The organism is Rickettsia japonica YH, assembly GCF_000283595.1.
GTDB classification, from domain to species: Bacteria; Pseudomonadota; Alphaproteobacteria; order Rickettsiales; family Rickettsiaceae; genus Rickettsia; species Rickettsia rickettsii.
The window spans coordinates 57672-173014 of sequence record NC_016050.1; the positions used below are offsets into that span (position 1 = coordinate 57672).

Genomic DNA, 115343 nt, shown 5'->3' on the forward strand with positions numbered 1-115343 from the left:
ACTTAATATTTCTTGTAAATATTTATTAGCAGCGACACCGCCGGCAATAACTATATTCTTCTTATCAAAATTATTTGTTATTTGTTCATATGCTCTAATAGCATCTTGTACCTTACTACTTAGAATTTCTCCTATAGTAAATTGAAAACTTGCCGCTATATCATTGATTACAGTGTCATTAATTTCCTTTAAATTCATTATTAAAGTACGCACGGCAGTTTTAAGCCCTGAAAAGGACATATTGCAATTACCGCTGTTAATTATAGGTTTTGGAAATTTATATTTATGAGGATCGCCAAGTTTTGCTCTTTTCTCAATTTCAGGTCCTCCGGGAAAATCTAAGTTTAGCATTTTGGCTACCTTGTCAAAGGCTTCGCCTACGGCATCATCTATAGTAGATCCTAGTATTTTATATTTTCCGAGACCTAAAACTGCTACAAATTGGCAATGTCCGCCCGAAGCTAACAAGAGTAAATAAGGATAAGGAATATTATCGGTTAGTCTTGCGGTTAAAGCATGACCTTCTAAATGATTAATTGCAATAAAGGGTTTTTTTAAAGCACTGCTTAGCGATCTTGCAAACATTGAGCCAACTATAACACCGCCGATTAAACCTGGACCGGAAGTTGCAGCAATTGTACTAATGTCCGTTAATTTAGTGTTGCTTTCTTTTAAAACATTTTTTAATGCTTTATCTAGATGCGATAAGTGAGAACGTGCAGCAATTTCAGGTACTACCCCTCCAAAAACTGCATGTTCTGTATTTTGTGAAATGATTATATTAGATAAGATTTCTCGATTTTCGGTGATTATAGAAACAGCTGTATCATCACAGCTTGATTCTATACCTAAAATTTTTATCATTCAAATTGAAACTAATTAGAGGCGTTGTTAAGTAAAAAATGATAGTTTGCGTCATTGTGAGAAGGTATTGCCCACGTGGATACCGATGTCATTCCCGCGTATGCGGGCATGACATAACAGGATCCATGTGACAACACCAACACCCGTTTGCAATCACGATATCTATCTTTAATAATGCCTAATTTAAGATACCTTTAAGGTATTTAATTGATTATACAGCTTATAAATAGATTGTTCGGCATCAATAATTTTTTTATTAACTATTTTTAATAGTTTTTCCGAAGGTTTTTCTGTTATTTGCGTTGCAAAACTTACTTGCTCCGCTAAATTTTTAAGTGATTCTTGTATTTCTACAAAAGATTTTTTAAATTGTTCTTTGATAGTAATAGATGATTCTTCAAGCTCTTTAATTTTTAAGCATAGATTTTCTAATAAATGATCTATTTTAGTTTGCATTAAAGTCAATTTTTGCTTTTGTTTTTCACTAAGATAGCTTAAAGTTTCTTGCATTTTTGCCTGTATACGTACTTTTGTAGTACGTTCAAGTTCTGAAGCTAAACCGATTTTACTCATTAAAAATATTATCCATTTGTGAACGTCCAAATGATACCATTTTGTACCGTTACGATAATCTGAAGGAAAAGCATGATGGTAATTATGCCAATTTTCACCGAGTAAGAATAATGCCATCCACCAAATATCTCCGGCAGTGCCTTTGTAATATTTTTTACTACCGGCAAAGTGGCATAAAGAATTAACGCAGAAGGTTGCTTGCTGCTGTAGGAATCTACCAAGCCCCATAAATAAAAATCCTGCATATGCCGATTGCATAGTACCGCCGACTAAGTAACCGATAAATAAAGGCACGACAACATTCATAAAAGCTGCTATTTGCCAATAATATTTTAGCTGCCATTTTAATAAATTGTTTTTCCCGTGCTTAGCCCAAGTAATGCGATCAATAGACTTATAGCTACCGCTTCCGACTAGCATCCATACTATATGAGACCACATAAAGCCTAAAAATTTATTATCAAATTTTAAAGGAGTATGCGGATCTTGGTCTTGATCCGTATATCTATGATGTTTATAATGATTCGATGCCCAAGATAAAGCTGGTCCTTGTAATGTTCCTGCAGACAGCATAATTAAGACAAACTCGGCATATTTATTTATTTTATAGGCATTATGAGACCATAACCTATGCAAACCGATCCCAACGGTAATATTATTAATATAATAACTAGCAATTATAAAAATAACTTCAGTTAGTCCTATTCCATAATCAAACGAATATTTAACTACAAGAGATATAATAAAAATAGGATAAAATATTAAAGCAAATAAAGCGGGCTTATTTAGTTTACTTAACATAAAATTTACAGTTTTTAGTTATAAAATATATAAATCGGCAAGAATAAAATCTTAATTATATTAATACATAAATATTAATAGATATTAACATACTTAATGCATAAATACAAAGAAAATTTTGACAATAAAATTCTAGTTATCCTTATTTAGACAATAACCGATAAAACGAACGGTTGTAATAATTAAATTGTCTTTCCCTAAGGCCTCTCTAATCCTATTTATATGAACATCTATGAGACGTTCATTAAAGGTCTCTTCACTTTCCCATAAATATTTTATTATTTCTTGACGCAAAAATACTTCATTTGGAACCTGAAAAAAAAGTCGTAAAATTTTAAACTCAGTAGGACCTAGACGAATATTCAGTCCGTCTTTGTATACTTTTTCATTATTTAAATCAATATTTAGATTCTTAAATTTAATAATATTATCTTGTACAACTGACTTGGAACGTCTCAATAAGCTCTTTAAAGTACCTACTATTTGCTCAGATAAGAAGGGCTTATAAAAAAATAGCACGTTATCGTCTATTTCTGTTAAACGTTATTTATTGTTATTAAAGGATTTTCTTGTAATTCTGCACTAATAATCATGATAGCAAGCAGCTGACTAAAAAAATAAGTTAATGCTTTTTCTAGAGTTGAAGCCCTCATTATATTAAATCCTGCTCTCTCTATATCATTACTTAAAGAAATATTAACACTTTTTTTCTTCTATAATTAAAACTTCAGGTAATAGCTTATCAAATACTGAATTAATCTTCATTAATATTTAGTAAATAATTAAAAATTTTTGTAATAATTTTCTAATTTATTAGGGTTTATAGCAAACTTTTTATAAAAAGAAACAAAGAAATAATAATTTTTTAAAGATAATACTTGAATTTAATAGTTTTAGTTGCTATAAGTAGCTTTATTTTAAAGTTTGTTTGTTGGAGATTCTTATATATCATGAGCTTTTATGAATCAGTTTTTATTATACGTCAAGACGTATCATTAAACGATATAGATAAAATCGTTGATGATTTTGCTAAAATTATTAAAGATAATAATGGCACTATCATAAAAAAAGAATATTGGGGGTTAAGAACTTTAGCTTACAAAATCGGTAATAACAAAAAAGGACATTATTATTTTTTAGGTCTAGATATTACTGGTAATGTAAAAGAAGAGCTAGAAAGAAAAATGAAGCTTAACGAAAATATCATTAGATTTCTTACAATTCAAGCAGATTCAATTAGTAGTGCACCTTCACCGATATTAAAAAATCAAAGTACAGAGAATACTCCGGTAATTGACGTAACGATTAATAATTAAATTTGTAAGAATTAAGGTTAAAGAATGTTAAAAAGTAATAATGCTAGTGAAACAGCTGCTCGCAAGGTAGGAGATAAAACTGCTAAAAAAGTATTTTTTAGAAGACGTAAAGGATGCCCTCTTTCTGTGCCTAATGCACCTGTTATTGATTATAAAAACCCTGAGCTTTTAATAAAATTTGTCTCTGAAGGCGGTAGAATGTTACCAAGCAGGATCACAAATGTTTGTGCAAAGAAACAAAGAAAGCTAAATAATGCTATTAAAATTGCAAGAATTTTAGCGTTATTACCTTTTGTATTTCAAGCTAAATAAAGGCATAATACATGGAAATTATATTAATAAAACCCGTAAGAAAATTAGGTAAAATTGGCGACATACTCAAAGTAGCAGACGGGTTTGGTCGTAATTATCTTTTACCGCAAAAATTAGCTATTAGAGCTACCGAGCCTAATAAAGAGCTAATAGTTAAACAAAAACACGAATTTGAAGCAAAAGATAAGCAAATAAGAGAAGAAGTAGAAAAAATTAATGCTCTTATTAAAGATCAACAATTAGTTTTTATCCGTCAAACATCAGATGACGGTAAACTTTTCGGTTCGGTTACTAATAAAGAAATAGCCGATAAATTATCTGAAAATGTATCTTATAATATTTCTCATTCAAATATTATTCTTGATAAACAAATTAAATCTACCGGAATTTATACAGTTGAAATAAGACTCCATGCAGAGCTTAATGCTATAGTTACGGTTATTGTTGCAAGATCAGAATCAGAAGCACAAGATTATTTATGCGAACAAAAGACTGAAACTTCAGAAGATTTAGCTGAGTCAGCATAAATTTTTTTTATCATCTAATTGTGTAGTTTTTTGTTACCATTGCAAAAGCAGAGCATTGTTGTATGGATTGAGAAACTTGCTCGATGTCATTCCCGCGTAGGCGGGCACCCAGCATAAAGCGAGATAAATCGAGCTTTTAATTTCAAAAATTTGCTGTATGCTGTATTTATACTTTTTTTCTGGATTCCTGCTTTCGCAGGAATGACATAAGATCCATGCAACAACGTCCCGCCTACGCGGAAATGACATACTACTACGTTTGACCACAATATCCAAACACTTTATAATACTAACATTTTTCAACCATGCTATATGAAAAATTTGAGTATAATATCAATAATCTAATAGGTAATTTTGGCTTATCTAAAATATCGATTGCAGTGTCTGGTGGGAGCGATTCGGTAGCACTTCTTTATCTTGCTAATATTTGGGCAGAAAAAAATAATATAGAATTATTTGTTATATCGGTTGATCATAACTTACGGGAACAGTCGAAGCAAGAGATCCATTATATCCAAAATATCAGTAATAGTCTAAATCGCAAGCATTATAGTTTATCTTTTGACCATCAAAATAATTTTTCCAATTTACAAGAAAGAGCAAGAGAAGGACGCTATGATTTGATGACAAATCTATGTCTAGAACTCGATATATTAGTACTTTTAACTGCTCACCATGAAGATGATTACGTAGAAAATTTTTGTTTAAGATTAGAGCGTAATAGCGGTATATTTGGACTTAGTAGCAGTAATATCAATTGGTATAATAATATACACATAATTAGACCGCTATATAATATTCCAAAAAGTGAATTAGTAGAATATTTAGTCAGTCATAATATAACATGGTTTGAAGATGAGTCAAATTCATCTGATAAATATAGACGAAATGTTATTAGGCAAAAATTAGCTAAAGGTGCAGATTATATTAGACATCTTTCCAAACCAGCTTATAGAAAGGAATTTAAAGGAGACACGGAACGCAACACCGCAGCGTATAAAAAAGTACGTGAGGATGCATTGTTGCGTGGACCGGTAACACTCACTGTGTCACCCCGTGGCTTGACCACGGGGTCCATAAAGACAATACAAAGTACTAATAATTTTAGTATTTTTAACTGGATCCCGTGGTTAAGCCACGGGATGACAGAGGTAAAATTGATCCACGCAACAATGCCACGTGAGGATGCGAGTACCGGAACGGTGTCTAAATTACCTCTAGAAGCGAAGTTTGGAAAGATGTCTAAAGCCGCAATAATCTCACAACAACTTAAAACCAACAAACTTATAGAAAACGAGTTTAAGCCTGAATTAATATCGGCGATAGCTGAAGCGGTCAAGATTTTTGAATATGGCTTTGCTTTTCTTGATTTAGTTAAATTTGATAAGTTTTCAAATGAGGTGAAAGTACAAATAATTAATTTTTTACTGATAATAATTAGTGGACAATCTAGAGCAGCTCGTTTTTATTCGGTAGAACCTATTTTGAAATTAATTACTCAAGACGTAAACTTTAAGAATACACTTCATGGTTGTATAATTAAGCGTATACAAAACGAGTTACTTATATACAGGGAATTCGGCAAAAAATTACCTGAGAGTAAAATATTACTAGATAAACCCGTTATTTGGGATAATAGATTTTGTATCACAAAAAATCAAGAAACTCCAAATTGTTTTGTAACTCATCTATCGTTAGAAGATTATAAAATAATAAAGAAACAATTAGATTTAGAACCTTTGAAAAATCTATCCTGCAAAAACCACAATGCAGTTTTATTGACCTTACCTATAATTAAAATACTTGAAAAAGTTATAGCAATACCACATATATCATATTATGATAACGACATGTGGAACTTTGAAGTATCTTTTTCTCCAAATTTTGTATCTCGTTTCACCCATTTTTGCTAACACCGGTATTTAAGAGGTTATCTGTAAATAAATTTTAACTACTAATTAAAATTTATTTACAGACCTCTCTTATACCAATAAAAATTTTTATTAGGTTTTATATCGATGAATAATCAAGGTAGAAGTATTTTAGCTTGGGCAGCACTTTTTATTTTTGTAATATTACTGTTTAATGTGTTCCAATCTGACGGTTTACTTGGCGGAAGAAATAATATAACTTTCTCGGATTTTTTAACACGAGTTGATGAAAAGACCGTTAATTCGGTAAAAATTCAGGGTAGAGTAATTGAAGGCACTTCAAATGACGGCTCTACTTTTAACACTTATGCTCCTGATTATCCTGATTTAGTAAATCGTCTTACTAGCAATGACGTTAATATTGAAGTAGTGCCTCTTGAAACAAGAATGAATACCTTTTTAGGCTTTTTAATTTCTTGGTTTCCTATGCTTTTATTGATAGGTGTTTGGGTTTTTTTCATGCGTCAAATGCATGGAGGTGGGAAAGCCATGGGGTTTGGAAAATCTAAAGCTAGGTTGCTATCAGATAAAGGACCAAAAATTACCTTTAAAGATGTAGCAGGTATCGATGAAGCAAAAGAAGAATTAACTGAAATAGTAGATTTTTTAAGAGATCCAAGCAAGTTCCAAAAGCTTGGCGGTAAAATACCGAAAGGCTGCTTACTTATAGGTCCTCCCGGAACCGGTAAGACACTTCTTGCTAAAGCAATTGCAGGTGAGGCTAATGTTCCATTTTTTAGCATATCCGGCTCTGATTTTGTTGAAATGTTTGTAGGTGTCGGTGCAAGCCGTGTGCGTGACATGTTTGAACAGGGTAAACGTAATGCTCCTTGTATTATCTTTATCGATGAAATTGATGCGGTAGGTCGCCATAGAGGTATCGGTATGGGTGGCGGCAATGATGAACGTGAGCAAACCTTAAACCAAATGTTAGTCGAAATGGATGGATTTGAAGCAAACGAGGGAGTTGTGATCATTGCAGCTACAAACCGTCCTGACGTTCTTGATCGTGCATTACTGCGTCCCGGTAGGTTTGATCGTCAAATTGCCGTTGCAAACCCTGATATAAACGGTCGTGAGCAAATTCTAAAAGTACATTTAAAGAAAATTAAATATAATAGTACGGTACTAGCACGAATTATTGCTCGCGGTACCCCGGGCTTTTCCGGTGCTGAACTTGCTAACTTAGTTAATGAAGCTGCTCTTATTGCTGCAAGGCTTGGTAAGAAAGAAGTAGATATGTACGACATGGAAGAGGCAAAAGATAAGGTGCTGATGGGAGTTGCACGTCGCTCCATTGCAATGTCGGAGAAAGAAAAAAGGTTGACTGCATATCATGAAGGCGGACATGCATTAGTAGGACTTTATTGTCCTGCAGCATCACCTATTCATAAGGCTACCATTATACCACGTGGTAATGCTCTTGGGATGGTGCAAAGACTTCCTGAAACTGATGAATATTCTCAGAATCGTGAACAGATGGAATCATCTATAGCAGTTTATATGGCAGGAAGAGTAGCGGAGGAAATTATTTTCGGTAGAAATAAAGTTACCTCAGGAGCTTCGTCGGATATAAAAGGTGCAACTAATATTGCAAGAGCGATGGTTACAAAAGCAGGTTTAAGTGATTTAATAGGACCGATATTTCACGGTTCAAGTGGTGACGATATGTATGGTAGACAACCTAATAATGAAACCTCGGAAGCTACTGCAGAGTTAATTGATGCTGAAGTTAAAAGAATTATTACGCAAGGATATGAATTTGCAAAAGATATTTTAACAAAACATATAGATCAACTTCATACCTTAGCAAATGCTTTAATTGAATATGAGACATTGTCCGGTCAGCAAATTAAAAATTTACTTAGTGGTAGAGCTTTAGATTCAGAAGAGGAGAATAAATTTCCTTTTAATTATTCATCTACTATAAAAATAGATAAAGAAAAATCATCTGAGAAAACAAAAATAACTAAAGCTAAAAAAGAAAATTCCGCTTTCTAAGTTTAGTAGTATAATTTATGTATAAATTTATAGATTTATTTTGTGGTATCAGTGGTTTTAGAAAAGCCTTGGAAATAAAGGGTCTTGAATGTGTTTTTTCTTCTGATATAGACAAAGACGTACAAGAAGCATATAAAAGAAATTTCGGTGATAAGCCATACGGTGATATTACGGAAATATCAGAAACCAAAATCCCTAAACATGATATTTTATGTGCCGGTTTTCCTTGCCAATCTTTTAGTATTTCAGGTCAGAGGCTTGGTATAGGAGATGTAGACTCTTGTATGAAATAATCAGAATAGTACAATATCACAAACCCTATATATTATTGCTTGAGAATGTTAAAAATATTCTGAATATTAATAATGGCAGCGTAATTGAAACTATAGACCAAAAATTAGATGAGATTGGCTATAAAGTATATAGAAATGTATTAAATGCTTCATTATTTGGAGTACCGCAAACAAAGAGAAAGAGTTTATTTTGTTTGTTTACGAAAAGATTTTAGCAGTGAATATACACTCAAATATGTAAAACCGGAAGAGTCTTATGAAATGATTTTTCTTAATGATATTTTAGAACAGGATGTTGATAAAAACCTATATATTAATAGAGATGATGTTATTTTAGATAAAACACCGGTTGAAAACCAATTAGGATTGGTCAAGTTAATAAAGGCGGTCAAGGTGAAAGGATTTACAGCCCTTTCGGTCATTCACTTTATCAGCTTTTGGTGTTGGTGTCGGTGCTAGAACCGGTCTTTATTATATAAGTGATAAGATAAGAAGACTAGCAATCAATGAATGTAAATATTTAATGGGTTTCCCTCAAGATCATTATGTTGCAGATGGATTAAAGGGTTATAGGCAATTCAGTAATTTCATAAATAATAGCAAATATATATGACTCAATAAAAAGAGCAGTTTAATGTATAATGGAATATACTCAATCAACTTCAAAAATTGGCTAAGTTGTTCTATAAGTACTGCGGTACTCACGTATTAAGTATACGCTGTGTTCCTTGTCTTGTGAACTCCTGGCTCTTTTTGAAGTTGATCTTCGTATATGGATTGCTAACTATAAATATCGTCATTGTGAGTAGGCATTGTTGCGTGGACCAGTAAATGCTCTTGGTGTCATTCCTGCAGAAGCGGGAATCCAGTACAACCTACAAAAAACTTGTTTTTTTAGGTTTATTTTGTTAGTACTAAGACTATTTTTTCTGGATTCCTGCTTCTGCGGGAATGACATCGGTATCCACGCTAGCAATACCTTGTGAGTAACTGTAAGTAGCATGGCAACCTAGAGACATTAATGTCATCCACGTAACAGGTATGAAAGATTGTGAATTAGCTAATTATTTTGTATAGTTCTAAAAACAAATTTTAAGAGAGTACTTAAATGGCAGAGTTAAGGTTACCGCCAAATTCAGTAGTAAAAAAAGGTAGAGAGCATAAAGAACAAGAGGAAATGCTTAAACCTAGAAAGATAAAAATTTATAGGTATGATCCTGATCTTGATGAGAATCCTACTATCGATAGTTTTGAGATAGATTTAAGCAAAACCGGACCGATGGTTTTAGATGCTTTAATTAAAATCAAAAACGAAATCGATTCTACTTTAACTTTTAGGCGTTCTTGTCGGGAAGGAATTTGCGGTAGTTGTGCAATGAATATTGACGGTACAAATACTTTAGCATGCATAAAACCAATAGAAGATATATCAGGCGATATCAAAATCTATCCGCTTCCTCATATGAAAGTAGTGAAAGATTTAGTACCTGATATGTCGCATTTTTATGCACAATATGAATCTATAGAACCTTGGCTCAAAACCGATAGCCCTACCCCTTCAAACTCTGAAAGGTTACAGTCGATTAAAGACCGAGAAAAGCTTGACGGTTTATATGAGTGTATATTATGTGCTTGCTGTTCTACTTCTTGTCCTAGCTATTGGTGGAACGGTGATAAATATTTGGGGCCTGCGATTTTACTACAAGCATATAGATGGATTGCCGATTCAAGGGATGATAATACCGGTGAACGTCTTGAAGCTTTAGAAGACCCATTTAAGCTTTACCGTTGTCATACGATTATGAACTGTACTAAGACCTGCCCGAAAGGCTTAAATCCTGCTAAAGCTATCGGTAAAATAAAAAGTTTAATTGCAGAACGTCACGGTGTGTGATGCTTAATTAATTATTTTAAAAATGATAAAATAATGAAAAAAGCAAGTATTTTCTGTTGATTGTAATAATACCATGACACAAGCAGAATATAAGAAAGTTGATAAGAAACTAAATCAAATATACCAAGAAATATTAAAACATATTTCAGACAAACAAGAACAAGTTAATTTACTTAAAAAAATCCCCAAATTTATGGATTAAGTACTGAGATGCTGATTGTGAATTTCGAAGTTTTGGGGTTTATGGCGGTTCCGTATATCCAATGATACTGCTTATGTGTCTTACAGGAAAAACCGAAGAGCGTATAAAAGAATTTGAAGCCATGCTGAAATGTGAAGAAGGGGACTTAAGTTGTCTATTTATAATCAAGACTTAGAACCTAGGTTTTTTTGTGGACATTTCTAGTTGATTTGCTATTTTGAGGTATTTTGTAGCGAAAATTAATAAGATTTTTGCTGGAATAGTTATTCATATTTCAAAAAAATCTTATAATTTGCAGCAACAAATAGCCAAAATTAAATCTTTTTAGAAATGTCCACAAAACCTAAATTAATTCATAATTTGTAATACTTTAAATAATTCTCCCATTTGTTTCGGTGATATTAGTCTTTCTACCTGTCTTTCTATTATTTGTGCCTGCTCAGACATCTTTCCAAACTCTACTTCTAGAGGTAATTTATACGTCGATCCGATACTCGCATCTTCACGTACTAAAGTGTACGCTGCGGTGCTGCGTTTCGTGTCTCCTTTAAATTCCTCTCTATAAGCGAATTTGGAAAGATGTCTATCATTAAGCTTGTCTTGCAATGTTTGTTTGCGTAATAAGATTCCATTTTCTATTAAAAAATCTCGTTGCGATATTGTATCTATTACGTTTATTTTGCTGTTTTTAGCTACCGTCTTTAATGCATAAAAATCCACATGTGCCGATAAATCAGCTTCGCCAAGATTTGCAAGGATGGGGCAATATTTATGGTTTTTAACCGCTTGTAATGTTTGATTATATTGATATCTAGTTCTACCATTTGGAGCTATATCATAGCCGTAATCTATTATTAAGCCACTGCCGCTTAGTCTTTTTAGATGCTGCGCTATAAATTTTATAATTTCTATCGATTTATAAGATTCTTCAAGTATTGCCCCGTCTTTTGCTTCAATATGAGTACGCAGCAGATATTCTTGTAATTGCTTATTAACGCTTATTTTATCATATTTAATTCTTTCGTCTACCGGCTGCACTACAAATATTCTTTCATACCATAATTCCTTGACTTTAATATATTGCTTTATAGGTATAGCATCAAAGAATTCGTTAGCTATTATTATAGTAGGTTTTTTTGGTATATCTTCTACAAATGATTGATGACTAATCGGTAAATTAATATCTTGTAAATTAGCCTTTTGATGAGCAATAAAATTTTTATTAATTTCTATTAGTTCAATTGATAAAGCTTTATAAAATTCTGGTACTAATTTTGCAGTACGTAGTAAATCACGCATTAATAGACCTCGACCAGGACCAAGCTCTACTAAACTAAGACTTTTTGGGCAGCCAATTCTTTGCCACTCTCTGATACACCATAAGCCGATAATTTCACCGAATAGCTGTGAAATTTCAGGAGCCGTAACAAAGTCACCTTCGTTAGCCAATGATTTTACTTGCTTATAATAGGAAGTAGGATTTAAGTTTAATACCTCCTGCATGAGGACATCGCAAGTAATATAACCGTTTTGATCAATTAATTGTCTTATTTTGGATTCGATTGACATATTAAATAACTTCCTAAAAGTAACATAGGTACAGATAAAATTTGTCCCATAGTTAAGCTATCTAAAATAAACCCGATTTGTATGTCGGGTTCTCTAAATATTTCAATAGTGATTCGGAAAAGACCGTAAAATGTTAAAAATATTCCTGAGTTTAAACCGCACTTTTTAAGAGTTTTGTGCTTAAATGTTGCATATGCTAAGATACTAAATAATACTAAACCTTCAAAAAAAGCTTCATATAATTGACTAGGATGTCTTGGCATAAAATCGCTATTCGGAAAAATCATACCAAAAGAAGAATTTGTAATACGTCCGTATAGTTCGCCGTTAATAAAATTAGCGATTCTACCTAAAAATAATCCGATAGGTACTGCAGGGGCTATTATATCCGTGAGACTTAAAAAATTAATTTTATATTTTCGGCAAAACAAATAAGCAGCAATAGTCCCCCCTAAAGCTCCGCCATGGAAAGACATCCCGCCTTCATAAGTTTTTAAGATATCTATTGGATTTGAAAAATATCTAGAAGGGTTATATAATAAAACAAACCCTAGTCTGCCTCCGACTATTATGCCTATAACGGCATAAGTAATGAAATCTTCTAGATTTTTTTTGGTAATTTGAGGCTTAAATTTTTCTATAATTTTATTTGCATAGAACCAGCCTAGCAAAATTCCTATTACATATGAAAGAGAATACCAAGAGATAGCAAGTGGACCTATAGAGAAAATAATTGGATTGATATTAGGAAATGTCATAGATAAATAAGTTATTTAATTCATTTAACGTCTGAGTTATGGAACATTACGTAAGTAATTGACTAGGCAATTCAGTTTTTTATTATTTTTATGGGTTGCCGCAGTTGCTTCGTGGCTTCGCAATGACAGTATCTATATTTGCTTAGCAATACCAAATTCTTTTGAGTTAAAATTATTGATAAAAATAAAATTCTTAGTAATAATAAAAAAGATTTATATTTATAATAATAATGATAGGTAAAATATGCAATATTTAATGGATCTATATCATACCTCAAGTACTGAGTTAGTATTATTGTTTGTTATGTTAGTATCTCTTATACCGGTGATATTTCTAATTAAAAGATTAATTTTTATTCCTGTAAAAAATTATTTAACTAGACATCATTATGATGATTATGAAAGGATAAAAAAATATCCTATATTTCGTTATTTATTACATACTTTATTAGCACTTTACTTTGTATGTTGGGGAAAGATTTTTCATTCTACTGCTTTTAAAGCACATGTATTACTGGGAATCAAAGATACTATAGTAATCTTATATACTGGTATATCTGTGACGATGTTATTATTAACGCTTATAGATGCTTTTGCAGATCTGTATCACAATAGAATCAAAGCCGTTACAAAAAATGCACCGCTTAGCTTATATTTTCAAATATTAAAAATTATTGTCATAGTTATTGCAGCAATGGTAACTATTTCATATATATTAAATATTTCGCTTAGTACATTCTTAACAAGCTTAGGTGCAGCCGCAGCTCTTTTAACATTTGTTTTCAAAGATACCGTTTTAGGATTACTTGCAAGCTTGCAACTAACTACTCAAGAAATTATTAATATTGGAGACTGGGTACGTATAGGTGCAATTGAAGGAATAGTTGAAAAAATTACTATTTCCGTAGTAACAATTAGGAATTTTGACCAATCTATTTCCACAGTTCCTACTTACAGTATTTTAAATTCTAACGTAACTAATTATAGAGGAATTAGTGAATCAGGAGCAAGAAGGGTAAAGAGAGTATTTAATATTAATATGGCAACTATTAACTTCTGTGATGCTACTATTTTAAAAGCACTAAAAAAATCTCCTTATATATCAAAGGATGTAATAGATAAAATCACTCTTGATAAAGAAGAGAAAGATTTAACCAACATTAAACTATTCAAATTATATATTCAGGAATATCTAAAAAATAATCCGGCAGTTTATACCGAAGGGTTTACTTTTTTAGTAAGACAGCTTGAACCTACGATTAATGGGTTGCCTATAGAAATATATATCTTTGTTAAAGAAGTCAATTTAGTAGGTTATGAAAATATACAGGACAATATTTCTGAACATTTCATTTCTATACTTCCTGAATTTAAATTAAAAATATTTCAGAATGTAGGAGTGGTATAATATATCTGAAGTAAAATGAAAAGTAGTAAAAATAAATTAAATTTGTATCCAAGATGGAAGTTGTCTTTCAGCTTGGATATTCACTACTTTTGAAAGCAAAGCAGTATATATACTACTTGATTATTTTCTCTAAATGCTTTAAAACTTAAAGCTTTAAAAATATTAAAATTTAAGACCTAGGAATGAATAATAATATAATTAATTTAATAGCCGCTATTATATTGTCTTTAAGTATAATTTTCGGTTGGCAGTATTTTGTTGTAAAACCTGAACAAAAAAAACAGCAACAGCAAATAGCAGTGCAGAAAGCAGAAAATTTAAAGAAACAACAGTTAAAAGCTTTAGTCGCACCTGCAACTGGTATTGTTGTTCAAGAAGAAAGTCAAGTACAGCGTATTAAAATAGAATCTGAATCACTTACCGGTTCTATTTCATTAAAAGGACTTAGATTTGATGATTTAATATTAAAGAAATATAAACAAGATTTATCTAAAAATAGTCCTGAAGTGAGATTATTTTCACCGGCTAATACAGAAAATGCATATTTTGCTGAAGTTGGTTTAGTTAGTAATTTATCTAGTGTAAAACTCCCTAACAACGATACTATATGGAATAGTGATAGTGAAATATTAAGCCCTGAAAAACCTGTTCATTTATTTTGGGTTAATGAAGACGGAGTTAAATTTTTAATTACTATTACTGTCGATGAAAACTATTTATTTACTATAGAGCAAACCATCGTTAATAATAGTGATAAAGAACTTCCTGTGCAATCTTACGGTTTAATAAATCGTAAATATATTGCCGTAGAGAAAGCGGTGAATATATTACATCAAGGACCTATCGGGTGTATAGACGAGAATCTTAAAGAATATTCTTATGATGATATTAAAGATAAGAAAAGTGAAAAATTTGCAGCAAGTAAGGTTGACTGGATAGGAATTACCGATAAATATTGGTTATCTTCCTTGATTCCGGATAAATCAAGTAATTACAGCTCGAATTTTAATTATGCTCTTAAGCAAGGGACTGAAAGATATCAGGTAGATTTTATTTCACCGGTACAAATAATAAAGCCCGGCGAAAATTTTTCAATTAAAAGCAGAATTTTTGCTGGAGCAAAAAAAGTAGACTTGCTTGATAAATATGAAAAGCAATATGATATTAAATTATTTGATAGAGCTATTGATTTTGGCTGGTTCTATATAATTACCAAACCGGTTTTCTACGCCATGAATTATTTCTATGGCTATGTCGGTAATTTCGGTGTTAGTATATTAATTGTTACGGTTATAATTAAGCTATTAATGTTTACTTTAGCCAATAAGTCTTATCGTTCGATGAAAAAAATGAAAAATTTACAGCCGGAAATCGATAGGATAAAAAATTTATACAGTGATGATAAAGCACGTTTAAATCAAGAAATTATGGCTTTATATAAAAAAGAAAAAGTAAATCCGGTAGCTGGTTGTTTACCTATACTTGTTCAAATTCCAGTATTTTTCTCCATCTATAAAGTATTGTATGTAACTATTGAAATGCGGCAAGCACCGTTTTACGGCTGGATTAAAGACTTATCTGCACCCGACCCTACTACTATTTTTAATTTATTTGGCTTATTACCGTTCTCGCCGCCGTCATTTTTAATGATTGGAGCATGGCCTATTTTAATGGCTATTACTATGTTCTTACAGCAAAAAATGAGTCCTGAACCTGCGGATCCTATGCAAGCTCAAGTAATGAAATTTATGCCGCTAATTTTTTTATTTATGTTTAGTAGTTTTCCTGTGGGACTTTTAATATATTGGTCTTGGAATAATATTCTATCCATCGTTCAACAATATTATATTAATAAATTTAATTAATTAATTAATGAGAATAGATAAAAATTTACCTAATTATCTAACTATTGCTCGAATAATGGTAATTCCAGTTATTATACTGGTATTTTATATAAATAATTCACTTGCACGTAAACTTGGGGCATTATTATTTGTTTTAGCTAGTATTACGGATTTTTTTGACGGTTATATTGCAAGAAAATATAATTTAGTTACAAGTTTCGGCAAGATGTTTGACCCTATAGCAGATAAGCTACTTGTAGGTTGCGTTATTATCATGCTAATAAAAAAAGATAATGTAGATGAGATACCTTGCTTATTAATTTTAGCACGAGAATTTTTAGTTAGCGGTCTTCGGGAATTTTTAGCTCTAGTAAAGGTTAGTGTGCCTGTATCGAGACTCGCTAAGGTAAAAACGTTTTTACAAATGTTTGCTTTATCGATATTGATACTAGGCTCAAAAGGTTCAGGAATTATTTATTTAGATATAGTAGGGGAAATAATTTTATGGATTGCCGCTTTTTTAACAATCATTACAGGTTATTCTTATTTTAAAGCTTGTAAGAAATATTTTTAAATAGGAGAATTTTATGATACATGTAAAATATATAATTTTAGGGTTTATTATAGTGTCTAGTTTAAATCTTTACGCTGCTAACAATGATATAATTGCCAATAAGAAAGTTGTAAAGGTAGAAGTAAGTAATGAACATTTAAAAACATTAAATGAAGCTTCTACTCTTTTAATTAGTTGTGTAGATTTTAGATTAATAGACGAAACAGATAAATTAATGAAGCAATTAGGATTAGAAGATAATTTTGATAAAGTATCACTGCCCGGTGCATCGCTTGCTCTCGTTAACGACAAATATACTTATTGGGGAAAAACAATAGAAGATACTATTGAGATTTTGCACGAATTACATAACATAAAACAAATTGTTTTTCTTGATCATAGAGAATGTGGAGCTTATAAAATACTTATAGGTCAGGAACAGCTAAATACCAAGGAAAAAGAAACGGCAGCACATGCAGCAATTTTAAACAAGGCCCGTGATATAATAAAAGAAAAATTCCCCCAATTAAAAGTTTATACTTTTTTAATGGGTCTTGATGGTGTAGTAGAGCAGATTTATGAACCTAGCTAAAAGCGGAGTTGTTGTATGGATAGGTTTATCTGTCATTGCGAGGAAATTGCGTAGCAATTGACGAAGCAATCTCAGGAGTTTGTTATTATTTCATGAGATTGCCGCACAGCCTACGGCTGCTTGCAATGACGATTTTTGACCCGCACAATAACGGCTAAGAAAAGTAATTTATTTTGTATCTTTGCTTTTATTATCATTAGAATCAGCAGTATTATTCTTTTGGTCGTTTTCTGCCGGTAGTTTAGAGATAGATAGTTTTTGTTTATATTTTTGTTGCTCTGCTAAAAAATTTTGAGCCTCTTTGGAAAGGCTGTTATATAGTTCACGTTTCTTCTTATTAATCTTGACTATTGCTACTCTATATTTTTGTATTTCCTCCCGTACTTCCGGTTTTATAGTACCGGCGTAAGTAGAAAAATCATCTATAATTTTTTGTGTTGTAACATCGTTAGTTTTTGCTGCATCTTTTTTTGAGCCGTCAGAAGTTGTACTATTGGCAAAGCAGCTTGTACTAAGTAAAATAGCTATTCCAAATATTATTTTTTTTATCATATAAACCTTAAGCCTTATTCTTGATAATTAGACCATTTTTAAGTCTAATAGTCAATAGACTTCTTTTGGAACTCTACTTCTAGGGGTAATTTGTACGTCAATCTGGTACTCGCATCCTCATGTACTTTTTTATACGCTGCGGTGCTGCGTTCCGTGTGTCCTCCAAATTCCTCCCTATAAGCGAGTTCAAAAAGAAGTCTAATATATAATAGAAATTATATGTATTTTCTATTTGTATGTTATTGTTTGGTGAGTATAAATATACAATATTATAATAATAACGCTCAAGAGTTTTATAGCAGAACAATCAATGCAGATTTGTCTTATAACTATAAAGCATTTACTAGCTACTTACCTGAACAAGCTCATATTTTAGATGCAGGTTGCGGAGTTGGTCGTGATACAAAATATTTTTTAAGTCAAAGATATCAAGTTACTGCTTTTGACGGTTCAACCGAAATGGTTAAATGAGCTACAAAAGCAACCGTAATAGATGTACTGCACTCCACTTTTCAAGATATCGATTTTAAGTTTGATGGTGTTTGGGCTCAAGCAACTCTCCTTCATGTACCTTATAATGAAACAATCAATGTGTATAAAAAATTCATGCTGCATTAAAGCCGGAAGGCATTTTTTATGCTTCTTACTGATATGGTTCAGATATTATACAACTTGATGATCGCGATTTTTACAATATGCATGAAGATACAATAAAACCTTATTTTAGCAGGCTTTTTGAAATAGTTAAAATATGGACGGAAAAGAGTAAGAGATTCTCTCCAAGTAAAGAGGCATTATGGTTAAATTTTATTGTTAAAAAAAGTAAAACAATATTATTAGATTAGTTTACTTATTTCTTGCTTTAATAATCAGTTTTAAAATATACGCAAAGGAATATAAAGGCTTAACATATAATCGTTATGAAAAAGATAAGCATGTGATTCATGTGTTAACTATTGATCCTAAGAATTTTGGGTTAAAACTAGTTAAAGCTCATAATCAGGTTATAAGCAGAGAAACAGTAAACGTTATGGCATACCGCACTAATGCAGCTGCTGCTATTAATGTCGGATTCTTTGAAATCGCCGATAGTGATGACGGCAGACCAAGCCTTACTTTAATGATAGACGGCAAGCTATTTAGTCTTAGAAAACAACTACAAAGTTTGTTAATTATAGATCAGGGCAATATTCAAATTACCAAGGCTAGTGCAAAAATTTTAGTAGCAATAGGCGATAAATCTGTTATTCCAAATCAAGTTAATTATTTTTCAAACCTAAAAGATATTACTTTCTATAATGATGTTTGGGCGTCTACCAAATTAACGTCGTATACTAACAAAGAATTTTTGATTGATCAGAATAGGTCTAATTTTATTGTTACGGCAATAAGTAAGCATGGTGATAATCAAATTCCATAGAAAGGCTTTATATTGTGTCCTTTCCACAAGCAACAAGTTTGCCGGTAGTAAATATAAATGATTCTGTAAAGCTAATTTTGGAATTTATCTATAAAGACGGTAAGCTTATAAATTTAAGTAACACTGCTTCAATAGTAACCGGTATTCCCTTATTGGTTCAAAACGGTAAAAATGTTGTAGATAATCCAAAGCAAGATGATCCGGCTCATGCTTGTACTGCCTTAGGAGTGTGTAATGACGGTACTATAGTTATAGTTGTAGTCGAGCATATTTATAAGCAACATGTAAAAGACCTTAAGCTTGTGTAAGTAAGATCAATATTACGGAAAGAGAAAGAAATAAATGTTGATAAATTAACAATCCCTGAAGCTTTAAAATTTTAGAAAAACACCTTGTTAATTATACTGTGATAGGATTAACTAAAACAGAACTTGCAGATTATATGTTAACTTGGATATGAATCGGCAATCAATTTAGACGGACATTATTAATGGGCGGAAAAATTATAAATAATGTAATAGGTGATGAAGATGAAGCTTTAGGCGAACATCTCGTGCGTCCCGTATCCGATGCAATAGTATTATACCAAATAATATAAAGTAAATTTACGTTGCCTTAACATGGAACAATGTCATTCTTGCGAAGATAGGAATTCAGTAACTAAAAGATACAAATATATTTAATTTTTCATATTAAAAGCTTAGATAATGTCGCTTTTTGCTAGATTCCCGCTTTCGCGGGAATGACATACTCAAATTTTAGCTAGAATGATATTTGAGATTTATAGAACTCTAAGATTTTATATTTTCCTGCTCCATTGCTTTTTTACGCATTTCTAAATATTCTTCTTTAGTCATTATTTTTTTGGGAGCTACATAATCTAAAAATACTTTTCCGTTTAGATGATCGATTTCATGCTGGATAACTCTTGCTAAAAATCCTTCTGCGATACCTTGAATTTGATTGCCATTTATATCATATGCGTGATAATGAATTTTCTTGAATCTTGCTACCGGTCCTGTAGCATTTTCAACAGAAAAGCATCCCTCGTAATCTTCATGTTTATCAATACCTATCGGTTTATATGAGGGGTTAATCCAAATAGTTTTAGGCATTGTATCCTTAAGGTCAGGACGCCATTTTTTTAACTCTGCATCTTCATGTACTGCAAATATTATTATACATTTTGATATGCCTATTTGCGGTGCAGCAAGTCCTGCACAATTTTCTTCTTGATCATATTTCTTTTCTAAAATAGATATATCACGTAAATCTTCTGAAGATAAAGGAAAGTTTAAAGTTTTTGCCTTTATTCTAATAGTTTTATCCTCTGAACTATTTAAGGTTTGAATGTTCAAAGTTACATATTGCGGTAATGAAATATTGTTTTCATTTTTCATATTACTTTTACAACCTGTTATAAAAATTATAGCAGTTAATAATAGAGCTGTTTTTAATTTGGACATATATTTTATTATAATAATTTATAAATAGAAAATTATAGATAGAAACTAAAATCAAGTAAATAAATTGTCATATTTCTTTTACGCATCCTATAGTTAATAATTTTATTTAATTTCTTTTGAGAAAAAATCAATAGGTTTGACTTTTCTAACATATTTTAGTACAATATTTATCTTCAAAAAAAAATAGAAAAAATTTAATTTATGAATACTCCCAAAAGTGACAATTATCTCTCGGAACTAAGCAAGGTAATTTGGCCTATAGAAAGATATGAAAATAAGAAGTTTCTTCCTATGGCGTTTATGATGTTCTGTATTTTATTAAACTACTCAACGCTTCGTTCAATTAAAGACGGGTTTGTAGTAACGGATATAGGGGCAGAAGCAATAAGTTTCTTAAAAACATATATAGTACTACCTTCTGCCGTAATCGCTATGATAATTTATGTTAAGCTCTGCGATATTTTAAAGCAAGAAAACGTGTTTTATGTTATTACTTCATTTTTCTTAGGGTATTTTGCATTATTTGCGTTTGTTCTTTACCCCTACCCTGATTTAGTTCATCCTGATCCTGAAACCATAGAATCTTGGAGTTTAGCTTATCCTAATTTCAAATGGTTTATAAGAATAGTTGGGAAATGGAGTTTTGCATCTTTTTATACTATGGCAGAGCTTTGGGGAACAATGATGCTTAGTTTATTATTTTGGCAATTTGCTAACCAAATTACTAAAACCGATGAAGCTAAACGTTTTTACTCAATGTTTGGTTTACTTGCTAATTTAGCATTGCCTGTAACATCCGTAATTATTGGATATTGCTTGCATGAAAAAACTCAAATAGTTGCAGAACATCTAAAATTTGTGCCTTTATTTGTTATAATGATAACAAGTAGCTTTTTGGTAATATTAACATATAGATGGATGAATAAAAATGTTCTAACCGATCCTAGACTTTATGATCCGGCATTAGTAAAAGAAAAGAAAGCTAAAGCTAAAATGTCATTAATAGACAGTTTTAAAATGATCTTTACTTCTAAGTATGTAGGTTATATTGCATTGTTACTTATTGCTTACGGTGTTTCAGTAAATTTAGTTGAAGGTGTTTGGAAATCCAAAGTAAAAGAATTATATCCGACGAAAGAGGCTTATACTATATATATGGGTAAGTTCCAATTTTATCAGGGTTGGGTTGCAATTGCTTTCATGCTTATAGGTAGTAATATTTTAAGAAAAGTATCATGGTTAACTGCAGCTATGATAACTCCATTAATGATGTTAATTACCGGTGCAGCGTTTTTTGCATTTATCTTTTTTGATAGTGTTATTGCTATGCATTTAACAGGTATTCTTGCTTCAGGTCCTTTAGCACTTGCTGTTATGATCGGTATGATTCAAAATGTTTTAAGTAAAGGTGTAAAATATTCTTTATTTGATGCCACTAAAAACATGGCGTATATTCCGCTTGATAAGGATTTACGAGTAAAAGGGCAAGCTGCTGTTGAAGTTATCGGAGGAAGATTTGGTAAATCAGGCGGTGCTATTATTCAATCTACATTCTTTATTTTATTTCCTGCATTTGGTTTTGTAGAGGCAACTCCTTATTTTGCTTCTATATTCTTTGTAATAGTAATATTATGGATATATGCTGTTAAAGGTTTAAATAAAGAGTATAAAGTTTTGGTAAATAAAACCGAAAAATAGACTCTTAAACTTGCTTTTTTTATAGTCGGAGAGTTTATAATATGACAAATACAAGATCCAAAATTAAAACTCCAAGATCGCCATATGTAAAAAAATATAATAGTTGGCGAGTAAGGATTTTGTATTCTATTATTATAGGTTACGCAACTTTTTATTTTTGTCGTCAGAATTTTAATATAGCAACTCCTGCTATAAGAGAATATTTTGGGGTTACTAAAACACAAATTGGCTGGATATTAACTGCTTCATCTATTATGTATGGAGTTAGTAAAGCGTGTAACGGGTTTATTAGCGATAAAGTTAATGCTCGGATATTTATGGTTTTGGGTCTTTTATTTGTCGGGATCATTACTATGCTAATAGGTTTTTCAGATTCTTTATGGCTTATAGGAATTTTATGGATAGCCAGTAACTGGTTTCAATCTATGGGCTGGCCTCCTGCAACAAAGATGCTTACTCACTGGTTCGCTTCAAAAGAACTTGGAACTAAATGGGCTATGGGTGCAACTTCTAATCAAATAGGTGGTGCCCTTGCTATGATAAGCTGCGGTTATTTAATCGATAAATTTGATTGGAGAGCTGCCTTTTTTGTCCCAGGTGTAGTTGCTTTTGTAGTATCGCTTTTTTTATATAATAGGCTTCGTAATTCTCCAAAAGAAGTAGGTTTATCTACCGTAGAGGAATATAAAGAATATCCGCCTGAAGCTATAGGAGATTATGAGAAGCTATTAACTCCACAATTACTTAAAATGGTCTTTTGTAATAAGCTAATATGGTATGTTTGTTTAGCAAACATGTTTGTTTATATAATACGTTCCGGAGTAATTTATTGGGCTCCAACATTTTTAAAAGATTTACGTAATATAAGTCTTGCAAATGCAGGCTTACAAATCGGTTTATATGAAATGATAGGTATCCCAGGGGCATTAATAGCAGGTGTTTTATCTGATAAACTATTTCAAGGTCGTCGAGGTCCTGTTGCATCCATATGTATGGTATTGCTTAGCTTATTGTTAGTCTTGTTTTGGAAACTTCCTATTCACAGTGAATTATTAAGTATAGTAATTCTTTCTTTAATAGGCTTTTTGGTTTCAGGACCTCAGCTCCTTGTAGGTATAGCAGCTGCTGATTTTAGTACCCGTCAGGCTGTCGGTACGGCTAATGGATTATCAGGGTTATTTGGTTATTTAGGAGCGGCTATTGCGGGAGTCGGCGTAGGATGGATTAGCGATAATTATGGTTGGAATGGGGTATTTATATTTTTCAGTATTTCTGCTCTTTTAGGAGGAGGATTATTTGCTTTAATATGGAATCGTTCAGCTAAAAAATACATTTAATAATTATAATAAATAGGTTACAAAATGACAATACAATATACTTTTTCAATGATTAAGCCTGATGCTATCAAAAGGAATAAAATAGGGCAAATTAATACTTACTTAGAAAATGCCGGTTTAAAAATAGTGGCTCAGAAAATGAAATTTTTAACTAAATATGAAGCTGCATGTTTTTATGATGAGCATAGAGCAAGACCGTTTTTTAATAGCTTAGTTGAATATATTACTTCAGGAGCGGTAGTACTTCAAGTGCTTAAGGGGGAGGATGCTATAACTTTAAACCGTACCGTTATGGGTGCAACTAATCCTGCTGAAGCTGAAGCAGGTACTATTAGAAAAGATTTAGGCGAATCAATTGAGGCTAATAGTATTCATGGTTCAGATAGTGAAAATAGTGCGAAAAGAGAAATCGAATTTTTCTTTAATAAATCTGAAATTATAGAATAATTAATGCTAAAATATGACGTAATAGTTATAGGCGGTGGACATGCAGGCGTAGAAGCAGCCGCTGCTTCTGCACGTCTTGGAGTTCCTACTCTCTTAATTACGTTAAAACCGGAAAATTTAGGCGAAATGTCTTGCAATCCAGCAATCGGTGGCATTGCAAAAGGCACATTAGTTAAAGAAATCGATGCACTTGATGGGTTAATGGGTTATGTTATAGACCAAGCTGGTATACATTATAAAATGCTGAATGAGACTAGAGGACCAGCAGTTTGGGGACCTAGAGCTCAAGCTGATCGAAAGCTTTATAAAAAAGCGATGTATCAAATATTAACAAATTATCCTAATCTAGATATATTATATGGAAAAGTGGAAGATATAGAAATTAAATCTTCTAAAATTGAAGCGGTTATTTTAAATAACGGTAGCAAAATTCTTTGTCAAAAAATTATATTAACTACAGGTACTTTCCTATCAGGTCTTATTCATATTGGACAAAAAAAAATTCCTGCTGGTAGAGTAGATGAAGAGCCTTCGTATGGATTATCAAATACATTAAAACAAATAGGTTTTAAACTGGCTCGTTTAAAAACAGGTACACCGCCTCGCATTGATGGACGTACTATTGATTATAGTAAAACAATTTTACAACCCGGCGATAAAATTCCTCGTCCTTTTTCTGAATTAACAAATATTGTTAATGTTTCTCAGATAAATTGTTTTATCACAAAAACAACCTCAGAAACTCATGATATTATACGTGAGAATCTTGATAAATCCGCAATGTATTCAGGGCAAATAGAAGGAATAGGACCGCGATATTGTCCTTCTATTGAAGATAAAATAGTCAGATTTAGTACAAAATCAGAACATCGTATATTTTTAGAACCTGAAGGGTTAGATGATTATACGATTTATCCAAACGGTATTTCTACTTCTTTGCCTGAAGATGTGCAACATAAATTAATCAAAACAATACCAGGATTAGAAAATGTAAAGGTTTTACGTCCAGGTTATGCTATAGAATATGATTATGTTGATCCACGTGAAATAAGTGTTACGCTAGAGACAAAAAAAATAGCTGGATTGTATTTGGCCGGGCAAATTAACGGTACTACAGGATATGAGGAAGCCGCAGGGCAAGGTATAATAGCCGGTATAAATGCTGCTTTAGCAGTAAAAGATCAAGCACCGTTTATGTTAACAAGAGCAAACAGTTATATTGGAGTAATGATTGATGATTTAACAACATTTGGTACTATAGAACCTTATCGTATGTTTACTTCTCGCTCAGAATATAGATTATCTTTAAGAGCAGATAACTCTGATTTACGTTTAACGGAATTAGGGATGAACATTGGAGTCGTATCAGAAAAACGTAAAAAAATATTCACAAAAAAATGTGAAGATATAGAAAAAATAAAATCATTATTAAATACCTTGTCTTTAACTACTAGTAAACTTGCTAAAATGGGTATACAGGTTGCACAGGATGGTACATATAAAACAGTATTAGACTTATTTAAAATACCTAATTTTAATGTTGAACAAGCTATTAAAATTTTTCCTATGCTTAAAGAAACACAAAATAATAACATTTTGCAATTACTCTATATTGAAGCAAAATATGCTTCATATTTAACTAGACAACACGCAGATATTAATTTATTTCAAAGTGAAGAGGCGCAGTTCATACCTAAAAATATTGACTATTTTAAAATACCAAGTATATCATTAGAGATACAGGAAAAACTTTCTTCCTATAAACCTACTACTATTGGTGTAGCACGTCGAATTCCAGGGATTACACCTGCAGCAATTATGGCTATTATAATTTATTTAAAAACTAAATATAGTGATGGAAGTTCCACGTGAAATAATTGAAAAGTTAGAAATTTTTCAAAAGTTAGTTAAAAAATGGAATAAATCAATCAATCTTGTATCGGATAATACTATACATAATTTTTGGCAACGTCATATATTAGACTCATTACAATTAATACAATATATTGATAATAAAGACATACATTTGGTTGATATAGGAAGCGGTTCCGGTTTGCCTGGTATAGTATTATCTATAGCGGGGGTAGCGCAAGTAAGTTTAATAGAAGCTGATTTACGTAAATGTATATTTTTAGAAAAAGCATCAAAGATATCAAATAATAACATACAAATAATCAATCAAAGAATAGAAAAAGTAGAAATAGATTGTAGTATATTAACTTGTAGAGCTTTCTCTAACTTAAATACAATATTTAATTGCATAAAAAATATTTCAGTACGAGAAAAATTTTTGTTATTAAAAGGAAAAAATTATTTAACTGAAATAGTAAAAGCTAAAGAGAGATGGTTATTTGGTTATTTAATACATCAAAGTATTACTTGTGAAGAAGGGAAAATTCTAGAAGTTAGTAATTTAACAAAAATGATATGAAAGTAATTGCTATTGTTAATCAAAAAGGAGGGGTAGCTAAAACTACAACTACTGTAAATTTAGCTACAGCTTTTGCTGCTGTAAATAAAAAAATTTTAGTTATAGATCTTGATCCTCAAGGGAATAGTAGTACCGGTTTTGGAATTAGTCAGCAACAACGCAAAAATACTATATACCAAGTATTAACAAATTTAATAGAATTGCAAGATGCAATAATTTCTACAGATATACCAAATTTAGAAATAATTACTTCAAACACTAATCTATCTGCGGCTGAATTAGACTTAACAAAATTAAAGGACCGAGAATATATTTTAATGAAGCTATTGGCAGAAATAAAAATATTATATGATTATATAATTATTGATTGCCCTCCTTCATTAAATTTATTAACGGTAAACGCTTTAGTTGCAAGCGATGAAGTACTGATTCCAATGCAATGTGATTTTTATTCTTTAGAAGGATTAAGTCATTTGTTAAAAACAATTGAAATTGTAGAGAAAAAATTAAATCCTAAGATAAAGATTGCAGGTATATTATTTACAATGTATGATAAGCGTAATCGTTTAACTGAACAAGTAGAAGATGATGTTAGAAAATGCTTAGGAGAATTAGTATTTAAAACCGTTATTCCAAGAAATATTAAACTATCTGAAGCTCCTTCATATGGACAACCGGCTATTATATATGATTATAAATGTTCGGGAGCAGTTGCATATATAGAACTTACAAAAGAAATCTTAGAAAGATATGGCGAAAAATAAAGGACTAGGAAGAGGATTATCTTCATTACTTGGAGAAGAAGTTATTTCTATAGAATCAGAAATAGTACAAATAATCAATATTGATAAAATAAGACCAAACGAGAATCAGCCTAGAAAAAACTTTGAATATGATAAAATAAAAGAATTAGCAGATTCTATATTGAATAATGGTTTATTACAGCCTATTATTGTTGATAATAATTTCCAAATTATAGCAGGAGAGCGACGCTGGCGTGCATGTAAATTAGCAAAAGTTTTAGAGATACCGGTCATTATAAAAAATTTAGATGCTAGAGAGAGTATGGAAATAGCATTAATTGAGAACATACAAAGAACTGATTTAACAGTGATGGAAGAAGCTCGTGGCTTTAAATATTTAATAGAAAATTTTAATTATACGGCAGAAAAATTAGCTGAAAGGCTTGGTAAAAGTCGTAGTCATATAGCTAATTTAGTAAGGCTTAATAATTTGCCGCAGTCTATTCAAGATAAAGTAAATGAAAATATACTAAGTATGGGTCAAGCCCGGTGTTTAATAAATCATGAACATGCAGAAGTAATAGCCGATCATATTATAAATAATGATTTAAATGTACGTCAAACAGAAGAACTAGTAAGACAATGGTATAAGAATGAGTATACAAAATCCCCGAACAATAATAACAAAATAGGAAAGCGTTTTTTAAAGGACAAAGCTACGGATAATGATCTAGAATTATTAGTAAAAGCTTTATCAGAAAAATTTGGTATAAAAATAACAATAGAAAATTATCCACTAGGCGGAAAATTAATATTTCATTATAAAGATTTGGAAGAATTAGACTTGATATTATTAAAATTAAATTAAAATGCCAGCATTTTATTTCTTAAGATAAATATCTAAACGAGAAAAACAATGATAGAACTTACAATTTCTGATTTTGAATTATATAATCATAGAGCAATAAATTCATACAATACAGTAGTAAATATATATATCGGTGTAAAATAATAATATAAGGAAATAAGTAATTTATGTCATATCAATATGTTTATGAAATGGTTGGTTTAAGCAAAATTATAAATGGTAAACGAATTTTAAAAGAAATAAATTTATCATTTTTACCAAAAGCTAAGATCGGTATAATAGGTCCAAATGGAGCAGGCAAATCGACTTTATTAAAAATAATGGCAGGTATTGATAAAGAGTTTGAAGGTAAAGCAACAGCTAAAATTGGTATAAAAGTAGGATATTTACCTCAAGAACCGTATCTTGATGCTAGTAAAAATGTTTTTGATAATATCATAGAAGGTCTTCATGCAAAGAAAAAACTTATTGATGAATTTAATTATATAAGTAACAAATTTGCTGCTGAAATCACTGATGAAGAAATGCAAAAGCTTTTTGATAAACAAGCAGAATTGCAAGAAAAAATAGACAATTGTGATGGATGGAATCTAGAACGTGAAATAGAGATCGCAATGCTTGCTTTACGTTGCCCACCAAAAGAAGCAGATATTACAAAAATTTCCGGTGGAGAAAAAAGAAGAGTGGCTTTATGTAAATTGCTTTTAGAGAAACCTGATATGTTGTTACTTGATGAACCTACAAATCATTTGGATGCAGAATCAGTTTCTTGGCTTGAGGATTATTTAAAGCATTATGAAGGTACTGTAATAGTAATTACCCATGATCGTTATTTTTTAGATAATGTTACAGAATGGATATTAGAAATAGATCGTGGAAATTGTATACCGTGGGAATCAAATTATAGTTCTTGGCTTGAGCAGAAGCAAAAAAAATTAGCTTTAGAAAGTAAAGAAGATGATGATAGAAAAAAACAATTGAATCGTGAACTTGAATGGATTCGTCAAACTCCAAAAGCTAGACAATCAAAAAATAAAGCACGTATTACAGCATATCAAGAGTTATTAAATAAACAACAAGAACAAAAAACTGATCCTACTCAAATAATTATACCTAACGGACCTCGTTTAGGTGATCTTGTTATTGAAGCAGAACATATAGCTAAAAAATTTAATAATAAAATATTATTATCAGATTTTAGTTTTAAAGTTCCACGTGGAGCTATTGTAGGAATTATTGGACCGAATGGAGCAGGTAAGTCTACTTTGTTTAATATTATTACAGGTAAAATAATGCCAGATAGTGGTTCTATTAAAATTGGTCAAACGGTAAAATTAGGTTATGTCGATCAATCACGGGATCATTTAGATGATAATAAGACTATATGGGAAGAAATTTCAGAAGGTCTAGATGAATTACAACTTGGTAATAGAATAATTAAAAGTAGAGCTTATTGTGCAGCTTTTAATTTTAGAGGCGGTGATCAACAAAAAAAAGTTGGACAACTTTCAGGTGGAGAACGTAACAGAGTACATTTGGCAAAATTACTAAAAGAAGGAGCAAATGTTATATTATTAGATGAGCCGTCTAATGATTTAGATATTGATACATTAAGAGCGCTTGAAGATGCTATTTTAGATTTTGCAGGTTGTGTATTAGTGATTAGTCATGATAGATGGTTTTTAGATAGAATAACCACTCATATTATATCATATGATAAAGAAAATAATGCTACATGGTTTGAAGGAAATTATCAAGATTATCATGAATATATGCTAAATACTAACGGGGAAAGTATTTTAAATCCAAAATATAAACATAAGAAATTAATATAAATATGTCTTTAACGCAAATATTATTAATTTTGTTTGTAGGAATATTGGTAACAAAACCGCATGATATTTTTATAATTATTAAAGAATTAAAAAAAATAAAAGCGTATTTAATTAATATTAAGTCATCTATTGTAAAAAATATAGATGAACCGTTAGAAACAGAGCAGGTAAATTTTTATTTAAAAAAAATTATTAACCTAGAAGGTTATTATCATGGTAGTTATGATTTAACAACAATAAAAGAAAAATATTATACACTAATAATTAATAATGACTTAATAGAAAATGAATCAGTACCTGATATAACAGAGAAACACTAATCCGTGCCTCGTTCAATTAATTAAATCTAAGAATTATGCAAAAAGTAGTAAAACTTAACAATATCAAAATAGGAAATGATTTACCGTTTGTTCTAATTACAGGGCCTTGTCAGATTGAAGGAAAAGATCATGCGTTGTTTATGGCAGAAAAACTTGTTAAATTAACTAGCAAGCTTGAGATTCCATTTATTTATAAATCTTCTTTTGATAAAGCTAATAGAACTTCCGTACATGGGATTAGAGGACTTGGTATTGAGAAAGGTTTAGAAATTTTATCAAAAGTAAAATCTGAATTCGATTGCCCTATTGTTACTGATGTTCATTCAGAGAGTCAATGTGCTGAAACAGCCGAAGTAGCAGATATTTTACAAATTCCGGCATTTTTATGTAGACAAACCGACTTGCTTCAAGCTGCAGCAAAAACAGGTAAAATAGTAAAAGTAAAAAAAGGGCAGTTTCTAGCTCCGTGGGATATGAAAAATGTGCAAACAAAACTAGAAGCTTTTGGAGTAAAGGATATATTATTTACAGAGCGAGGAGCATGTTTTGGCTATAATAACTTGGTATCTGATATGCGTAGTCTTGCAATAATGGCAGAGTTAAATGTACCTGTAGTTTTTGATGCCACACATTCCGTTCAGCAACCGGGCGGGCTAGGAGGCAGTACCGGCGGAGAAAGAAAATATGTAGAGTTACTTGCAAAGGCGGCAACTTCTGTAGGTATCGCCGGTATGTATATGGAAGTACATCAAGACCCCGATAACGCTCCAAGCGACGGTCCATGTATGATGAAGTTGGATAATCTAGAGTCCATTCTTATCAAACTAAAAAAATATGATAAAATTACAAAAGAAAAATAACTTCAAATTTTACCTTTAAAAATATATATAAATATCCCCTATTAATTCAATTTTAAAATAGAAGTAATAATTTTTTACAATATAAAAAATAGAACTTTCTTATCGTTAGAATTTCACAAATTCGCCTTTAAATCTTTGTTGTAAATTTACTTATTTAGAATTTTTTTTAAATAGTGTTAATATTTATTTATTCAGCTTATAGATCAAAGATGTTTTTATTTGTATAAATGCAAATAATTTGTAGGTATAATTATTATATGGAATCAAATAAAAGCAGCTGGCAGTACACTGTTTGGTAGTCCTAAACAGGAACGAGTAATATAAAATTAAAACCTTATCAAGTAACCGATAATGTAGAATCTAATAAAGAACAAAAAAATATTATAAAGAAGCATTAGAATGGCTTGATAAACTTACGGGATCGCAAGCTGAGCATATTATTATATCTATAAATGAAATAAAAGCCAATGCTCATTATTATTTAGGTATGATCTATGAAAATAGTAAATCGGAATTAGATTGGTTTAGAGCAATAATAGAATATATTAGTGCTCTGGAAATTGAGAAAGATTTTAACTTTCTCTATAACCATGATACCGTACATTTTTAGCAATATTTGTAAAAAAATAGGTGGATTATTTTAAATTTAGGGAGATTCTATAAGGACGAAAATAAAAGCGAAATAGTAATTAAATTGCTTCTTGAAGCAATAAAATATTTCAAGGTAAGTTTAAGTATAGACCCGATAGAAGAGTGTAGTTTTATTCTTAGAGAAATTTTTAACATCCCTAAGAATAAAAAAGAAGTAGAGAAGTATCTATCTTTAAAAAAAGATCTTTATATATCTTTAGGAGAATTTTTATTTAAATTAAATTTAATACCGCTAGCTGCTTTTGAATATTTAAAGGCTGCAAATATAGCTAGCCCTCAGGAAGAACAAAAATTATTGTTAAAAGTTCATAAAGTTTATAGTACGGAGATGGAGGAAAATACTGCTTTTATACGCTCAATACTTGAAGATGGAAGATCTGAGTATAGTTACTAAAGAGGCTGACAGAACAAAATTTTTAAGTGATACACAGACTATAATAAATGATTTGGTTTCACTGCCGGAGCCGCAAGCCAAGGAGTGGCCAGAAGTACAACAAAATCAAAATGAGCAATTAACTAATGATCAACAAGAAGTAAATAAATGCCGATTAATACAGGACATAGGCATTGGGTAAATATGAGATAATGATACAAATAAGATAATATTTACTTATAATGATCCTTTGGGCAGATCGTTAAATGCTCGTCCTGACTTAGTAAAACTTATTACCGAGGTTTGCTCTGATGCAGAAATAATGGATTTAAAAACTCAACAACAAGAAGAAGGAAATACTTCAGACTGCGGAGTTTTGGTATGTGATGAGTTAATAAGACAATTTCAAGGTCTTAAAATTCTCTCTACGGAGCAATGTAAAGGACAAGGACTAAATTTAAGAAAATCTCAAGCTTGAAACATTAAAACAAAGTTTAATAGCTCTCAACAAGTCCAAGAACAACATGTTTATATTAACATTAGATAATAATGCTTCAGATAACGAAGAAGATAAAGATAATAACGTTAATAGTAATGCAGTAGAGCGTCCTCCTTATGATAATAATGACGAAGTTTAGGTAGGTGGAGCAACTATGCAACTTAATGATTAACATTAAAAGTTTGACGTTGCGATGTCATTCCTGCAACAGCAGGAATGACATCAGCATTCTAATAACAATGCCCAATCGCAATACTTGCATTTACACCGAGAAAGAATTACCGCAGCCGCATTTTGCTTTAGCTTGCGGATTACTAACGTTGAAATATGAACTGCCTAGTTCTTCTATAAAATCAAGAGTGCAATCTAGCATAAATTTTTGGGAGATAGAATCAATAATAATTGTAGCATTATGTTTAGTAATGACATAATCATCTTGCTCTATATTATCTTTTGAGACTAGTTCGTAATTATACATAAGTCCTGAGCAACCGCCGCTATCAACCGAAATTCGTAGTACTAAATTCTTATCTTTTTCTAGCTTTACTAACTCGCAAACCCGTTCAAAAGCTCTATCCGTAATTGTTATCGTCACTTAAAATTACCTTGTAAAAGTCTCATAAATTATATAGTATATCTTGATATTTTTCAAGTTGGCTTTGTTGTGTGGATACCCAATCGGCATTGCGAGCAGCCGTAGGCTGCGTGGCAATCTCATGAAATAATAACAAACTCCTGAGATTGCTTCGTCAATTGCTATGCAATTTCCTCACAATGACGAAAAGTTAGAACCACACAACAACGTATTTCAAAATAAAGGATAACGATGCTTGCTTCATACGCTTCTGATCCTCTTAAAAGTAGGGGAAGATTATATAAGGAAATCCCGACCTCTTATAGAAACGAGTTTGAACGTGATCGTGATCGCATTATACATACTAATGCATTTAGGCGTTTGCAATATAAAACTCAAGTTTTTATTAATCACGAGGGAGATCATTACAGAAATAGGCTAACTCACTCTCTAGAGGTTTCGACTGTTGCACGTTCGGTTGCTAGTACTTTAAATTTATCAAATGATTTAGCTGAGACAATAGCACTTGCTCATGATCTTGGGCATACGCCTTTCGGTCATGCGGGAGAGCGGGCTTTAAATGAATGTATGAGAGAGTATAGCGGCTTTTCTCATAATGCTCAATCTTTAAAGATACTAACATTACTTGAAAAAAGATATGCGGCTTATAATGGAGTAAATTTAACATGGGAAGTTTTAGAAGGAATAGTAAAACATAACGGTCCTATACTAGGCGAGATAAATGAATATATAGCAGAGTATAATAAGCAAAATGATTTAGAACTTAGTACCTATGCATCAGCAGAGGCTCAAATAGCAGCTCTTGCCGATGATATTAGCTATATTTCGCATGATTTGGAAGATAGTATCGGTGCTAAAATTATCGATTTTAATAGTCTTGCTGAACTTAAATATATTGATCAACATGTTGTTGAACTTAAGTCAAAATTTAAAAATATTAGTTCCTCATGTCTGATTTATGAGGTAGTACGTAAGCTAATACATGAGTTAATTACCGATTTATTATGGCAAACAAAAGAAAATTTAAATAAAGAAAAAATTACTAACATAGATGAGATACGTAACTTGAATTATCAGATAGTGGATTTTACGGAAAAAACTAATGAAAATATTAAGGAAACTAAGAAGTTTCTTCATGAGCGAGTTTATAAAAGTAATAAAATTACGGCCATCAGCCTTAAATGTACTAAAATCGTACAAGGTCTGTTTAAGGTTTATATGGATGATATTAATTTATTGCCGGTTAATTGGAAAATATTAATAGACTCTAATGAAACATATAGTAAAGCTAGAGTTGTTGCTGATTATATAGCAGGGATGACTGACCGTTTTGCCATTCAGGAATATAATCAGCTCTGCTCGACTTCCTACATAACTTGCTTCTAAGGGTAATTTGTGCGTCGCTCCGGTACTCGCATCCTCACGTACTAAAGTGTACGCTGCGGTGCTGCGTTCTATGTCTCCTACAAATTCTTCCTTATTAGCGAGCATTTGTAAGAATTCTATTCGCTGAATTTTAATAACATTTAATAATTATGAATATATTTAATCAATTGAAACAAGATATAATTGTGGCAAGCAGGCAATTATATAATAATCAAGAAATAGCAAATACTGCTACTATTGAAACACCGAAAGATAGTTTTAACGGTGATTTATCAAGTAATATTGCAATGATTATTGCAGCTAAAGAAAGTATTGCTCCTAGGGAAGTGGCTTTAAAATTTAAAGAAGTCCTTATAACATTACCTTATATTGCAAGTATAGAAATAGCAGGACCGGGCTTTATTAATTTTACTATAAAAGCTGATAGTTGGCAGGCATCAATAAAGGATATTTTACAGCATGAAGAAAAGTTTTTTGAAATTGATATAGATAAAAGCAGAAATATTAACATCGAGTATGTTTCGGCAAATCCCACCGGTCCAATGCATATAGGGCATGCTAGGGGTGCGGTATATGGTGATGTGCTAGCAAGGATTTTGCAAAAGGTAAGTTATTCCGTTACAAAAGAATATTATGTTAATGATGCAGGCTCACAAATAAATGATTTAGTTAGTACGGTATTATTACGTTATAAAGAGGCTTTAGGTGAGCAAATTACTATCCCTACCGGGTTATATCCGGGAGAGTATTTAATTCCGCTTGGGCAAATTTTAGCGAAAGAATACGGCAATAAATTATTAACGATGAACGATGCTGAAAGGTTCAAAATAATCAAAAGTTTTGCCGTAGAAAAAATGCTTGATTTAAATAGAAAAGATTTAGCAGATTTAGGGATTAAACATGATATATTTTTCTCTGAGCAATCATTGCATGATAAAGGTGAGATAGAGGAAACAGTTAAACTACTGGAGCGTATGGGGCTAATTTATGAAGGTACGTTACCTGCCCCTAAAGGTAAAATTCACGAAGAGTGGGATAATAGAGTTCAAAAATTATTTAAATCTACTAAGTACGGTGATAGTCAAGATCGTCCTATAGAAAAAGCTGATGGAAGTTGGTCTTATTTTGCTTCTGATCTTGCATATGCTAAGGATAAAATAGAGCGGGGAGCGAATCACTTAATTTATGTACTTGGTGCCGATCATAGTGGATATGTTAAAAGAATTGAGGCAATAGTTAAAGCTTTAGGTAAGGAGCAGGTTAAAGTGGACGTTAAAATCTGTCAATTGGTCAATTTCGTTGAAAACGGTGTGCCGGTTAAAATGTCAAAACGTCTTGGGAGCTTTGCTAGTGTGCAAGACGTAAATCATGAGGTGGGGAAAGATATCATAAGATTTATGATGTTGACTAGACAAAATGATAAGCCACTTGATTTTGATTTGGTAAAAGTGAAAGAACAATCAAGAGAAAATCCTATCTTTTATGTACAATATGCACATGTGAGAACGATATCTATTTTATCAAAAGCTAGAGAATTAATGCCTGAATCTTATAATAACTTTGAATCAGGTAAGTATGATTTATCTTTATTATCCTCTGAAGAAGAAATTGAGATTATAAAACTTTTGGCTAGCTGGACAAAAACATTAGAAGCATCTGCAAAATATTTTGAACCGCATCGCATCGCATTTTATTTAATAAATTTAGCCTCAAAATTTCATTCTATGTGGAATTTCGGTAAAGAAAATAGCGATTATAGATTTGTAATTGAGAGCAATAAAGAATTAACTCTAGCACGCCTTGCTCTTGCAAGTGCCATACAGAAAGTTATAGCTAGCGGTCTCGAAGTGATAGGTGTAGAACCAATGAACAAAATGTAGTTAGGTTTTCATCGTCATTGCAAGGAGGTATTGCTCATGTGGATACCGCGTCGTCATTGCGAGCAACCGTAGGCTGCGTGGCAATCGCATGAAATAATACTCCTGAGAGTGCTTAGTCAAAACTTACAATTTTTCTTCGCAATGACGTTTTTCTATTATCAAATTACTAAATATGATCCATAATATTTTTATTAAAATATTTCTAGTATTTTTAGTATGTATATCTGCTATTTATTTTGGTTATCAATATTATCAGAATAGCAAGCCGGTAATTACTATTTATCCTGATGAGCTGCCTACAAAAATAAAACCGTCTATAATAGAAAATAACCAAATAGCCGCAGTACATAGTACGATATATGAAAATCTTATTGCTAAAGATACAAATATTAAAACCGTAAAATTGCTTCCTGACCCTGAGAAACCTATGAGTATAGATTCTCGCAACCAAAGCCAAAGCGATGAATCTTTTGATGAAATATCTAACCTTATTGCATTAATAGAGCCAAATAATAACTCCAAAAATGAAACGGATTTAAATATAATAAAGCTTGAAAAAGGAAGTAAAGATAAGGTTAGTAATGCTAAAAATTGTAAAAATAATGAAAGTTATAAAGTACAACTAGGTTCGGTAAAATCTGAAGCAGAAGCAATGAAAGAAGGGGAAAGAATAAAAAAGCAATTCCCGAAAATTCTTAAAAATGTTGTTATCACAACCAAAAAAGTTAAATATGACGACGGTAAATTTTTCTATTTAATCTTAGCCGGTGATTATGGTAGTCTTAGTCAAGCTAAAGCGGTTTGTAAGAAATTAGCTTATAATAAGCAGAGTTGTGTGTTGAAGTGATATTTGTATACTCTTATGTCATTCCTGTGAAAGCAGAAATCCATCATAAAGCGAGATAAATCGAGCTTTTAATTTTAAGAATTTGCTGTGTTTATATTTTTTTTCTGGATTCCTGCTTTCGCAGGAATGATATAGAGAACCACGCAACAACGATTGCTCGCAATGACGATAAATAAAAACTAAATAACTTATGAAAGAAGCTAAAATAGAAAATATTGACTTTGGTAATGCATTATCAGAGCGTTATCTTGCTTATGCGTTATCAACAATTATGTCACGTTCGCTTCCTGACGTACGTGACGGACTCAAGCCTGTACATCGTAGGTTATTATACGCAATGCTACAGTTAAGGCTTGAGCCGAATTCCGGCTATAAGAAATGTGCGAGGGTGGTCGGTGACGTAATAGGTAAATACCACCCGCACGGTGATGTGGCAGTGTATGATACCTTGGTACGCCTTGCTCAGCATTTTTCGTTGCGTTATCCTTTAATTGATGGGCAGGGTAATTTCGGCTCTATCGACGGTGATAATGCAGCAGCTATGCGTTATACCGAATCACGTATGACGGACATATGTACGTTATTAATGGAGGACATCGATAAAGATACGGTAGATTTTCGCCCTACTTATGATTATTCCGATTTAGAACCGGTAATAATGCCGGCAAGTTTTCCGAATTTACTAGCTAATGGTTCTGAAGGGATAGCAGTCGGTATGGCAACCAATATACCACCGCATAATTTACATGAGCTTTGTGATGCTCTAATACATTTAATCGACCATCCGAAAGCTGAAATTAACGATATAATGAACTTTATCAAAGGTCCTGATTTCCCGACCGGCGGCATAATTATTGATAAAGCTGAAGTTATTAATGCTGCATATACTACTGGACGCGGTAGTCTTAGAGTGAGAAGCAGATGGGAAAAAGAGGAGCTAAGTTACGGTACATATCAGATAGTCGTAACCGATATACCTTATCAGGTTCAGAAATCAAAACTTATAGAACAAATAGCAATATTACTAAAGGATAAAAAAATTCCCCTTGTTAGCAATATTAGAGATGAATCAACAGACATTATAAGGTTGGTTATAGAGCCGAGAGATCGGGGATGTGATCCGCAAATAGTTATGGAATCTCTATTCAAGCTAACGAATTTAGAAAGCCGCATTCAGTTAAATATGAATGTGATCGGCAGTAATAACGTGCCGAGAGTAATGAATATTTTAGAGATTTTACAAGAGTTTCTAGATCACAGACAAAATATTGTTACTCGCAGATCAACTTATCTTTTAAATAAAATCAAGCATCGTTTAGAAATTCTAAAAGGGCTTAGGATAGCTTATCTAAATCTTGATGAGATAATTAAAATTATTCGTGAAGAAGATGAGCCAAAAGCGATAATGATGGAGCAATTTAAACTAACCGAAATACAAGTAGAAGCGATATTAAATACTCGTCTTCGCTCGCTTCGCAAGCTTGAAGAGCAGGAAATTATTAATGAGCATAGTAATTTGCAGAAGCAACAAGCTATATTAGAAGAAATTCTAAATAATCCTAAAGAACTATGGAAAATAGTTAAAAAAGAAATCAAAACAGTACAAACGAAATTTGGATTAAATACGGTAATAGGAGCAAGGCGTACAAGCTTTGAGGAAGTAACGCTTACGAATCAAGTAGTTGATATAACGGCTTTCATTACTAAAGAGCCGATTACTATTATCTGCTCCAAAATGGGGTGGGTACGTTCGTTAAAAGGTCATAACACCGATTTATCGACTATCAAATATAAAGAAGGTGATGCAGAAAAATTTATTTTAGAAGCTTACACGACTGATAAAATATTAATAGTTAGTTCAGAAGGCAGATTTTTTACTTTGCTTGCCGATAATATTTCTAAAGGTAAAGGAACAGGGGAATCTATAAAGCTACTTGTAGATATAGGTAATAACGATATTACGAATATTTTAGTCTATAAACCTGATCAGCTTTTATTACTTGCAAGTAGTGTAGGTAAGGGGTTTTTAGTTAATTCAAATGAAGTAATGGCTCAAACAAAAACAGGAAAGCAAATTATGAATGTACCGGATGGTCATGTATGTATAGCTTGTTTACCTGTAAACGGGGATAGTATTGCTTGTATCGGTGAAAGTCGTAAATTACTGGTATTTAATATAGATGAAATACCTGAAATGAAAAAAGGGCAAGGTGTAACGCTGCAAAAATTTAAGAATGCTAAGCTTCTAGATATTAAAATATTCAATAAAGAAGACGGCTTAGGTTGGAATAACAATGGAAAAGTAAAACTTGAGAAAAACATTGTTGCATTTTTAGGCAAAAGAGGTAGTACCGGTAAATTACCTCCTATGGGCTTCCCAAAAAATAATAGATTTTCATCATAATCATCATAATTATAATAAAGATTGAGTATATACAAAAAAATAGCATGTTTTATATGGTTTGATACAAGCGAATTATTTATAAATTCGCTTGTACCGTTCTATTATTAAAAGTTTTTATAGGCTTTTAAACTCATCTTACCTATTTAAATTAATAGATGTTACTATCTCCTACTCCTATAACATCAATCTGATCATCCTGATAACCTTCCTCTAATTGATAATATGTAAAATCTTCATTATTATTACCGAAAAGGTTATAAACACCAGTTAATAGTGTATTACTATCTTTGAAAAATTGAATTATAGTAGAACAATCCTCTCTAATTGTATCTATTAAAGGTTTTGCGAGAGTGGCAGCCATAAGTGCTGGTACCTTTATTGCATCAAATTTGCTTATAACGTGGTTGGGGCTTGAAGTTTTTTTAAGATGAAACCTATACTCATTAAATGAGGGATTGCAGTAATATATTTATCTATAATGGCTTCCATCATGTTTTTAAATACATTTAATATAGGAGAGAAAAGATTTTCATTGTTCTCTGATGCTGGTTTTCGATGTTCTGAGTTACTATATCTTTAGAGAATTATCCTGTTGCATATTAAAAAACTTTAATGCTGCCTCAAAATCCCCGTCTTTTGTATAGACTTTCTGAATATTTAAAGCATGTAATATTGTAAATATTTTTAAGTTGGAACTAGAAACAAAATTATATGCATCTTTAAATAATAATTTAGAAGCGGTTGCATATCTTGTAACTGCTTTTAGTCAATTTACAAAGGAATATCCTGAGCTTGTAAATTGAGCATGATGCATAGTGTTACTCCTGTTTTAAAATAATAAAAATCATATATCACATGATTACCGTATATTATGGTTGCATCACAATATATGGTAATCAGAGAAAATCAATATCTAAAAATAAAAAAAGTAAAATATATAATTTGATTTAATCAAAAGGCAGTATAGCATAAATTTTTCAAGGTTCGTCAGTACTTGGAGTACAAAAGCTAAGCATAATTTGACAAGAATTAGAGCGCTGTAAGCTAATAGAATGGTTGAAAGATTTAACAGAAGAGAAAACAAGATTATTACAACGATGGAACTATAAAGTTTATTGATAGTTCAATTAAAAAATGGAATAATCAAGGCATAAGATTGCTCTAAGCCTTGATTATAATAGTGATGGCAATTAATTTGTAAATAATTAAAACTTAAGTTTTGTACCTATAAGACCAACAGTACCTCGTGTTGTTTTACTAGGTGCTTCAGGGTAATATACAGGTTTACCTTTAGCTTGGAAATGAGAAATTTCAGCATATGGTAATAAACCAGGCATGATCTTATATTCAGTAGCGAGGCTTACAGCATTAACGGTATTTTTATATCTTGAAGTTTTAAGATATTCAAGACTTGTTTTTATAGGTCCTTGTCCATAAGCAACTGCTCCATTGTAATAATAGGTATCACGACCGACTTTATAATATTCCTTAGCGGTTAAGCTTTTACCTAAATTACCGTAAGAAGCACCACAAGAGAAATTACCGTAAGTAAATACAGCTCCAAGATTATATGCTTTTAAGTTAGAAAGCTTATAGGTATTAAGCACTTGAATTGTAGTTCCGTCCATTTTGGCATGAATAAGACGACGAGCAGGTTTACCGTATTCTCCGGTGACAGATAATTTTAAGTCTGCATCTTCGCTAATTTCATGTTCATAAGTTAAGCCGGCAGAAAAAGCATCCCTAATATTCTGATTAATAGTCATGGTTTCGTTATTCTCTAATTTAACCGTCTTTATTCCGGTTTTAGAAACACTAACTCCGTTTCTGCCTGAGCTTTCAAGCGTTAAATTATTTATATCTCTATTACCGCCTGTATTAGCAGTATCGGGAGTATAAGAAACTCCGGCTTGGAAGCCTTTCATTTTAGGCGTGAAAAAATTCAATCTTCTAGCTCTCTCAGCTTTATCATTGATTTGATCAAAAGAATTAGAGTATGACTCAAGATAAAAGCTAGCATTAGTATCAAAATCCGATTTTAAACCATTATATCGCATATATTGACCGTCAAGTAGAGCATATCTAGACCATCCTCCAGTACCTGCAGTTACTTGACTACCGGTAATACGCAACTTAGCGCTTGCATCAGCAGGAGAGCCGAGTTCTACTTTACCGTAACTAGTTTCAATAAAGATATGTGATCCATTATAACTTGTAGAGGTTTTTGCTCTTGTAGTAGGCTGAAGCACTATTTTAACACCTGCTATTACATCATTGATAGTTTTAGCAATAGTGGCCGCAAACGCTGCTTCCGTGTAAAACCCTAGCTTTTTCCTGTTATCAGTTACATTTTTATCAAATAAAATTAAATGATCCTGTTTAATATAACCGTTTTCAAATAAATAGAATCCTTCTAATTTTATTTCAGTATCAGAATTAGAAATAACAGGTGTTGAATTTTCTTCAGCAAGACCAGCTGATGCAAGGCAAATAATACTTGCAGTTAATAATAATTTTTTCACTTTAATAAGGCTCCTATAAACTTAAATAAAATTTACTATACAAAATAAATTTTAGCATTAATAAATATAACAACTACACTATAATATTAATAATTCTTTTCAGAATTGACAAAATAAAAAACTATTTTAATTTGTAATAATTTAATTTTAAGTATATATATGTTGTATTATTATCACTATCATTAATTCAAGTAGTCTCAGACTTATAGTTTTAAAGAAAAATTTTGTATTGTAAATAATTATGAGTTATAGTCATTAGTTTATTAATTAAATCAAGTTTTGATTATGGCTATAATGTCAGATAAGTGGATAAAAGAAGCTGTTATAAATCACAGTATGATAAGGCCCTTTGCGGAAAAGCAGGTAAGAGTGCATAATAAAGAAAAGATTATTTCTTACGGCTTATCTTCTTACGGCTATGATGCTAGAGTATCTAATGAATTTAAAATATTCACCAATATAAATTCTACTACGGTTGATCCAAAAAATTTCAGTGAATATAATTTAGTTGATAGAGAAGTAGATGTGTGTATTATCCCACCTAATAGCTTTGCCCTTGGCAGAACTATAGAATATTTTAAAATACCGCGTGATATATTAGTTATTTGTGTCGGCAAGTCCACTTATGCAAGATGCGGTATAATAGTAAATGTGACTCCGTTAGAACCGGAGTGGGAAGGGCATGTAACTTTAGAGTTTTCTAATACTACTCCATTACCTGCTAAAATATATGCAAATGAAGGAGCTTGTCAGTTTTTATTTTTAAAGAGTGATCAAATTTGTGATACTTCATATGCCGATCGCCAAGGAAAATATATGAAACAAGTAGGCGTAACTTTACCGCTAACATAACTTTATGTAGAAAATTATATTAAATTTTTAATAAGGATTTTTATGAGTACAATAAACACCGATACTAATGAGACAATGCCGCATATTTCCGTTAATGCACAATATATAAAAGATTTATCTCTTGAGAACCCTTCTGCCCCGTCTTCTCTTGCGGCTTTGGATCAACGCCCTCAAATTGATTTATCTCTAGATATAAATATTACTAATTTATCGGAAGAAAATTTCTATGAAGTAGAGTTAAATATCGAGGCAATTGCAAGAAATGAGAAATATACATTATTTCAGATAGAATTAAAATATGCTGGAGTATTTAATTTAATTAATATTGAGTCTGAACAACATCCGGTTTTATTATCCGTTCATTGTCCGGCAATGATATTTCCATTTGCCAGAAAAATTATAGCTAGCTGTACTCAAGATGCAGGATTCCAGCCTTTAATGATTGATCCTATAGATTTTGGTGCCTTATATCATAAGAAAATGTCAGAGCATCAAAACTAAGAAAATCATTTAATTATTTAATAAATTTCATTTTAAACGCCATGGTTTTTAAACCACAGATAGAGCTTAATAGTAAAAATTTTATCAATTTGATTAAATATTCTTTACTTATGTTATTAATAAATGTATAAAGCACTAGATAAAAAATTATAATTTAGTTAACAATAATTAACTGTAATTAAATTATAGCACAATATAAAAATTGAATTTTATGGAGAAAAATAATGAGAGTTTTGTTAATTGAAGGCGAGCCGGAAATGGCTAACTTAATTGAACTAACTTTAGCTTCAGAAGGGATAGTTTGCGATAAAGCTTCAGTTGGTGTAGAAGGTTTAAGACTTGGTAAAGTTGGTGGTTATGATCTAGTAATCTTAGACCTTATGTTACCGGATATTAATGGTTTTGAGATATTACTAAGATTGCGTGCTGCAAAAATAAAAACCCCAATCTTAATTTTATCTAGCTTAACGGATACGTATCAAAAGATTACTGGTTTTTCTTCCGGAGCCGATGATTATCTAACTAAGCCGTTTGTAAGAGAGGAATTAATTGCTAGAATTAAAGCTATAGTTAGACGTTCTAAAAGTCATGCAGCATCAGTATTTAGGTTTGATAAGGTTAGCATAAACCTAGATACTAGAAGTATAGAAGTTGACGGCAAAAAAGTACATTTGACGAACAAAGAATATGCTATTTTAGAGCTATTAATACTCCGAAGAGGAACTATCTTAACTAAAGAAATGTTCTTAAATCACTTATATAGTAGTGTTGATGAACCGGAAATGAAAATTATTGACGTATTTATTTGTAAACTTCGTAAAAAGTTAAGTGATGCTGCCGGCGGTAGAGATTATATCGACACAGTATGGGGACGTGGTTATATGCTAAAGGAATATGATGAGTTACAACAAAAAGAAATTTTAGCACAAGGAGCATAATTAATGCCTTTATCTACTTCTTTACTTGGTAAAAAAAGTACTTATAAAGATAGTTATGATGTGACTTTATTATTTAAAATTCCACGTATAAATCATCGAAACGAACTTGGAATAAATAGTAATAATCTTCCGTTTTACGGTGTAGATGTTTGGAATACATATGAACTATCTTGTCTTAATAAGAACGGTAAGCCATGGGTTGGAGTAGGCACTTTTTATATACCGACGGATTCTGAAAATATAGTAGAATCAAAATCATTTAAATTATATCTAAATTCTTTTAATAACTTTGTTGTTGAATCAGTAAAAGAACTAGAAAGAATTATCTTGCAGGATCTAAGTAATGTTACACACGCTAAAGTAACAGGACGTATATTTCCTATAAATACAAGAGTAGAATTTGGTGTTCCAAGCGGTAAAAATATTGATGATTTAGATATAGTATGCAATAATTACGGTGCACCCGATAATAGTTTAATTGAGTATGAAGATGTTTTGGTAGAAGAAGAGATTAATTCTAATTTACTCAAATCAAATTGCCTAGTAACCGGTCAACCGGATTGGGGTACAATCGTTATAAAATATAAAGGAAAAAAGTTAAAATATGATTCTTTTCTGAAATATTTAATATCTTTTAGAAATTGTAATGAGTTTGCAGAGCAGTGTGCTGAGCGTATTTTTACAGATATTAAAAATGCTATAAGTCCTGATTTTCTTTCTATTTATATAGTATATACTAGGCGTGGAGGAATTGATATTTGTCCCTATCGTTCTACCGATAAAAGTTATACTTTACCTAGCGATAAACGATTTATTAGGCAATAATCACTTTTCTAATCCATACAAAAATCCGTTTGTGAGAAAAGTATTGTCAGTGTGGATTGAAAAACGCATCCGTTGTCATTCCGTGGCTTGACCACGGAATCTAGCTTAAAATACTATTATTAGTATTTTAGATTTTTTTATGGACTCTGTGGGTCAAGCCACGGGGTGACACAGTGGATTTTACCGGTCCATCCAGCAATGTTCAACTATACAGGAATGACATAAACGAGCCACGCAATAACGCTGATCAAGGCGGGGTAACAATCAAAAAATAATTCACGTAAGCAAGCTTTTCGCAGGATAGCAGTTAGTATAATTTTATGATTCTTTTGTAGGATTTTGTGGAGGCTTTAGGCTTTCTACTATTTTATTCAGGTCTATTTGACTACAGATCCCCAGTAATACGGGATCACGAGGACGAATAGAATTCATATTCCAATGGCTACGGGTTCTAATAGCATCTATAGTAATTTTAGTAGTACCTATTAATTTAATTATTTGATGGTCTTGGATGTTCGGATAATTAGACAATAACCAATATATAGCATCCGGTTTATCTTGACGTCTTGCTATAGGAGTGTATTTAGCACGCTGTTTTTTCTGATTTTTCATCAATTCATCAGCAGGGCTGTATGAAATTTGTAAATTAGCATTAGGATCTTTACTGCAACGCTCAATTTCCTCTAAAGTTAACTGACCGTTTGCAATTGGATTTAAACCTTTTATAGATTGTGCTACTTCACCGTCAGCCATACCTTTTATTTCAAATTCATGAATACCGCAAAAATCGGCAATTTGTTTAAAAGTTAAAGAAGTATTTTCAATTAACCATATAGCTGTGGCTTTTGGCAGAAGTGGTAATGTTTTTTGCGAATTCATGATAATTGTTTTTTGGCTTAATTTAAGAAGTTATAACAAATAGAGTTATTTAAGTCAATCTTCATTTAGAAACTTAACTATCTCCTCAACTACTTTCTTAGCATCGCCGAATAACATAAAAGTATTATCGTGATAAAATAGCGCATTTTTTATACCTGCATATCCTGATGCCATAGAACGTTTAATAAACAAAATCGTACGTGCTTTTTCGACATCGAGTACCGGCATACCGTAAATTGGACTGTTCGGATCATTTTTAGCAGCAGGATTAGTTACGTCATTTGCCCCAATCACAAGCACTACGTCAGTGGTAGCGAAATCCCTATTAATTTCTTCAAGCTCAAGTACTTTCTCATAATCTATATTAGCTTCTGCAAGTAAAACATTCATATGCCCTGGCATTCTACCTGCTACCGGATGTACGGCAAAACGTACATTAATATCTGAACGTTCTAATATATCAACCAGCTCTTTTATGATATGCTGAGATTGGGCTACTGCCATACCGTAACCGGGAACAATTATCACCGATGATGTATTAAGTAGTAAATGTGCTGCATCTTCAGGGCAGCTTGTTTTTACTATTTTATCGTCGTCTATATCCTTGTTAATTCCAGTAGGTGCAGGCAAAAACGCCCCAAAAATAACCTTAATTAATGAGCGATTCATCGCTTTGCACATTATATAGCTAAGTATGGCTCCGCTACTACCGACTAATGCTCCAGTAATAATAAGTAGGCTATTGCTAAGCGTAAAGCCTATACCTGCTGCCGCAAAACCTGAATAAGAATTTAGCATTGAGACTATAACAGGCATATCTGCACCGCCTACCGGTATTATTAGTAATACTCCGATTAACAGTGATAAAAAGACTATTAGATTAAATAAAAATATATTCTCTGAACGAATAAACGATATTACTAGAATAACCAATATTATTGCCGTTAATAAGCATATATATTGCTGACCGTAGAATTTTAACGGGCTACTTTTCATTAAGCCTTGTAGTTTTAGAAAAGCTATAATTGAACCGCTAAAAGTTAAAGCACCGATAGAGACGCCTACTGATATTTCTATTAATGCATTAATCGGTAAACTTCCTGCTATTCCTATAGAAAAATTTTCAGGAGCAAGTACTGTAGCATAAGCTACAAATACCGCAGCAAGACCGACAAAAGAGTGAAATCCCGCTACTAATTGAGGCATTGCCGTCATGGAGATTTTAAGTGCGATAATCCCGCCGATTACAGCACCTAATAATATGGTTGCTATAATGGGTAATTTATGAGTAAAATCCGGTAGGAAAAAAGTAACGATGACTGCTATCGCCATTCCCAAAATACCTATGGTACTGCCTAAACGTGCTTGTTTCTGTGAGGATAAGAATTTGAGTGATAGAATAAAGCAAACAGCCGCAACTAAGTATAATAACTGGATAATTTGTAGGGACATAGGTGAATGTATGTTTATATTATTAGCTATTTAGTGTCATACTGCGGCTTAACCGTGGTATCCAAAAAAATAAAAAAACTGGATCCCACGATCAAGTCGCGGGATGACAAATACGCTTCAAGAACCATGCAACAAGGCTAAAAAGTAAATCCTATACCTATAGAAACTATTAAAGGATTAAGTTTAACTTTAGAGGTCATGGTTTTATTACCCACTAAATTCGGTTTATACTCAAGTTGAGGATTTAAGAAAAATTGTCTTACGTCAATATTGATGAAAGTATCATCTTTAGCATAAAAATCTACACCTATTTGTCCTACGGCACCGTGTCCGTTTTTAATTTTAAGACCGGTAGCTTGCGTAAGCATATAAGAACCGTGATAACCTATACCTATATATGGTCTTATTCCACCGTAAGGAGCTATATGAAATTGTCCGGTAACTGTTGCAGGAATCATATAAATAGGTTTGTTTTTTCCTAGTTTAACATTATCAACGCCATAATTATGAGCAACGGCTGCAAGGGATGTATATTTAGTGCGTAAAACATTAAAGCCAAGTGATAATTCAGTAGCTAAATAATTATTAAAGAATATAGTAGTGGACACATCACCTCCATAACCGTTTTTTGCTACTTCTCCTACTAAAACAGGTTGAGGAGAGGTAGGAGTAGGTAATCCTTTTTGCTTAGCACTTGAAACAACACCTCCTAGACGCATCTTGAAAACTAAACTGCCTTCGTTTTCGTAATACGGTGTACTATCATAGTCAGGAGCAGAGTCTACATCATCATACATGCTTTTAGCAAAACTATTAATACTTATGCTGGATACAAACAAAATTATCCCTAATTTTTTCACTATTCTTAACATATAATTATAACCTTTACTTGCTTAAAATTGATTACCGTATTATTATATAAAATTTTTGTTTATATATTTATACTATTGTCATAAAAGATAGAATTCTTTTATGCTAAAAGTCAAGACATTTAAGTAAAATTATAGAAATTATTGGAGCATATTAATGAATGATGCATTAAAAACATATTTAATCGGTATAGGTTGGTTTTTACTTAGTTTAGTAAGTAGTAGTGCCAATGATGTAATGTCTAAATATCTTGGAACTCGTTTACATAGCTTTGAAGTAGCTTTTTTCCGCTTCTTTTTCAGTAGCATAGTTTTACTACCTTTTGTTGTTTATTATGGTAAAAATACTTTAAAAACAAGTCGTCCTTTTGTACATATATTAAGAGGGTTATTATTATTTTTCGGTATGACTTCTTGGACTTACGGTCTTACCATAGCTCCCGTTACTACTGCAACAGTCGTAAGTTTTTCTATTCCTTTATTTACGTTAATACTTGCCGTATTTTTTCTGAACGAAAATATTATTTGGCCAAGATGGGTAGTTACCGTAGTAGGATTTATAGGACTTGTTGTTACGCTTAAACCGCATGCCGAGGATTTTAACCCAGAAATTTTGTATTTTGTATTAGCAGCTATTTCATTTGCTATGCTTGATATTATTAATAAAAAATTCGTAATAAAAGAATCGATGATTAGCATGCTATTTTATTCGGCAATAGTAACTGCTATAGTGTCGTTACCTGTAGCATTGCAGTATTGGCTAACTCCTAGTAGTTTTGAATTAGCTTTATTGTTTGTACTCGGTAGTAGCGGAAGCTTAATATTATTCTTCCTGCTTAAAGCTTTTTCCATGGTAGATGCAACCGCTACCGCTCCTTATAGATATTTAGAGCTGGTTATTTCGGTAATAGCGGCATATTTCATATTTAACGAATTTCCTGATAAAAGCACACTTCATGGAGCAGTAATAATAATTCCTACCACCTTATTTATAATATATTCCGAAAAAAAAGCTATGAATAGAAAACATGAATCGCAGTAAACTAGTATTTTCAAGCGGTATCGCTAACACTTTTGAATGGTATGATTATGTATTATTCGGTTATTTTGCACCCATAATAGGAACAAAATTTTTTCCAAATGATGATGCTAATACTTCTTTACTGCAAGCTTTTTTAGTATTTGCTATAGGTTATTTGGCAAGACCGTTGGGCGGCATATTTTTTGGTGTTATCGGTGATAGATTTGGACGTAAAGTAGCCTTAACTAGTGCGTTATTTTGCATGTCTGCCCCAACCGTATTAATAGGAATATTACCAACTTACCATACTATCGGTATAACTGCGACTATATTAATGATTTGTGTACGAATTCTACAAGGATTATCAATGGGAGGAGTTTTGACCGGCTCTATTTCCTTTGTTATTGAGCATACTAGCCATAAACACCAAGGCTTAACCGGTAGTATTTCAATGTCTAGTATATGCTCCGGTTTATTGCTTGGTTCTTTTGTTTCTTATATTGTTAAGAATATCCTAACAGTTTCACAATTTGATAGTTTTGGCTGGAGAATACCTTTTTTACTTGGTTCTTTTATTCTTTTTGCAGCATTTTATATTAAAAAAAATACACACGAAACACCGAATTTTAAAAATCTAAGAGAGCAGAACAAGATTTTACAATCACCGTTAAAAAAAGTCATTACCAATTATTGGCTTGATATATTAATCTCGATTTTTATAAATGCTCCCGGTTCGATAATATTCTATCTAACTACAATTTACTTGGTATCGTTTTTTAAAATCAGCCGCAACTTTACTGAAAATGAGGTAAATAGCCTTGCTAGCGTGTGTTACGTGATTATGATAGTCGTAACTTTATTAAGCGGTTATCTATCCGATATTATAGGTCGCAGGAAAATTTTTGTAATTAATCTGATAATAATTATTGTAACAACGCCATTTTTACTTAATAATTTTGAGAGTGGGGCCTTCACAAGTGTAATTATCTCACAATTGATACTTGCTATACTTGCTGCTAGCTATATCGGTCCTGAACCAGCATTACAAGCAGAATTGTATCCTACAAATATACGTAACACTGCTCTCTCTATTTCATATAACACTGCTACAAGTATTTTTGGTGGTACTACGCCTCTTGTCTTTGAATATTTAGTACACAAAACAGGGCATGTAACCTCAGCAGTTTATTATGTCATATTAAGCTGTATTTTTGCATTGATTGCCTTATCTTTTTACAAAAATAGAAGTTTAGATAAAATATGAAAAAATTACAAAACCTGCAAACCTAGTTGAATTTAATAACAAAATTGTAGTCTTTAAACCTAAGAGTTATTACTATGGCGATGCTTGTGAACATAAAATAACTGAAAAGGGATTAGTCTTTGCCAGTATCTCTGAGGATACATCAATCATTCCAGAACTTTTAAAGAAGTAACTAGTGACGAAGCAATTTCAAGGATAGATCTAGACTTATTCGGTACATGTCATAGAGTTACTACGAGTGTAACGGCTGACCTTCTACAACAAGAAGAAAATGGTTGTTTGGCAATGAGGCTTGTTACTGCAGAAGAGATACCCAAATTACACAAGTTAGTACAAGATAATAAAATGATATTAGCATGCCAAACCAAAGAAAAAACACTAAAGATTTTAAGTGATTATTTACAGAAAGAATTTGGGATGTATGCTAATGAAACTACAGTAGCATCTTATGATGGGGTACATATAAGTGGAGCGAATGAAGATAAGAGCTTTTTTGTAAATAGTAAACGAATTTCCAAAATTTTTCTTGATTTTATGACAAATATGTGGCAAAAAGGGTTTGAAATAATCGTGCTACTATAGCTCAGGGGTAGAGCACTTCATTGGTAATGAAGAGGTCGAGGGTTCGATTCCCCCTAGTAGCACCATAACACATCCTAAACTTTGTGAGTTTTTAACCTTTCTTGAAAAACTCATATGCTGATTTTAGTCTAGTTTCTGTCAGATAGTATTATGTTTATAGTATTATGTTTATTTTATAAAGCTAAGTTGCAAATAATATAAAACTAATGTATGATTTACATTTAAAATACGGTAACGATTATTTTATTATATGATAGACATTCTTCTTTTTGTACATATTACTATTGCAATATTGCTAATTATAGTTATTCTGATGCAGCGTAGCGGATCGGATGGAATTAGTAGTATAAGCGGCGGTAATAATATGGGAGTAGTCAGTGCTAAAACAGTCGGTAATTTTCTTACTAAAAGTACTATAATACTTACAACATTATTTTTAATAAATGCAATAGTACTTGCTAACCTTTCCTCAAAAAAGAAATCTGATTTAGTTTCTAAGATTAATGAAATTGAAGAAAATCAAGCAGAAAATAGCTTACCTATAGCTAAATAGTTACAGCTTTATCTTAGTAATATCTCTCATACTTGTCATTGTCTACCGTTGTTGGTATTGTTGTGTGGGTCGGTAAAAGCCACTGTGTCACCCCGTGGCTTGACCACGGGGTGACAGATAAAAGTACTGGATTCCTGCTTTTGCGGGAATGACATAACAGGAGTCATGTAACAACACCTATGGATAAATGGCATGATATCAGAGAATTTAGTATAGTTTTCAGAACTCCCAATATATATTATTAGAGTACAGCAATATTTTTGCACCTAAAATAATTTTAGAAATGTCTATAGAATTTAATATAAAAGAAAAAATTTATATCATTTGATGTATGTTTTTTACAGTCCTTATTATAATAGGGAAACTTAATATATCAAAAATTTGTTTACCTTAATATTTTTAATTTTTATATTCTTGAATTATCTATAGGAGCAATTTTTTACCCGTTAACTTTTTTATTAACGGATTTAATAGCTGAGTTTTACGGTAAAGAAAGAGCCAATTTTTGTGTAAAGCTTGCTATTATTTTTAATATAATAGTAGTTTTAATAATAAGTCTCATGGATAAATTGGAAGCTACTAATATCTTGTTTAGAATCAACTTTTGCCTGTTATATAGCTCAACTTGTTGATATTAATCTATTTATGGATACGTAAAATTACTAAAGGTAAATATTTATGGATAAGAAATAATTTTAGTACGGCAATTTCTTTATTTATTGATACTTTTATTGTAATTGGGATTATAAGCTTATTTAATATTTTTCCTTTTGACCAATTAGGTCATCTTGTACTTAACAGCTATTCATTTAAACTATTTTTTACTATATGTAATACTCCAGTATTCTATGCAGGAGTTTGGTTAATAAGCTTATTCATTAAGAAAGGATAAGCTCTTAGGAAAAGCTTATCCTTATTTAAATTTTCTATTGGTGATTTACAAATTGACTTTTAGTTTAATAAGTCCTTGATGGCCTTGATACTTTCTATGCGTATAATAATTATACTCAAGTAGAACATTGATATTTTTTCTACTCATAAGTATATTACTACCGATATTATATCCAAGCTTAGGTTGTTTTAGTGTAATAATTGTTTCTTGTAATGTTTGTCCTTTAAAAGTCGCTTTTGCATTAACTTTTGTATTTTTATTATTGAAGTGATACTCAATATTACCATACAAACTTGGTGTTAATACTATATTGTTTTTGGTTACTATAGGCTTAAACACTATTTTACCGCCAAGGCTACTTTCAAATAATTGATTTGATTTCTTTTGAATCATGAGATTTTCTATATCTACATTATACTCTTTATAGTTGCTAGCTCTTGAATAATCATATTGAAAACCGATATTAGGAATAAAATGTAAATCGTATTTTGTACGATATTGATAATTTAATAAAGTTTGAAAACTTAAATTATTGTTTTGATATTTTCCAATTATATTATTAATACTTTTAGATCTATTCTTAATATAATTATGACCGTAAGATGTTATAGCCTGCAATGAGAAACCTTTAATTAGTTCTTTTAGACCGTAAATGCTTAAAAGATGACCGTTAACTACTGTTTTCCCTAGTTTTTTATTATATTTAATTTGGGATTCCAAACGGCTATAAGCTATTCCTATAACATCATGACTATTGATGAATTCAGCATCAGTCCCGATAGTTATGCCGGTTGTACGATTTTGATATTTTGGAATATTCTTCCAAGTGCTTTGTTTGTTGATGCCGTATAAGCCGCTAATCCATACCCCTCTGTTTATACTAGTTTCTTCATCACCGGCCCCTATTGCAGTAACCTTTAATCTATCACTTATATTATAGTGAACAGGTTTGTGAAGAGTTGAAGTCGCCTTAACTAATATTGCTACTTTCCCACTAGTATCGCCAGATACCTGTTGTCTCTGTGTCGCCTCATCTTGTTCTGTAATTGCTTCAGTTTTGAATGACACATCGATAGCTTCATCTTCGCTTTCTAAAACTATATCTTTTTTTAATTCTTCGTCAGTGGTGCTATTGCTTTCTTCTAATTCTCCTTCATCAGTTGCATACCCTTCATCGTCTTCATCACTAGATCTTAATGCTAGAAGTGATTTTTTGTCATCTGATGATTTATCATTTTTGCTATCGTTAGAACTCAATAATCTCGGTGATAAAGCGGTTGTTGAATCAGATTGCTCTGACTTTGAATCAGATTGCTCTGACTTTGAATCAGATTGCTCTGACTTTTTATTGCTATCTTCAGGTTGTGTATCATCCTTTGTTGAGGATTCGTCATTTGTAGCTTTGTTTTCTTGTGGGAATAATCGTAATTTTTTCGAATTTAAACGTCCTATTTTCTTTTCATTGTTACTATTTTCTGATTGAATATCACTACCATATTTTTGTTCTAGTTCAGTAGACTCTACTAGTATTTGTTGAACAAATAGAAACAATTCTTTATCTTTTGCTAACTTTGAAAGTTGAGAAGTATAAATATTATGTACTTCTTGCCCTATTTCAGTTCTAGGACCTATAAAATCAGAGTGAGCAGTATTAAATGCCTCTTTTACTGCTTCTTCTGGATATTTTGTCAATTGCTGTGTATAAATATTATGTACTTCTTGCCCTATTTCAGTTCTAGGACCTATAAAATCAGAGTGAGCGGAAGTAAACGCTTCCGTTAATTTTTTGCTAAGTATAATAGTATCTTCAACATATTTAATAAATTCTTTATCTTTTGTTAATTCCAAAAGTTTAGAAGTATAAATATTATGTATTTTTTGTCCTATTTCAGTTCTAGGACCTATAAAGCTAGAGTGCATAGTGTCGACTGCTTCTTGGATTTTTTCAAAATACTTATTATTTTGATGAGCTTTAGATAAATTTTTTGAATGCTCAAATGCTACTGATTCCACTATAGCTTTTTTTAATAAATCGGCATCGGAGTATTTTGCTTTATGTCCTGCTGATTTTTGTCCTGATAAAGTAAATTCTTTATATCTTAAAGCTATATCGGAGCTAAAGTGATAAATTTTTGGAGTTGTTTTAAAAGTAGATGTATTTGTATTGAATTGAGTAATCCCTAAACTTTTTAGATAAGCTAATTCCCAATCTTGTGAATCAGGCAGTGGCGGTGGTGGTGGTGGCATGTTTCCGGTATGGATGGGTTTTTTAGCTTTTTCTTGCGAGCACTCTTTAATAGCTTTTAATATTATAGGCCCCTTTAATTTACTAGCAAGAATGCTTATTTGTTCATTGCTCATGTCTGTAAATGAAGGCAAAGCTGATCTTAATTGATCTAAATTATTATTACCTGTTAGTTTGATAGTAGAAGCTTTTAAAAGCTCTTTTAATAATTCGGGGTCTTTTTCCTTTACTATAGCAATAAACTCATTGTGAGGTAAATTTGCTGTAATTAATTCTTCAAATTTTATTGTGTTTAAAATAGCTGTTCTTAATTTATCAAGTTTATCCTGTGCTTGATCAGAATTAATTATTTTTCTTAAGTTTGTATCTTCTGTTATTAAAAAATTAGCTTGTTGTACTATAGTTAATATATTAGGGTTTGTAATTAACTCGTCGACTCTAGTGCCAAATACATCTTGATTGAAGTGTTTTTCATTAGTATAGGCAAATGCTAATTGTTCAAACAGATTTTGTTTGCTCTGTAACTCTCTAAGCAATTCTGATTTATTGAATTCAAGTTTAATAGGTCTCTTTAATTCTTCAGATATTTTACATGACGATAATAAAATACGTTTTACTGCATCATCAGTGTCTTCATTGAAAAGATTTTTAATTATCTCTTCGCTTGTTATTGTTTTCTTACCATTTACGGTTATATCTTTTATATACTGGTCTTGAACAAGGGTGTTAAAAGCTTCTTTAGCTTTTTCTGCGATTTCAGGGGTTGAAATGCTAAATAAATTTACAAGAGTTTTCTCGTCAGCTCCTTGGTTGGCGTATGATTCTGTTAATATTTGACGTATAACATTTGTAAGATCAGCTTGTCTTTTTATAAGCTGATCTTGTAAATCATTAGCTTTTGTACCTCCTGTTTCAGTTCTATATTCTGCATATAGTTTGGCATAAGCTGTCTCTGGCGTGCTTCTGTCTGTGCTGGTTGCACTAGAGGCTGTAGGTTGAAGTGGTGCTTTTGATTGAACAGTAGTATTGCTAGTAAACTGAATATATAATGAATGTATGTGAGGATATTCTGCTTGTAACTGATTTAAATCAAAATGGTTAGAGTTGCTACTAAAGCCTTGAGAATTGAAGGGAGGTGGTAGGGGTGGCATGCTTCCATTTAGCGGTAGAGGTGGTGGATTCGGAATGCTTCCATTTAGCGGTAGAGGTGGTGGATTCGGAATGCTTCCATTTAGCGGTAGAGGTGGTGGATTCGGAATGCCGCTTTGTGTTTGTTCTAAATTATTTGCATTATTACCTACTGCTAACCCTAAAATTTTATTGGTTTCATTGCTGAGTATGGTACTATCAGATAATATTACTTTAATTACTGAATTTAATGTGTAGTTATTTACTTCTTTGGCTAGTTTAATCATATCGTCTTTAGTTAAACTATCTCTTATTAGCCCTTTATTTTTTAGTTCTATATTTATTTCTTTTACTATTTCTGGTGTTAAAATATAGACACTTTTTACAATATAAGGTTGCATTCTGTTTTTTAACTCTAATTGCAGAGTTAAAAAGTTTTCTACTGAACTCTTATCTTTACTTGCTGCTAGTTTGATAAGATCTAATCGTGCCTTTTCTTCAAATTGACTATTAGATATATTTCGTGTTGCATAGTCTTGAATTCTTTCAGCAAATTTAGTTTTTTCTTCAGAAGAACTATTTTCTAATAATTCTTTTAAAATAGGTCTATTTTTAACGTCAATATTGGTATTGAAATCTAATTGTCCCTTATCATTGCTAAATAATACCCTTTGAATAGTATCATCATTAAAATCACTTAAGATAGTCGTTACTGCTTCTTGTTTATAAATACTATCTACTTGAAGAGTTAATGCTGCTATAGGATCTGTTTTGATAAGATTTTTAAAGTCTTCAATATTTTCTTCTTGTTGTATTATTCTATTTAGATTGTGTTGAGACTGCGTTAAATTACCCTTACTTGCTTTAGTATTAAAGTACTTTTTAAAAGTACTTATAGGATCAAAAAAATATTGTTGTTTCTTTTTTCTACCAGTGAAAATCCCTGAAGATGTTCCTGTATTATTTATATCTTGATTTGGCCTATACTTATGGTCGTTTTGGCTTCCGCTCTTTTTTTGAGAACGTCCGGCAGATGGGTTAGTAGTATCATTGTTGTTTAGCAACTGGTTTGCTGCTATTCCGGCTCTTATTTGGTCTATATAAGAATTTGCTTTTACTATCCCTATCTTAAATTCATTCATTAATTCGTCAGCGTTAGGGATAATATTATTATCTATATAGTACGATTTTTTACCAAGCATCATCTGAGTTGCTATTGATGCGATATAGTTTGTTGCCTCACCTTTATCAGCACCAAATTGCTGCTCTAGCTCTTTTTCTGTAGGAATATGGCTATCTGCTATATATTGTGGCTTTTCTTTGTCCATAACTTTAAGTCTTATTGACTTAATATAGCCGTCTCTATTATCATCACGAAATATACCAAACCTCTTTTTTAACTCTTTTTCTGTAGGAATATGGCTATCTGCTATATATTGTCCCTTTGCGTTTTCCATAATTTCAGTTCTTATTGAAGCAACAAAAGATTCTGCATCATCTTTATTCATGTTAAGAGCAGTCCTTACTTCTTGCATTTCAGGGATAATATCATTATCAACATAATGTTTGTATTTAATAGCTCTGTTTATTGAGCTGATATATAGTTCGATTATTGCTTTTTTGTCTTTTTCTGCACGACGTACCTTTTGATTGTGTTCTACATTATTGTCTATTTTGTTAGGGTCATAACTTATTCCAAGATTTGTTGCTGCTTCTATATCTGTAGGAACTACACCTTGATTAATATATTCTTGTTTTTTTGTATCAAAATCCTGTTGTTTTACTCTTTCGATGTATAATAAAATTTCAGCTCTTGCTTGTCTTGCTTTATGTCTAGTATTATATAAAAAACTTGATAAATCTGTTTCCTTATACTTTATTCCTAGATCATCTTGTGCTTGAGTAAAACTAGGAACTAAATCTGCTTCTTGCCATTTTTTGATTTTTTCATTTGGAGTCAAATCTTTCCAAATATTTTGTTGCTGTGTTGAATTGTGCTTTTCCCATGCCGGGATTTTACTAACTAAATCTTTAAAGCTTGCCGCTCTAGCACTTGTACTTAAAAAGCTACTAGTCAACAAACATGTTGACATGAAAAAAGTTAAAACATATTTTTTTGAGTGGGAATTTTGTAAATTCATTCAAACCTCGATTAGTTATTATTTTTTAAATACAAACGAGGCGAATTATATAATATTTGTTAACCTATGTAAACTATTAATTACTAATTTTTGTTAACCAATGAATTTTCTAGCCAAAATGTGTTTAATATATCACATGCTAATGTATACTCCGAATTTTAAACTTTTTTCAAAAGGAGTATGTAATAATACTTTTGAAAGAAATATACTTTAGTTTTTGGTAAATAAAATATGCAAATTCAATTTCACTTATATAACACTCTTAGCCGTACTAAGGAGGTTTTTAATCCTCAAGATCAAGCTAACGTAAAAATGTATGTATGTGGACCGACTGTTTATGATAATCCTCATATAGGCAATAGTAGGTCGGGAGTAGTATATGATTTACTTTATCGTATAGTTATAAAAATATTCGGTGAGAAGGCAGTAAAATATGTACGTAACATTACGGATGTTGACGATAAAATTATCGATAGAGCTACACTACTTGGTGTTACTATTGATGAGTTGACTGATAAAGTTACGAAAGAGTTTCATAAAAATATGGCATATTTAGGTTGTATGCTACCTAGTATTGAGCCGAAAGCTACAAAGCATATTGATGTAATGATCGCAATAATAGAACGCTTAATAGCAAAAGATCACGCATATATTGCTGATAATCATGTTTATTTTGATGTTTTATCAGCACCAAATTATACGGAATTATCTAACCGCAATTTAGAAGAAATGTTTGAGGGAGTGCATGTAGAAAATAGTAAAACCAAAAAAAATCCACAAGATTTTGTATTATGGAAACCGGCAAAGCAAAATGAATCGGCAAATATGAATTTTGAAAGCCCCTGGGGACTTGGTCGCCCTGGATGGCATATTGAATGTTCAGCCATGAGCTACAAATATTTAGGTGAGAATTTTGATATTCACGGTGGCGGAGCAGATTTAATCTTTCCGCATCATACCAATGAGATTGCTCAAAGTAGATGTGCTTTTCCAAGTTCTACCTATGCTAAATATTGGGTACATAATGGGTTTCTAACGGTTAACGGTGAGAAAATGAGTAAATCTCTTGGTAATTTTATTACCGTAAGGGATTTAATGAATAAACAAATTCAAGGAGAAGTAGTAAGGTTATTTTTATTAAGTAGTCACTATAGGCGTCCTCTTGATTATAATGATAAAGCTATAGAAGATGCTAAGAAAACTTTAGATTATTGGTATAGAGCTATAGAAAATATTAATGTGCAGAAAATAGATTTACCTCATGATTTCATGCAAAGCTTACTTGATGATATAAATACGCCGCTTGCCGTTAAAATCATTAATGACTACGCTAAAGCTGTTTTTATTTCTAAAACTGAAGAAGAAAGGCAGCTTAACGCCTCTGCTATTATTACTTGTGCTAATTTTATTGGTTTACTGAATAAGACTCCACACGAGTGGTTTAATAGCGGTGTGGATAAACTCTATATAAATGAGCTTGTAAATAAGCGTTTGGAAGCAAAAAAACAAAAAAATTGGTTATTAGCCGATCAAATTCGTAACCAGTTATTAGAGGAAAAAATAATTCTAGAAGATCAACCTGATGGTACTACTATTTGGCGAAAAGAATAAAAGCTTGTAAATTACGCAATATGCGTATATAATTATAGGCTTGTAAGTCGTCATTGCGAGGAAATTATGTAATAATTGACGAAGCAATCTCACAGGATATTTGATGAGATTGCCACGCAGCCTACGGCTGCTCGCAATGACGATTATCCAAAACTTAAGTAAAAAATTCACACGTAAGATATATGTTAGTTCATTAGAATGGACATCTTACGGAGGTATAAACTAACAATTAGGAGAATTTAAAAATGTCAAAAATACCATCTGTTAACATTAAAGCATTATTAGATGCGGGCGTGCATTTCGGTCACAAGACCTCACGTTGGAATCCTAAAATGGCATCTTATATATATGGTGAACGTGATGATGTTCATATAATCGATTTAAGACAAAGTGTCGCTTTAATGAGTGTTGCTTTGAATGCAATATATGAAACCGTAAAAAAAGACGGTAAAATATTATTTGTAAGTACTAAAATACAGGCAAGCGATATTATAGCGGAATATGCCGAAAAATGCGGGCAGTATTATGTAAATCATAGATGGCTTGGTGGTATGCTAACTAACTGGAAAACTATTGCGGGTTCAATAGAAAAGCTAAATAAGTTAGACAAAACCTTAGAAAACGAAGAAGCACTTATGGGTTATACTAAAAAAGAGATACTCGATATGAGCCGTAAGAAAGATAAATTACTTCTATCTCTTGCCGGTATTAGAAATCTTAATTCTAAACCTGATCTTCTAGTAGTTATTGACACTAATAAAGAGCATATCGCAATTAATGAAGCGGTAAAGCTTAATGTTCCTATAGTTGCAGTAGTTGATACTAATTCTAATCCTGATAATGTAGATTATCCGATTCCGGGTAATGATGATTCTATAAGATCAATAAGACTTTATTGTAGTTTATTTGCAGATGCGGCATTACAAGGACTTGAAGAATCAATGAAAGCTTCAGGAGTTGATATGGGTGCTATGCAAGAGCATACAGATAAGGCGTTAACTTCTAAAAATGTTTCTAAATTAAAACAAGCTAGAAAATTCTCTAAAACGAAAAATATTGATGAAGAGACAAATACAGAATTTGAGCAAGCATTAAATGATGCCGATGAAAATAAAAATTCTTATAATGCATAAGTGTTGTTGCATGGATCGGCTTTTCCATTGTCATCCCGCGACTTGATCGCGGGATCCAGCTTAAAATACTAATATTAGTATTTTAAATTGTTTTTATGGATCCCAGGAGCAAGCCACGGGGTGACACCGCGGTCGTTCTTCGAGCTACAACCCAAGCCAAATATAATAATTAAGGAGAAAGTAAGGTATGAGTGAAATAAATATAAGTGCTGCAGCGGTTAAAGAATTAAGAGAAAAAACTGGTGCAGGTATGATGGACTGCAAAAAAGCATTAATAGAAACCAGCGGTAATTTTGAAGAAGCTATTGATTTTCTTCGTAAGAAAGGTTTAGCTGCTGCTGCAAAGAAAGCCGGACGCATTGCTTCTGAAGGTTTAACGGCTGCAAAAGTTGATGGGCTTACCGGAGTGGTAATTGAAGTAAATTCCGAAACGGATTTTGTTGCTAGAAATGAGCAGTTTCAGGATCTAGTGAAGGATATTGCAAATCTTGCAGTAATTGCAAAAACTATAGACACGCTAAAAACATTTAAAATGCAAAGCGGTAAATCAGTTGAAGAAGAAATTATAGAAAATATCGCTACAATCGGTGAAAATTTAACATTACGTCGTATGGATATATTAGAGATATCTGAAGGAGCAATCGGTTCATACGTGCATAATGAAGTTGTACCGAATTTAGGAAAAATTTCCGTATTAGTAGGTCTTGCGTCTAACGCAAAAGATAAAGCAAAACTAGAAGCTTTAGCTAAACAAATTGCTGTTCATGTAGCAGGAAATAACCCGCAAAGTATAGATGATTCAAGCTTGGATCAAGCACTCGTAGAGCGTGAGAGAAAAGTATTTTTTGAAAAATCTAAAGAAGAAGGAAAGCCTGATAATATTATAGAAAAAATGGTAGAAGGTAGAATACGTAAATTCTTCTCGGAAGTTGTATTGCTTCAGCAAAATTTCTTATTTGAACCTAAACTTACCGTTGCGGAAGTAATTAAAAATGCTGAAAAAGAACTCGGTGCAGAAATTAAAATCGCCAAATTTATTAGATACGAACTTGGTGAAGGTATAGAACACGAAGAAAAAAACTTTGCCGATGAAGTAGCTGCCATTACGCAAGGTTAATGGGCTTATTTCATAGCTTCAATGTCATTCCCGCGTGGATACCAAATCGTCATTGCAAGCATGTGTTGTTGTGCAGACACAATTCTATCCTGTCATCCCGCGACTTGATCGCGGGATCCAGTAAAAATATAAAAACAACTAGTACTAGTTATTTTTATGAATACCGTGGTCAAACCACGGTATGACACCGAATGCGTTTTTTTATCCACGCAATAATACCTTCCCGTGGTCAATTGAACTAGGTGACAGTAAAAAACTCGTGAATACTCACTCACACCTTTTCAAAGCAAACAAAGGCGAATTTAGGATAAGTGCTTTCTAAACTCGTATTTATAATATCTCTCTAACTACAATCAACTATCTATTAATAAATAATTTTTGGTTTTTTACTTTATAATAAAAGATTTATATTGACTTAATCATAGAAAATCTTACATTAATTGTTATTATTAGTTTAAATGAAGGGCGTTTTATGTCAAGGACAAAAGAGGAATATGCTGCACAAATTTATGCTGTCAAAGAGCATCGTAGGAGACAAGCTAATTATAGTGATAATGATGCCGAATTGCTTGGAGTTATTATAGTATGTGCTGGTTATGCATGTTATAAAGCAGTAGAAGGGGCAGTAAAAGTTACCGTCACAGGAAGTAAAATTATAGAAAACGCCTATAAGATAGGAAGTGGACAAATAGCAGTACTCGGTACTGATGCCGAAAGTAAAATAACTTATATAACAAAGCATCCTTCGTCTCGAGGTAATACGAGTACTCCCACTCAGTCGATGACAACTAATCCTGTAGATCCTTTAGAGCAAACTCCCCCTAATACTCCTACCTCTAAAAGAGAAAAGGCTAAAATATACGGAAAAAAACTGGTAGATAGTACAAAGATTGGAGCTAAAACCCTTTCAAGCGCTTATAAAGTGACAACCGGTACAATAGAAGTCGTCGGTCCAGGAAGTGATTTTAACAGTAACGGTAAGGAAAAATTTATATTTTCTGAACCTACTAAGCGTAAAGTTGTTCAAAAAGAATTTAAAACCGAAAACGGTTATAAGTGCGGTATTGTGTTGGAAGAGACAATTGAAGCTTCCTTAACATTAAGATTAAATAACAAGTGTATAGTTAAGATTAAAGAATTTAGAAGCATGATTGTCCCTGATACTACAGAAGATACAGGAGAAACTTTTGATATTTCGCTAATTTAAAAATATTCTGATGGGGCAAACATGTCTAAAGCAGATCCTGCTTTTTTCAAGATACATTACGATAGAGACGGAAAATTAAATAAGTTATCGTTGCCAAACCCACCTATAATTTTTCATAACCAATGGTATCCGGCCTTAACCGTTTATAAAGGTGAATTATGTTCTTTGCCTATAAGTAGTGGTATTATAGGTATTTGAATAAGAAAATACTAGAAAATAACGGAAGTATAGAAATCAGTCACGTAGATCCTGAATTTACTATAGAGCTTTTAGGAGAATAAGAGTTTTTAGTTAAATTCTATCAAAGAAACTTCGTAATTACTTTTAAATATTCATCTAGGACTTTTTGGTTGTCCTTAACAAATTTTAAAGCATTTTCGCGGTAAGCTGTAAGTTCTAGAGCATTATTAGACCTGAGTAGATATGTTAGTTTAATTAGTAAATCTTCACCGTTTTTGATTTGGATAGCTGCTTCATTTTGCAGTACGCCTTTAGCGATATCGGTGTTTTTGCTCATATCGGGACCGAATATAATACAATTAGAGAAATATGCTGCTTCTAAAATATTATGCCCGCCTTGTTTAAAAGAACCGCCGATAAAAGAAATTGTAGATACAGAAAAAAATAGTCCCATTTCGCCGAACCTATCAACTATATAAAGATCATCGCTTAAAACAGGTAAATCATTTTGCGACTTAGCGGTAGCGGATAAATTATGTGACTTACAATTATCGATAATTGATTTAACTCGCTCAGGATGTCTTGGAATTAAGATAATATAGCAGTCTAAAAACTGCTCTTTTAAGTTTTTGATTATAGGCAAAATCACCTCTTCATCTTCGGGGTGAGTGCTGGCAAATAGCACGACTCGCCTATTGTCTAAATGTAAGCTTAATTTTGATAACTCTTCTTGATTGACCGGAAGTTTTTCGTTGGCAAATTTAATATTGCCTAAATTCACTGCATCTGATACGCCAAGTTCATTAAATTTTTGTAAGTCACGCTCGCTTTGCACGATAATTTTACTGCAATTTTTGAGAATAAGCTGAAAAAAGCTTTTTCTTTTTAGCCAAGCTTTAAACGATTGATCGGAAATACGAGCATTAACTAGTAGTAATTTACACTGCTTTGCTCCCTCATTAATAGTACACGGCCATAATTCCGATTCTATAAAAATGCCTAAATCAGGTTGCCAATTTCTTAAAAATTTTCGAGTAAAAATAATATTATCTATCGGTAAAAATTGGTGAACTGCTATTTTAGGTAATTTGGCAGTTAATATTTTAGCGGAGCTGTTAGTCCAAGAAGTGACTAGAAAACGAACGTCAGGGTAGCGTTTACTTATATTATGTATTAATGTTAAAGCTACCATAGACTCGCCAACGCTTGCTGCATGAATCCATATCAGCCTTCGTGTATAACTTGCTTCTAAAGGTAATTTATACGTCGGTCCTAACCCTTCATCCTCACGTATTAGTGTATACGCTGTGGTTCGCAGTGAAGTGTCTCCTTTAAATTCCTCTTTATTAGCGGACGTTTGCACGAAGTCTAATAAATCGTCTTGTCTGTGTTTGCCAATAGCAAAACGCTCTTGGATACGTCTTATATCTTCTTTACCTATTAATAAACGTATAAGAATTATGATAAAATAAACAGGTAATAATATAAAGCTTAAAGCATAATATAATAACATCATTGCTTTAAACTCTCTGTTAAGCTTGCTAATTGTTTTTCAAGGCTTATATGGTTTTGTATTTTATCATTTGTGAGTTCTAAAGGCAAGCCAACTATGATTTTAATGGTACCAAACGGTAGGGGTATTATTAATTTATCCCAACTTTTTAATCTGAAACATCTAGAAGTGGAGCTGACTATAGTAATAAGTTTTGTGTTATATCTATAGGCAATTTCGGTAATACCGCTATTTACTTTATATACCGGTCCTTTAGGACCGTCCGGCGTGACTATTATATTTGCACCTTGAGATAACTTACCTATAATATTACGTAAAGCTCCAATTGGATTTTTATTAGTAGAACCTACTATCACTCTGCAACCGAATTTTCCTACTAGATCGTTTAAAATTTTTCCGTCTAAATGCGGTGATATTAAAGCATAGAGATTTCTATGTCCTATAAACATAGCCGGACTTAAGGCAAGCATATTATGCCAAAATGCAAAGATTACCCCTTGTTCGTTTAGGAATTTTTCCTTATTGCCGTTATCGTAAAATATAAATTTCTGCTTTGAAGTAAAGTAAACAAAACGCAAATACCAATATAGTAAAATAGTAATTATACTAAGTACGTATTTATTATTTTTTAAAAATTTTTTAAAAACTTTCCGCATTATTTTTTTGTTGGTTTAGGTGGCTTTTTAACTTTTCCGTCATTGCGAGGAAATTACTAAGTAAGTGACGAAGCAGTCTCAGGATATTTGACGAGATTGTCACGCAGCCTATGGCTGCTCGCAATGACGATTTGGTATCCATGCAAAGCCTTAAGCAGGAATGACATCGATTGCTCTCTCAATTCTAATACAAGCTTTTTCTAGCTCTTCCATAGAAGTAGCATAAGAGATTCTAAAATATCCCTCTAAGCCGAAAGCGATACCAGGTACTACGGCAACTTTTGCTTCTTCAAGTAAATATTTGGCAAAATCATTACTATTTGCAATAATTGTTCCTGATTTAGTTTTATGCCCAAATATTTTATCGCATTTAACAAATAAGTAAAACGCTCCTTCCGGCTTATAGCATTCAAAATATTTTACTCTTTTCAAAATTGATAAAGCAAGATCACGCTTTTTTTGAAAATTTAAAGCATTAGGCTTTATATAATCTTGAGGACCGTTTAATGCTTCAATGGCAGCCATTTGACTTATTGAACAAGGGTTTGAAGTACTTTGCGACTGAATAATAGTCATTGCTTTAATCAAAGCTTTAGAGCCTGCACCGTAGCCTATACGCCAACCCGTCATAGAATAAGCTTTAGATACTCCGTTTACGGTAAATATTCTCTTTTTTAAATCAGGTGCTATTTGGGCTAATGTATAAAATTTAAAATCATCAAAAGTAATATGCTCGTAAATATCATCGGACATTACGTTTACATGTGAATATTTTCTTAAAACTTTAGCAATATTTTCTAGTTCTTCAAAATTATAGCTTGCACCTGTTGGATTACTAGGTGAGTTAATAATAAGCCACTTAGTTTTATCCGTAATTGAACGTTCTAAAGCTTCTGCACTTAATTTAAAGTTATTTTCAATTCTGCAATTTACAAAAACAGGTGTTCCTGTGCTAAGTGCAACCATATCAGGATATGAAACCCAATAGGGTGCTGGAATAATTACCTCATCCCCTTGGTCTAAAGATGCCATAAACAAATTATATATAACTTGCTTACCGCCGGTGCTTACTATTATTTCATCAAGTTCATAATCTATATTATTTTCACGTTTGAATTTATCTTTTATTGTTTGCTTTAAAAGAGGCATACCCTCAACGTTAGTATATTTAGTAAAGCCGTCTTTAATCGCTTTAATCGCCGCTTCCTTAATATTGTCAGGCGTATCAAAATCAGGCTCACCAGCACCGAGTGTGATAATATCAACTCCCGCTTTTTTAAGTTCAAGAGTTTTTTTTACGACTGCAAGGGTCGGCGACGGTTTTATAGAACTTAGCCTCGTAGAAATAATTGACATAATTTGAGTCCGTATTAAATGAAAGCTATAGTAAAATCGGTAATTTTAAGAAATAAATATTAATTCTTATAATGAAATCTACAATTATATATTATAATTTGTTTAGTATTGACAGAATATATTAGTCTATGTTCGTGGTTAATTCTACGTGACCATAAACCTGATAATATATGTTTTAAAGGTTCGGGCTTACCTATACCTGTAAACGATGCTTCTTGGATATTTTTTATTAGAAGTTTAATACGTTCATATTTTTTAATATCGTATTTTTTCCAATACACTAAATCCTCCGCTGCTTCTAGTGTCCACTCAATCTCAATCATCTAAATTAACTTTAGCAAACTCCCCTCTTTTTGCTTGTTCGATAGATTTTTTTATTCGATTCGCATTAGCCAGATTAGATAATAAATATAATGTTTCTTTTGTAGATTCATATTCTTCTTCGGTTAAAAGAATAATATTCTTATGATTCTTTCTTTTAATAAGATAAGGGACATGATCGTTTTCTACGGTATTTAGTACAGAGCTTAAGTTTTTTCTAAATGAAGTGCCGCTAATTGAGTTCATGAGCTACCTACTGATGTACATATAACATGTACATCCTAGCTTCAATGCCATTAATTTACAAGTAAAATTATTATTTTATTTAAAAATTTATCAATATATGCTTTATTATAGTAAGTAATATTAATTTAGTAATTAAACTATGCTCGGTAAAATAAAAGACAAAATCAAACATTATTGCTTAACTATAATAAATGTACCGAATTTTATTAAGAATAAAATTTTAGAATTTAAAAATTATATAAGTGATTGTAAATATAAATTCTCTCATTTAACCGAAACTAATTATCAACTTGGACTCGATCATTTATATAGAGGTAATTTAAATGATGCATTACTTAGGTTTAAACTAGTCGATAAATTTTTTAATCCTAATGATTCTAAAGTATATTCTCAACTCGGATGGGTTTATTTTTTAAAAAATAACTACAGGCAAGCTATAGAATATTTAGAAAAATCTAATGAAAAATATAAAACTATATTTATAAATTTTTTGAAAAATTATAAGGATATTATTGAAATACCTCAAGAAGTTTGTGGAAAATATCGTGATTTAACTGCACAATATTATCCTACTATTTTTAATAACGATAAAAATATCCATCTTCCGTATAGGTTTGTTAATGAAGCACTTAAGCAGATATCTGATTTACCGGATAATTACTCTATTTTGGAACTTGGAAGTAATATAGGGCTTGTAGGTTATGAAATACAAAAACGTTTTCCGGAACGTTTTACTTTAACCGGTGTAGAAGTTTCTGCTTTAATGAATAAGTTACAAGAAACATATTATCCGAACACTAAAATTTACGATCAAATATATAATATTGCTATCGATGAATTTTTAAAACAAAACTCTAATAAATTTGATATTATTTTTAGTTTTTGCGGATTATCGTTTACTAACAATTTAATAGAATATTTTAATTTAATATACTCATCTCTTAATAAACAAGGGTATTTTGCTCTTTGTTTACCGAATGCGACGAAGACACAATTTTCAGTAAAACGCAAAGAATTTATTTTTAACTTGAATGAAATAAATAATTTTTTACAAAAAAATAATTTTACTATATTAACTTCGGAAGAAATAATACTAGCGGAAAACAATAAATATAGTATTATTGTTTGTAAGAAAACAGCATAAATCAATGAGAATATTAATTATATTATCCATTATTTTATGTTCATTATCGATAAGAGCTGATCTTGAATATGTTGATAATGACATATATAAATATAATGGTGGAAGCAATGAAAACGGTTGCATGGAAGTTTATGATCCATATGAAAAATTTAACCGTAAAGTGTTTGTATTTAATTCTGTGTTAGATTATATAATATTGCGTCCTTTAGCGATAGGTTATAAGAACATCACGAATGATTACGTAAAAGCACGCGTTAATAGTTTCGTCAGTAATGTCGATACACCGCTTACTGCGGTAAATTACGGGCTTCAGTTAAATTACGATAAAACTATGAAAAGCGTTTGGCGGTTTCTCATTAACACTACGCTTGGCATAGGCGGTTTATTTGACGTGGCAGGTAAAGTAGGTTTGCCGTCTGATCGTCAAACTTTCGGTAGTACCCTCGCACATTATGGAGTTGCCCCAGGTCCTTATTTAGTATTGCCGATAATCGGTAGTACTAACGCAAGAGATATGACGGATTCGGTAATTACTAATTATGCTCTTAATCCATTAATGTACTACACTCATAATGATTTTGACTTAGGAGTACTAGCAGTTAGTAAAATAAACGATCGATATGTTGTATTACCGTTTAGTGATTATGTGATGAAGAATTCTACCGATCCTTATGTGGCTATTAGATCAGCATTACATCGTGCTCGTGAAGCATCGGTTCAATATCCTGAAAATTTTAAATGTCCTAAACCCAAGAATTAATGAAATTAAAGAGGATTATATGCAAAAACTTATTACAGGTTTATTTTTATTAGTGATGACGTTTTCCGCTTATTCTAATGAAAAAGTGCCTGCCGGTTTGAACAGTTACGTTACTAATTTAGTAAATGAAGCTTCTAGTATATTAAACGATAGTAAGTTATCTGAGCGAGTAAAAATTGCTAAAGCACGTGAGTTAATGTCTCAGAACCTAGATTTTGATTGGATGGCTAAATATACATTAGGCAGAAATGGGATAAAAACTTTATCAGGTGGGCAGGTTCAGGAATTCATCAAAGTTTACTCTAAATATGTTACTAAATCTTATACTGATTTGATAAAAGATTATAAAGGCAAACAGCCTAAAATAGTAGGAGTTCGTCCTTTAAGCTCAACCGATTTTATGGTTGCTATGAATATCATTAGTAATAAAGAGCAAGACCCTATTAAAGTAGAATATCTTGTACGTGAAATGAAAGGAAACGGAAAAGACGTTTTTAAAGTTTCTGATATAATTACGGAAGGTGTAAGTCTTATTGGAGCTCAACAAGACGAGTTTACCGATACTTTAAAAAATCAAGGCTTTAAGGCACTAATACAAAAATTAGAAAGTCGTTCTTAAGCTTATTTCACTCTCATCTTAAATCGTCATTGTGAGGAGGTATTGTTGCGTAGACACCTCGTCGTCATTGCGAGGAAATTGCATAGCAATTGACAAAGCAATCTCAGGAGTTTGTTATTATTGTATGAAATTGCCACGCAGTTTACGACTGCTCGCAATGACGATTAGATATCTACGCAACAAAGCCCGCTCGCTAATAGCGTTAAACAACATAAATCACTCACATGAAAATCTTAGCAGGCAGTAGTAATAAGTTACTTGCAACGCGTTTAGCTATAGCATTAAATATTAAATATATTGAGCCGCAAATTACCTATTTCAATGATTCCGAAATAAAAGTAGAAATTCAAAAATCGTTTCATAATGAAGATATAATCATAGTACAATCCACATCAAAACCCGTTAATGATTGCTTAATTGAGTTGTTTTTACTAGTAGATGCAGCAAACAAAGCGGGAGCAAATCGAATAATTTTAGTAATGCCTTATTTTTGGTTATGCAAGGCAAGATAATATAAATTCTCAAAATATAATTCCTACTAAGTTAATAGCAGATTTTTTAGAGAAGCTCGGAGTAAACCATGTAATTACTATTGATTGACACTCCGATAAAATAGAGAAATTTTTAATATTCCTGTTTCTAATCTTGAACCTATAAATTTATATATCCCGTTTTTAAGAACTTATAGCAATTTCGTTATAGTTACACCTGATAAAGGAAGTATCAATCGAGTTCAAAAAATTAGTAATTTACTAAATATAGATTCAGCTTATATAAACAAAGAAAGGGATATAAATAATAATTGCGAGATGATATCAATAACAGGTAGTGTAGAGGGCAAAAATTGCATATTAATTGATGATATTATAGATAGTGGAGAAACAATCGTAAAAGCAGCGAGATTTTTAAAAGAACATTCGACTTTATCGGTTAGTGCTTTTATAACTCATGCAGTGCTTTCTGCCGGTTCTAAAAATTCGATAATAGACCTCTTGGAGAACGAAGCTAATAAAGAGGAATTTGTAGGAAACACGGAACGCAGCACCACAGCGTACACTTTAGTAGTGAGGATGCGAGTACTGGATTGACGTACAAATTACCTTTAGAAGCAAGTTATGTAAGAGGTCTAATAGACAATATTTTTATCACGGATACTATAGAAACAAGTGACTTATCTACAAAATTTCATATAATATCCGTATTGTCTATCATCGTAAAAGAGTTAATAAACTATGAGCTTGTGTACTGTAGAAATAAATCTATCTACAATAAAAAATAATTACCTTTTATTACAAGATATTTGCAAAACCTCATTAGTCGGTGCTGCCGTTAAAGCTAACGGTTACGGTCTTGGAGCAGTACAAATTTCTAAAGTTTTAATAGAAGAAAATTGTAGGCATTTTTTTGTGGCCTCAAGTGAAGAAGGAGTGAATTTACGCAACGCTTTAGGATTAGATGTTAATATTTTAGTTCTTAACGGCGTTTTTGAACATGATGCTTTAGAGCTGATAGAATATAATTTAACACCTGTCCTAAATAACTTAAAACAAATGGAAATTTGGCAAAAATTTAGTAATTTGAAAAACCGATTATTGCCTTGTTATTTACATTTCAATACGGGGATTAATCGTCTTGGCTTAAGCTCTGATGAGATAGAGCAGCTAATTAATGATCGTGATTTGTTAAAAGGGCTAGATTTACAATATATTATAAGCCATCTAGCTATATCCGAGGAAATAGATAATCCTTATAATCTAGAACAATTAAACAGATTTAAAGCTTATTTACAATATTTCCCAAACGTCAAAGCAAGCCTTGCTAATTCCGGCGGCATATTTTTAGGACAGGATTACCATTTTGATTTAGCAAGACCGGGGGCAGCCTTATATGGTCTTAATCCCTTAACAAAGAATCCCGTAACCTTAAAAGCTCCTATAATTCACTTACAGAATTTGACACTAGATAGCCATATCGGTTATAATATGACTTTTACAACTAAGCGTGATAGTGTCATTGCAACGTTACCGCTTGGTTATGCCGATGGGTTTAGTCGTAATTTTAGCAATCAAGGTGAAGTATTTATTAACAGTCGCAGCGTTCCTATAGTAGGGCGGGTATCGATGGATTTAATAAATATCGATGTTACCGATCTACCACCGTCCGAGATTTTTCTAGGGCAGGAAGCGGAAATTATCGGAAATTATTGCACGCCCAATAAAATAGCGAGTATTATAGGTACTATCGGGTATGAGGTATTAACTAACCTTGGTAGTAGATATAAAAGAAAGTATATCGGGTAGATATCTGTGTCATACCATGGCTTGACCACGGTATCCAGAAAAAAATTAAAAAAGACTGGTTCCCGCGATCAAGTCGCGGGATGACATTAGAGGTTACTGGATGCCTGCTTTCGCAGAAATGACATAGCGTACTTAAATTAAATAGAAAAAATACAAATGTTATTCAATATAGCTAATTCGGTAGGTAAACGTACTGTAAAGTTTGCACAAAGTGTAGGTAGTTTCTCCCTATTTAGCTTTGCTGCCGTTAGCAGTATCATAAGACCGCCTTTATATTTGAGTTTAATCATCAGACAATTATTATTTATCGGGTTTCACTCGCTTCCGGTTGTTGCGATGACGACTTTTTTCTCAGGTGCGGTACTTGCATTACAGAGCTATATCGGTTTTTCCCGTTTCTCAGCTGAAAGCTCTATTGCAACGGTAGTAGTATTGTCGCTGACTAGAGAGCTTGGACCTGTCTTAGCTGGACTAATGGTAGCGGGAAGAGTTGGGGCATCAATCGCCGCCGAAATAGCCACAATGAGAGTAACAGAGCAGGTAGATGCTTTATATACTTTATCTACCGATCCTATTAAATATTTAGTTTTTCCAAGAGTAATAACAGCTATTATTACAATGCCTTGTCTTGTTTTAATCGGGGATATAATTGGTGTTATGGGCGGTTATTTGGTAGGGGTCTATAAACTTGATTTTAATAGTGCAGCTTATTTAACCAGTACTTTTCAGTATTTAGAACCGATTGACGTAATTTCCGGTCTTGTTAAAGCGGGAGTTTTTGGGTTTATTATTTCTATAATAAGTTGCTATAGCGGCTATTATTCAGGTAAAGGGGCTAAGGGAGTTGGAAGAGCAACTACCTCGGCAGTAGTGAATTCTTCTATCCTGATCTTAATCAGTAATTATTTAATAACCGAATTATTTTTTAAAGTATAGGTATACTCGTTTTATTTGGAAAAGAGCTAGGCGTTTTATATTTTTTGATCCTCACGTACGTTTATGTACGCTGCGGTCAAAAAATATAAAACAACAAAACCAATTTTTCAAATTAAACGAGTATACAGTTTTTTTGTTTATTTGGAGTATGCATGAGTGTAGAAGAATTTAAAATTAAAATTCGGTCATTATATAAATCATTTGCTAATCATAAGGTGTTAGACGGAATAGATTTGGATGTAAAAAAGGGCAGTTCATTAGTTATTTTAGGTGGTTCCGGTAGCGGCAAATCAGTTCTAATTAAAAATATAGTAGGATTGATTAAACCTGATAAAGGTAAAATTTTTATTGATAATGTAGAAATCCAAGATATCTCAAGTAAACAAAAATTTGAGATTATGGATGGTATAGGTTTTTTATTCCAAGGCGGAGCATTATTTGACTCCTTAAATATACGTGATAATATTACTTTCGAGACTAAAAAATTATCTAAGAAAGAAAAAAATGACCTTGCCGGTGCAAAGCTTAATTCCGTTGGTTTATCCCCTAGAATACTCGAGCTTTACCCTGCTGAATTATCGGGAGGAATGCAAAAAAGAGTAGCCCTTGCTAGGGCTATTTGTAGTACACCGTCGATTTTATTTCTTGATGAACCGACCACAGGGCTTGATCCTATCATGGCAAATGTTATCAACGAATTAATTATAAAAATCCAAGAAGAGTTAGAGGCAACTACGATTACTATAACTCATGATATGATTAGTGCCGCAAAAATAGCTAAAGAAGTAGCTATGATTTATCAAGGAAAAATTAAATGGTACGGTAGTAAAGATGAAATGCGTAATAGTGATAATCCTTATTTAAAACAATTTATAAATGGATTAACTACTGGGCCTATAGAGGTATAAAATGTTTAAGAACTTATTATGTATAATAATATTTCTAGGTATAAATCTAAATGTTTATGCTATAAATTCTAGCTCTTATACGACAGATGATATACTAAAAATAGTAATTATTCTTGGAATAGTTATTTTAATTTTTAGTCCTGCAAAATTCCGTATAATCGTTATCGGTACTATGTTAGGCTTGTCTTGTGCCTATTTCACGTATAAATACATCGTACCTATCTTTATTTCTTTACTAAATAGACCATAAAGATAAATATTGCTATTAGTGATGCCCCACATCTCTGCTATTTTCTCTTCTAATAGTATCAATTTAATATTCTACAATTAATCTAAAGCTCTAATTCCCCCGTGATAGCCATCTAATTCAAAAGAATTGGGATGTATATTTTTACATGCATTTAAACCTATTATATTAATCATATTAGTATTATTATCAATACCATTAAGTAGTACGAATATCTTCCAAGTATTTAGATGATTCAGGCGCCTCCAATTATTCGTACTTTTATTAAATCTTGTTCTATCAATTCATTCTGATTAAAGTCAGTAATTAATTGCTCTAACTGTTGTGAATTAATATTTCTAGCTAATGCTATTTTATTTCATTTTACGGAAAAGAAACTACAGGCAATCTCTTCATTTAAATCTTTAGTATAAATTACTAAATCATCATTTATATCAAAAATTTTATATTCTTGTGAGTTAATTTCAATTTGCATAGTTTATTTACTTTGTTGAGTGTTTTTGTGTAAAGCAATATTTTTATTGGGAAGAGTATAGCTAGGTGCAGCTATTTTTGTCTTAGTACTTATATTTTTTTTATATCTTATCACTTGTTAAGTTTAATTTTGGTTCATTTTTTGTTTTATTACTACTAAAAATATTTATGAACAAATCTTTTATTTTTTGTACACTTTTTTGTATCTAGGATTTTTTAATATTACTATCTTGTTGGTAGGTAGAATGAGTAAGTGCTAATGTTTTATTAATTTCTGAACGTACACTTTCCAACGGATTTAAATTGTTAGATAATAAATAATCAGTTTTAGCTATTAAATTATTTACAATTTTTGTTTGTTCTTGATCATTTAGATTCAATTCGTGAACTCGATTACTAATATTTTTAGTTACTACATTATTGCTGAATAATATGTTTTTGTTGGATTTCATTTAAAGAGCGATTAGGTATATTTTTATTTTTAGTTAAATCAAAAGCTTTATAAAGTACAGGAGTATTACTTCCTATACTTAAATGTACTTGTCTAGTAGCGGTTGTTTTATCCTCTCTACCCGGAACAGTTACATGTTATTGGATCAAATATAATTCCTAATGGGGCTCCCTTGTCTTCTATATCTGTAGATTTTATATTTACGTTAAAGTGGTTATTTAATTCTTGTGTTACTTTACGAATATTACCATCTGATACCGCAATTGATACTGCAGATCTATCACACCCTCCTACTAAATAAGCTTCTAATTTAGTATTAGGAGGAAAGTTGCTTATTACATCATGTGTTAAAGAACTAGCATCAGTAAATCTGTCAACATGGGCTAATGCAGTTTTTTTAGTTAATGGATCATGTAAAATTACAGCAACGCATTGTTGAATGTTATCAGTGCCTATCTTTTCTTTATCAGAAAAACCAACTTTATACTGTTCCACACGAACAGCTTCATAATCAACTATACCTTGCTGTAATGAGTAAGCATATGCATACTGCGCTATTGAATTTTCTTTACGGTTTTGAGTTTTATAAGCAGCTCCTAAAGCTAATCTTGCCATTAATTCTTTAGCTTGGTCATTATTAGCTTGGCTAATGTTCCTTGTTGTTGATGTGCAGTGACTATAATTTTTTGTATGAATTTTCTACATTATAATATTTCTTTGCTTCAAAAGAATTCTCTATACTATCTTGAAATTGTTGAATAGCATTATCAAACAGTCCCAGCTGTTGATAGCTACGTCCTATCATAGTATTAGATATAGGAAAGAAAATTACTGTCAGCTTGACCTATAGCAATTTGTTCAGCTTGTTGTAGTGGTTTAAGAGCAACAAGATGATTGTCTTTACTCTATAATTTTAATCCTTCATTATACAAAAAGCTGCTTGATTATGATCAATTTGCTCCTTTATACTTAATGGTTTTGGAGTAAGATTACTAATATATTCAGGAAAACTTGAAGGCAACTCTCCTAATTTTTAAATTAGTCCGGTGATATTACCTTGAACTGGATTCCCATTAATAAGCATAGATTTATAATAGTTTAATTAATTTATATTTTTATATAAAACTCTGTTATTTAATAAAAATCAAGCATTAGCTAATACGTAGCTACAAAATAATTATCTCTTGACACTAGGGGGGTATTGCTTTATATTCTTTATCTATTGTATATACTCGATGAACTTCAAAAATTGGCTAGGTCGTTCTACAAGATCTGTGGTGCTCACGTATTAAGTATACGCTCCGCTCCTCGGCTTATGAACTCTTAGCGCTTTTTGAAGTTGATCTTCGTATATGACTCTTCATTTACTTGAAGTATATTTTATAAGTTTTAAGGTATTTAGCTTATGTCTCGTAAGTGCGAACTCACAGGTGTGGGTGTTTTATACGGCAACAATGTATCACATTCTCAGCGTAAAACTAGAAGACGTTTTGAACCTAATCTAAGATCGGTTAAGTTTACAAGTGATATAACAGCCGGGGAATATAGATTATCGGTTAATGCTAGATGTATTAGTTCAGTGGAAAAAGCCGGGGGTTTTGATGCATATATTCTAAAAGCCGATGATAATGTTTTATCAAGTAAAGCTAGAGCTATTAAGAAAAAAATAATTCAGACTAAAACAGCAAAATCATTATGAAAAGTGGTATACATCCAGAATATAAAAAGTTTTTGATTAAAGTAGGAAGCGATGTTTTTGAAACAATGTCTACTCATCCTACAGGTGAAATTTTAATGGATGTTGATTTTAGAAAGCATCCGGCATGGAATAAAGATGCCGGAAATGTAGTAAATCAATCAAACAAAAGTGTTAGTGATTTCAATAAAAGATTCTCAGGTCTTTCTTTCGGTAGTAAGAAAGAAGCTAGCTAGGCTTTGTTTGTGGATAACAAATCGTCATTGCGAGGAAATTGCATAGCAATTGACGAAGCAATCTAGTAAACAATTCTGATTTATAGAATTTTTTTATTATTTTTTCTGGGTTGCCGTGCAGTCTACGACTACTCGGTATCTACGCAAGAATGACACTAACAATATTCACGTAGTATTGGACTAAGTCAAAATATAACACAGATAAATCGTCAATTCAATTATTGCGGGGTGGAGCAGCTCGGTAGCTCGTCAGGCTCATAACCTGAAGGTCGTTGGTTCAAATCCAGCCCCCGCTACCATATTTTTTAATGTCATGCTAGCTCACTTATAGCGTTATTGAAGTCTGCTGATGCCATTCCTAACTCAGTGTTGTTGCATATGACTACTCAGAAAATAGTGCCTACAAAATCAACTGATGGCAGTAAGCTTTTTCGTCATCAAGCTAAGTTTGTAGCCGGTGTTATGAATATAAATCAAATCCCCAATTTTTCATTACCGGAAATTGCTTTTGTCGGTAAGTCAAATGTCGGCAAATCAAGCCTAATAAACACGATATGTAATAATAAAAATCTTGCTAAAGTTTCTAATACTCCAGGGCGTACTAGGCAAATCAATTTCTTTAACCTTGCAGATAAACTTATTATAGTTGACCTTCCCGGTTATGGTTTTGCTAATGTTCCTATATCAGTCAAAGAGCAGTGGGGAGTGTTAATTAGTTATTATTTACGAAATAGTTATAATTTAAGGTTAGTTAACTTATTGATTGATTCAAGAAGGGGTATAAAAGAAAATGATAAGAAAGTAGCTGATCTATTATTTGCAAATAAAAGAGAATTTCAAATTATTTTCACAAAATCCGATAAAGTTACGGATCATAAAAACCTTAACGATGAAGCACAGAATTTTCTTGCAACTTTAAACTACTCATGTAATGTTATGTATGTAAGCAGTAGGAGTAAAGAAGGTGCAAGAGAACTTAAAGCTAGTTTGGCAAAATGCATCAAACCTCAAAAATAAAGAGGTAGATAGTATTTCTTCATTAAATAACATTGCTATAATTAAGAATATAATAAAGTGTAGTAGTGAGTTGAAGAATCAAGCGATAGTTCTAAAATTACCTGCTACTATTATTATTGACGATAAATTATTTACAGCTTTTATTGAATCTGTTAGATTGCTTGAGATGTGCGGTGCTAAAATATATATAGTACATGATCATATTGATTTACGCAGTTCGTCTTTAATATCACAAATAGATGAAAATTTTAGTCAAAAAATTAGTAAAATAAGCGACTATAGTTCTCTAAATAATCCTATTATTATGGAAATTTTATCCAGTTACGTTAACAAGCTTATAGTAACAAAGTTAAGTAGTATAGGTTGTTATGCAGTTGGTATTTCAGGTAAGGATGCTAATTTACTGCAAGCAAAAAAATCAAAACTATCTTACCGAAAAATTGTAAATCATGATGTTATAAATATTGGTTTTTTAAGCGAGCCTATTATGATTAATCCAGAAATTTTATTAAATTTTGCAGATAATAATATTATACCCGTGATAGCACCGTTTGCGAGCGACGATCAGGAGAAAACGCATTTATTAAATGTTAACTTAACGGTAGCAACAATTGCTTCTGCATTAAGTGCAGAACATTTAATATTGCCATATGAGATATTACAGGTATCCGAGACGTTTCCGTATAATATAAAAATACGAGATATTAACTTGTTGAAATCAATGTTAGATGATAGTAATAATTTCATCGAAGAAGCATTAATTAAGATAGCAGTTAATGCCCTTGAAAATAATAATGGTTACGTACATTTTGTGAATAGTGAAGCACCGAATTCAATATTGTCAACTATGTTTGATATTAATATAAATTAATAGAGGTTTTTTATGGCAGGAGCATTAGCATCCGATCTTTTATTTGTAGGGTTAACTAGACCGCCGATGATATTTGGAGTAAGTATTAAGTTTGCTGCATTAAATATGATAATGACTATGATAGTATTTATTTGGAATAACAGCATTATGATTTTATTCATTGCAGCTGCTTTGCATTTGGTAGCTTATATTATATGTTTTAAAGAACCGAGATTCATAGAGCTATATTTAAATAAAATGTCAAGAACTAGCCAATGTCCTAATAAATTTTACTACGGAGCAAATTCGTATAATATTTGAGTTTTATGTCATTCCCGCGTAGGCGGGAATCCAGTAACATTTAATGTCATACCGCGTCTTGATCGCGGTATCTTACGACACAGTCTGTGATACAAGATCCCGTGGTCGTAGCCACGGGATGACAACAAAAAATCTGGATTCCTGCCTACGCGGGAATGACATAAAAAGAGGTATAACTGACAAAATAAATCAAAATAGTTCAATCAGGTGAGGTAATGAAATTATTTAGGACTAGAGCAGCTAAAGAATTAAAGTCTCAACAAGAAAGACCCACTTCGCATTTTATTCCTTATAAATGTCATTGGGATAGTAATACTATTTTAACAAAAGATAATTCTTTATTACAAGTTATTAAAATAAATGGATTTTCTTTTGAAACTGCTGATGATGAAGATCTAGACATTAAAAAGAATATCAGAAATGCCTTACTTAAAAATATGGCTTCGGGAAATATCATTATGTATTTCCATACTATTAGAAGACGTAAAGCAGTAATATTTGACGATACGGAATTTACTTATGATCCTACCGTAAAAGTCCCTAATGATTTTATTACTTATTTAGGTGCAGAATGGCGTAAGAAACATGCTGGGGCTAGGTCGTTTTTTAACGAATTATATGTTAGTATTTTATATAAGCCTGATACTGGCGGTGTTGCTATAGTTGAGTATTTTCTAAAGAAGCTTAGACAGAAATCTAATAAAACCGCTTGGGAAAACGACATGAAAGAGATGAAAGAAAATCTTCAAGAAATGTCAACTAGAGTGATTAATACATTCAGAAGTTACGGAGCAAGATTACTTGGAGTGCGTCAAACGCAGTCAGGTAGTTATTGTGAAATTTTAGAATTCCTTTCATCTTTAATCAATTGCGGCGATTCACCGGGTCCTATAGCATTACCGCGTGGTACTATTGACGAATATTTACCGACTCATCGCTTATTTTTTGATTCTCGTACTATTGAAGCAAGAAGTCCGCTTGGCAAGAAATATGCCGGAATGATAAGTATACTTGAATACGGTCCTAATACTTCGGCAGGAATTTTTGATGGATTCCTGCAAATGCCTTTTGAATTTGTTATGACGCAAAGCTTTGTCTTTGTTAATAGAACAGTAGCGATCAGTAAAATGCAATTACAGCAAAATAGAATGATACAATCCGGTGATAAAGCTACTTCACAAATTGCTGAAATTAATACGGCCCTTGATATGGCCACTAGCGGTGATATCGCTTTCGGTGAGCATCATTTATCGCTTTTATGTTCCGCAAATAATATTAAAGCTTTGGAAGATATATTGTCAATGGCAGCAGTTGAGCTTTCTAATTCAGGAATTCAGCCGGTTAGAGAAAAAGTTAACATGGAACCTAGCTATTGGGGACAGTTGCCGGGAAATATGGATTATATAGTGCGTAAATCCACTATAAATACTCTTAATATGGCTAGCTTTGCCTCACAACATAATTATCCGCTTGGTAAAATTAGAGATAACCATTGGGGAGAATATGTCACAGTACTTGATACTACTTCAGGTACACCGTTTTATTTTAATTTCCATGTAAGAGATGTTGGACATACTCTCATTATCGGTCCAACTGGTGCCGGTAAAACAGTTCTGATGAATTTCTTATGTGCTGAAGCACAAAAATTCAAACCTCGTATGTTCTTTTTTGATAAAGATCGAGGAGCAGAAATATTTATACGTGCTTTAAACGGAGTTTATACAGTAATTAATCCGGGTTTAAAATGCAACTTTAACCCTTTACAGCTTGAAGATACTAGTGAGAATAGAACGTTTATTTTAGAGTGGCTTCGCGTGCTTGTAACTTCTAACGGTGAAAGTTTAACTGCACAAGATAATAAAATCTTATCTCAAGCGGTAAGCGGTAATTTTAGATTAGCAAAACAAGACAGAAGGCTTAGTAATGTTATAGCCTTTCTTGGTATTGATACACCAAATAGTTTGGCAAGTAGGATTGCAATGTGGGTTGGTAAAGGTTCACACGCTAAGATATTTGACAATGAAATAGATGATATTGATTTACAAAAAGCAAGAGTATTCGGTTTTGATATGACTGAATTACTTAAAGATCCTGTAAGCCTTGCACCAGTATTACTATATATTTTCCATCGTATTAATATCTCTTTAGATGGGCAGAAAACTATGATAGTACTTGATGAAGCATGGGCTTTAATCGATAATCCGGTATTTGCACCTAAGATCAAAGATTGGTTAAAAGTGTTGAGAAAATTAAATACTTTTGTTATATTTGCTACGCAGAGTGTCGAAGATGCTGCAAAAAGTAGAATTAGTGATACGTTGATTCAACAAACAGCTACGCAGATTTTTTTACCTAATTTGAAAGCTACGGATATTTATCGTAGTGCATTTATGTTGAGTCAACGAGAATATATTTTAATTAAAACTACCGACCCTACTACACGTTATTTTTTAATAAAACAAGGAATAGATGCCGTAGTGGCAAAAGTTAGCTTAGATGGTATGGATAACATAATCAGTGTTTTATCCGGTAGAGTTGAGACTGTAATATTGCTCGATCAAATTAGAGAGAAACACGGCAATGATCCGGATAAATGGTTACCTATATTTTATGAAGCAGTTAAAACATTATAAATGCCTGTCTGTCATCCCACGGCTTGACCGCGGGATCTTGTCTCACAGAGTGTATTCTGAGATCCCGTGGACAAGCCACGGGATGACATTTTTACAATGCGAGGCAAGTAACTAGTTATGAAATTATTTCCTCGTAGTATACTTATAACATTAGTATTAAGCTTTGCCCTAAATTTAGGGCTAGTTACTAAAACTCATGCTAAAGATACTCTTGATAGCATTATAGATATTTTGAGTGGCTTAACTTGCGAAACCCAAGGCGTAGGCGATTTGCTGCGTTCTGAATTTTCTCATACATGTATTGTTGCTCCGTTCTTTACTTTTGCGGTAATGAATCTTGTCTCTCCCGTTTTATACATGAATACGTTTTTAAAGCTTAAAATAAACGACAGTGATTTATTTAACGATAGTAACTTTGGGAATTTCCCCGGAGGTCAATGTGCTCGTGAAAACAGAATTGATCCTAAAAATCCAGAATTACGCTTTGCTTTATGTAATAATGCTAAATTAATTGTATCTCGGGCAAAATCTGTTGCAGAATCGGCACTTGCTATTGCTAAAGCCGTCTTAACAGGGAGCGACCCTTGGGATGATATAAAGACAGCGTGGGCAAATAAAAAAAAGGAATATCATGTTCCATATAGTGGTAAGCCCGGTGATGACGGTTTTGCATTTGATTTAGGCTTTCCTGTAATATATTGGAAAGTTATTCAAGATAAAGATAGAATATGCGTATCGACAAAAGGATTTACAGGAGACGTTCCCGTCGGCTGTAAATATATGAAAGAGCCGTTTCCAAAATCCATGTATAATAACTTTATGGATGTAGCAGATAAGGATTTTATTGAGGATCCAAATAAAACTCCCACCGATCCTTTAGCTTTAGTTTCCTGTAGTGCAGCGGGTGATGGATGTTATCAAAAAGCTTATAATGCTTCAAAAACTGCAGTAGTCATGACTTCTCCTCTTATAGAATGTATGAGGCAAATGATTGCTAGATTACTAATTAGTAAAGATGTTTGTAGTTTTGATAATGTAAGCCAAGTGGTTAATTTGGTTTCAAGGCAAGATAGTGCATTCTTTCAGTTTCAAGTAGGAATGTATAAAATAGTTACGGCTTTTCTAACTTTATATGTTATGTTTTTTGGCTTTAAACTATTACTTGCAGGTGAAGTGCCGCCAAAAAGTGAGTATATAAATTTTATATTGAAAATGATATTCGTAACTTATTTTTCAATAGGAATTAATATAACCCCTGGTAATGGTTCTCCGTATGACCGGTTAGATGGCATGATTCAGTGGGCGTTTCCTTTCTTACTTGACGGTATAAACGGTTTAGCAAGTTGGGTTATGAATGCTGCTCCGTCCGGTTTATGTAAATTTAACAATCTTTCTTATGACGGTACCGTTTCTTATATTGCATTATGGGATGCATTAGATTGTAGGGTAGCTCATTATTTAGGGCTTGATATATTATCTACGTTACTTGTCGAAAATGCTTATCGCAGTCATGATTTTTTAAATTTTGATTTCTTTAGTTTTAGTGCTCCACCATATATTTATTTGCTAATTCCGGCGATAATCTCCGGTAATATGATGTTGGTGTCACTCGCTCTTTCTTATCCGTTACTTGTGATTTCGGTTGCTGCCTTTATGGTTAATGCAACGATTATGTGTATGATATCTATAGTAATACTCGGTATTTTGGCTCCTCTTTTTGTACCTATGTTTTTATTCTCATATACAAGAAATTATTTTGATAGCTGGGTTAAACTAATGATCTCGTTCTTGCTACAACCTATGGTGGTAGTTACTTTTATGATCACGATGTTTTCGGTATATGATTATGGTTTCTACGGTAAATGTCAATATAAGAGCAAATTAATTCACAATAGTATAGAAGACAAAATTCAAGGTGGCATTACTTCTAAGAGGGATGTTTTAATATTTTACATTAATAATGATTGGGATGATACGTCACAATATCCTGATAAAGATGCCGTAGAAAGCTGTCAAAATAGTTTAGGTTATATGTTAAATAACCCTATTACCACGGCATTTAACTTTGCAAAAGATAGTGTAAGTGAAATTGTTGATAGTAAACCGGGTAATACCCCTACCGATAAATTTCTTGCTAAATTCCAGTTTTTATCAGGAGTAGTTTTGGGTCCCGGAATGTTTTTTATGTCTCCAAAAGTGCTTTTTGAGAAAATTAAAAATATTTTGCTTGCGTTAGTTACGGCATGTTTTACATTGTATTTGATGTATAATTTTAGTAGTCAGTTAGCTGAATTTGCTGCAGATATGACGGAAGGAGTAGCTCTTAATAATGTTGCTATAAAACCGCAAGCAATATTTAAGGCAGCTATGGCAGTACTTGCTACTGCGGGTGCTGCAACTAAGGGGGGCGATCAGATAGCAAGTAGAGGAGGAGTTGGTGATTTAAAAGCTGGTCAAGGTGGAGGAGCAAGTGATTTAGAGGTAGGGAAAGGCGGACTACCAAATGATAATATTGCTGCAAGCGGAGGTACGTCGGCACCTACGGTAACAACGCCGACAGCTTCGTCTTCTGTAGCAACTTCTAGCCCAAAAACTGTAAGTAGTGAAGCAAGATCAGATGTTGTTACTCCTCCTGCTCCTACAGAAGCTGTTTCACCACCGCCTGCTAGTATTAGAACTTCTATTTCTACACCTGCACCACAAAGTAATATTGCAGCTGAAAGTGTTGGAAAAATCATAAGAGATAATAATCAAGAAAGTAAAAAAGAGATTGATAATACTCCGCCTTCACAGGAAAAAGTTGATAATGCAGCTCCACACGAAAAAGTTGACAGCACAAGTAAAGGTACAGGAGTAATTGATTATAGTTTTAACTTAAAGGAACATGATAATCCGACAGGCATAAAACAGATACGGGAAAATGCAGAGATTCGAGATAAACGTGTAAAAGTAGAAAAAGCATGGAATGAACTAATAGCAAGCGGAGGAGGAAGAGTAAGAGAACAAGAAGAAGGAGAAATATCAGAACGATGTACAAATGCTGAAAAGGTATGGGATGAGTTAGTAAAAAGTGGCGTAGTAACAGAAAAAAAAGATAATAGTTCTAATGAAAACTCTTAAAACCTTAAAGATATTTATTATAGTTTGTATAGCGTCTGTAAGCTTAGCTAGCTTTGCCGGCTTTGGAGAATCATGTTCTAGTTTACCGACTACTTTAGATGGGTATTTAGAAACGGACACGGCATATGGCTATATAATTCGTAATATTGATATGAAAGATCCAAGAGGTAATTGTAACTCAGTTGCGTCTAGTATAACGTTTTGTTTTAAAAATGTAGAAGGTAGTAGTAGCCCTTGCACCATGTATACTTTAAATGAAGGTGACTCTAAAAAGATTAGTGATTTAAGTACCGATAATAATCCTGATCTTGGAGCAAATCCTGTATTAAAGAATATCGTTTTAACGGTTAAAAAATGGGATAATGATCTATGTTTAGTTATGCCTACGTCAAGGGGACCGATGCCGGTAGCATGTAAATCTTTGAGTGCTACACCGACTTCACCTCCTTCTGAGGATGAGAATTGTAATATAGGAAAAAATTGCTATACGGGAGCAAATTATAGTCAATCGTTAATTAATTTTTCCGGTCTTGCAGTTCAGTGTTTGAGCGAAACGCTTAATAAAATATTTTTTGCTGGAAAGAGTTGTAGTGCTCAAGATCAAAATTCTAGAATAACTAATCTTGCTGCTTTTTCTACGTTTCAAGGTTATTTAAAGAGAATTATAGGTGCGGCATTAATTCTTTATACTATGTTTTTTGCCTTTAATATGGCTCTAAATACAGAATATGCAAGTACTGAAAAAATAGCTCTTTTTGTAATAAAATTCTTATTTGTTGCTTATTTTTCTCTCGGTCTTGGACCTTTAGATTTTAGCGGTGGTCAGCCGACAAAAGAAAACGGTATGTTAAAATATGGATTACCTCTTTTGACAGGAGCAGCACCGGACTTTGCGCAGATGATCTTTAATGCAGCAGGTTCTAGAGGATTATGTCAATTTGATAATTCAAAGTATAAGGACGGTTATAAATTTTACGGTTTATGGGACGCGATTGATTGCCGTATAGGTTATTATCTTGGCTTGGATTTACTTTATAATATAGATAAGAATGGAGTGTTAGGGAATGTGGTAGGTAATGGTCCCCGTGGTAATAATATACCTATACCTAATTTTGATCCTGATGGCAAAAATGACAGACCGAAGGATTTAAGTAAAGCAGGAGCACTTAGATTTTTTACCGTTATGTTTGGATTCTTTATGGCCGGAAACGTTATTATACTTGCAGCAGGTTTAGTATTTTCTGTAATATTTTTATCTATACTTTTATATTTTATTACGCATTATTTAGTTTGCATGATTACTATTTACGTTATGACATATATTTCTCCTATATTCATTCCTATGGCTCTATTTACTCGTACAAAAGCTTATTTTGACGGGTGGCTAAAAGTATGTATTTCATGTGCATTGCAGCCGGCAATAGTAGCAGGTTTTATAGCTTTATTAATAACTATGTATGATTCCGCAATATTTAAAAATTGTGAATTCCTTAGATATGATTATGAAAAAGGGGATATTAGATTTAGTACTTTTGAGTTAAGGCTTCCTGTTAGCGGGGCAGATCAATGTCAGGAAAGTTTTGGATATAAAATGTTAGAATATTATGCAGGTAAAGGTTGGGAAGAGCATTTATTGATACTTTTTCCAATAAAATCAATTGTTAGAGATGTTGTATCTATTTTAGCGGAACTTTTATGCGTATTAGTATTTTCGGTTATTTTTTATTACTTCTCTAAATCTATAGGACGATTTGCTTCTGATTTAACTAATGGTCCTAATATGGATGCAGTAACGGCAAGTCCCACTAAAATCGTTGGTTTAGTAAAGAAAGGAGCAGCCTTCCTTAAGGATGCTGCTATGGCTTCGCAAGGTAAGCCGCTGGTAGGAGATAAGCCGGGTGTTGGAGGTAAGCGTAAAGAGGGAAAGCAGCAAGGCGGGGATTTAGCAAGCGGCACAGGCGAAGGAGCTGATTTAGCAAGCGGTTCGGGTGGAGGTAAATGATAGAATATGCAGGGTAACTTATTAAAAGTTTTAGGAGTACTTGCTATAGTAGCAACGTTAGTTTGCTTTATTTTTGCAGCACTTGGTATGATAGGAGCAGTAAAAGTCGGTGACAGCTGCTACATGAGATATACGTCAGATGGTAAAGGAGGGGCGGATTCAATAACCGGTACTATAACCCTTAATGCTAATGCTAATTATGTAAACACTTCTAAGATGTTGCCCGACGGCACGACTCTGCTTATTCCTGATCCTACTCGTTACGGTGAATGGCTAAATACTCAGGTGCTAGTAGAAAACAGCCAACCGGTGAATTTACAAGTGGTCGGTCAGGTTAGTTTGTGTTTAGCTTATATACCGAAAGATAATTTACAACGTACAGGGGCTGGATCTAATTTAGACGATAACGGTCAAATGATTCCGATTCCTCGTATTAACGATACAAATAATCCACCTGTCTCTCTAATAATGGATGCAAAAAATAATGAATGGCGTAATATTGCCGAATTATACGCCAATGATAGAGTTTTAGTGTCCGTATCTCCTAATTTTGCTAATACGGATGCGACAGTTAAGGATGCTTTTAAAGGTGTTGAAGTTACGAAAGATTGTTCAGAGAATAAAACTACTTATAATCCAATTTGTGGAAAATATTCTGTTTATTCAGGTGAGTATGTCAATGCTTGCGAGTTAAAAGAGAATTATTGGAATTGTCAAGTCACATGGAGGTGCCCTGCCTGGTGGGAGCAAGTAGGTTGCGACTGGGGAGCATTAGGCTGTAATTATTATTGTGATAAGATACGAGAATGTACAGAGAAATGTATGGCTTGGGTTAATATAACTAGACCAGCACCAGAAAACTACCTAGATGATGAGAGTTTTACATTTTCGTGGTCTGACAACACAGGTAAATTATTTATCGACTATTCAGCCCTTCAATGTTCTTATAATGCTAATATTCCTCCAGATGATAAATGTCCTGATAGTGTTCGCGATCGTAGTCCAAAAGATAAAGATTATATTGGAGGTGTAAATTGTACTTCGGGCATATGTAGTGATGGAGATTTTCAAAAGAATCGGAGATTTTGGTATACGGCGGACGGTAAAGGAGGCAAAGGACCAACTGGATTAATATATCAAATGAATGATGCGGGTTCTGTAAGTCAAGCTCTGCCTTCTAAGCTAGAATTTGCTAAATTTGTTGCAGATACAGATCAACCGCCTGACTATAAAGATAAAGACGGTAAATATTTATATAAAGTTATATATAATATACCTTTTAACAGTAATATTGCAAAAAGTTATTTACAATATAGGCTGTGGTCTCCTACCTCACAAGATAGTAGTAAGAATACGGGAGGATACGTTTTAAATATTAAACAGACTAAATGCTATAGAGAAAACGGTAATAGTTTTAATGATACTTTTGATGATCGAGGACGAGTGCAATACATAATAGTAAAGCCTTCGGAAAACCCGAATACTAGCGGTAAAACCTATTCACCTCAAGGAATTAGCGTTGATAGTGAAGGTAAATATAGCTTTAACGCAAATGAGGCGGGTTATATATGGATGAAAATTCTAAATGATCCTGGTAATAATTTAAGGGACTATAAAGATAGTGAAGGTAGCTATAAAGTACATTTCTCAACATCCTTAAAAGTAGGAAGTTTTACTATTAAAGTAATGAATCCGTTACTTCAGTTATTTAAAACTAAAGTGCAAGGGGCTGCTACTTCTATTTTTAAAAATATGGTATGTTATAAAGCTAATGATAGCTCATCCTGTACTAACTTTTTTACCTATATTAAAGCAATTTTAATTCTGTATGTGATGACTTACGGAGCAATGTTTTTGCTTGGTTTTGCTAAGATAAACCAAAAAGAGCTAGTAATTAGAATAGCAAAAATCGGGGTAGTTAGCGGACTTATGAACGGTAGTACCTTTGAATTTTTCAATAACTATCTTTTTGATACAATTACCAATTTTTCAGACTCAATTATTGCTAATATGAGTGGATATAGTTTGTTTACTTCTACTAATACTATTTCTAATCCTTTCATGTTTTTAGATGCAGTAATGAGTAAAATATTTTTTAGTCAAACCTTTATCGCTCAATTACTTGCACTTCTTTCTCTTGGGCTTAGCGGTATTATATATTTTATAATTACTTTTATTGCGGTTGGTATAGTAATTATTACGGCGCTTAGAGCTGTTGCCGTTTATATTATGGCATTTATGGCAACTTGTATATTAATCGGTATAGCCCCTTTATTTATTAGTTTCTTATTATTTGATTTTACTAGGTATTTATTTGATAATTGGGTGAGGTTTACGATCCGCTATATGATAGAACCGGTAGTTATGATGGCAGGTATTATAGTGCTAACACAACTATTTACCATTTATCTAGATTTTGTTTTAGGTTATAGCGTGTGTTGGAAATGTGCTTTACCGATAAAAATTCCGTTTATCGGTACTATTTTACCTATTGCCTTGCTGAATGTACCTATCTTCTGTATTAATTGGTTTGCCCCTTGGGGAATGGATTATATGTCGGGTATGATGGGAGTAAATATGCAAAATATCGTAGCTCTAGTTATTATTGCTTACGGTATGTACGGTTATGTCGAATTTTCAGGACGTATGGTAGTAAAATTAACTAGTGCTGTTGGGCCTTCGGCTACTGAAATTGGTGGTAAAATGTCTCATGATGCAGGACAAAAAGCATTAAGTTCAATAGGAATGGATTATAAAACAAGACAAGGTATTACCGGCAGAGCGGAAGCACGATTAAAACAACGCAATAAGACATTAGATCAGGCTGAGAAAAATAGGAAAAATACGCCAAAAGAAGGGGGCGAAAAGACAAATGAAGAACCACCTAAACCTGAAACACCGAAATAGAGGGTGAATCGAAAATCGTCGTTGCGAGGAAATGATGAAATAATTGACAAAGCAATCTCAGGAGTTATTTCATGAGATTGCCGCGCAGCCATACAGCTGCTCGCAATGACGGGTTTACTTTTAATACTATGACAAGCCACGGTATGACGTGTTGGATAACAATTTAAAATTATGAAAATTCTTAAGAGTTTAGTTTTATTAGTTTTGTTTATGGCGATGCCAGCTAAAGCCGATGATGCTTTTTCATGGATGTCAACCAGTTTTGTCGGGTTAAAAAGCTTATTCGGTTGTTTAGAAGTGCCTAAATTTACAAGTTTTCAAGAGGGTAATATAGGAATTAGTTTATCTAAAGCCGGAATTTGGCAATCAACAGGTAATACTGTTCAGAAAGGTAAATTGTTAAAAATAAATTGGTCTACTTCAGGTATTACTCCTGAACCTAGAAAATATCTAGTATTATATAGAATTGATCCAAGGTTTAGTATGCCGCAAGTTTTCATTAAAACTTATAATTATTCTAAATTACAATTTGAAGCTTTAGGATTTCCTCGTTTTGTTACGGACAATAATAGTGAAACACTGGGGACTATACCGCCTGATAAAGACCTTGATGCACTTTCATTTACTAAAATGTCTGATGCTGTTAAATATTTTAACTATTCTAACGGTAATTCGAGAATTGAAGTTAAGGCCGGCGATGTAGTAAATATTAGTTTAGTTGGTAAAGATAATTTTTTTAGCCCTAATACTCTAAAACTTCCTAATACCGTAGATAATATTTTAACACAGGAACTTGATAGCTCGATATTCGCTGCTTCTGCACTTTATACTCAAAGTAACCTTGGAGATTTTGATAATAGAATAATTTATTCTTCTGCAGAGCAGGTGTGTAATATGATAGATGAGGAAAGAAAAAGTGTATGTAGCGGCACGGGTACTGCTACAAAGTATAAAAATACCGATAATGGAGTAATAGTCGGTAAGCCTATGATAACGGGAGCGGTACAGTATTTCATGGGCTTAATTAATGCTTGTCCTGCTAATGCTGGTATAAATACTAGCCCTGCTTGCTATTACGATCAAGGTAGAGGGATGATAATTAAAGTAGGCGGGCAGGTTATTAAGGGACGAGATCAGAGTTTTGTAAATTCAGGCAGTACTCAAAGTAGCTTTATATATTATCAAGCCACTAGCGGTGGTACTATGGATTTTACTAGCGATTGGCAAGTTAGTAACATGTTTAGTAATTCAGCTTTAATGAGTGATTGGAGCCGAAATTTTTCAAATTATGCTAGTTTTGTAGATTATATAAATAAGAATGATTGGTCAGCTAATTTTTTATATTTTGGTCGTTATGCGATGATTGTTGAAATAGGTAATGGGGCAAATTCAATTAATCCTGGTGATCAACAAAATATAAAGTTAGAATATTTAATAACGTCTGATGGTACATTACCTGATCCATCTGTTCGTGGTATGCCGGTAGATTATAACTTTGCGACTGATGCCCCGCAAGATGGATATTTATGGTTAAGGGTTGTAAATCCTAATAGTAATATACAAGGGGTAGTTAGTGTAAATTATGCTAATTATACCGGTACAACTTGGTTTTCTGATATAATATATAACGGTGCTATTAAACCTATTACCTATCAGTTTAGAACTTTCAGTCAAAACTTTTATATTAAGTTAGTTAAAAATTCTGCAGTGCAGAATTTAGCTAAAGCTGCATTAACCCTTTATGTTACTATATTTGGGCTAATGTTCGTTGCAGGAGCATTAAAATTAACTGCCGTAGAAGTAATAACACGTATATGCAAAATAGCTATAGTAGCTTTTTTAATTAGAGAAGAAAGTTGGAGCTTCTTTAATACATACTTCTTTAGTGCATTTACTGACGGTATTGATTTCTTTGTAACTAACGTAGTAGGTGCTACAAGCTCTAGATCTAATATTTTTGGTTTTATTGATCCTATATTTGATAAATATACTAACGGTAGGATTTGGGGATTACTATTTATTGAATTATTACAGATACATAATGGTTTAGCATTTATCGCTATTATAACCATTTATTCACTTATTACTTATTTTAGAGCTATTTTAGAAGTTATAATAGGTTATGTTATTGCATTCATAGGGGTAACTGTTATGATTTCATTGGCACCGTTTTTTATAATATTAATGTTATTTGAAAAAACTAAAAGTTTATTTGATAATTGGATATCGACATTGCTTAGCTATGTAGTACAGCCGACAATATTATTGATTTTCTTTTTATTGATAGATCAGGTTTTATCTGAGCAGCTTTTAAAAGTGGTAGTTAGAGCCTGTTGGGATACTCTTATACCAATAAAAATAGGGCTTGATTTAACAAATCTTGGTATTCCGATTAATTTCTCTTTTACATTACCGTTCCTACCCGGAATACCTTTCTATGTGCCGGATGTTCCAGAAATTAGTAGCTCGAATATTCTAACGAACAATGCTAATACTTTCTTAGTATTATTTACTACGGCTTTATTATTTTATTCATATTGCTTGATGTCATATAGTTTAGTAACTTTTGTAAATATAGTAGTTGGAATGCTTACAAATGTTACACCGGCACGAATATCAGGCAATTATCAAGAACGTTCTGATCCTGTGGGAGCCGTTATGCAGGATATAGATTCAGTAACAAAACCGATTAAAAAGGCTGCAATGGCTCCGGCTAGAGTTTTCAAAGACAAGATAATTGATCAAAATTATAAAGCTAGAAAACCGGAAGGAGGTGGTGAATTTACAAATAAATTTCTTGCTGAGCGTAATGATGTGAAGAAAGAGGAAGGAGAGAAGAAAGAATAATTGTAAATATTTTCACCGTCATTGCGAGGAAATTGCATAGCAATTGACGAAGCAATCTCAGGAATTTAGTACTGCTTCATGAGATTGCCACGCTCCCTATGGTCGCTCGCAATGACATTGAAATTAAGACATATGGAAATAACACATAATAAATGAACAAAAATATTTTTATTACATTATTAATATCGCTATTGCTGCTTTCCGGTTGTACCGGCGATACTTGTATTGACCCTGATGATTTCGGTTTTATCAAAGTCAATGTCTCTGCTAGATATGATCCGGAAGAAATTACTTCAAGACAGGAAGGTAATCAGGTAGCACCATGGCGTGATAGTGCTTATAAAGTAAACGGCTATCCTTTAACCATTATGGTAAGACCGTGGAGTTATATACTTGGCGATAAAAATACTTCAGGTCAGTTATCTGCATGGTGTCCATGGTATGGTCAAAAAAATAACACAACTACTTTGGCTGCTTTTTGCGTTAAGCTACAACCATGTACTTTTTGGGATAATACTAGACTTGATATGTGTACTCCTAATCCCGCAAATCAAAATGATGCAATGATTAGTAATGCTCCATGTATAATGACAGACGGTGTCGGGCTTTATTTTCTTATTGCCGCTAAAAATACCGATCCCAATATTTCACCGGACTCACAGCGTAAACCGCAAGGTATAACTCAGCATTTAGGAGAGGAGCTTACTTCGGGCTATAAATTTTATAGTATTAGTAGTACAGGACAATTCTTGGAAGCCGGCGGTATAAATTATCAATATAAAGGTGAAGATAAGTCAAAATATGCTCAATCTCCTCTTTATTTTAAGATTATAGATAAATTTTATAATGATAATAGCGGGCAATATAGATTAGTAATAAAGTCCGGAGTTACTGATACTAGACCCGATCCGCTACAATTTTTAACGGATTTAATAAAAGGAGTATTATTTGGTAAGGATGGGATTATAAAGAAAACTTATCAACAAATAATTGATACGTCGGGTTATAGGATGAGTCTCTCGGCTATTTTAACTCTATATATAATGTTTACAAGCTTTTCCTTTTTAATAGGTAATATAAACCTTACTCATGTCGAACTTATAGTTAGAATATTAAAAGTTAGTATAGTCTCAATATTATTAAGTACGGATAAAGCTTGGACATTTTTTCATGATTATTTATTCGTATTTTTTATTGATGGGGTTCAGCAAATACTGCAAATAATTAATGAAGCTTCGGCTACTGGTCCCGGTTCTCAAAGCTTGCTTGGGTTACTTATTTCTTCTCAAACTTTATCTAAATTATTTTCTTTACTATTTGTTGATTGGCTTGGTTTTATATATATCATTCTATATTTAATAGCCTTATATTTTATTTTCTTTCTTATATTTAAAGCCACTATTATCTATCTAACCGCTCTTATAACTATCGGTATGATTATAATTATGGGACCGATATTTATTTGTTTCATGTTGTTTAATATAACTCGTTCGTTATTTGAGAATTGGTTAAGACAATTAATATCATATGCATTACAGCCTATAATTTTATTTGCCGGTATTGCTTTTATTTCAATGATCATCAGAACCGAAATATATTCAACGCTTGGTTTTGCGGTATGTAAACATGATTTTCCTAATTTAGGTCCGATAAATGAAATATTCGGTAGCTTCCTTGAGGATATAGATCCAAGCCTGGGTAATTCAATATTTTATTGGTGGTTCCCAGTACCGATGAAAGGTGGTATAAATAATTTCCACAAAGCAAATATATTAGTTCCTAAAGATCATATAATAGTAGATGATTCTTGTAAGAATGACCATGATAAATGTAAGCATTGTGCTGCGTATGAGTGTATGGATGAACGCTATATTGAATTACCGTTTTTAGATTTAGTTAAAGATGCAAAAAGAATTAGTAATTTTATCAATGGGAAATTTGTCCAACTTGATGGGATATTACTAATTTTTGTGTCTATTTATTTGCTAAGTAAATTTAACGATACTGCTATATCGACGGCACAATTTATTGCTGGTACTTCAGGTAATTTAACAGACATACAAAAAGTTAATCAGCAATCTTATGAATCTGCAGCGAAACAAATGAATAGACCGCTAAATTATGTGGCTAAGACGGTAAGTGCACCTGTAACTAGCCGTGTAAGTGCAGGGAAAGAGCAAGCTCGTATGTTTTTTGCTGAGAAATTTGAAAATATGATGATGGGAAGGCTTGAAAAGCAAGCTCTCAGTTCTTCAGCAAATAAAACCGTACAAAATGAGGTTAAGAGAAAATACGGTATAGATTCTAAAGATGTAAAAATGAATGCTATTACGGATTATGAAAACGGTATTGCAGGATTATTAAAGAATTTACCTAAGGGGAATGAATTAAAAGCAAAAGAACTATCGCAAATGAAGTTTACTCAGCTTCGAGATAAAATTGCTGCAAATAAATATGGAGTGAAAGATTACGCTGCTTTAAGTAAAGAACAAAAAGCTGAGCTTGATAAGTCATTAAAAGATGCTAACTTACGTGAACTCGCTAGCGATGCAAACTTTACTAGAGATTATCAAGATGCTTATAAAAATGCTCACCAAGAAATGTCTGGGCGAGGTGTTGGTCTGTTTGGTAAGAATATAGGAGTTCTTAGAAGCTGGCAAGAGATAGAGCATCGTGTTGATACAAAACGTAAATTAAAAGAAGAAAAGCGTGTAGGTATAGGCGAAAAAATATATGCAGGTTATACAGGAATAAAAAGAGGAGCTTTAACTGCAATAGTCGGTAAAGATTTACGTGATGCTTATGAGGGTAATCTAACCAGTGCCGAATGGCATGATTTTGAATATAACGATCCAAGGCTTAGAACTTATAGCGAAAAATTAAAAGATGATGAAAAAGCACGAGAACATGAAGAGCTCCAAATGCATATTAATAAGGAGGCGCTAGCTGCTCAAGCAGATATATTATCACCGGAATATCTAGCAAGACTAGAAAAAGCAGGTAGACATAGTGATGTGGAATATTATCAAGAATTAGCTAAAAGAAAGCTTATTTATGAGGTGCAGGGTAGATTATTTGAAGAAGGTGAACCGGTAATGATGGGCGACAGATTTATGCGTGAGAAAGCTACTGATTCTCAGATGCGCGATATGATAGATAACGCTCATAGAAAACATGCAGAATTTATAGATGGAGATCGATATATTCGTCGCCAAGAGCATTATGATATTATGCACGAGAAAGCCCAGGAAAATTTAGAGCAAACTTATAAAGAGCTTAAAGATCATTTCAAAAGAGATGATATCAAGATCGAAGAAATGCCGGCATTAATAGCACAAAAAGTTAAAGATACCGCCGAGGGAGCTGAAATAGACCAAAAGATTACTGAAGAGCTTAATAACTTTAATGCTGATGTTAAAAATTATGAATATAGTACTGAAGTATTAAATAAAATAGAGGATAGAAAGCAAGCCATTACCGATGAAGTCAATGCTCAGATCGATCAGATTAATAAATATAGAGAAAATGCCAAAATGCAACCCTATGTAAAGCCTATAGTAAACGAGGGTAGAAAGCTAAGAAAATTAGAAGATCATTTAAGAAATATGAAGTAGAATAACTAATAATTGTTTTTTAAACAATTATAGTATATAGAATATGTAAAAACAAAAATATTGATGAACGATCAAACTAAAAATGGTTCTGAAGAACTCAAGTATTTATCATCAGATAAAAGCTTAAAACCGTAAAAAAGTTGGGAAGAAATATTTACAGAACTAAGCTCAAATCCTACTAATGATTTTTTTTCTGAAGGAAGAGAAGATTCTCCACCGCAAGAACGACATTGGAAATTATTTAAATGATTGATATATAGCTCTTATGTCATGTCTGCGAAAGCAGGAATCCAGAAAAATAACTTCAATATTGATACAGAAATTACATATTTGATAAAATAAGCATATAAAAAACAAGTTTTTTTATGCTTTACTGGATTCTCGTTTCCGCGGGAATGACATTAAGGGTATTTTTCAAACTACGCAACAATGTCTACACGGAATGCGAATATACACTGTTGCGTTAATAGCATTTAAGAAATGCCCGCTAAAAACAATAATTAGTTTTCCCTTTATTAATTAACTTATATACTATCTAATTAAGTGAGTGATTATTTATTAAGGGGTTTATGCAGAAGCAACATATAATAAACGAGACTTTTTTAGATGTCATTCTAGCTAAGAAATTAGGTACTACTTATACTCCTCCAAAAGAAATCAACGATTCTGACTTTGATGAAGCAGCAAAGCATTTCATCGGTCTATTACATAGAGCCGACGGCGTTAAGCCTGTTAAAACTGCAGTAGTTCATCCGATCGATAAAGAATCATTACTCGGTGCAGTTAGAGTGGCACAATTTAATGTAATAAAACCGGTCTTGATTGGTCCGCAACATAAAATTGAATCAGTAGAAAAAGTTAATAATGTCGATCTTGAGGATTATCAAGTAATTAATGTTGAGCATAGCCACGAAGCAGCAAAAAAAGCCGTAGAGCTTGCGAAGAAAAGGGAAGTTGCGGCTATTATGCAAGGGGCGCTTCATAATGATGAGCTTATGTCTGCGGTAGTTCATAAGGAGAATGGACTACGTACTGAACGTCGTATAAGCCATGCTTTCTTAATGGCAGTTGCTACCTTTCCAAAACCGTTTATTATTACTGATGCTGCTATTAATATTCGTCCTACTCTAGAAGATAAGCGTGATATAGTGCAGAATGCTATTGATTTAATGCATATGATCAAAGAAGACAAGCAGGTTAGAGTTGCGGTATTATTGGCAGTTGAGACGTTAACTTCTGCAATCCTTACAACCCTTGATGCTGCTGCTTTATCGAAAATGGTAGATAGAGGGCAAATTACGAATGCTATAGTTGACGGACCGCTTGCGTTTGATAATGCTATTTCTTTATTTGCTGCAGAAGCAAAAGGCATTAGCTCTTCAGTTTCAGGAAATGCTGATATATTGGTAGTACCTGATCTTGAATCAGGCAATATGCTTGCAAAGCAGCTAAAATATTTGGGTCAAGCGGTTATGGCGGGTATCGTTCTTGGAGCCCGTGTGCCTATTATTTTAACAAGTAGAGTTGATCCTATGGATATACGTATTATTTCCTGTGTACTTGCTGCATTTATTTATAATCACACTAAGGCGAAGCTACATATCCAAGCAGGTAAATAATGAAAAATGTTATTTTAATAGCTAATGCCGGCTGATCTAGTTTGAAAATTTCTATTTTTGAAATTCAGAATAAAAAAGTTAAGGATAAAATTTATAATATTTTTTTAGAAAAAATGATAATAAAATATTATTTCATATAAATAAAAAACAGGCATCTGCTACCGACATTAAAGATGATGCTATTGAAATGATGATTGATCTTTTTGAAGATTGGTGGAAAAAACAAGAAAATCTCAAGTTAATTGCAACCGGTCGCCGTATTGTCCATGGCGGGAAAAATTTTAATAAACCGGTTATTGTTAATGAAAAAGTTAGTGAAGATTTAAGAGCATTAATACCTCTAAGCCCCTTGCATCAACCTTATAATTTGCAGGTACTGGCTTTATTTCTTCAAAAATATAAAGAAATCTCACATATAGCTTGTTTTGATACGTCGTTTCATTTTACCAATCCTCCTATTACAAAAGCTTTCGGTTTACCGTAAAAATATTATGATAAAGGAATAATTCGTTACGGTTTTCATGGGTTATCATATAAATATATTAGCAGCCATTTTAACAAAATGACAAAGGAAGATTTACCTACAAAGACTATATATAGCTCATTTAGGACGCGGTAGTAGTCTATGTGCTATTAAAAACGGTCTTAGTTTAACAAATTCCATGGGCTTTAGCGTACTTGACGGTGTTATGATGGGTACAAGGACAGGTAACCTTGATCCTGGAGTGGTGTTATATCTTATCGATCATGAGCAAATGACTACGAAAGAAGTAACCGATTTACTATATAAGAAATCAGGATTACTCGGTATGTCCAGTGAAAGCTCCGATATGCGTACTTTGCTTGCCAGTAACTCACCTGATGCTAAATTTGCTATAGATTTATTTGTGTATCGCATTGTACTTGAAATAGGTAAGCTAACTGCTGCACTTGAGGGAGTTGATTGTCTAATTTTTACTGCCGGTGTTGGACAGAATTCCGCTGTAATACGAGAAATGATTACTGAAAAACTTTGATGGCTAGGCATTAAAATAGATGATGCAAAAAACCAAAAAAATGAGCATCTAATAAGTGCTGAAAGCAGTAAGGTTAAAGTTTTCGCTGTGCCGACAAACGAAGAGCTAATCATCGCTGAGGAAATGATGAAGTTTTTATAACACAAATTGGTTAATTTTTAATTACTTATACCTCTATTTTTCTTTATTAACTTTTTTTGAAATATATACAGCTATAGATATATTTTTAACTTAAATTTGGGGAGAAGTTATGCCAGAAGATTTTGATAAAAAGAAAGCAGAAAAACAAATAAAGGATATTAAAAATAATAAGATAAATCCATATAATGATGCAATGAAGAAAGATTTTAGAGTGGGTTGATGCAGAGGCAAGTTATAGCTAAAAACGCAGCAGCAGGTTATAAGACAGCATTAAAAATGAGCAGCAAGCAAAAGAAGCAGGTATTAGTTTAGATAAAGATGCTATGAGACGCTTAGAGAAAATAACAAGTCCGTTATATAGCATCTGCTAAGAAAGCAGAATTTCAAAAATTTCAAAGTGATCAAGCTCATAAAACGCATCAACAAAAAGCTGAAGCATTTAGGAGTGGTACAACAGCTGCTGCTAAAAAACAAAGAAAAGAAGATTATAGGACAGGTGGGTGGGGTAAATAATTAAATTATAATTTTATTGCGTTAATTGGTACTGTCTACTATTTTAAACGTATGTCTATACTTCATGCCACAATCTTAACCGTTTTTCCTGAAATGTTTCCTGGAACTCTAGGATATTCTTTAGCAGGACAAGCACTAAATAAAAATATTTGGTCATATGACGTTATTAATATTCGAGATTTCGGTTTAACTAAGCATAAAAATATTGATGATGAGGCTTATGGCGGTGGTAACGGGCTTATAATGCGTCCTGATGTTCTAGGCAGTAGCATAGATCATGCTCTTGCTTTAAATCCTAATGCTGAAATGTACTATCCTTCACCTCGCGGTAGAGTCTTTACCCAAAGCTTTGCTAAAGAGATGTTAAAAAATAAAAACCTCATATTCTTATGTGGACGTTACGAAGGGATTGACGAACGTGTAATTGAAGAGTATAATGTTAAAGAAATTAGTGTAGGCGACTACATTTTATCCGGCGGAGAAATACCTACCCTCACCATTCTCGATTGCTTAATTAGACTACTGCCAGGTGTTTTAATGAACCAAAACACCTTATCTTCTGAGTCTTTTGAAGAAGACGGAGCATTTAAGGGCGGGCTTGAATGCAGCCTATATACAAGACCTGCAATTTGGCGTGATCGAGCTGTACCGAGTGTTTTGTTATCCGGTAACCACAGGCTAATTAATGAATGGAAAAAAGAGCAATCACATATGATTACTAAATTACGCCGTCCGGAGTTACTTAAAGATTTATAGAGTTAAGGAGTGAAAAAATGAATATTATTGACCGCTTTGAACAGGAAAATATTTCAAAGCGTACTGCAAATAAAAAAATTCCTGATTTTGAAGCCGGCGATACAGTTAAGGTAACTGTTAAAATTATTGATAGATCGATTGAGAAAGACGGTAAGGAAAAATTAACGGAAAGATTTCAAGCCTATGAAGGTGTAGTTATCGCAAAAAGAAATCGCGGTATTACTTCATCTTTCTTAGTACGTAAAATTAGCCACGGTGAAGGAGTCGAAAGACGCTTTATGATTTACTCGCCGATAGTACACTCTATTGATGTAGTAAAATACGGAGTAGTTCGTCGTGCTAAACTTTATTATTTAAGAAATAGAAGCGGTAAGTCGGCTAGAATTAAAGAGAGACATATCCCTATTGCTAAAACTAAGGCAGCAAAAGCTTAAATATATTTGTATCTCTTATGTCATTACTGCGAAAGAGTGCATTGCTACGTGAATACTAAATACATCATTGCAAGCAGCCGTAGGCTGCGTGGCAATCTCATGAAATAATAACAAACTCCTGAGATTGCTTCGCCAATTACTTCGTAATTTCCTCGCAATGACGTATGCCTCAAATCCCTAAAGTATCTCTATAAAGCTCAAGCATAGCGTCCTGCTCGGCAAGTTTATCTTTATCCAATTTCTTTAGTTTCAATATAGATTTCATAGCTTTAACATCAAATCCATGTGAAGAAGCATCTTGGAAGATATCTTTTACTTCTTGAGATAAATCAGCTTTTTCTTGTTCTAATCTTTCTATTTTGCTTATATATTGCTCTAATTGTTCTTTTACTACTACTTCTGACATAAAAAATCTATTTAACCTTTTTGAATTTACTATATAATACAAATATAATCCTTATTCAATAAAATATATAATAATGCAAATTTATCCTTTAAGACTTTTACCTAATAAAATCGATTTTGATTTTATGAATTTTAAAAAAGTTAGCTACACTTTCTCAATTATTTTATCACTCATTAGCTTTATTTGGATCGGTATATATAAATTTAATTTCGGTATTGATTTTGCCGGCGGTATAGTTATTGAAGTAAGGCTTGATCAAGCTCCTGATTTGCCAAAAATGCGTGGGGTTCTAGGCAAGCTTGGAATAGGTGAGGTGGTCTTACAGAATTTCGGTAGTGAGCGTGATTTATCAATTAGATTCGGTAGTAGTAGTGAAGAAAATCTCATGAAAAATATTGAGTTAATTAAAGCATCTTTGCAAAGTAATTTTCCGTATAAGTTTGAATATCGTAAGGTAGATTTTGTTGGTCCGCAAGTCGGTAGGCAGCTAATAGAAGCGGGAGCTATGGCGATGCTATTCTCTTTCCTAGCGATTATGGTTTATATTTGGGTGCGTTTTGAGTGGTATTTCGGTCTTGGTATACTTATCGCCTTAGTGCATGACGTAATACTCGCTCTTGGGTTTATGAGTATGACAAAGCTTGATTTTAACTTAAGTACTATTGCTGCAGTGTTAACTATTATAGGTTATTCCGTTAATGATTCGGTAGTAATATATGATAGGATTAGAGAAAATTTACGTAAATATCATAAAAAAAATATCACGGAAATTATAAATTTAAGTATTAATGAGACTTTATCAAGAACTATTTTAACTGTCATTACCACGCTACTTGCCAATTTAGCCCTTATTCTTTTTGGCGGTGAGGCAATCCGTAGTTTTAGCGTACTTGTATTTTTTGGGATAATAGCCGGTACTTATTCCTCAATTTTTATCTCTGCTCCGATACTTACAATGTTTGTTAATAGGAAGTTTAATAAAAAAGTAATAGAAAGGTAAAGAATAGTCATTGTGAGCAGGCATTGTTGCGTGGACTGGCTTCATTGTCATTGCGAATGGCCGTAGGCTGCATGACAATCTCAGGATTTTGGCACGAGATTGCTTCGTCAAAATTTTCAATTTTTCCTCGCAATGACGTTTTTAAGCCATAACGAGAATAGTTTATGCTAAAAGAAGAAGACAAAATTTTTACTAACCTGCATGGGCAGCAAAGCCATGATTTGAAATCTAGCAAGAAGCGAGGCGATTGGGAGAATACTAAAGCTTTGCTTGATAAAGGTAGAGATTTCATCGTTGAAGAGGTTAAGAAATCAGGGCTTAGAGGGCGAGGAGGTGCCGGATTTTCTACCGGTATGAAATGGTCATTTATGCCTAAAAATTTAGAGAAATCTTGCTATTTAGTAGTAAATGCCGACGAGTCTGAGCCTGGCACTTGTAAGGATCGTGATATATTAAGGTTTGAGCCGCACAAATTAATAGAAGGTTGCTTGCTTGCAAGCTTTGCTATAGGAGCGAATAATTGTTATATCTATATTAGAGGTGAGTTTTATAATGAAGCATCTAATATTCAGCGTGCCTTAGATGAAGCCTATAAAGAAGGGTTAATAGGAAAGAATGCTTGCGGTTCGGGCTTTGATTGTAATATTTATTTACATCGTGGGGCGGGTGCTTATATTTGTGGCGAAGAAACGGCATTGCTTGAAAGCTTAGAGGGCAAAAAAGGTATGCCTCGTTTAAAGCCGCCTTTTCCTGCCGGCTTTGGGTTATATGGCTGCCCGACTACTATAAATAATGTTGAGTCTATTGCAGTAGTGCCAACCATTTTAAGACGAGGAGCTAGCTGGTTTGCTGGTATAGGTAAACCTAACAATACGGGAACTAAGATTTTCTGCATATCAGGGCATGTTAACAAGCCTTGTAATGTTGAGGAAGCAATGGGCATTTCGTTAAAAGAATTGATTGAGAAATATGCGGGTGGTGTTCGTGGTGGATGGGATAATCTTAAAGCCATAATCCCGGGCGGTTCTTCCGTGCCTTTACTTCCTAAGTCATTATGTGAAGTAGATATGGATTTTGATAGTTTAAGAACCGCAGGTTCTGGACTTGGTACAGGCGGTATTATAGTGATGGATAAATCTACCGATATTATTTATGCAATAGCAAGGCTTAGTAAATTTTACATGCATGAATCTTGCGGGCAATGTACTCCTTGCCGTGAGGGTACGGGCTGGATGTGGCGAGTCATGATGCGGCTAGTTAAAGGTAATGCCAAAAAATCTGAGATAGACGAACTCCTTAACGTTACGAAAGAAATAGAGGGGCATACTATCTGTGCTTTAGGTGATGCGGCAGCTTGGCCGATTCAAGGGCTGATACGCCATTTTAGAAGCGAGATTGAGGCGAGGATAAAGAGTCTATAGCGTGGTTTGACTTTATCGTCATTGCGAGGAGATATTGCCTGCGTGGATACTAAGCTGTCATTGCGAGCGACTGAAAGGAGAAAGGAGCGTGGCAATCTCATGAAATAATAACAAACTCCTGAGATTGCTTAGTCAATTACTTTGTAATTTCCTCGCAATGACGATTCCAATTTATAAATAATTAAGAGATTATGCAAACAGATAATACAAAATCAAACACTAATAAAACAGCTAAGCAAGAGTGGGGGTCTTTTGCTTTTGTAATATGTATTGCTTTACTTATTAGAATACTTATTATGGAGCCGTTTACAGTTCCGACCGGGTCTATGAAAGCAACCATACTTGAGAATGACTATATATTTTCTACGAAATATAGTTATGGTTATAGTAATTATTCTTTATCTTTTTTTGATTTTATTCCTCTTTTTCAAGGGCGAATATTTGCTCGTGAACCGGAGCGTGGCGATATTGTAGTTTTTCGTCCGCCTAACGATATGAGTGTTAGATATATAAAGCGTTTAATAGGGCTACCCGGCGATAAAATTCAATTGATTGATGACGTAATATATATTAACGACAAAAAAATAGAACGCACGGAAGTTGGAACTTATATAAGCGAAGAGGGAATAAAATATTTAAAGTTTAAAGAAACACTGCCAAACGGTAGAACATATTTTTCTTATAAGCTTGCTCCTATTTATGGCGTTATATATAATGATAGATACGGTAATACGGATGTTTTTTATATACCTGAAGGGAAATATTTCTTTTTAGGGGATAATAGAGATCAGTCAAATGATAGTAGAGTAAATCTTGGGTTTGTACCGTTTGAAAATTTTATTGCTAAAGCACAATTTATTTGGTTCTCAACAAAAATAACTTGGTGGGATAATGATATAGGAGTTATTAATCTAGTACTAAAGTTAAAGCCATGGATTGAATCTGTTAGGTTAAATCGAATTTTCAGAAATCTTTATAACACGGATGCGTAATGGAATCATTTGAGAAGTTAGAAAAGCTACTTAGCTATAGTTTCAAAAATAAAGAGCTTTTAATAGAGGCGTTGAGTCACCCGTCTTTAAGACAACATCACGAGTACAAGGATGATAAAGATTATGAACGATTAGAATTTCTAGGTGATGCCGTATTAAATTTAGTAATCACAGAAATTTTATTTAGAAATTTTGCAAATTATAATGAGGGGAATTTAGCTAAAATTAGATCATATTTGGTTTGCAAAGAAACAATATGCATGGTTGGAGCTAAACTTGCTTTAAAAAATTATATAATTATGACTCATGGCGAAGAAGTAGCAGGCGGGCGTGATAATCTTAATAATATAGAAAATGCCACGGAAGCTTTAATTGCAGCTATATATCTTGATAGCAATATTGAAACAATCCATGATATTATCGAGAAGTTATGGGCAGAATTTATAAAAGTTCAGAATTTAACGGATTATGACCCAAAAACTGCTTTACAAGAATGGGCTCAAGCTAGTGATCATCACCTACCTATATATCGTCTGATAAAAAGAGAAGGAGCCTCCCATTCATCGACTTTTACGGTTCTTGTAAAAGTAAAAGATTATGAACAAACAGGCACTGGTCACACAATAAAAGAAGCAGAGAAAAACGCAGCACGAAGCTTATTGCATAGACTTAAAAATGACTAATAGACATCTTGCCAAACCAGCTTATAGAGAGGAATTTAAAGGAGACACGGAAGCACTTGCCGCAGCAGCAGCGTACACACTAGTACGCGAGGAGGCGAGTACTGGATCGACGTCTAAATTACCTCTAGAAGTGAAGTTTAGGAAGATATCTAATCAGAAAACGGTATCGGTTTGTATAATCGGGCGACCTAATAGCGGAAAATCCACTTTATTAAACAGAATAATCGGTGAGAAGCTTTCAATCGTTACCCAAAAAGTTCAAACTACTAGGTCAATTATTACCGGTATTATTACCTTAAAAGATACGCAGGTAATTTTATACGATACGCCCGGTATATTTGAGCCGAAAGGGAGCTTAGAGAAAGCAATGGTAAGATGTGCGTGGTCTAGTTTGCATAGTGCAGATTTAGTTCTGTTAATTATTGATAGTCTAAAGTCGTTTGATGATATAACGCATAATATTTTAGATAAGCTTCGCTCACTTAATATTGTTCCGATATTTTTATTGAACAAAATAGACATCGAATCAAAATATCTAAATGACATTAAAGCTTTTTTAACAGAAAATCATCCTGATAGCTTGCTTTTTCCTATATCTGCTTTATCAGGCAAAAATATTGATGGATTACTTGAATATATAACAAGTAAGGCCAAAATTTCTCCTTGGCTTTATGCGGAAGACGACATAACGGATTTACCTATGCGTTTTATTGCAGCAGAAATTACAAGAGAGCAGTTATTTTTAAATTTGCAGAAAGAACTCCCGTATAAATTAACCGTACAAACCGAAAAATGGGAAGAGCTTAAAGACAAATCCGTAAAGATTAATCAAGTTATAGTAGTTTCAAGAGAGAGCTATAAAACTATAATACTTGGTAAAAACGGCTCTAAAATCAAAGAAATAGGAGCAAAATCCCGAATGCAAATGGAGAGGTTTTTTGGATTTCCTGTTCATTTATTTTTATTCGTTAAGGTGCGTGGGCTGTGGGAGAATAATCAAGAATTTTATCAGTATATGAAGATATAAAGCTGTCACCTGTGGCTTGACAGGCTTTGTTGGATGGTTTTCGATGTCATTCTCGCGAAAGCGGGCATGACATAAAAGCCATATAATAATGCCAATAAAAATAACATTAAATAATCATGATAATACTTGGGATTGATCCGGCACTTGGGAGTCTTGGATGGGCAGTAGTGGCAAAGGAGACCGCACAGTTGAAATATTTAGCTAGTGGTATTATTAGAACAAATAGTAAGGATGCAATTCATCATAGACTTGCTTTTATTAATAGTACATTAGAAAAAGTAATATTAGAATATCAACCAAATATGGCAGCGATTGAAGAAACATTTGTTAATACTAATAGTGTGACTTCTTTAAAGCTTGGATATGCTAGAGGGGCGATAATGTCGCTGATCGGTAGATATAATTTGGACATGCGAGAGTTTAAGCCAAATACGGTAAAAAAAACCGTAACAGGATATGGGCATGCAGAGAAAGACCAAATTTTGCATATGATAAAGCTTTTGCTGCCTGGCACTGCCTTAATTACCAATTCTGATGAAGCTGACGCCGTAGCGATTGCCTATACCTGCTTAGTTACAAAAAATTATTAAAATGAATCCAATAATAATATTAGTTGCCCCGCAAATGGGTGCGAATATCGGTGCTACTGCAAGAGCAATGAAGAATTTTGGTTTAAATGAGCTTAGAATCGTGGCTCCAAGAGACGGCTGGCCTAATGAGCAAGCACGTAGTAATGCAGTCGGAGCGGTTAATATTATAGATCATGCAAAAATTTTTGATAGCCTAGAGGATAGCATTAAAGACCTCGAATATTTATATGCTACTACTTGCATTAAAAGGGCTATGAATAAAGATTATGTATTTTCACAAAATTTACCTTTAGATTATCCAAATTCTGAAAAAGTCGGGATAATGTTCGGGCGGGAAAATAATGGGCTTAGCAACGAAGAAATCGCATTTGCTAATAAGATTATCACTATTAATACAACCGAATTTAGCTCATTAAACATTGCTCAAGCGGTTATTATTATATGCTATGAGTTGTTTCGTAATTCTATGCCCAGAGAGGATGTACATAACATTCAAAAATTAGCTACTAAAGAAGAAATAGAGCATTTTTTAGTAAATTTATTCGGCAAACTCGATAAAGCCGGATTCTTCAAGGCTCCCGACAAAAAAACTGCTATGCAACAAAATATCACTAATATATTTACACGTATAAATAGTTTCTCTTCCCCTGAAGTCCAAACTCTGCAAGGTATTATTAAATCTTTAAATCAATGATATTTAGTAATTTCTTAAGTTCAGGAACATAATTTCTTATTCGGTTATATATTTCATCAGCAAGCTTTTTATCGTAAGTATGAGAGGTCATATTACGATCAGTAAGCATATAAATCCATAAACTCTCATCATTTATAATACCGGCAACAAAAGCTTCCTTTTTTATCACTTCTTTAGGATAGTGAAGAACTGTGCCTTTTTGAGAAAAATATTCTTTTAAAAACTTCCAAGCGAGTTCAAAAGTCAATTCAAATCTTTGTATAGTGGCATCAATATAAGCCCTATCTTCTGTTGTCGGTTTTAAATAAACATCTTCAAGCGTCATAAAAGCTTTATGAAATTTTTCAAGTTTAAGGTTTATTTTTGACATATATAATTTTTTTTTCTTTTAATATATTTTTATAAAGTTCAGAGCTTATTTTAGTACTTTCAAACCTTACACAATCTATTTTTAAAAGCGTATCAGCATTTTCTATAATAGACATAACTTCTAGCCATTCTTGATCTGTAATATTAGGACAGATAATTGCAATATCAATATCGGAACGCTCATCGTTATCCCCTCTAGCACGAGAGCCAAAAAGCCATATTTCGTTGACAAACGGTAAAGATTTTAGCTTATTAATGAATATATATGATTGTATATCTTTATCCATATAATTACCAGCTTTTGATTAAAGATTTAATAATTTCAGCTACTCTTTCTGCTTCATTTAAGGGTTTGTAGCTATATTCTTCTAGATCAATAGCCGACTTATCAAAAATTCTTGCTATCTTCTGTTCTACTAACTGCTTTATAAAAATCTTATGCTTTGAAGAATTAAAGTTTGGTGGGCAGAATATATAAAGAGGCTTGCCGCTTGAAGCTGCTTCACTGCACATTGAGATTGAGTCGGCCGTAGAGATTATATATTTTGCCTTGGAGAGCATAGCTATATAAGGATTATAGCCTGCGTCTTCGTTCGGGTCATAAATAATTGTGGAGGACGGCATATTATTTTTAATAATTGATTTTACAGTGTGTGGTGTACGTCTACTAAAGCTAATGAAAAAAGGTATTTTTTGATTAGTATATATTTTATTTAATAATGAAGCAAATAAAACTGCTTCATCTTTATGGAAGTTAAATTTTTTATTATTCCCACCAATTATCACTGCAATAAACTGTTTAAGATTAGGATAATGTTTTTGGAGTTCCAAGTTCGCTGCGGCGAACTGTTCGGTTACGTTGTTGATAGCTCCGTTGATGGGGATGATGTTTTTAAAGTCGTCATTGCGAGGAAATACGAAGTATTGACGAAGCAATCTAGTAAAAAAGCCCTGAGATTGCTTCAGCCACTTTGTGGTTTCGCAATGACGTTGGTCATGATAAGGCAGAATAACGGCATCAAATGCATTGTAAGGAAGATTAGGCTGCATTATTTGTATTAACTTGATATCTTTAAATTTCTTTTTTAAATAAAATGCTAGTACTGCCGTTCTTCTTCCAGCGGTAATTATCATATCAGGCGGGGACTTATCCAAAAGATACTGCAATAGCTCACTTTTTATATGAATAGGATAATATTTTAGTAAAAAGTTCGGTAGCTTAGCTAAGCAATTATATTCAAGCTTAATTGTTGTATATTCTTCCGTTAATTTTTCAGCAAGTGCAATAGCCTGATGGGTATTGCCTGTTCTATCATCCGCTAATACGTGTATTTTCATTGTAAATACTTCTCTAAAGGTAATGTTAATAAGTTTGTTAGAGGTAGTGATTTATCGCAAGCCTTGGCTATTTGCGGTGTGATCGGAATTTGAGCGATTAGTGGTATGTTATATTTTTGTGATAAATGTCCGCCACTATTATTTTTAAGCATATAGCTCATATTCTCAATTATTCCCAAAATAGGTAAATTTAGTTTTTGATATAAATCTATAGAACGTATTACGTCTATTTCTGATATTTTTTGTGGTGTAGTTACGATTATTACGCCGTCTAAATGATAATTTTCTAGTATACTTAAATGAATATCACCTGTCCCCGGCGGCATATCGATAATTAAATAATCTAAATTATCCCATTTTGTTACCGATAATAATTGATAAATAGTCTTACTCGCCATAGGACCACGCCAAATAATTGCCGAGTGGTCTTTAACGAAGAAGCCTATAGATATAATTGCGATGCTTTGAACAAGTACCGGTATTATTCGTCCATCTTTCGTTTGCGGTACTTCGTTAATGCCGAATATATGCGGAATTGACGGACCGTAAATATCTGCATCTACTATCCCGACTCGGTAATTTGCTAGACTTAACTGCTGAGCGATAAGAGCCGATATTGTAGATTTCCCGACTCCGCCTTTACCTGACGCTACTAAGATAATTTTTTTTACATTTTCTACAAAATGTTTTGGTTTTTGAACTTTTTCCTCCATCGGCTTACTTTTGGTAAAAACAATTGTTATTTTATTTACTTCCGAAATCTCGTTAAGTTTATTAATTGCCTTAAGTCTAATTTCTTCGGCTTCTAACTTGTTTTTACCTGATATATCTATTGAGAAACCGATATTATTACCTTTAATTATAATATCCGATATAACTTCATTTAAAAAAGTACCGTCTTTAAAGGTAATATGCTGAATTTTATCTATAATTTGTCGTTGGTGTAAATTCGCCATAATTAAATTTCCTTTTTAAAGCTGTTTAAGCTCGTAACTTGACGTTATATACTATAATATATATAATTATCTCATCTTTAAAATAATATAAAACAACAAAGCAAATGCTTAATAAAAAATATATCTCAATTTTAAAAAAATCCCCATGGAAAGATTTTGATTCTGATAAAGAAGATAACATATTTACAAGACCGCGTAAAAATCAATTTAATTTTGATCAATTTCAATGCCCGTTTAATTTCAATGCTAAAACAATAATTTTAGCTGTTGTCGCAGTGGTTACTTTATGGCTCGCTTCGGGTATTTATGAAATAAAAGAAGGTGAAGAAGCAGCGGTAATAAGATTTGGGCGTTTTGTGCGTAAGGGCTACCCCGGGCTTAATTATCATTTACCGGCGCCTTTTGAAAAGATAATAGTTGAGAAAGTTAAACAATCACGTCGGATTGAGATTGGTTATCGTACAAATAGCTCTCTGCGTAGCGGTGGCGATAATACTAAAAATATTGCTGGTGAAAGTATAATGCTCACCGGTGATGAAAATATCATTGCTTTAAATTGTGACGTAATGTGGCATATTAATAATCTTGAAGATTTTATTTTTAACGTACAAAGACCTGCAGAAACAGTAAAAGCAACAGTCGAGAGTGCCGTTAGGGAAGTCATAGGCAATACTCCTATTTCTTGGGTATTATCTGATCAAAAACAGGAGATTACTTATAAAATAGAGAAATTAGCACAGAAGATATTGGATAGTTATAATGCTGGCGTTATGATTGAGAAAGTACAATTATTAAAAGCCGAGCCGCCTGCCGAAGTAATAGACGCTTATAGAGACGTGCAAACTTCAAAAGCAGATAAAGAAAAAGAAATAAATCAAGCTCAAGCCTATAATAATAAGATTTTGCCGGAAGCTAGAGGAGCGGCTGCAAAGATTATACAAGAGGCAGAAGGTTATAGAGCAGAAGTTATATCGAAAGCAGAAGGTGATAGCCAAAGATTTAATGCTATTTATAAACAATATGCTACAGGTAGGCAAGTAACTAGAGATAGATTATATTTAGAAGTAGTCGAAGAGATATTAGGCGGTTCAAATAAAACGATTATTAATAATGCACTACTGCCGCACATGGCTATTAAACCATAGGGGTGCTATGTCATTCCCGCTTTCGCGGGAATGACATCAAGGCTATACACAAATGACATCTAAACAACAAGGAATATTAAATGCAACAAAAGATTTATTATATAATTTTTACAATTGTTTTTGGGCTGATACTGATTTCTAGCTCCTTATTTTCAGTTGACCAACGCCAATCTGCAGTAGTATTCCAGTTTGGTGAGGCAGTTAGAACTATAGAAAATCCAGGACTGAATATTAAAATCCCGTTTATTCAAAATGTTGAATTTTTTGATAAGCGTCTTTTAGATGTTGAGGTTGAGGCAAAAGAATTAACGGCTGCTGACGGTAAACGAGTTATTGTTGATGCCTACGCCAAATTCCAAATTAATAATCCCGTAATGTTTTATAAAACGGTACATGATTATCAAGGTGTGAAAATTAGGCTGACTCGTAATCTTGAATCGTCAATGCGTAAGGTGATAGGTAAAATCTCGCTAAGTAGCCTTTTAAGTCAGGAACGTAGTAACGTAATGTTAAATATCTTAAATCAAGTGAACGGTGAAGCTAAAAGCTTCGGTATTGATGTTGTAGATGTTAGAATTTTAAGAGCAGACTTACCAAAAGAAAATAGTGCGGCTATTTATCGTCGTATGCAAACGGCACGTGAAAAAGAAGCAACCCAAATTAGAGCGGAAGGACAAGAAGAAAGCGTGCGTATTCGTTCAAAAGCAGATAAAGAAAGTAAAATAATACTTGCTAAAGCTTATAGAGATGCACAAATTATTAAAGGTGACGGCGATGAGAAAGCAGCAAAAATATATAATTCTGCTTATTCAGTTGATCCGGAATTTTATAAATTTTATAGATCACTTTTAGTATATAAAAATTCTTTAAAGAAAGAGAATACTAATTTTGTAATTTCACCGGATGCTGAAGTGTTAAAATATCTAAATCTAACTAAGTAGTATACTATTCTATCTACTTTTTATTTACTTGGAGTATATGGTTAATCTGAAAATAGTTCTTGTTATAATAGTTTTAATATCAAGTAACGTTGTTCTAGCAAAAGAAAATAGTAAGTTTTTAAAAGTAGCAGCTCAAGAAGAGAATGAATTTACGGAAATAAATTCTGCTCCTTTAAAAGTAAGTGAAGCCGCCCGTTATAGCTTTGCCGATATAGTTGAACCGTTAATTCCTGCAGTCGTTAATATTTCAACAATAGAATATGTTAATAGTAAATCAGAAAATGCCGAGAAAGATCCTCTGCAAGAAAAAGTTAATGATTTTTTAGAAAAGCTTAATATACCGCTGAATTTGGAAGAGGTTGATCAAACTCCGAAAAGTGTCCCGCTTGGTTCAGGATTTATTATTGAACCTAACGGCTTAATAGTGACAAACTATCATGTAATTGCAAATGTTGATAAAATTAATATAAAACTTGCAGATAATACCGAATTATCGGCTAAATTAATAGGTAACGATACTAAAACCGATTTAGCTCTCTTAAAAATAGATAGCGAGGAACCTCTACCTTTTGTTGAGTTTGGAGATTCAAATGATGCAAGAGTAGGAGATTGGGTTATTGCGATCGGTAATCCGTTCGGTAATCTAGGAGGTACGGTGACAAGCGGTATTATTTCTTCTAAAGGGCGGGATATCGATATAGATACGGACAATATAGTCGATAATTTTATTCAAACAGATGCTGCAATTAATAACGGTAATTCCGGTGGTCCTATGTTTAATTTGGATCAGAAAGTAATCGGCGTAAATACGGCAATTTTTTCACCGCTCGGTACTAATATAGGTATCGGTTTTGCAATACCGTCAAATACTGCAAAGCCTATAATTGAACGTCTTAAGAAAGATGGAAAAGTAAGTAGAGGACGCCTTGGAGTAACAATACAAGATTTAACCGAGGAAATTTCTGAAGGGTTAGGACTTAAAAATACTAAGGGGGTGTTAGTAGCTAAAGTACAAGCAGATGGTCCAGGTGATAAAGCGGGAATTAAAACAGGTGATATAATAATAGAGTTTGCAGATATACCGGTTAAAAATACTAAAAAATTACGTGTAATTATTGCAGATGCTCCTATTGATCAGGAAGTAAAAGTAAAAATACTTCGCGATAAAAAGGAGCTTGAATTACCTATTAAAATTACTTCGGATAATGAAGAGGTTACCAAAGATTCTACAGAAGAGACCAATAAGAAAGAAATAACAAATAAAGAAGAAAATAATTTATCTATTACTAAAAATAATATTACTTTTGGTAATTTGACTGAAGAACTAAGACAAAAATATACTATTCCTCAAGATAAAATGGGAATAGTTATAACCAATATTGATGAAGAAGAAAGTAGCTTCAAAATTGGTGATCTAATAACCAATATTAATCAGGAAAGCATAGACGATATAAGTAAGCTAGAAGAATTATATGAAAATGCTAAAAAATCAGATAAGCAAAATATTTTGCTCCTGATTGAAAGGGGTAGTAGTAATATGTTCGTACCATTGCAGGTTATGTAAGATATAGTTTTCTATGTCATTCCCGCGAAGGCGGGAATGAAAAATAACCTTAACATTGATACAAAAATTACATATTTAATCAAATAAAGCTATAAAAATAAGTTTTTTATAGCTTTTGCTGGATTCCCGCATTCGCGGGTGTGACATAGAATGTAAAAATAATACCTAAATAATTTATGAATGAAAAAATAGCAATTTTAAGTGCATATAGTTTTGTTAATATAGAAGAACCGGCGAATTTGATACCGAAACTTTTGCTTATCGGTAAAAGAAAATATGTTAGAGGTACTATTTTATTAGCTAATGAAGGTTTTAACGGTTCTTTTTCAGGTTCATATGAAAATGTAAATCTTGTACTTGAAGAATTGATAAAGCTGACCGGTCCCAAAGATGTTAACGTTAAAATAAATTATAGTGATGTTCATCCTTTTCAGAAATTGAAAGTCAGACTTAAGAAAGAGATCGTAGCAATGAACGTTGATTATTTAAATGTTGATTTGTTTAAAGGCGAATATATAGAGCCGAAAGATTGGGATGAATTTATCACAAAACAAGATGTTATAGTAATAGATACTCGAAATGATTATGAAATAGAGGTTGGT

103 protein-coding genes, 2 tRNA genes and 10 pseudogenes (2 of these 115 cut by a window edge) are annotated in these 115343 nt (G+C 32.6%); 86 read left to right on the plus strand and 29 right to left on the minus strand.

Annotated elements, in window-relative coordinates:
* The 3 genes from tsaD to RJP_RS00365 all read right to left on the minus strand — a co-directional run.
* Nucleotides 1–864: the 5' portion of a tRNA (adenosine(37)-N6)-threonylcarbamoyltransferase complex transferase subunit TsaD gene (gene tsaD / locus RJP_RS00355; protein ID WP_014120457.1), read on the minus strand. 195 nt of this gene lie to the left of the window's left edge; 864 of the gene's 1059 nt are visible here — the first part of the coding sequence; it begins with the start codon at nt 862–864; its stop codon lies beyond the left edge, outside the window.
* A gap of 183 nt (nt 865–1047) precedes the next feature.
* Entirely contained in the window at nt 1048–2238 is a 1191-nt protein-coding gene (locus tag RJP_RS00360; RefSeq protein WP_014013781.1) for a fatty acid desaturase, read from the minus strand.
* Between the two features lie 132 nt (nt 2239–2370).
* A complete protein-coding gene (locus tag RJP_RS00365; protein ID WP_024704430.1) occupies nt 2371–2757 on the minus strand; it encodes a winged helix-turn-helix domain-containing protein in 387 nt (128 codons plus the stop codon).
* Nucleotides 2758–3188: 431 nt separating this feature from the next.
* On the opposite strand from RJP_RS00365, the gene rpsF reads away from it, so the two are divergent.
* From rpsF to RJP_RS11210, 9 genes and pseudogenes are all read left to right on the plus strand, one after another.
* On the plus strand, nt 3189–3554 hold the full coding sequence (rpsF, locus tag RJP_RS00370; protein WP_014013784.1) for a 30S ribosomal protein S6: 366 nt from the start codon (nt 3189–3191) through the stop codon (nt 3552–3554).
* Between the two features lie 24 nt (nt 3555–3578).
* A complete protein-coding gene (rpsR, locus tag RJP_RS00375; RefSeq protein ID WP_014120459.1) occupies nt 3579–3866 on the plus strand; it encodes a 30S ribosomal protein S18 in 288 nt (95 codons plus the stop codon).
* Nucleotides 3867–3877: 11 nt separating this feature from the next.
* The gene (gene rplI, locus RJP_RS00380) at nt 3878–4393 is read left to right on the plus strand and encodes a 50S ribosomal protein L9 (RefSeq protein WP_014013786.1); all 516 of its coding nucleotides are present in this window, start codon (nt 3878–3880) and stop codon (nt 4391–4393) included.
* A 305-nt stretch (nt 4394–4698) separates the two neighbouring features.
* Entirely contained in the window at nt 4699–6306 is a 1608-nt protein-coding gene (gene tilS, locus RJP_RS00385; protein ID WP_014120460.1) for a tRNA lysidine(34) synthetase TilS, read from the plus strand.
* A gap of 105 nt (nt 6307–6411) precedes the next feature.
* Nucleotides 6412–8325: an ATP-dependent zinc metalloprotease FtsH gene (gene ftsH, locus RJP_RS00390; RefSeq protein WP_014120461.1), complete on the plus strand. Its 1914-nt coding sequence runs from the start codon at nt 6412–6414 to the stop codon at nt 8323–8325.
* A gap of 17 nt (nt 8326–8342) precedes the next feature.
* Nucleotides 8343–8833: pseudogene (locus tag RJP_RS10095) on the plus strand (DNA cytosine methyltransferase).
* Complete coding sequence (locus RJP_RS00400) at nt 8775–9077, plus strand: site-specific DNA methylase (RefSeq protein ID WP_225981324.1); 303 nt, start codon at nt 8775–8777, stop codon at nt 9075–9077. The pseudogene RJP_RS10095 and the gene RJP_RS00400 overlap by 59 nt, the downstream one beginning before the upstream one ends.
* A gap of 649 nt (nt 9078–9726) precedes the next feature.
* Nucleotides 9727–10512, plus strand: a complete 786-nt coding sequence (locus RJP_RS00410) for a succinate dehydrogenase iron-sulfur subunit (RefSeq protein WP_014120462.1) — start codon at nt 9727–9729, stop codon at nt 10510–10512.
* A gap of 73 nt (nt 10513–10585) precedes the next feature.
* Nucleotides 10586–10889 (plus strand): annotated as a pseudogene (locus tag RJP_RS11210) (lysozyme inhibitor LprI family protein).
* 173 nt (nt 10890–11062) lie between these two features.
* Here the strand turns inward: RJP_RS11210 and RJP_RS00420 are convergent.
* Together RJP_RS00420 and lgt are read right to left on the minus strand one after the other, a co-directional pair.
* Complete coding sequence (locus RJP_RS00420; RefSeq protein WP_014120463.1) at nt 11063–12283, minus strand: class I SAM-dependent methyltransferase; 1221 nt, start codon at nt 12281–12283, stop codon at nt 11063–11065.
* A complete protein-coding gene (lgt, locus tag RJP_RS00425; protein ID WP_014120464.1) occupies nt 12262–13041 on the minus strand; it encodes a prolipoprotein diacylglyceryl transferase in 780 nt (259 codons plus the stop codon). The genes RJP_RS00420 and lgt overlap by 22 nt, the downstream gene beginning before the upstream one ends.
* Before the next feature lie 244 nt (nt 13042–13285).
* On the opposite strand from lgt, the gene RJP_RS00430 reads away from it, so the two are divergent.
* The 4 genes from RJP_RS00430 (at nt 13286) to RJP_RS00445 (ending at nt 17438) form a co-directional block, all read left to right on the plus strand.
* Nucleotides 13286–14449, plus strand: a complete 1164-nt coding sequence (locus RJP_RS00430; RefSeq protein WP_014120465.1) for a mechanosensitive ion channel family protein — start codon at nt 13286–13288, stop codon at nt 14447–14449.
* Nucleotides 14450–14631: 182 nt separating this feature from the next.
* On the plus strand, nt 14632–16314 hold the full coding sequence (gene yidC / locus RJP_RS00435; RefSeq protein ID WP_014013796.1) for a membrane protein insertase YidC: 1683 nt from the start codon (nt 14632–14634) through the stop codon (nt 16312–16314).
* Between the two features lie 7 nt (nt 16315–16321).
* Nucleotides 16322–16867: a CDP-diacylglycerol--glycerol-3-phosphate 3-phosphatidyltransferase gene (pgsA, locus tag RJP_RS00440; RefSeq protein WP_014013797.1), complete on the plus strand. Its 546-nt coding sequence runs from the start codon at nt 16322–16324 to the stop codon at nt 16865–16867.
* 13 nt (nt 16868–16880) lie between these two features.
* Complete coding sequence (locus RJP_RS00445) at nt 16881–17438, plus strand: carbonic anhydrase (protein WP_014120466.1); 558 nt, start codon at nt 16881–16883, stop codon at nt 17436–17438.
* Nucleotides 17439–17606: 168 nt separating this feature from the next.
* On the opposite strand, the gene RJP_RS00450 is transcribed toward RJP_RS00445, so the two are convergent.
* Both RJP_RS00450 and RJP_RS07340 read right to left on the minus strand, forming a co-directional pair.
* Entirely contained in the window at nt 17607–17990 is a 384-nt protein-coding gene (locus RJP_RS00450; protein WP_014120467.1) for a hypothetical protein, read from the minus strand.
* Nucleotides 17991–18040: 50 nt separating this feature from the next.
* Nucleotides 18041–18190 (minus strand): annotated as a pseudogene (locus tag RJP_RS07340) (palindromic element RPE1 domain-containing protein); the annotation flags it as partial.
* Between the two features lie 19 nt (nt 18191–18209).
* Between RJP_RS07340 and RJP_RS00455 the strand changes: the two are divergent.
* The 4 genes from RJP_RS00455 to RJP_RS00470 all read left to right on the plus strand — a co-directional run bounded on the left by RJP_RS00455 (nt 18210) and on the right by RJP_RS00470 (nt 19718).
* Complete coding sequence (locus RJP_RS00455) at nt 18210–18461, plus strand: class I SAM-dependent methyltransferase (RefSeq protein WP_024704432.1); 252 nt, start codon at nt 18210–18212, stop codon at nt 18459–18461.
* Nucleotides 18462–18685: 224 nt separating this feature from the next.
* Entirely contained in the window at nt 18686–18835 is a 150-nt protein-coding gene (locus tag RJP_RS00460; protein WP_024704433.1) for a hypothetical protein, read from the plus strand.
* 92 nt (nt 18836–18927) lie between these two features.
* Nucleotides 18928–19410, plus strand: a complete 483-nt coding sequence (locus RJP_RS10100; protein ID WP_231839104.1) for a hypothetical protein — start codon at nt 18928–18930, stop codon at nt 19408–19410.
* 14 nt (nt 19411–19424) lie between these two features.
* The gene (locus RJP_RS00470) at nt 19425–19718 is read left to right on the plus strand and encodes a phosphodiester glycosidase family protein (protein ID WP_225981292.1); all 294 of its coding nucleotides are present in this window, start codon (nt 19425–19427) and stop codon (nt 19716–19718) included.
* Nucleotides 19719–20201: 483 nt separating this feature from the next.
* On the opposite strand, the gene RJP_RS00475 is transcribed toward RJP_RS00470, so the two are convergent.
* Entirely contained in the window at nt 20202–20876 is a 675-nt protein-coding gene (locus RJP_RS00475) for a peptide deformylase (protein WP_014120468.1), read from the minus strand.
* Between the two features lie 201 nt (nt 20877–21077).
* Between RJP_RS00475 and tlc1 the strand changes: the two genes are divergently transcribed.
* The 13 genes from tlc1 to RJP_RS00540 all read left to right on the plus strand — a co-directional run bounded on the left by tlc1 (nt 21078) and on the right by RJP_RS00540 (nt 32917).
* Nucleotides 21078–22574 (plus strand): ATP/ADP exchange transporter Tlc1, encoded by a 1497-nt coding sequence (gene tlc1 / locus RJP_RS00480; RefSeq protein ID WP_014120469.1) that lies wholly within the window; start codon nt 21078–21080, stop codon nt 22572–22574.
* Nucleotides 22575–22615: 41 nt separating this feature from the next.
* Nucleotides 22616–23911: an MFS transporter gene (locus RJP_RS00485; protein ID WP_014120470.1), complete on the plus strand. Its 1296-nt coding sequence runs from the start codon at nt 22616–22618 to the stop codon at nt 23909–23911.
* A 24-nt stretch (nt 23912–23935) separates the two neighbouring features.
* A complete protein-coding gene (gene ndk, locus RJP_RS00490) occupies nt 23936–24358 on the plus strand; it encodes a nucleoside-diphosphate kinase (protein ID WP_014120471.1) in 423 nt (140 codons plus the stop codon).
* A 3-nt stretch (nt 24359–24361) separates the two neighbouring features.
* Entirely contained in the window at nt 24362–26230 is a 1869-nt protein-coding gene (mnmG, locus tag RJP_RS00495) for a tRNA uridine-5-carboxymethylaminomethyl(34) synthesis enzyme MnmG (protein ID WP_014120472.1), read from the plus strand.
* Nucleotides 26214–26789: a 16S rRNA (guanine(527)-N(7))-methyltransferase RsmG gene (rsmG, locus tag RJP_RS00500; RefSeq protein ID WP_096368081.1), complete on the plus strand. Its 576-nt coding sequence runs from the start codon at nt 26214–26216 to the stop codon at nt 26787–26789. Before mnmG ends, rsmG begins: the two co-directional genes overlap by 17 nt.
* The gene (locus tag RJP_RS00505) at nt 26786–27553 is read left to right on the plus strand and encodes a ParA family protein (RefSeq protein ID WP_014013807.1); all 768 of its coding nucleotides are present in this window, start codon (nt 26786–26788) and stop codon (nt 27551–27553) included. Before rsmG ends, RJP_RS00505 begins: the two co-directional genes overlap by 4 nt.
* Nucleotides 27540–28400, plus strand: coding sequence for a ParB/RepB/Spo0J family partition protein (locus RJP_RS00510; RefSeq protein WP_014120474.1), 861 nt, complete (start codon nt 27540–27542; stop codon nt 28398–28400). The genes RJP_RS00505 and RJP_RS00510 overlap by 14 nt, the downstream gene beginning before the upstream one ends.
* 167 nt (nt 28401–28567) lie before the next feature.
* On the plus strand, nt 28568–30235 hold the full coding sequence (gene ettA / locus RJP_RS00515) for an energy-dependent translational throttle protein EttA (protein WP_014120475.1): 1668 nt from the start codon (nt 28568–28570) through the stop codon (nt 30233–30235).
* A 2-nt stretch (nt 30236–30237) separates the two neighbouring features.
* A complete protein-coding gene (locus tag RJP_RS00520; protein ID WP_004996813.1) occupies nt 30238–30555 on the plus strand; it encodes a DUF2672 domain-containing protein in 318 nt (105 codons plus the stop codon).
* Nucleotides 30556–30590: 35 nt separating this feature from the next.
* A complete protein-coding gene (gene kdsA, locus RJP_RS00525; RefSeq protein ID WP_014013810.1) occupies nt 30591–31415 on the plus strand; it encodes a 3-deoxy-8-phosphooctulonate synthase in 825 nt (274 codons plus the stop codon).
* A gap of 694 nt (nt 31416–32109) precedes the next feature.
* Nucleotides 32110–32460: a hypothetical protein gene (locus RJP_RS00530; protein WP_014120476.1), complete on the plus strand. Its 351-nt coding sequence runs from the start codon at nt 32110–32112 to the stop codon at nt 32458–32460.
* Nucleotides 32435–32641: a hypothetical protein gene (locus RJP_RS11510; RefSeq protein WP_024704436.1), complete on the plus strand. Its 207-nt coding sequence runs from the start codon at nt 32435–32437 to the stop codon at nt 32639–32641. The genes RJP_RS00530 and RJP_RS11510 overlap by 26 nt, the downstream gene beginning before the upstream one ends.
* Nucleotides 32642–32689: 48 nt before the next feature.
* Complete coding sequence (locus tag RJP_RS00540; protein WP_014120478.1) at nt 32690–32917, plus strand: PLC family EF-hand domain-containing protein; 228 nt, start codon at nt 32690–32692, stop codon at nt 32915–32917.
* Between the two features lie 283 nt (nt 32918–33200).
* On the opposite strand, the gene RJP_RS00545 is transcribed toward RJP_RS00540, so the two are convergent.
* Nucleotides 33201–33533 carry an iron-sulfur cluster assembly accessory protein gene (locus RJP_RS00545; protein WP_014120480.1) on the minus strand — a complete coding sequence of 111 codons (333 nt, stop codon included), beginning with the start codon at nt 33531–33533 and terminating at the stop codon, nt 33201–33203.
* A gap of 231 nt (nt 33534–33764) precedes the next feature.
* On the opposite strand from RJP_RS00545, the gene RJP_RS00550 reads away from it, so the two are divergent.
* Nucleotides 33765–34919: a deoxyguanosinetriphosphate triphosphohydrolase gene (locus tag RJP_RS00550; RefSeq protein WP_014120481.1), complete on the plus strand. Its 1155-nt coding sequence runs from the start codon at nt 33765–33767 to the stop codon at nt 34917–34919.
* On the opposite strand, the pseudogene RJP_RS11515 reads toward RJP_RS00550, so the two are convergent.
* A pseudogene (locus RJP_RS11515) lies at nt 34833–35024 on the minus strand (palindromic element RPE1 domain-containing protein); the annotation flags it as partial. The gene RJP_RS00550 and the pseudogene RJP_RS11515 sit on opposite strands and share 87 nt — an antisense overlap.
* A gap of 44 nt (nt 35025–35068) precedes the next feature.
* Here RJP_RS11515 and argS point away from each other — a divergent pair.
* The 3 genes from argS (at nt 35069) to parC (ending at nt 40050) form a co-directional block, all read left to right on the plus strand.
* Complete coding sequence (argS, locus tag RJP_RS00555; protein ID WP_014120482.1) at nt 35069–36799, plus strand: arginine--tRNA ligase; 1731 nt, start codon at nt 35069–35071, stop codon at nt 36797–36799.
* A 172-nt stretch (nt 36800–36971) separates the two neighbouring features.
* The gene (locus RJP_RS00560) at nt 36972–37646 is read left to right on the plus strand and encodes an SPOR domain-containing protein (protein WP_014013817.1); all 675 of its coding nucleotides are present in this window, start codon (nt 36972–36974) and stop codon (nt 37644–37646) included.
* A gap of 190 nt (nt 37647–37836) precedes the next feature.
* Nucleotides 37837–40050, plus strand: a complete 2214-nt coding sequence (parC, locus tag RJP_RS00565; protein WP_014120483.1) for a DNA topoisomerase IV subunit A — start codon at nt 37837–37839, stop codon at nt 40048–40050.
* A 148-nt stretch (nt 40051–40198) separates the two neighbouring features.
* On the opposite strand, the gene RJP_RS10110 is transcribed toward parC, so the two are convergent.
* A complete protein-coding gene (locus tag RJP_RS10110) occupies nt 40199–40411 on the minus strand; it encodes a hypothetical protein (RefSeq protein ID WP_024704437.1) in 213 nt (70 codons plus the stop codon).
* A gap of 844 nt (nt 40412–41255) precedes the next feature.
* Nucleotides 41256–42572 (minus strand): porin, encoded by a 1317-nt coding sequence (locus tag RJP_RS00575; protein ID WP_014120484.1) that lies wholly within the window; start codon nt 42570–42572, stop codon nt 41256–41258.
* Between the two features lie 285 nt (nt 42573–42857).
* On the opposite strand from RJP_RS00575, the gene dcd reads away from it, so the two are divergent.
* The 4 genes from dcd (at nt 42858) to queF (ending at nt 45688) form a co-directional block, all read left to right on the plus strand.
* Nucleotides 42858–43424, plus strand: a complete 567-nt coding sequence (gene dcd, locus RJP_RS00580; protein WP_024704438.1) for a dCTP deaminase — start codon at nt 42858–42860, stop codon at nt 43422–43424.
* Nucleotides 43425–43466: 42 nt separating this feature from the next.
* Nucleotides 43467–43925 (plus strand): protein-export chaperone SecB, encoded by a 459-nt coding sequence (gene secB / locus RJP_RS00585; RefSeq protein ID WP_014120486.1) that lies wholly within the window; start codon nt 43467–43469, stop codon nt 43923–43925.
* A 224-nt stretch (nt 43926–44149) separates the two neighbouring features.
* Complete coding sequence (gene ctrA / locus RJP_RS00590; protein ID WP_014120487.1) at nt 44150–44863, plus strand: response regulator transcription factor CtrA; 714 nt, start codon at nt 44150–44152, stop codon at nt 44861–44863.
* A gap of 3 nt (nt 44864–44866) precedes the next feature.
* Nucleotides 44867–45688 carry an NADPH-dependent 7-cyano-7-deazaguanine reductase QueF gene (gene queF / locus RJP_RS00595; RefSeq protein ID WP_014120488.1) on the plus strand — a complete coding sequence of 274 codons (822 nt, stop codon included), beginning with the start codon at nt 44867–44869 and terminating at the stop codon, nt 45686–45688.
* A 318-nt stretch (nt 45689–46006) separates the two neighbouring features.
* Here the strand turns inward: queF and RJP_RS00600 are convergent, their stop codons facing one another.
* From RJP_RS00600 to RJP_RS00610, 3 genes are all read right to left on the minus strand, one after another.
* Nucleotides 46007–46567 carry a cell cycle transcriptional regulator TrcR gene (locus tag RJP_RS00600; protein WP_014120489.1) on the minus strand — a complete coding sequence of 187 codons (561 nt, stop codon included), beginning with the start codon at nt 46565–46567 and terminating at the stop codon, nt 46007–46009.
* Nucleotides 46568–46621: 54 nt separating this feature from the next.
* Entirely contained in the window at nt 46622–48019 is a 1398-nt protein-coding gene (locus RJP_RS00605) for an NAD(P)(+) transhydrogenase (Re/Si-specific) subunit beta (protein WP_014120490.1), read from the minus strand.
* A 137-nt stretch (nt 48020–48156) separates the two neighbouring features.
* The gene (locus RJP_RS00610) at nt 48157–48891 is read right to left on the minus strand and encodes an OmpW family outer membrane protein (protein WP_014120491.1); all 735 of its coding nucleotides are present in this window, start codon (nt 48889–48891) and stop codon (nt 48157–48159) included.
* 154 nt (nt 48892–49045) lie between these two features.
* On the opposite strand from RJP_RS00610, the gene RJP_RS00615 reads away from it, so the two are divergent.
* From RJP_RS00615 to RJP_RS00635, 6 genes and pseudogenes are all read left to right on the plus strand, one after another.
* Complete coding sequence (locus tag RJP_RS00615; protein WP_014120492.1) at nt 49046–49930, plus strand: DMT family transporter; 885 nt, start codon at nt 49046–49048, stop codon at nt 49928–49930.
* Nucleotides 49917–51173, plus strand: coding sequence for an MFS transporter (locus RJP_RS00620; RefSeq protein ID WP_014120493.1), 1257 nt, complete (start codon nt 49917–49919; stop codon nt 51171–51173). The genes RJP_RS00615 and RJP_RS00620 overlap by 14 nt, the downstream gene beginning before the upstream one ends.
* Nucleotides 51174–51452: 279 nt before the next feature.
* Nucleotides 51453–51656, plus strand: a pseudogene (locus RJP_RS07015) (hypothetical protein); the annotation flags it as partial.
* 89 nt (nt 51657–51745) lie between these two features.
* Nucleotides 51746–51820: transfer RNA gene (locus RJP_RS00625), tRNA-Thr, on the plus strand.
* Between the two features lie 185 nt (nt 51821–52005).
* Entirely contained in the window at nt 52006–52308 is a 303-nt protein-coding gene (secG, locus tag RJP_RS00630; protein WP_004996773.1) for a preprotein translocase subunit SecG, read from the plus strand.
* Nucleotides 52309–52639: 331 nt separating this feature from the next.
* A pseudogene (locus RJP_RS00635) lies at nt 52640–53200 on the plus strand (queuosine precursor transporter).
* Nucleotides 53201–53245: 45 nt separating this feature from the next.
* Here RJP_RS00635 and RJP_RS00640 read toward each other — a convergent pair.
* The gene (locus tag RJP_RS00640; RefSeq protein ID WP_014120495.1) at nt 53246–58714 is read right to left on the minus strand and encodes an autotransporter outer membrane beta-barrel domain-containing protein; all 5469 of its coding nucleotides are present in this window, start codon (nt 58712–58714) and stop codon (nt 53246–53248) included.
* A gap of 231 nt (nt 58715–58945) precedes the next feature.
* Between RJP_RS00640 and cysS the strand changes: the two genes are divergently transcribed.
* The 5 genes from cysS to RJP_RS09295 all read left to right on the plus strand — a co-directional run bounded on the left by cysS (nt 58946) and on the right by RJP_RS09295 (nt 63980).
* Nucleotides 58946–60325, plus strand: a complete 1380-nt coding sequence (cysS, locus tag RJP_RS00645; RefSeq protein ID WP_014120496.1) for a cysteine--tRNA ligase — start codon at nt 58946–58948, stop codon at nt 60323–60325.
* A 245-nt stretch (nt 60326–60570) separates the two neighbouring features.
* Nucleotides 60571–61458 carry a 30S ribosomal protein S2 gene (rpsB, locus tag RJP_RS00650; RefSeq protein WP_014120497.1) on the plus strand — a complete coding sequence of 296 codons (888 nt, stop codon included), beginning with the start codon at nt 60571–60573 and terminating at the stop codon, nt 61456–61458.
* A gap of 187 nt (nt 61459–61645) precedes the next feature.
* Nucleotides 61646–62575 carry a translation elongation factor Ts gene (gene tsf / locus RJP_RS00655; RefSeq protein ID WP_014013831.1) on the plus strand — a complete coding sequence of 310 codons (930 nt, stop codon included), beginning with the start codon at nt 61646–61648 and terminating at the stop codon, nt 62573–62575.
* A gap of 472 nt (nt 62576–63047) precedes the next feature.
* Nucleotides 63048–63782: a hypothetical protein gene (locus RJP_RS10115; protein ID WP_024704440.1), complete on the plus strand. Its 735-nt coding sequence runs from the start codon at nt 63048–63050 to the stop codon at nt 63780–63782.
* Nucleotides 63783–63803: 21 nt separating this feature from the next.
* Nucleotides 63804–63980: a hypothetical protein gene (locus tag RJP_RS09295; RefSeq protein WP_158309285.1), complete on the plus strand. Its 177-nt coding sequence runs from the start codon at nt 63804–63806 to the stop codon at nt 63978–63980.
* Nucleotides 63981–64083: 103 nt separating this feature from the next.
* On the opposite strand, the gene waaA is transcribed toward RJP_RS09295, so the two are convergent.
* From waaA to RJP_RS00685, 5 genes are all read right to left on the minus strand, one after another.
* Nucleotides 64084–65478 (minus strand): lipid IV(A) 3-deoxy-D-manno-octulosonic acid transferase, encoded by a 1395-nt coding sequence (gene waaA, locus RJP_RS00665; protein WP_014120498.1) that lies wholly within the window; start codon nt 65476–65478, stop codon nt 64084–64086.
* Entirely contained in the window at nt 65475–66131 is a 657-nt protein-coding gene (locus tag RJP_RS00670; RefSeq protein WP_014013835.1) for a lysophospholipid acyltransferase family protein, read from the minus strand. The genes waaA and RJP_RS00670 overlap by 4 nt, the downstream gene beginning before the upstream one ends.
* A 150-nt stretch (nt 66132–66281) precedes the next feature.
* Nucleotides 66282–67487, minus strand: coding sequence for a pyridoxal phosphate-dependent aminotransferase (locus RJP_RS00675; protein WP_014120499.1), 1206 nt, complete (start codon nt 67485–67487; stop codon nt 66282–66284).
* A gap of 59 nt (nt 67488–67546) precedes the next feature.
* The gene (locus tag RJP_RS00680; RefSeq protein ID WP_014013837.1) at nt 67547–67810 is read right to left on the minus strand and encodes a Txe/YoeB family addiction module toxin; all 264 of its coding nucleotides are present in this window, start codon (nt 67808–67810) and stop codon (nt 67547–67549) included.
* A complete protein-coding gene (locus RJP_RS00685; RefSeq protein WP_014013838.1) occupies nt 67803–68054 on the minus strand; it encodes a type II toxin-antitoxin system Phd/YefM family antitoxin in 252 nt (83 codons plus the stop codon). Before RJP_RS00685 ends, RJP_RS00680 begins: the two co-directional genes overlap by 8 nt.
* A 139-nt stretch (nt 68055–68193) precedes the next feature.
* Between RJP_RS00685 and RJP_RS00690 the strand changes: the two genes are divergently transcribed.
* From RJP_RS00690 to RJP_RS00735, 10 genes and pseudogenes are all read left to right on the plus strand, one after another.
* Nucleotides 68194–69198: a methyltransferase domain-containing protein gene (locus RJP_RS00690; protein ID WP_014120500.1), complete on the plus strand. Its 1005-nt coding sequence runs from the start codon at nt 68194–68196 to the stop codon at nt 69196–69198.
* A gap of 4 nt (nt 69199–69202) precedes the next feature.
* Nucleotides 69203–69958 (plus strand): MlaA family lipoprotein, encoded by a 756-nt coding sequence (locus tag RJP_RS00695; protein ID WP_024704441.1) that lies wholly within the window; start codon nt 69203–69205, stop codon nt 69956–69958.
* Between the two features lie 19 nt (nt 69959–69977).
* On the plus strand, nt 69978–70577 hold the full coding sequence (locus RJP_RS00700) for an MlaC/ttg2D family ABC transporter substrate-binding protein (RefSeq protein ID WP_014120502.1): 600 nt from the start codon (nt 69978–69980) through the stop codon (nt 70575–70577).
* 224 nt (nt 70578–70801) lie between these two features.
* Nucleotides 70802–71089, plus strand: coding sequence for a ribose-phosphate pyrophosphokinase-like domain-containing protein (locus tag RJP_RS07370; RefSeq protein ID WP_024704442.1), 288 nt, complete (start codon nt 70802–70804; stop codon nt 71087–71089).
* 228 nt (nt 71090–71317) lie between these two features.
* Nucleotides 71318–71500 (plus strand): annotated as a pseudogene (locus tag RJP_RS10120) (phosphoribosyltransferase family protein); the annotation flags it as partial.
* 66 nt (nt 71501–71566) lie between these two features.
* Nucleotides 71567–71802, plus strand: a pseudogene (locus RJP_RS10125) (palindromic element RPE1 domain-containing protein); the annotation flags it as partial.
* A 7-nt stretch (nt 71803–71809) separates the two neighbouring features.
* The gene (locus RJP_RS00720) at nt 71810–72877 is read left to right on the plus strand and encodes an alanine racemase (RefSeq protein ID WP_014120503.1); all 1068 of its coding nucleotides are present in this window, start codon (nt 71810–71812) and stop codon (nt 72875–72877) included.
* Between the two features lie 156 nt (nt 72878–73033).
* Nucleotides 73034–73813, plus strand: coding sequence for an MlaE family ABC transporter permease (locus tag RJP_RS00725; protein WP_012150352.1), 780 nt, complete (start codon nt 73034–73036; stop codon nt 73811–73813).
* 152 nt (nt 73814–73965) lie between these two features.
* On the plus strand, nt 73966–74721 hold the full coding sequence (locus RJP_RS00730; protein ID WP_014013843.1) for an ABC transporter ATP-binding protein: 756 nt from the start codon (nt 73966–73968) through the stop codon (nt 74719–74721).
* 1 nt (nt 74722) lies between these two features.
* Nucleotides 74723–74971, plus strand: a complete 249-nt coding sequence (locus RJP_RS00735; RefSeq protein WP_024704443.1) for a DUF5510 family protein — start codon at nt 74723–74725, stop codon at nt 74969–74971.
* 77 nt (nt 74972–75048) lie between these two features.
* Here RJP_RS00735 and RJP_RS11215 read toward each other — a convergent pair.
* The 3 genes and pseudogenes from RJP_RS11215 to RJP_RS00745 all read right to left on the minus strand — a co-directional run bounded on the left by RJP_RS11215 (nt 75049) and on the right by RJP_RS00745 (nt 76508).
* Nucleotides 75049–75251 (minus strand): annotated as a pseudogene (locus tag RJP_RS11215) (hypothetical protein).
* Nucleotides 75252–75648: 397 nt separating this feature from the next.
* A complete protein-coding gene (locus tag RJP_RS07025; protein ID WP_014120504.1) occupies nt 75649–75894 on the minus strand; it encodes a hypothetical protein in 246 nt (81 codons plus the stop codon).
* Nucleotides 75895–76010: 116 nt separating this feature from the next.
* Nucleotides 76011–76508 carry a hypothetical protein gene (locus RJP_RS00745; RefSeq protein ID WP_014120505.1) on the minus strand — a complete coding sequence of 166 codons (498 nt, stop codon included), beginning with the start codon at nt 76506–76508 and terminating at the stop codon, nt 76011–76013.
* 790 nt (nt 76509–77298) lie between these two features.
* Here RJP_RS00745 and rpmB point away from each other — a divergent pair.
* From rpmB to rplS, 16 genes and pseudogenes are all read left to right on the plus strand, one after another.
* Complete coding sequence (gene rpmB, locus RJP_RS00750; RefSeq protein ID WP_014120506.1) at nt 77299–77592, plus strand: 50S ribosomal protein L28; 294 nt, start codon at nt 77299–77301, stop codon at nt 77590–77592.
* Nucleotides 77589–77825, plus strand: coding sequence for a 50S ribosomal protein L31 (gene rpmE / locus RJP_RS00755; protein WP_014120507.1), 237 nt, complete (start codon nt 77589–77591; stop codon nt 77823–77825). Before rpmB ends, rpmE begins: the two co-directional genes overlap by 4 nt.
* A 222-nt stretch (nt 77826–78047) precedes the next feature.
* Nucleotides 78048–78124: transfer RNA gene (locus RJP_RS00760), tRNA-Met, on the plus strand.
* A 79-nt stretch (nt 78125–78203) separates the two neighbouring features.
* Entirely contained in the window at nt 78204–78842 is a 639-nt protein-coding gene (gene yihA / locus RJP_RS00765; protein ID WP_014013849.1) for a ribosome biogenesis GTP-binding protein YihA/YsxC, read from the plus strand.
* Nucleotides 78790–79713, plus strand: a complete 924-nt coding sequence (locus RJP_RS00770) for an amino acid kinase family protein (protein ID WP_014013850.1) — start codon at nt 78790–78792, stop codon at nt 79711–79713. The genes yihA and RJP_RS00770 overlap by 53 nt, the downstream gene beginning before the upstream one ends.
* A gap of 12 nt (nt 79714–79725) precedes the next feature.
* Nucleotides 79726–80013, plus strand: coding sequence for a type IV secretion system protein VirB3 (locus RJP_RS00775; protein ID WP_014013851.1), 288 nt, complete (start codon nt 79726–79728; stop codon nt 80011–80013).
* 215 nt (nt 80014–80228) lie between these two features.
* Nucleotides 80229–82646: a VirB4 family type IV secretion/conjugal transfer ATPase gene (locus tag RJP_RS00780; RefSeq protein ID WP_014120508.1), complete on the plus strand. Its 2418-nt coding sequence runs from the start codon at nt 80229–80231 to the stop codon at nt 82644–82646.
* A gap of 117 nt (nt 82647–82763) precedes the next feature.
* A complete protein-coding gene (locus tag RJP_RS00785; RefSeq protein ID WP_014120509.1) occupies nt 82764–85766 on the plus strand; it encodes a TrbL/VirB6 family protein in 3003 nt (1000 codons plus the stop codon).
* Complete coding sequence (locus RJP_RS00790) at nt 85753–87768, plus strand: TrbL/VirB6 family protein (protein ID WP_014120510.1); 2016 nt, start codon at nt 85753–85755, stop codon at nt 87766–87768. Before RJP_RS00785 ends, RJP_RS00790 begins: the two co-directional genes overlap by 14 nt.
* Nucleotides 87769–87774: 6 nt before the next feature.
* The gene (locus RJP_RS00795) at nt 87775–90675 is read left to right on the plus strand and encodes a TrbL/VirB6 family protein (protein ID WP_014120511.1); all 2901 of its coding nucleotides are present in this window, start codon (nt 87775–87777) and stop codon (nt 90673–90675) included.
* A gap of 171 nt (nt 90676–90846) precedes the next feature.
* Nucleotides 90847–93522, plus strand: a complete 2676-nt coding sequence (locus RJP_RS00800) for a TrbL/VirB6 family protein (RefSeq protein ID WP_014120512.1) — start codon at nt 90847–90849, stop codon at nt 93520–93522.
* A 152-nt stretch (nt 93523–93674) separates the two neighbouring features.
* Nucleotides 93675–97136, plus strand: coding sequence for a type IV secretion system protein (locus tag RJP_RS00805; protein ID WP_041405555.1), 3462 nt, complete (start codon nt 93675–93677; stop codon nt 97134–97136).
* 569 nt (nt 97137–97705) lie between these two features.
* Nucleotides 97706–98755, plus strand: a complete 1050-nt coding sequence (locus RJP_RS00810; RefSeq protein WP_014120513.1) for a phosphate acetyltransferase — start codon at nt 97706–97708, stop codon at nt 98753–98755.
* Between the two features lie 41 nt (nt 98756–98796).
* Nucleotides 98797–99912: pseudogene (locus RJP_RS00815) on the plus strand (acetate/propionate family kinase).
* 564 nt (nt 99913–100476) lie between these two features.
* Nucleotides 100477–101181, plus strand: a complete 705-nt coding sequence (gene trmD, locus RJP_RS00830) for a tRNA (guanosine(37)-N1)-methyltransferase TrmD (RefSeq protein ID WP_014120514.1) — start codon at nt 100477–100479, stop codon at nt 101179–101181.
* Between the two features lie 17 nt (nt 101182–101198).
* A complete protein-coding gene (rplS, locus tag RJP_RS00835) occupies nt 101199–101615 on the plus strand; it encodes a 50S ribosomal protein L19 (protein ID WP_014013863.1) in 417 nt (138 codons plus the stop codon).
* Nucleotides 101616–101784: 169 nt separating this feature from the next.
* On the opposite strand, the gene RJP_RS00840 is transcribed toward rplS, so the two are convergent.
* Nucleotides 101785–102021 (minus strand): DUF2312 domain-containing protein, encoded by a 237-nt coding sequence (locus RJP_RS00840; protein ID WP_004996682.1) that lies wholly within the window; start codon nt 102019–102021, stop codon nt 101785–101787.
* A 73-nt stretch (nt 102022–102094) separates the two neighbouring features.
* Between RJP_RS00840 and secF the strand changes: the two genes are divergently transcribed.
* The 7 genes from secF to RJP_RS00875 all read left to right on the plus strand — a co-directional run bounded on the left by secF (nt 102095) and on the right by RJP_RS00875 (nt 108428).
* Nucleotides 102095–103021, plus strand: a complete 927-nt coding sequence (gene secF, locus RJP_RS00845; RefSeq protein ID WP_014013864.1) for a protein translocase subunit SecF — start codon at nt 102095–102097, stop codon at nt 103019–103021.
* Between the two features lie 164 nt (nt 103022–103185).
* Nucleotides 103186–104442: an NADH-quinone oxidoreductase subunit NuoF gene (nuoF, locus tag RJP_RS00850; RefSeq protein WP_014120515.1), complete on the plus strand. Its 1257-nt coding sequence runs from the start codon at nt 103186–103188 to the stop codon at nt 104440–104442.
* Nucleotides 104443–104633: 191 nt separating this feature from the next.
* A complete protein-coding gene (gene lepB / locus RJP_RS00855) occupies nt 104634–105434 on the plus strand; it encodes a signal peptidase I (protein WP_014120516.1) in 801 nt (266 codons plus the stop codon).
* Entirely contained in the window at nt 105434–106117 is a 684-nt protein-coding gene (rnc, locus tag RJP_RS00860) for a ribonuclease III (RefSeq protein ID WP_014120517.1), read from the plus strand. Before lepB ends, rnc begins: the two co-directional genes overlap by 1 nt.
* Nucleotides 106110–107144 carry a GTPase Era gene (gene era / locus RJP_RS00865; protein WP_014120518.1) on the plus strand — a complete coding sequence of 345 codons (1035 nt, stop codon included), beginning with the start codon at nt 106110–106112 and terminating at the stop codon, nt 107142–107144. The genes rnc and era overlap by 8 nt, the downstream gene beginning before the upstream one ends.
* A 116-nt stretch (nt 107145–107260) precedes the next feature.
* A complete protein-coding gene (ruvC, locus tag RJP_RS00870) occupies nt 107261–107734 on the plus strand; it encodes a crossover junction endodeoxyribonuclease RuvC (RefSeq protein WP_014120519.1) in 474 nt (157 codons plus the stop codon).
* Between the two features lies 1 nt (nt 107735).
* Nucleotides 107736–108428 carry an RNA methyltransferase gene (locus RJP_RS00875; RefSeq protein WP_014120520.1) on the plus strand — a complete coding sequence of 231 codons (693 nt, stop codon included), beginning with the start codon at nt 107736–107738 and terminating at the stop codon, nt 108426–108428.
* Here RJP_RS00875 and RJP_RS00880 read toward each other — a convergent pair.
* From RJP_RS00880 to RJP_RS00895, 4 genes are read right to left on the minus strand one after another with little or no spacing between them, the layout of a single operon-like run.
* Complete coding sequence (locus RJP_RS00880; protein WP_037215245.1) at nt 108409–108798, minus strand: nucleotidyltransferase substrate binding protein; 390 nt, start codon at nt 108796–108798, stop codon at nt 108409–108411. The genes RJP_RS00875 and RJP_RS00880 overlap by 20 nt on opposite strands.
* Entirely contained in the window at nt 108779–109084 is a 306-nt protein-coding gene (locus tag RJP_RS00885; RefSeq protein WP_014408212.1) for a nucleotidyltransferase domain-containing protein, read from the minus strand. The genes RJP_RS00880 and RJP_RS00885 overlap by 20 nt, the downstream gene beginning before the upstream one ends.
* 4 nt (nt 109085–109088) lie before the next feature.
* Complete coding sequence (locus RJP_RS00890) at nt 109089–110135, minus strand: mitochondrial fission ELM1 family protein (RefSeq protein WP_014120521.1); 1047 nt, start codon at nt 110133–110135, stop codon at nt 109089–109091.
* Nucleotides 110132–111091, minus strand: a complete 960-nt coding sequence (locus RJP_RS00895; RefSeq protein ID WP_014120522.1) for an Mrp/NBP35 family ATP-binding protein — start codon at nt 111089–111091, stop codon at nt 110132–110134. Before RJP_RS00895 ends, RJP_RS00890 begins: the two co-directional genes overlap by 4 nt.
* Before the next feature lie 104 nt (nt 111092–111195).
* Here RJP_RS00895 and hflK point away from each other — a divergent pair, with 104 nt between their 5' ends.
* From hflK to trhO, 4 genes are all read left to right on the plus strand, one after another.
* Complete coding sequence (gene hflK / locus RJP_RS00900) at nt 111196–112236, plus strand: FtsH protease activity modulator HflK (RefSeq protein ID WP_014120523.1); 1041 nt, start codon at nt 111196–111198, stop codon at nt 112234–112236.
* Nucleotides 112237–112316: 80 nt separating this feature from the next.
* Nucleotides 112317–113177, plus strand: coding sequence for a protease modulator HflC (gene hflC, locus RJP_RS00905; RefSeq protein ID WP_014013876.1), 861 nt, complete (start codon nt 112317–112319; stop codon nt 113175–113177).
* Nucleotides 113178–113214: 37 nt separating this feature from the next.
* Nucleotides 113215–114741 carry a Do family serine endopeptidase gene (locus RJP_RS00910; protein WP_024704449.1) on the plus strand — a complete coding sequence of 509 codons (1527 nt, stop codon included), beginning with the start codon at nt 113215–113217 and terminating at the stop codon, nt 114739–114741.
* A 176-nt stretch (nt 114742–114917) separates the two neighbouring features.
* Nucleotides 114918–115343: the 5' portion of an oxygen-dependent tRNA uridine(34) hydroxylase TrhO gene (gene trhO, locus RJP_RS00915; RefSeq protein WP_014013878.1), read on the plus strand. It continues 318 nt past the right edge of the window; only the first 426 of its 744 coding nucleotides appear in the window; its start codon is at nt 114918–114920; the stop codon falls past the right edge of the window.

What these genes read in the sequence shown, in the direction of transcription:
- RJP_RS00880 (WP_037215245.1), bottom strand. Translation starts at nt 108,798, where the DNA reads ATGTCAAAAATAAACCTTAAACTTGAAAAATTTCATAAAGCTTTTATG.
- RJP_RS00360 (WP_014013781.1), bottom strand. Translation starts at nt 2,238, where the DNA reads ATGTTAAGTAAACTAAATAAGCCCGCTTTATTTGCTTTAATATTTTAT.
- RJP_RS00485 (WP_014120470.1), top strand. Translation starts at nt 22,616, where the DNA reads ATGACAAATACAAGATCCAAAATTAAAACTCCAAGATCGCCATATGTA.
- RJP_RS00670 (WP_014013835.1), bottom strand. Translation starts at nt 66,131, where the DNA reads ATGCGGAAAGTTTTTAAAAAATTTTTAAAAAATAATAAATACGTACTT.
- RJP_RS00735 (WP_024704443.1), top strand. Translation starts at nt 74,723, where the DNA reads ATGTTTAAGAACTTATTATGTATAATAATATTTCTAGGTATAAATCTA.
- RJP_RS00700 (WP_014120502.1), top strand. Translation starts at nt 69,978, where the DNA reads ATGCAAAAACTTATTACAGGTTTATTTTTATTAGTGATGACGTTTTCC.
- RJP_RS00550 (WP_014120481.1), top strand. Translation starts at nt 33,765, where the DNA reads ATGCTTGCTTCATACGCTTCTGATCCTCTTAAAAGTAGGGGAAGATTA.
- ettA (WP_014120475.1), top strand. Translation starts at nt 28,568, where the DNA reads ATGTCATATCAATATGTTTATGAAATGGTTGGTTTAAGCAAAATTATA.
- era (WP_014120518.1), top strand. Translation starts at nt 106,110, where the DNA reads ATGACTAATAGACATCTTGCCAAACCAGCTTATAGAGAGGAATTTAAA.
- ndk (WP_014120471.1), top strand. Translation starts at nt 23,936, where the DNA reads ATGACAATACAATATACTTTTTCAATGATTAAGCCTGATGCTATCAAA.
- RJP_RS00800 (WP_014120512.1), top strand. Translation starts at nt 90,847, where the DNA reads ATGAAAATTCTTAAGAGTTTAGTTTTATTAGTTTTGTTTATGGCGATG.
- kdsA (WP_014013810.1), top strand. Translation starts at nt 30,591, where the DNA reads ATGCAAAAAGTAGTAAAACTTAACAATATCAAAATAGGAAATGATTTA.
- waaA (WP_014120498.1), bottom strand. Translation starts at nt 65,478, where the DNA reads ATGATGTTATTATATTATGCTTTAAGCTTTATATTATTACCTGTTTAT.
- RJP_RS09295 (WP_158309285.1), top strand. Translation starts at nt 63,804, where the DNA reads ATGTCTAAAGCAGATCCTGCTTTTTTCAAGATACATTACGATAGAGAC.
- parC (WP_014120483.1), top strand. Translation starts at nt 37,837, where the DNA reads ATGAAAGAAGCTAAAATAGAAAATATTGACTTTGGTAATGCATTATCA.
- rpmB (WP_014120506.1), top strand. Translation starts at nt 77,299, where the DNA reads ATGTCTCGTAAGTGCGAACTCACAGGTGTGGGTGTTTTATACGGCAAC.
- secF (WP_014013864.1), top strand. Translation starts at nt 102,095, where the DNA reads ATGCAAATTTATCCTTTAAGACTTTTACCTAATAAAATCGATTTTGAT.
- RJP_RS00690 (WP_014120500.1), top strand. Translation starts at nt 68,194, where the DNA reads ATGCTCGGTAAAATAAAAGACAAAATCAAACATTATTGCTTAACTATA.
- secB (WP_014120486.1), top strand. Translation starts at nt 43,467, where the DNA reads ATGAGTACAATAAACACCGATACTAATGAGACAATGCCGCATATTTCC.
- rplI (WP_014013786.1), top strand. Translation starts at nt 3,878, where the DNA reads ATGGAAATTATATTAATAAAACCCGTAAGAAAATTAGGTAAAATTGGC.
- queF (WP_014120488.1), top strand. Translation starts at nt 44,867, where the DNA reads ATGCCTTTATCTACTTCTTTACTTGGTAAAAAAAGTACTTATAAAGAT.
- rpmE (WP_014120507.1), top strand. Translation starts at nt 77,589, where the DNA reads ATGAAAAGTGGTATACATCCAGAATATAAAAAGTTTTTGATTAAAGTA.
- RJP_RS00505 (WP_014013807.1), top strand. Translation starts at nt 26,786, where the DNA reads ATGAAAGTAATTGCTATTGTTAATCAAAAAGGAGGGGTAGCTAAAACT.
- tilS (WP_014120460.1), top strand. Translation starts at nt 4,699, where the DNA reads ATGCTATATGAAAAATTTGAGTATAATATCAATAATCTAATAGGTAAT.
- RJP_RS00685 (WP_014013838.1), bottom strand. Translation starts at nt 68,054, where the DNA reads ATGAACTCAATTAGCGGCACTTCATTTAGAAAAAACTTAAGCTCTGTA.
- trmD (WP_014120514.1), top strand. Translation starts at nt 100,477, where the DNA reads ATGTCTATACTTCATGCCACAATCTTAACCGTTTTTCCTGAAATGTTT.
- tlc1 (WP_014120469.1), top strand. Translation starts at nt 21,078, where the DNA reads ATGAATACTCCCAAAAGTGACAATTATCTCTCGGAACTAAGCAAGGTA.
- RJP_RS00885 (WP_014408212.1), bottom strand. Translation starts at nt 109,084, where the DNA reads ATGGATAAAGATATACAATCATATATATTCATTAATAAGCTAAAATCT.
- RJP_RS00460 (WP_024704433.1), top strand. Translation starts at nt 18,686, where the DNA reads ATGCATGAAGATACAATAAAACCTTATTTTAGCAGGCTTTTTGAAATA.
- RJP_RS00450 (WP_014120467.1), bottom strand. Translation starts at nt 17,990, where the DNA reads ATGATAAAAAAAATAATATTTGGAATAGCTATTTTACTTAGTACAAGC.
- RJP_RS00640 (WP_014120495.1), bottom strand. Translation starts at nt 58,714, where the DNA reads ATGAATTTACAAAATTCCCACTCAAAAAAATATGTTTTAACTTTTTTC.
- RJP_RS00895 (WP_014120522.1), bottom strand. Translation starts at nt 111,091, where the DNA reads ATGGCGAATTTACACCAACGACAAATTATAGATAAAATTCAGCATATT.
- RJP_RS00795 (WP_014120511.1), top strand. Translation starts at nt 87,775, where the DNA reads ATGCAGGGTAACTTATTAAAAGTTTTAGGAGTACTTGCTATAGTAGCA.
- lepB (WP_014120516.1), top strand. Translation starts at nt 104,634, where the DNA reads ATGCAAACAGATAATACAAAATCAAACACTAATAAAACAGCTAAGCAA.
- RJP_RS00410 (WP_014120462.1), top strand. Translation starts at nt 9,727, where the DNA reads ATGGCAGAGTTAAGGTTACCGCCAAATTCAGTAGTAAAAAAAGGTAGA.
- cysS (WP_014120496.1), top strand. Translation starts at nt 58,946, where the DNA reads ATGCAAATTCAATTTCACTTATATAACACTCTTAGCCGTACTAAGGAG.
- RJP_RS00745 (WP_014120505.1), bottom strand. Translation starts at nt 76,508, where the DNA reads ATGGCAAGATTAGCTTTAGGAGCTGCTTATAAAACTCAAAACCGTAAA.
- hflC (WP_014013876.1), top strand. Translation starts at nt 112,317, where the DNA reads ATGCAACAAAAGATTTATTATATAATTTTTACAATTGTTTTTGGGCTG.
- RJP_RS00510 (WP_014120474.1), top strand. Translation starts at nt 27,540, where the DNA reads ATGGCGAAAAATAAAGGACTAGGAAGAGGATTATCTTCATTACTTGGA.
- RJP_RS10110 (WP_024704437.1), bottom strand. Translation starts at nt 40,411, where the DNA reads ATGGCTGCCACTCTCGCAAAACCTTTAATAGATACAATTAGAGAGGAT.
- RJP_RS07025 (WP_014120504.1), bottom strand. Translation starts at nt 75,894, where the DNA reads ATGAAATCCAACAAAAACATATTATTCAGCAATAATGTAGTAACTAAA.
- RJP_RS00610 (WP_014120491.1), bottom strand. Translation starts at nt 48,891, where the DNA reads ATGTTAAGAATAGTGAAAAAATTAGGGATAATTTTGTTTGTATCCAGC.
- RJP_RS11510 (WP_024704436.1), top strand. Translation starts at nt 32,435, where the DNA reads ATGGAAGATCTGAGTATAGTTACTAAAGAGGCTGACAGAACAAAATTT.
- RJP_RS07370 (WP_024704442.1), top strand. Translation starts at nt 70,802, where the DNA reads ATGAAAATCTTAGCAGGCAGTAGTAATAAGTTACTTGCAACGCGTTTA.
- rnc (WP_014120517.1), top strand. Translation starts at nt 105,434, where the DNA reads ATGGAATCATTTGAGAAGTTAGAAAAGCTACTTAGCTATAGTTTCAAA.
- rpsR (WP_014120459.1), top strand. Translation starts at nt 3,579, where the DNA reads ATGTTAAAAAGTAATAATGCTAGTGAAACAGCTGCTCGCAAGGTAGGA.
- hflK (WP_014120523.1), top strand. Translation starts at nt 111,196, where the DNA reads ATGCTTAATAAAAAATATATCTCAATTTTAAAAAAATCCCCATGGAAA.
- mnmG (WP_014120472.1), top strand. Translation starts at nt 24,362, where the DNA reads ATGCTAAAATATGACGTAATAGTTATAGGCGGTGGACATGCAGGCGTA.
- ctrA (WP_014120487.1), top strand. Translation starts at nt 44,150, where the DNA reads ATGAGAGTTTTGTTAATTGAAGGCGAGCCGGAAATGGCTAACTTAATT.
- argS (WP_014120482.1), top strand. Translation starts at nt 35,069, where the DNA reads ATGAATATATTTAATCAATTGAAACAAGATATAATTGTGGCAAGCAGG.
- RJP_RS00605 (WP_014120490.1), bottom strand. Translation starts at nt 48,019, where the DNA reads ATGTCCCTACAAATTATCCAGTTATTATACTTAGTTGCGGCTGTTTGC.
- RJP_RS00695 (WP_024704441.1), top strand. Translation starts at nt 69,203, where the DNA reads ATGAGAATATTAATTATATTATCCATTATTTTATGTTCATTATCGATA.
- RJP_RS00430 (WP_014120465.1), top strand. Translation starts at nt 13,286, where the DNA reads ATGCAATATTTAATGGATCTATATCATACCTCAAGTACTGAGTTAGTA.
- RJP_RS00730 (WP_014013843.1), top strand. Translation starts at nt 73,966, where the DNA reads ATGAGTGTAGAAGAATTTAAAATTAAAATTCGGTCATTATATAAATCA.
- RJP_RS10115 (WP_024704440.1), top strand. Translation starts at nt 63,048, where the DNA reads ATGTCAAGGACAAAAGAGGAATATGCTGCACAAATTTATGCTGTCAAA.
- RJP_RS00560 (WP_014013817.1), top strand. Translation starts at nt 36,972, where the DNA reads ATGATCCATAATATTTTTATTAAAATATTTCTAGTATTTTTAGTATGT.
- RJP_RS00720 (WP_014120503.1), top strand. Translation starts at nt 71,810, where the DNA reads ATGAGCTTGTGTACTGTAGAAATAAATCTATCTACAATAAAAAATAAT.
- RJP_RS00780 (WP_014120508.1), top strand. Translation starts at nt 80,229, where the DNA reads ATGAAATTATTTAGGACTAGAGCAGCTAAAGAATTAAAGTCTCAACAA.
- RJP_RS00675 (WP_014120499.1), bottom strand. Translation starts at nt 67,487, where the DNA reads ATGTCAATTATTTCTACGAGGCTAAGTTCTATAAAACCGTCGCCGACC.
- RJP_RS00810 (WP_014120513.1), top strand. Translation starts at nt 97,706, where the DNA reads ATGCAGAAGCAACATATAATAAACGAGACTTTTTTAGATGTCATTCTA.
- RJP_RS00840 (WP_004996682.1), bottom strand. Translation starts at nt 102,021, where the DNA reads ATGTCAGAAGTAGTAGTAAAAGAACAATTAGAGCAATATATAAGCAAA.
- yidC (WP_014013796.1), top strand. Translation starts at nt 14,632, where the DNA reads ATGAATAATAATATAATTAATTTAATAGCCGCTATTATATTGTCTTTA.
- RJP_RS00790 (WP_014120510.1), top strand. Translation starts at nt 85,753, where the DNA reads ATGAAAACTCTTAAAACCTTAAAGATATTTATTATAGTTTGTATAGCG.
- rplS (WP_014013863.1), top strand. Translation starts at nt 101,199, where the DNA reads ATGAATATTATTGACCGCTTTGAACAGGAAAATATTTCAAAGCGTACT.
- RJP_RS00445 (WP_014120466.1), top strand. Translation starts at nt 16,881, where the DNA reads ATGATACATGTAAAATATATAATTTTAGGGTTTATTATAGTGTCTAGT.
- pgsA (WP_014013797.1), top strand. Translation starts at nt 16,322, where the DNA reads ATGAGAATAGATAAAAATTTACCTAATTATCTAACTATTGCTCGAATA.
- RJP_RS00875 (WP_014120520.1), top strand. Translation starts at nt 107,736, where the DNA reads ATGAATCCAATAATAATATTAGTTGCCCCGCAAATGGGTGCGAATATC.
- rpsF (WP_014013784.1), top strand. Translation starts at nt 3,189, where the DNA reads ATGAGCTTTTATGAATCAGTTTTTATTATACGTCAAGACGTATCATTA.
- lgt (WP_014120464.1), bottom strand. Translation starts at nt 13,041, where the DNA reads ATGACATTTCCTAATATCAATCCAATTATTTTCTCTATAGGTCCACTT.
- tsf (WP_014013831.1), top strand. Translation starts at nt 61,646, where the DNA reads ATGAGTGAAATAAATATAAGTGCTGCAGCGGTTAAAGAATTAAGAGAA.
- RJP_RS00615 (WP_014120492.1), top strand. Translation starts at nt 49,046, where the DNA reads ATGAATGATGCATTAAAAACATATTTAATCGGTATAGGTTGGTTTTTA.
- RJP_RS00520 (WP_004996813.1), top strand. Translation starts at nt 30,238, where the DNA reads ATGTCTTTAACGCAAATATTATTAATTTTGTTTGTAGGAATATTGGTA.
- RJP_RS00475 (WP_014120468.1), bottom strand. Translation starts at nt 20,876, where the DNA reads ATGTCCAAATTAAAAACAGCTCTATTATTAACTGCTATAATTTTTATA.
- RJP_RS00725 (WP_012150352.1), top strand. Translation starts at nt 73,034, where the DNA reads ATGTTATTCAATATAGCTAATTCGGTAGGTAAACGTACTGTAAAGTTT.
- dcd (WP_024704438.1), top strand. Translation starts at nt 42,858, where the DNA reads ATGGCTATAATGTCAGATAAGTGGATAAAAGAAGCTGTTATAAATCAC.
- RJP_RS00910 (WP_024704449.1), top strand. Translation starts at nt 113,215, where the DNA reads ATGGTTAATCTGAAAATAGTTCTTGTTATAATAGTTTTAATATCAAGT.
- ruvC (WP_014120519.1), top strand. Translation starts at nt 107,261, where the DNA reads ATGATAATACTTGGGATTGATCCGGCACTTGGGAGTCTTGGATGGGCA.
- nuoF (WP_014120515.1), top strand. Translation starts at nt 103,186, where the DNA reads ATGCTAAAAGAAGAAGACAAAATTTTTACTAACCTGCATGGGCAGCAA.
- RJP_RS00620 (WP_014120493.1), top strand. Translation starts at nt 49,917, where the DNA reads ATGAATCGCAGTAAACTAGTATTTTCAAGCGGTATCGCTAACACTTTT.
- RJP_RS00680 (WP_014013837.1), bottom strand. Translation starts at nt 67,810, where the DNA reads ATGATTGAGATTGAGTGGACACTAGAAGCAGCGGAGGATTTAGTGTAT.
- RJP_RS00890 (WP_014120521.1), bottom strand. Translation starts at nt 110,135, where the DNA reads ATGAAAATACACGTATTAGCGGATGATAGAACAGGCAATACCCATCAG.
- secG (WP_004996773.1), top strand. Translation starts at nt 52,006, where the DNA reads ATGATAGACATTCTTCTTTTTGTACATATTACTATTGCAATATTGCTA.
- rsmG (WP_096368081.1), top strand. Translation starts at nt 26,214, where the DNA reads ATGGAAGTTCCACGTGAAATAATTGAAAAGTTAGAAATTTTTCAAAAG.
- yihA (WP_014013849.1), top strand. Translation starts at nt 78,204, where the DNA reads ATGACTACTCAGAAAATAGTGCCTACAAAATCAACTGATGGCAGTAAG.
- RJP_RS00805 (WP_041405555.1), top strand. Translation starts at nt 93,675, where the DNA reads ATGAACAAAAATATTTTTATTACATTATTAATATCGCTATTGCTGCTT.
- RJP_RS00775 (WP_014013851.1), top strand. Translation starts at nt 79,726, where the DNA reads ATGGCAGGAGCATTAGCATCCGATCTTTTATTTGTAGGGTTAACTAGA.
- rpsB (WP_014120497.1), top strand. Translation starts at nt 60,571, where the DNA reads ATGTCAAAAATACCATCTGTTAACATTAAAGCATTATTAGATGCGGGC.
- RJP_RS00785 (WP_014120509.1), top strand. Translation starts at nt 82,764, where the DNA reads ATGAAATTATTTCCTCGTAGTATACTTATAACATTAGTATTAAGCTTT.
- RJP_RS00455 (WP_024704432.1), top strand. Translation starts at nt 18,210, where the DNA reads ATGTATTTTCTATTTGTATGTTATTGTTTGGTGAGTATAAATATACAA.
- RJP_RS00600 (WP_014120489.1), bottom strand. Translation starts at nt 46,567, where the DNA reads ATGAATTCGCAAAAAACATTACCACTTCTGCCAAAAGCCACAGCTATA.
- ftsH (WP_014120461.1), top strand. Translation starts at nt 6,412, where the DNA reads ATGAATAATCAAGGTAGAAGTATTTTAGCTTGGGCAGCACTTTTTATT.
- RJP_RS00420 (WP_014120463.1), bottom strand. Translation starts at nt 12,283, where the DNA reads ATGTCAATCGAATCCAAAATAAGACAATTAATTGATCAAAACGGTTAT.